At 71.8% G+C, this 115,343-nt stretch carries 86 protein-coding genes and 1 pseudogene (2 of these 87 only partly in view); 49 read left to right on the forward strand and 38 right to left on the reverse strand.

Annotated elements, in window-relative coordinates; all coding sequences use genetic code 11:
* A protein-coding gene (locus KK483_RS33780) for a phosphocholine-specific phospholipase C (RefSeq protein ID WP_262009015.1) crosses the window boundary here: on the forward strand, positions 1-249 show its end. Its footprint begins 1,761 nt before the window's first position; the window shows 249 of its 2,010 coding nt (coding positions 1,762-2,010); the start codon falls outside the window, past its left edge; the stop codon is at positions 247-249.
* Between the two features lie 58 nt (positions 250-307).
* On the opposite strand, the gene KK483_RS33785 is transcribed toward KK483_RS33780, so the two are convergent.
* Both KK483_RS33785 and KK483_RS33790 read right to left on the reverse strand, forming a co-directional pair.
* The gene (locus tag KK483_RS33785; RefSeq protein WP_262009016.1) at positions 308-1,012 is read right to left on the reverse strand and encodes a rhamnogalacturonan acetylesterase; all 705 of its coding nucleotides are present in this window, start codon (positions 1,010-1,012) and stop codon (positions 308-310) included.
* Entirely contained in the window at positions 1,009-2,202 is a 1,194-nt protein-coding gene (locus tag KK483_RS33790; RefSeq protein ID WP_262009017.1) for a Gfo/Idh/MocA family protein, read from the reverse strand. The genes KK483_RS33785 and KK483_RS33790 overlap by 4 nt, the downstream gene beginning before the upstream one ends.
* Before the next feature lie 120 nt (positions 2,203-2,322).
* Here KK483_RS33790 and KK483_RS33795 point away from each other — a divergent pair, with 120 nt between their 5' ends.
* Together KK483_RS33795 and KK483_RS33800 are read left to right on the forward strand one after the other, a co-directional pair.
* Positions 2,323-3,834, forward strand: coding sequence for a pectinesterase family protein (locus KK483_RS33795; protein WP_262009018.1), 1,512 nt, complete (start codon positions 2,323-2,325; stop codon positions 3,832-3,834).
* Between the two features lie 7 nt (positions 3,835-3,841).
* On the forward strand, positions 3,842-5,038 hold the full coding sequence (locus KK483_RS33800; protein ID WP_262009019.1) for a hypothetical protein: 1,197 nt from the start codon (positions 3,842-3,844) through the stop codon (positions 5,036-5,038).
* A 70-nt stretch (positions 5,039-5,108) separates the two neighbouring features.
* On the opposite strand, the gene KK483_RS33805 is transcribed toward KK483_RS33800, so the two are convergent.
* The 3 genes from KK483_RS33805 to KK483_RS33815 are packed head-to-tail and all read right to left on the reverse strand — an operon-like array spanning position 5,109 to position 9,087.
* Positions 5,109-6,458, reverse strand: coding sequence for a Gfo/Idh/MocA family protein (locus tag KK483_RS33805; RefSeq protein WP_262009020.1), 1,350 nt, complete (start codon positions 6,456-6,458; stop codon positions 5,109-5,111).
* A complete protein-coding gene (locus tag KK483_RS33810) occupies positions 6,455-7,876 on the reverse strand; it encodes a glycoside hydrolase family 28 protein (protein WP_262009021.1) in 1,422 nt (473 codons plus the stop codon). Before KK483_RS33810 ends, KK483_RS33805 begins: the two co-directional genes overlap by 4 nt.
* Before the next feature lie 53 nt (positions 7,877-7,929).
* The gene (locus KK483_RS33815; protein WP_262009022.1) at positions 7,930-9,087 is read right to left on the reverse strand and encodes an FCD domain-containing protein; all 1,158 of its coding nucleotides are present in this window, start codon (positions 9,085-9,087) and stop codon (positions 7,930-7,932) included.
* Between the two features lie 189 nt (positions 9,088-9,276).
* On the opposite strand from KK483_RS33815, the gene KK483_RS33820 reads away from it, so the two are divergent.
* From KK483_RS33820 to KK483_RS33880, 13 genes are all read left to right on the forward strand, one after another.
* Positions 9,277-10,560: an ABC transporter substrate-binding protein gene (locus tag KK483_RS33820; RefSeq protein ID WP_262009023.1), complete on the forward strand. Its 1,284-nt coding sequence runs from the start codon at positions 9,277-9,279 to the stop codon at positions 10,558-10,560.
* 21 nt (positions 10,561-10,581) lie between these two features.
* Positions 10,582-11,475 (forward strand): carbohydrate ABC transporter permease, encoded by an 894-nt coding sequence (locus KK483_RS33825; RefSeq protein WP_262009024.1) that lies wholly within the window; start codon positions 10,582-10,584, stop codon positions 11,473-11,475.
* Positions 11,472-12,392, forward strand: coding sequence for a carbohydrate ABC transporter permease (locus tag KK483_RS33830; RefSeq protein WP_262009025.1), 921 nt, complete (start codon positions 11,472-11,474; stop codon positions 12,390-12,392). Before KK483_RS33825 ends, KK483_RS33830 begins: the two co-directional genes overlap by 4 nt.
* Positions 12,393-12,394: 2 nt before the next feature.
* Complete coding sequence (locus tag KK483_RS33835) at positions 12,395-14,326, forward strand: hypothetical protein (RefSeq protein ID WP_262009026.1); 1,932 nt, start codon at positions 12,395-12,397, stop codon at positions 14,324-14,326.
* A gap of 11 nt (positions 14,327-14,337) precedes the next feature.
* Complete coding sequence (locus tag KK483_RS33840) at positions 14,338-15,105, forward strand: ribonuclease activity regulator RraA (protein WP_262009027.1); 768 nt, start codon at positions 14,338-14,340, stop codon at positions 15,103-15,105.
* 39 nt (positions 15,106-15,144) lie between these two features.
* Positions 15,145-17,064, forward strand: a complete 1,920-nt coding sequence (locus KK483_RS33845) for a right-handed parallel beta-helix repeat-containing protein (protein ID WP_262009028.1) — start codon at positions 15,145-15,147, stop codon at positions 17,062-17,064.
* Positions 17,061-17,834, forward strand: a complete 774-nt coding sequence (locus KK483_RS33850; RefSeq protein ID WP_262009029.1) for an enoyl-CoA hydratase/isomerase family protein — start codon at positions 17,061-17,063, stop codon at positions 17,832-17,834. The genes KK483_RS33845 and KK483_RS33850 overlap by 4 nt, the downstream gene beginning before the upstream one ends.
* Before the next feature lie 168 nt (positions 17,835-18,002).
* Positions 18,003-19,202 carry a CaiB/BaiF CoA-transferase family protein gene (locus KK483_RS33855; protein WP_262009030.1) on the forward strand — a complete coding sequence of 400 codons (1,200 nt, stop codon included), beginning with the start codon at positions 18,003-18,005 and terminating at the stop codon, positions 19,200-19,202.
* The gene (locus KK483_RS33860) at positions 19,199-20,398 is read left to right on the forward strand and encodes an extracellular solute-binding protein (RefSeq protein ID WP_262009031.1); all 1,200 of its coding nucleotides are present in this window, start codon (positions 19,199-19,201) and stop codon (positions 20,396-20,398) included. Before KK483_RS33855 ends, KK483_RS33860 begins: the two co-directional genes overlap by 4 nt.
* Positions 20,395-21,132 (forward strand): SDR family NAD(P)-dependent oxidoreductase, encoded by a 738-nt coding sequence (locus tag KK483_RS33865; protein WP_262009032.1) that lies wholly within the window; start codon positions 20,395-20,397, stop codon positions 21,130-21,132. Before KK483_RS33860 ends, KK483_RS33865 begins: the two co-directional genes overlap by 4 nt.
* Complete coding sequence (locus KK483_RS33870; RefSeq protein WP_262009033.1) at positions 21,129-22,241, forward strand: aldose 1-epimerase family protein; 1,113 nt, start codon at positions 21,129-21,131, stop codon at positions 22,239-22,241. Before KK483_RS33865 ends, KK483_RS33870 begins: the two co-directional genes overlap by 4 nt.
* Complete coding sequence (locus tag KK483_RS33875; RefSeq protein WP_262009035.1) at positions 22,234-24,642, forward strand: glycoside hydrolase family 95 protein; 2,409 nt, start codon at positions 22,234-22,236, stop codon at positions 24,640-24,642. Before KK483_RS33870 ends, KK483_RS33875 begins: the two co-directional genes overlap by 8 nt.
* A 311-nt stretch (positions 24,643-24,953) precedes the next feature.
* On the forward strand, positions 24,954-27,197 hold the full coding sequence (locus KK483_RS33880) for an Ig-like domain-containing protein (RefSeq protein ID WP_262009036.1): 2,244 nt from the start codon (positions 24,954-24,956) through the stop codon (positions 27,195-27,197).
* A 62-nt stretch (positions 27,198-27,259) separates the two neighbouring features.
* Here KK483_RS33880 and KK483_RS33885 read toward each other — a convergent pair whose 3' ends face one another.
* Both KK483_RS33885 and KK483_RS33890 read right to left on the reverse strand, forming a co-directional pair.
* Complete coding sequence (locus KK483_RS33885) at positions 27,260-29,179, reverse strand: glycoside hydrolase family 127 protein (RefSeq protein ID WP_262009037.1); 1,920 nt, start codon at positions 29,177-29,179, stop codon at positions 27,260-27,262.
* A gap of 26 nt (positions 29,180-29,205) precedes the next feature.
* Complete coding sequence (locus KK483_RS33890) at positions 29,206-29,934, reverse strand: GntR family transcriptional regulator (RefSeq protein WP_262009038.1); 729 nt, start codon at positions 29,932-29,934, stop codon at positions 29,206-29,208.
* Between the two features lie 207 nt (positions 29,935-30,141).
* Between KK483_RS33890 and KK483_RS33895 the strand changes: the two genes are divergently transcribed.
* Genes KK483_RS33895 through KK483_RS33935 form a run of 9 tightly spaced genes read left to right on the forward strand, consistent with a single transcriptional unit; the run spans position 30,142 to position 41,008 of the window.
* Positions 30,142-31,143, forward strand: coding sequence for a dihydrodipicolinate synthase family protein (locus KK483_RS33895; RefSeq protein ID WP_262009039.1), 1,002 nt, complete (start codon positions 30,142-30,144; stop codon positions 31,141-31,143).
* A complete protein-coding gene (locus KK483_RS33900) occupies positions 31,118-33,103 on the forward strand; it encodes an ABC transporter substrate-binding protein (protein WP_262009040.1) in 1,986 nt (661 codons plus the stop codon). Before KK483_RS33895 ends, KK483_RS33900 begins: the two co-directional genes overlap by 26 nt.
* Before the next feature lie 21 nt (positions 33,104-33,124).
* Positions 33,125-34,126: an ABC transporter permease gene (locus KK483_RS33905; RefSeq protein WP_262009041.1), complete on the forward strand. Its 1,002-nt coding sequence runs from the start codon at positions 33,125-33,127 to the stop codon at positions 34,124-34,126.
* 6 nt (positions 34,127-34,132) lie between these two features.
* The gene (locus tag KK483_RS33910; RefSeq protein WP_262009042.1) at positions 34,133-35,311 is read left to right on the forward strand and encodes an ABC transporter permease; all 1,179 of its coding nucleotides are present in this window, start codon (positions 34,133-34,135) and stop codon (positions 35,309-35,311) included.
* A 10-nt stretch (positions 35,312-35,321) separates the two neighbouring features.
* Positions 35,322-36,389, forward strand: coding sequence for an ABC transporter ATP-binding protein (locus KK483_RS33915; RefSeq protein ID WP_262009043.1), 1,068 nt, complete (start codon positions 35,322-35,324; stop codon positions 36,387-36,389).
* Positions 36,386-37,453 (forward strand): ABC transporter ATP-binding protein, encoded by a 1,068-nt coding sequence (locus KK483_RS33920; RefSeq protein WP_262009044.1) that lies wholly within the window; start codon positions 36,386-36,388, stop codon positions 37,451-37,453. The genes KK483_RS33915 and KK483_RS33920 overlap by 4 nt, the downstream gene beginning before the upstream one ends.
* The gene (locus KK483_RS33925) at positions 37,453-38,520 is read left to right on the forward strand and encodes an exo-alpha-sialidase (protein WP_262009045.1); all 1,068 of its coding nucleotides are present in this window, start codon (positions 37,453-37,455) and stop codon (positions 38,518-38,520) included. The genes KK483_RS33920 and KK483_RS33925 overlap by 1 nt, the downstream gene beginning before the upstream one ends.
* A complete protein-coding gene (locus tag KK483_RS33930) occupies positions 38,517-39,908 on the forward strand; it encodes a DUF5060 domain-containing protein (RefSeq protein WP_262009046.1) in 1,392 nt (463 codons plus the stop codon). The genes KK483_RS33925 and KK483_RS33930 overlap by 4 nt, the downstream gene beginning before the upstream one ends.
* Positions 39,905-41,008, forward strand: a complete 1,104-nt coding sequence (locus KK483_RS33935) for a DUF5605 domain-containing protein (protein WP_262009047.1) — start codon at positions 39,905-39,907, stop codon at positions 41,006-41,008. The genes KK483_RS33930 and KK483_RS33935 overlap by 4 nt, the downstream gene beginning before the upstream one ends.
* Positions 41,009-41,023: 15 nt before the next feature.
* On the opposite strand, the gene KK483_RS35585 is transcribed toward KK483_RS33935, so the two are convergent.
* Positions 41,024-41,173 (reverse strand): hypothetical protein, encoded by a 150-nt coding sequence (locus KK483_RS35585; RefSeq protein ID WP_399015759.1) that lies wholly within the window; start codon positions 41,171-41,173, stop codon positions 41,024-41,026.
* A 477-nt stretch (positions 41,174-41,650) separates the two neighbouring features.
* Here KK483_RS35585 and KK483_RS33945 point away from each other — a divergent pair, with 477 nt between their 5' ends.
* Entirely contained in the window at positions 41,651-42,322 is a 672-nt protein-coding gene (locus tag KK483_RS33945; protein WP_262009048.1) for a PepSY domain-containing protein, read from the forward strand.
* 77 nt (positions 42,323-42,399) lie between these two features.
* Here KK483_RS33945 and KK483_RS33950 read toward each other — a convergent pair whose 3' ends face one another.
* Positions 42,400-43,875, reverse strand: a complete 1,476-nt coding sequence (locus KK483_RS33950) for an extracellular solute-binding protein (protein ID WP_262009049.1) — start codon at positions 43,873-43,875, stop codon at positions 42,400-42,402.
* Positions 43,876-44,015: 140 nt separating this feature from the next.
* On the opposite strand from KK483_RS33950, the gene KK483_RS33955 reads away from it, so the two are divergent.
* Positions 44,016-46,049 carry a hypothetical protein gene (locus KK483_RS33955; protein WP_262009050.1) on the forward strand — a complete coding sequence of 678 codons (2,034 nt, stop codon included), beginning with the start codon at positions 44,016-44,018 and terminating at the stop codon, positions 46,047-46,049.
* Here KK483_RS33955 and KK483_RS33960 read toward each other — a convergent pair.
* From KK483_RS33960 to KK483_RS33975, 4 genes are read right to left on the reverse strand one after another with little or no spacing between them, the layout of a single operon-like run.
* Positions 46,033-47,715, reverse strand: coding sequence for a DapH/DapD/GlmU-related protein (locus KK483_RS33960; RefSeq protein WP_262009051.1), 1,683 nt, complete (start codon positions 47,713-47,715; stop codon positions 46,033-46,035). The two genes, KK483_RS33955 and KK483_RS33960, sit on opposite strands and share 17 nt — an antisense overlap.
* Positions 47,712-49,022, reverse strand: coding sequence for a glycoside hydrolase family 28 protein (locus tag KK483_RS33965; RefSeq protein WP_262009052.1), 1,311 nt, complete (start codon positions 49,020-49,022; stop codon positions 47,712-47,714). Before KK483_RS33965 ends, KK483_RS33960 begins: the two co-directional genes overlap by 4 nt.
* The gene (locus KK483_RS33970; protein ID WP_262009053.1) at positions 49,019-50,425 is read right to left on the reverse strand and encodes a glycoside hydrolase family 28 protein; all 1,407 of its coding nucleotides are present in this window, start codon (positions 50,423-50,425) and stop codon (positions 49,019-49,021) included. Before KK483_RS33970 ends, KK483_RS33965 begins: the two co-directional genes overlap by 4 nt.
* Positions 50,419-52,143, reverse strand: a complete 1,725-nt coding sequence (locus KK483_RS33975; protein WP_262009054.1) for a glycoside hydrolase family 127 protein — start codon at positions 52,141-52,143, stop codon at positions 50,419-50,421. The genes KK483_RS33970 and KK483_RS33975 overlap by 7 nt, the downstream gene beginning before the upstream one ends.
* A gap of 209 nt (positions 52,144-52,352) precedes the next feature.
* On the opposite strand from KK483_RS33975, the gene KK483_RS33980 reads away from it, so the two are divergent.
* Positions 52,353-54,986, forward strand: coding sequence for an alpha-L-rhamnosidase (locus KK483_RS33980; protein ID WP_262009055.1), 2,634 nt, complete (start codon positions 52,353-52,355; stop codon positions 54,984-54,986).
* Here the strand turns inward: KK483_RS33980 and KK483_RS33985 are convergent.
* On the reverse strand, positions 54,970-56,922 hold the full coding sequence (locus tag KK483_RS33985) for a glycoside hydrolase family 127 protein (protein WP_262009056.1): 1,953 nt from the start codon (positions 56,920-56,922) through the stop codon (positions 54,970-54,972). The two genes, KK483_RS33980 and KK483_RS33985, sit on opposite strands and share 17 nt — an antisense overlap.
* A gap of 26 nt (positions 56,923-56,948) precedes the next feature.
* Between KK483_RS33985 and KK483_RS33990 the strand changes: the two genes are divergently transcribed.
* A complete protein-coding gene (locus tag KK483_RS33990) occupies positions 56,949-59,894 on the forward strand; it encodes a glycoside hydrolase family 2 TIM barrel-domain containing protein (RefSeq protein ID WP_262009057.1) in 2,946 nt (981 codons plus the stop codon).
* Here the strand turns inward: KK483_RS33990 and KK483_RS33995 are convergent.
* On the reverse strand, positions 59,860-62,472 hold the full coding sequence (locus tag KK483_RS33995; protein WP_313879501.1) for a family 78 glycoside hydrolase catalytic domain: 2,613 nt from the start codon (positions 62,470-62,472) through the stop codon (positions 59,860-59,862). The two genes, KK483_RS33990 and KK483_RS33995, sit on opposite strands and share 35 nt — an antisense overlap.
* Positions 62,473-62,484: 12 nt before the next feature.
* Entirely contained in the window at positions 62,485-63,438 is a 954-nt protein-coding gene (locus KK483_RS34000; RefSeq protein ID WP_262009058.1) for a sugar-binding transcriptional regulator, read from the reverse strand.
* 273 nt (positions 63,439-63,711) lie between these two features.
* Here KK483_RS34000 and KK483_RS34005 point away from each other — a divergent pair, with 273 nt between their 5' ends.
* The 4 genes from KK483_RS34005 to KK483_RS34020 are packed head-to-tail and all read left to right on the forward strand — an operon-like array spanning position 63,712 to position 68,103.
* Complete coding sequence (locus KK483_RS34005; RefSeq protein WP_262009059.1) at positions 63,712-64,599, forward strand: transketolase; 888 nt, start codon at positions 63,712-63,714, stop codon at positions 64,597-64,599.
* Positions 64,596-65,642 (forward strand): transketolase family protein, encoded by a 1,047-nt coding sequence (locus tag KK483_RS34010; RefSeq protein WP_262009060.1) that lies wholly within the window; start codon positions 64,596-64,598, stop codon positions 65,640-65,642. The genes KK483_RS34005 and KK483_RS34010 overlap by 4 nt, the downstream gene beginning before the upstream one ends.
* On the forward strand, positions 65,639-67,108 hold the full coding sequence (locus tag KK483_RS34015) for an FGGY family carbohydrate kinase (RefSeq protein ID WP_262009061.1): 1,470 nt from the start codon (positions 65,639-65,641) through the stop codon (positions 67,106-67,108). The genes KK483_RS34010 and KK483_RS34015 overlap by 4 nt, the downstream gene beginning before the upstream one ends.
* Before the next feature lie 26 nt (positions 67,109-67,134).
* Positions 67,135-68,103, forward strand: a complete 969-nt coding sequence (locus tag KK483_RS34020; protein WP_262009062.1) for a sugar phosphate isomerase/epimerase — start codon at positions 67,135-67,137, stop codon at positions 68,101-68,103.
* Positions 68,104-68,158: 55 nt separating this feature from the next.
* Here the strand turns inward: KK483_RS34020 and KK483_RS34025 are convergent, their stop codons facing one another.
* Positions 68,159-70,306 carry a beta-galactosidase gene (locus KK483_RS34025; protein ID WP_262009064.1) on the reverse strand — a complete coding sequence of 716 codons (2,148 nt, stop codon included), beginning with the start codon at positions 70,304-70,306 and terminating at the stop codon, positions 68,159-68,161.
* Positions 70,307-70,366: 60 nt separating this feature from the next.
* Here KK483_RS34025 and KK483_RS34030 point away from each other — a divergent pair, with 60 nt between their 5' ends.
* Both KK483_RS34030 and KK483_RS34035 read left to right on the forward strand, forming a co-directional pair.
* Positions 70,367-71,884 (forward strand): alpha-L-fucosidase, encoded by a 1,518-nt coding sequence (locus tag KK483_RS34030; protein ID WP_262009065.1) that lies wholly within the window; start codon positions 70,367-70,369, stop codon positions 71,882-71,884.
* A 235-nt stretch (positions 71,885-72,119) separates the two neighbouring features.
* On the forward strand, positions 72,120-73,211 hold the full coding sequence (locus KK483_RS34035; RefSeq protein ID WP_262009066.1) for a mechanosensitive ion channel family protein: 1,092 nt from the start codon (positions 72,120-72,122) through the stop codon (positions 73,209-73,211).
* Here KK483_RS34035 and KK483_RS34040 read toward each other — a convergent pair.
* The 14 genes from KK483_RS34040 to KK483_RS34105 form a co-directional block, all read right to left on the reverse strand.
* Positions 73,193-73,594, reverse strand: a complete 402-nt coding sequence (locus KK483_RS34040) for a nuclear transport factor 2 family protein (protein WP_262009067.1) — start codon at positions 73,592-73,594, stop codon at positions 73,193-73,195. The genes KK483_RS34035 and KK483_RS34040 overlap by 19 nt on opposite strands.
* A 37-nt stretch (positions 73,595-73,631) precedes the next feature.
* Positions 73,632-74,897 carry a PLP-dependent aminotransferase family protein gene (locus KK483_RS34045; protein ID WP_262009068.1) on the reverse strand — a complete coding sequence of 422 codons (1,266 nt, stop codon included), beginning with the start codon at positions 74,895-74,897 and terminating at the stop codon, positions 73,632-73,634.
* Positions 74,894-76,186 (reverse strand): MFS transporter, encoded by a 1,293-nt coding sequence (locus tag KK483_RS34050; RefSeq protein WP_262009069.1) that lies wholly within the window; start codon positions 76,184-76,186, stop codon positions 74,894-74,896. Before KK483_RS34050 ends, KK483_RS34045 begins: the two co-directional genes overlap by 4 nt.
* Positions 76,183-78,798 (reverse strand): ATP-grasp domain-containing protein, encoded by a 2,616-nt coding sequence (locus KK483_RS34055; protein WP_262009070.1) that lies wholly within the window; start codon positions 78,796-78,798, stop codon positions 76,183-76,185. Before KK483_RS34055 ends, KK483_RS34050 begins: the two co-directional genes overlap by 4 nt.
* Before the next feature lie 95 nt (positions 78,799-78,893).
* Entirely contained in the window at positions 78,894-80,144 is a 1,251-nt protein-coding gene (locus KK483_RS34060; RefSeq protein WP_262009071.1) for an acetyl-CoA carboxylase biotin carboxylase subunit family protein, read from the reverse strand.
* On the reverse strand, positions 80,141-81,448 hold the full coding sequence (locus KK483_RS34065) for an amidohydrolase (protein WP_262009072.1): 1,308 nt from the start codon (positions 81,446-81,448) through the stop codon (positions 80,141-80,143). Before KK483_RS34065 ends, KK483_RS34060 begins: the two co-directional genes overlap by 4 nt.
* Positions 81,449-81,458: 10 nt before the next feature.
* Positions 81,459-82,907: an MFS transporter gene (locus KK483_RS34070; protein ID WP_262009073.1), complete on the reverse strand. Its 1,449-nt coding sequence runs from the start codon at positions 82,905-82,907 to the stop codon at positions 81,459-81,461.
* The gene (locus tag KK483_RS34075; RefSeq protein WP_262009074.1) at positions 82,904-83,620 is read right to left on the reverse strand and encodes a hypothetical protein; all 717 of its coding nucleotides are present in this window, start codon (positions 83,618-83,620) and stop codon (positions 82,904-82,906) included. Before KK483_RS34075 ends, KK483_RS34070 begins: the two co-directional genes overlap by 4 nt.
* 38 nt (positions 83,621-83,658) lie before the next feature.
* Positions 83,659-84,993: a diaminobutyrate--2-oxoglutarate transaminase family protein gene (locus tag KK483_RS34080; RefSeq protein WP_262009075.1), complete on the reverse strand. Its 1,335-nt coding sequence runs from the start codon at positions 84,991-84,993 to the stop codon at positions 83,659-83,661.
* A gap of 4 nt (positions 84,994-84,997) precedes the next feature.
* Complete coding sequence (gene hypF / locus KK483_RS34085; RefSeq protein ID WP_262009076.1) at positions 84,998-87,346, reverse strand: carbamoyltransferase HypF; 2,349 nt, start codon at positions 87,344-87,346, stop codon at positions 84,998-85,000.
* Between the two features lie 30 nt (positions 87,347-87,376).
* On the reverse strand, positions 87,377-88,405 hold the full coding sequence (gene hypE, locus KK483_RS34090) for a hydrogenase expression/formation protein HypE (RefSeq protein ID WP_262009077.1): 1,029 nt from the start codon (positions 88,403-88,405) through the stop codon (positions 87,377-87,379).
* Between the two features lie 29 nt (positions 88,406-88,434).
* Positions 88,435-89,019 carry a cysteine hydrolase family protein gene (locus KK483_RS34095; protein WP_262009078.1) on the reverse strand — a complete coding sequence of 195 codons (585 nt, stop codon included), beginning with the start codon at positions 89,017-89,019 and terminating at the stop codon, positions 88,435-88,437.
* Positions 89,020-89,188: 169 nt separating this feature from the next.
* Positions 89,189-89,779 (reverse strand): GNAT family N-acetyltransferase, encoded by a 591-nt coding sequence (locus tag KK483_RS34100; RefSeq protein WP_262009079.1) that lies wholly within the window; start codon positions 89,777-89,779, stop codon positions 89,189-89,191.
* 183 nt (positions 89,780-89,962) lie between these two features.
* Entirely contained in the window at positions 89,963-90,766 is an 804-nt protein-coding gene (locus tag KK483_RS34105; protein WP_262009080.1) for a hypothetical protein, read from the reverse strand.
* 283 nt (positions 90,767-91,049) lie between these two features.
* Here KK483_RS34105 and KK483_RS34110 point away from each other — a divergent pair, with 283 nt between their 5' ends.
* Positions 91,050-92,057 (forward strand): helix-turn-helix transcriptional regulator, encoded by a 1,008-nt coding sequence (locus tag KK483_RS34110; RefSeq protein WP_262009081.1) that lies wholly within the window; start codon positions 91,050-91,052, stop codon positions 92,055-92,057.
* An 879-nt stretch (positions 92,058-92,936) separates the two neighbouring features.
* Here KK483_RS34110 and KK483_RS34115 read toward each other — a convergent pair.
* Complete coding sequence (locus KK483_RS34115; protein ID WP_262009083.1) at positions 92,937-93,320, reverse strand: DUF5997 family protein; 384 nt, start codon at positions 93,318-93,320, stop codon at positions 92,937-92,939.
* A 58-nt stretch (positions 93,321-93,378) separates the two neighbouring features.
* Here KK483_RS34115 and KK483_RS34120 point away from each other — a divergent pair, with 58 nt between their 5' ends.
* The 4 genes from KK483_RS34120 (at position 93,379) to KK483_RS34135 (ending at position 95,947) form a co-directional block, all read left to right on the forward strand.
* Positions 93,379-94,221, forward strand: coding sequence for a LysR substrate-binding domain-containing protein (locus tag KK483_RS34120; RefSeq protein WP_262009084.1), 843 nt, complete (start codon positions 93,379-93,381; stop codon positions 94,219-94,221).
* Positions 94,222-94,305: 84 nt separating this feature from the next.
* Positions 94,306-94,875: a hypothetical protein gene (locus tag KK483_RS34125; protein WP_262009085.1), complete on the forward strand. Its 570-nt coding sequence runs from the start codon at positions 94,306-94,308 to the stop codon at positions 94,873-94,875.
* A gap of 194 nt (positions 94,876-95,069) precedes the next feature.
* Positions 95,070-95,708: a TNT domain-containing protein gene (locus tag KK483_RS34130; RefSeq protein WP_262009810.1), complete on the forward strand. Its 639-nt coding sequence runs from the start codon at positions 95,070-95,072 to the stop codon at positions 95,706-95,708.
* Complete coding sequence (locus KK483_RS34135) at positions 95,705-95,947, forward strand: hypothetical protein (RefSeq protein ID WP_262009086.1); 243 nt, start codon at positions 95,705-95,707, stop codon at positions 95,945-95,947. The genes KK483_RS34130 and KK483_RS34135 overlap by 4 nt, the downstream gene beginning before the upstream one ends.
* Before the next feature lie 7 nt (positions 95,948-95,954).
* On the opposite strand, the gene KK483_RS34140 is transcribed toward KK483_RS34135, so the two are convergent.
* Together KK483_RS34140 and KK483_RS34145 are read right to left on the reverse strand one after the other, a co-directional pair.
* Positions 95,955-97,094 (reverse strand): PP2C family protein-serine/threonine phosphatase, encoded by a 1,140-nt coding sequence (locus KK483_RS34140; RefSeq protein WP_262009811.1) that lies wholly within the window; start codon positions 97,092-97,094, stop codon positions 95,955-95,957.
* Positions 97,095-97,404: 310 nt separating this feature from the next.
* The gene (locus KK483_RS34145) at positions 97,405-97,899 is read right to left on the reverse strand and encodes a hypothetical protein (RefSeq protein WP_262009087.1); all 495 of its coding nucleotides are present in this window, start codon (positions 97,897-97,899) and stop codon (positions 97,405-97,407) included.
* Between the two features lie 332 nt (positions 97,900-98,231).
* Here KK483_RS34145 and ctaD point away from each other — a divergent pair, with 332 nt between their 5' ends.
* The 3 genes from ctaD to KK483_RS34160 all read left to right on the forward strand — a co-directional run bounded on the left by ctaD (position 98,232) and on the right by KK483_RS34160 (position 101,596).
* Entirely contained in the window at positions 98,232-99,953 is a 1,722-nt protein-coding gene (ctaD, locus tag KK483_RS34150; protein WP_399016280.1) for a cytochrome c oxidase subunit I, read from the forward strand.
* The gene (locus KK483_RS34155; protein WP_262009089.1) at positions 99,950-100,291 is read left to right on the forward strand and encodes a hypothetical protein; all 342 of its coding nucleotides are present in this window, start codon (positions 99,950-99,952) and stop codon (positions 100,289-100,291) included. The genes ctaD and KK483_RS34155 overlap by 4 nt, the downstream gene beginning before the upstream one ends.
* A gap of 327 nt (positions 100,292-100,618) precedes the next feature.
* Positions 100,619-101,596 (forward strand): endonuclease/exonuclease/phosphatase family protein, encoded by a 978-nt coding sequence (locus tag KK483_RS34160; RefSeq protein ID WP_262009090.1) that lies wholly within the window; start codon positions 100,619-100,621, stop codon positions 101,594-101,596.
* A 99-nt stretch (positions 101,597-101,695) separates the two neighbouring features.
* Here the strand turns inward: KK483_RS34160 and KK483_RS34165 are convergent, their stop codons facing one another.
* Together KK483_RS34165 and KK483_RS34170 are read right to left on the reverse strand one after the other, a co-directional pair.
* Positions 101,696-102,412: a polysaccharide lyase gene (locus KK483_RS34165; RefSeq protein ID WP_262009091.1), complete on the reverse strand. Its 717-nt coding sequence runs from the start codon at positions 102,410-102,412 to the stop codon at positions 101,696-101,698.
* A gap of 245 nt (positions 102,413-102,657) precedes the next feature.
* Positions 102,658-103,761 (reverse strand): substrate-binding domain-containing protein, encoded by a 1,104-nt coding sequence (locus KK483_RS34170; protein ID WP_262009092.1) that lies wholly within the window; start codon positions 103,759-103,761, stop codon positions 102,658-102,660.
* A 258-nt stretch (positions 103,762-104,019) separates the two neighbouring features.
* Between KK483_RS34170 and KK483_RS34175 the strand changes: the two genes are divergently transcribed.
* Complete coding sequence (locus tag KK483_RS34175) at positions 104,020-105,078, forward strand: S1 family peptidase (protein ID WP_262009093.1); 1,059 nt, start codon at positions 104,020-104,022, stop codon at positions 105,076-105,078.
* Positions 105,079-105,223: 145 nt separating this feature from the next.
* On the opposite strand, the gene KK483_RS34180 is transcribed toward KK483_RS34175, so the two are convergent.
* A complete protein-coding gene (locus tag KK483_RS34180) occupies positions 105,224-106,423 on the reverse strand; it encodes a DUF2993 domain-containing protein (protein ID WP_262009094.1) in 1,200 nt (399 codons plus the stop codon).
* Positions 106,424-106,796: 373 nt separating this feature from the next.
* On the opposite strand from KK483_RS34180, the gene KK483_RS34185 reads away from it, so the two are divergent.
* The 3 genes from KK483_RS34185 to KK483_RS34195 all read left to right on the forward strand — a co-directional run bounded on the left by KK483_RS34185 (position 106,797) and on the right by KK483_RS34195 (position 111,975).
* Positions 106,797-107,966 (forward strand): ricin-type beta-trefoil lectin domain protein, encoded by a 1,170-nt coding sequence (locus KK483_RS34185; RefSeq protein WP_262009095.1) that lies wholly within the window; start codon positions 106,797-106,799, stop codon positions 107,964-107,966.
* A 266-nt stretch (positions 107,967-108,232) separates the two neighbouring features.
* The gene (locus tag KK483_RS34190; protein WP_262009096.1) at positions 108,233-110,179 is read left to right on the forward strand and encodes a right-handed parallel beta-helix repeat-containing protein; all 1,947 of its coding nucleotides are present in this window, start codon (positions 108,233-108,235) and stop codon (positions 110,177-110,179) included.
* A gap of 482 nt (positions 110,180-110,661) precedes the next feature.
* Complete coding sequence (locus tag KK483_RS34195; protein WP_262009097.1) at positions 110,662-111,975, forward strand: PP2C family protein-serine/threonine phosphatase; 1,314 nt, start codon at positions 110,662-110,664, stop codon at positions 111,973-111,975.
* A gap of 60 nt (positions 111,976-112,035) precedes the next feature.
* Here the strand turns inward: KK483_RS34195 and KK483_RS34200 are convergent.
* Positions 112,036-113,488, reverse strand: a pseudogene (locus KK483_RS34200) (FAD-dependent monooxygenase).
* Between the two features lie 136 nt (positions 113,489-113,624).
* Here KK483_RS34200 and KK483_RS34205 point away from each other — a divergent pair.
* Complete coding sequence (locus KK483_RS34205; protein ID WP_262009098.1) at positions 113,625-114,278, forward strand: TetR/AcrR family transcriptional regulator; 654 nt, start codon at positions 113,625-113,627, stop codon at positions 114,276-114,278.
* A gap of 217 nt (positions 114,279-114,495) precedes the next feature.
* A protein-coding gene (locus KK483_RS34210) for an FAD/NAD(P)-binding protein (protein WP_262009099.1) crosses the window boundary here: on the forward strand, positions 114,496-115,343 show its 5' portion. It continues 634 nt past the right edge of the window; 848 of the gene's 1,482 nt are visible here — the first part of the coding sequence; the start codon lies at positions 114,496-114,498; its stop codon lies off the right edge, out of view.

Raw genomic sequence — 115,343 nt, forward strand, 5'->3', positions numbered from 1 at the left:
CTCGCGATCTGGTTCACGATGAAGAACACCTCCACCTCGTCGGTGACCTTCACCGTCACGTCGAACGCCTACCGCACCGGGACGTGGACCTACACGGTGCCCGCGGGCGGCAGCACGGAGGACTACTTCAACAACGTGGCGTACGCGAACGGCTGGTACGACTTCACCATCACGGTCAGCAGCGACGCCGGCTGGTCGCAGCGCTTCCTCGGCCACATCGAGACCGGCGCGGTGAGCGTCTCCGGCTGACCGGGGCCGACCGGGGGCCGACCCGGGGCAGCACGGCGAGGGCTTCCTCCGAAAGGGCCTACGACGCCGCCGTGGGCCAGGTGATCCAGGACGCCGGGATCTCCTCGCCCAGGCGGCGTACGTCACCGGGCGCGAGGATGCCCTCGCTCAGCAGCCCGGCCGCGACGAGGCGGGCGACGGCGATCGCGCCCGGCGGATTGAAGTGGGTGTCGTCCCGCGTCGTCGCGGTCCAGTGGAAGTACCTCTTCGTCTCCTCGGCACCGAGCTTCCCCCAGAGCGCGAGGGACAGCGCCTGGATGTCGAGCAGGGGGACACCCTCCTCCTGGGCGAGGGCCCGCATGGCGGCCGGGTACTCGCCGTGCGTGGGCACCGCGTTGCCCTCGGGGTCGAACGCGCGGCGCTCCACCGAGGTGAGCAGCACGGGGCGTGCCCCGCGGGCCCTCGCCCCCTCGACGTACCGGCGCAGAAAGCCCTGGTACGTCGTCCAGGGCTCGGTGTGGCGGGTGGGGTCCTCCGTCTTCTGGTCGTTGTGGCCGAACTGGACGAGGACGACATCGCCGGGCCGGACGGCGTCCAGGATCCCGGCGAGCCGCTCCTCGTCGGCGAAGCTCCTCGAACTGCGGCCGTCCACCGCGTGATTGCGGACATCCAGGTCCCTGTGGAGGAAGAGCGGCAGGGCCATGCCCCAGCCGGCCTGCGGGGCGTGGGCGGCCTTCTTCCGCGCGGCGGTGGAGTCGCCCGCTATGTACAGGGTGGTGGTCATGCGCCCACCACCCGTGTGGTGAGCGCCCAGGGGGCGCCGAGTTCCGAGTAGAGGGAGAGGGTCTCGGCACTCTCGGCGACCAGGGCGTCGATCCCGGGCACGACCCGGCGCCGCGCACCGCCGTCAGCCGCCGCGCCACCGTCGGTTGCGACCCGCCATGAGCCGGGCGGCAGCTCCGCGGGGTCGGGTGAGGTCCGGATCGCCTCGACCACCCGCATGAACGCGCCGGAGGACTCGGGCGGGGCCAGCAGTGGCGCGCCCGCCGTCACATGCTCGACGAGGTTCTCCAACAGGTCCGTCCTGCCGTACACCGTCTCCACGTCCTCGTGTCCCGACCGTTCCAGCAGCACACGGTCCCGGTTGAACCAGCACGTGATCCTGCCCCGCTCGCCGTGCACGACCACATACGCCTCGGCGGACCGCTCGGCGCACAGCGTCGCGGCGACGGTCACCCGGCTGCCGCGCGCCGTCGTGATCCGTACGCACGAGGTGTCGTCGGCCTCGATGTCGTAGGCCCGGAACAGTTCGGTCTCGATCTCCGCCGTGTCATCGACTCCGATGCTCCCGTCGATGGCGAGCGCGGTGGAAACGGCGTGCGCCAGTGGATTCGTGAGCGCCCCGTCGATCACCTCGGCCCCGTCCAGGCGTCTGAGCCCGGCCCAGGGCGCCCGGTGGTAGTACGCCTCCTCGCGCACCCATGCACCGGCCGCGCCGACCCCCAGCACCTCACCGATCGCCCCCTCGGCGATCAGCGCCCGGATCGCCGGCACGGCGCCCGAGCCGAGCGTCTGGAAACCGATCTGGCATGCCACCCCGGCGGCGGTGACTCCGTCCGCCATCCGCCGGAATTCCGCGAACGACGGCGCGGGCGGCTTCTCCAGAAGGATGTGCACCCCGCGCTCGGCGGCGAGGAGCGCCAGCTCCGTGTGGGTGTGAATGGGGGTGCTGACGACGGCGACCGCCGCACCCGTGGACTCCAGGAGCGCGGCGAAGTCCGCCGACTGCCGCGGCGCTTCGAAGCCGTCGAGCTCCTGGTCGCTGAGGCGCCGCGGCTCGCAGACCCCGACGAGCCGCACGAGCCCCCGGTCCTGGAGGCGGCGGATGTTCTTCAGGTGATGGCGGCCGTGGCCGCGGCCGCCGGCCAGGACGACCGGCAGCGGGGCGCGGCGCGGAGCGGTGGACATGGACATCCAAATCCTCCCCGATCTGAAGGGTGGTCAGCTCGATGTGGCTATGGTTCCATGAGTGGCATTCCATAGGAATGCCATCTCCATGCCGGTCTTTCGCGTCGGCGTTAAGGAGCCCGTTCCATGCGATGGTTGCGCCCTATCACGGCTCTCGTGGCGGCGGTGGCACTGCCGTTGGCGGTCCCCCCACCCGCACAGGCCGACCGGACCCCCGTACCGGCCGCCGGACGCCCGGCGGCTCCCGTGCTCGCGCCGCAGGGACCCGACCGGCCCGTCTGCACGGACACACCGCTGCGGCTCACCTTCGACAAGCCACCGCGCCTCGGCAGTTCGGGCCAGCTGCAGGTGCACCACGCCGACGGCACACTCGTCGACGTCGTCGACCTCGCCGATCCCGGCACGCGGCAGCGCGGCATCGGCGGCGCCCTCACCGACTACGGCGAGGTCCACCGCTGGACCTACGAACCCGTGGTCGTCGACGGCAGGACCGCGTCGGTGTACCTGCACTACGTCCTGGACCCGGGCCAGGAGTACTACGTCACCGTGGACGAGGGCTTCTTCCGGGGCCAGGCCGCCATCGACGACCGCGAGACCTGGCGGTTCCGCACCCAGGACGGGCCGCGCCCCGGCGCCTCCCGGCTCACCGTGGGCGGCGCCGGCGGCGCCGACTTCTGCACCGTCCAGGGCGCCGTCGACTTCGTCCCCGAGCACAACACCGCACCGGTCCGTATCGAGGTCGCGCCCGGCACGTACCGCGAGATCGTCTACGTCGCGCAGACGAAGCCGCACATCACGGTGAGCGGCGCCGGACCCGGCCCCGCGGGCACCGTGATCGGCTACCCGAACAACAGCGTGCTCAACGGCGACGCGGCCATGTCGGACGTACCCGCCCGGCAGAGCTACTGCCCGCGGCGCGTGCTGCCCCAGCCGGACCGGTTCAACTGCTGGCGCGCGGCCTTCGGCGTCGACGCCGACGACTTCCGGCTGGAGAACGCCACCATCCACAACACCACACCGGACGGCGGCTCCCAGGCCGAAGCCTTCCGCGGCAACGGCGACCGGATCGTCCTCGACCGGGTCCGGATCCTCAGCTATCAGGACAGCCTGCGGCTCCAGGGACGCGCCTTCGTGACCGACAGCTACATCGAGGGCGACGTCGACTTCGTCTGGGGGACCGGCGGGGTCTACGTCCAGGACAGCGAGCTGAAGTCGCTGGACATCGGGTACGTCAGCCAGATCCGCAACGGCGAGGGCGGACCGGGCAACGTCTTCGTCCGCACCCGGCTGACACGGGCGGACACCGTACCCGACGGCAGTGTCCTGCTCGGCCGGATCGACAAGCGCTTCCCGGCGAGCCAGGTCGTCTTCCTCGACTCCGTCATGGACGCCCATATCGCCCCCGTGGGCTGGGGGATCAGCGACGGTGACTGCACGACCGTGACGCAGCTGCGCTTCTGGGAGCACGGCAGCAGGGATCCGTCGGGGGACCCGGTGGACACGAGCGGGCGCCTCGCCTGCTCGCACCAACTCGACATGGAGGAAGCCGAGGTGTGGCGCGACCCGGCGACACTCCTCGGCGGATGGGACCCACGACCCGCGACCCACGACTCGCGCACGACGACGGACGGAAGGTGAACCGACGGTGAGACGCAGAGCTGTACTCGGCACACTCGGTGCCCTCGGCGCGACAGCAGCCGCCGCCCCGCTCGGCCCTGGCGCGGCGCATGCCGGCGTGGCGTCGGCTGCTTCTGCCCGGCCGCGCCCGGTCGGCCCGGTCGACCAGGAGGTGGCGGCGGCGCACAGCATCGCGTACAAGGCGCTGCCGCAGGAGGCCGTCGGCGTCGACGCCGAGACACTGATGACCGTGCACACCGAGGACGACGTGGCGCGGCTGCGGACCGCGCTCGTCGCCGAGGTGTGGAAGTCCGCCGACGGCCGGCTGCCCTCCGCACTGCCGGAGGTCGAACTCGGCGTCACCGCCCCCGAGTTGCCCGCCTTCTCGGGCGTACGCCGCATCGACCGGCTCACGGTCCGGCTGCCCTACGGACTGTCCTCGATCGTCTTCCTGCTGCTGCCGCACCGTACGGGACACGGCCGCTTCGCCTTCTACCACAACGGCCACGGCGAGGAACCGAGCACCATGCAGCGCACCGCGCAGGCGCTGCTCGACGCCGGCTACGGTGTGCTGCTCTTCGCCATGCCCCTCTTCCACTGGAACCCCAAGGAGCTCCAGGACCCGCTCGATCCGTCCCGCAGGATCACCGTCGGCTCGCACAACGAGCTGGCCCCGTGGGAGACGCCGTCCTTCTCGACGCTGAGGTTCTTCCTGGAGCCGCCGGCCGTCGCCATGAACCACGTCCGCCGGACCTACCGCCCGTCCTCGGTGCAGATGATCGGGCTGTCCGGCGGCGGCTGGGCCGCCACCGTCTACCCGGCGCTCGACCCGCGCGTCACCCGCAGCTACCCGACGGCCGGATCGCTGCCGTTCTACCTGCGCTCGGCGCCGCCGAAGCCCAGCCCCACGACGGGGGACTGGGAGCAGCGCAAGGACCGCCATCCGGTGTTCTACGGGATGACCGACTACCTGGACCTGTACGCGCTGGCGTCGGTGGGGGCGCACCGTGGCCAGATGCAGATCCTGAACCGGTTCGACGAGTGCTGCTTCAACGGGGTGGGGCACCGCAGCTACGAGGCGGTGGTGCGGCAGCGGGTGGGCGTGATGGGCAACGGGCACTGGGAGCTGCTGGAGGACGCGACGCACGGGGACCATACGGTGAGCCCGTTCGCCCTGTCGGTGATCCTGTGGGACCTTCAGGTGCGGTGCGGGGGGTTGCCGTAGGGGCCGACAGAAGCAGCCCCGCCGGCGATCGAGGCGCGGGGAGTGCGGGGGCGGAGCCGCCCCCGCACCGTCACGCACCCGGGACCGACAGCAGCGCGCCCGTCCGCACCGGCCCCCCGGTCGCGAACGACTCGTTCGCCGCGAGCCCCGTCAGCAGCGCCAGCGCCCCGTCGACCTCCGTCGCGACGTGCTCCGCGGCGGCGCCGGTGTCGGCGGGGGCCGACGGGTCGGCCGGGCCGTAGAGCAGGGTCAGCATCCGTTCGTCTCCGCCGCCGTGCCCCGCGTGGTCGTACGGCGGCAGCTCCACCTCGCGCGGCGCCTCCCACAGCGGGCGCAGCAGGATGCGGGGGCCGCCGGCGTTGGCGAGGGCCTTGTCGCCGTGGATGGCTCCCTTGCCCGAGGTGGTGCGCAGGCGGGCCGGCTGCCAGCGGCTCTCCTCGACCTCCAGCTCCAGGCGGCCGCCGGTGCCGTTGAACATCACCCGGTAGCCCTCCCAGGGGGCGTAGGCGGTGAGGTGGTACGTCATGGTCGCGCCGGTGTCGTAGCGGACCAGCACCGCCATGTCGTCCTCGATGGTGATGCCGTCGCCGAAGACGTTGCGGTCGCGGTGGTAGCCGTCGACGGTCTCGGCGTCGAGGTAGAGCGAGCGCAGGGCGTCGTTCTCGGTGAGCGGCAGCGCGAAGGGGTCGTTCTCGGCGGCTGCCGCGCCGTGTGCGCGCTCGTAGTCGCGCCGGTAGCCGGAGCGCTCGCCCGCCTCCCGGCCGTAGAAGCCGAGTCGTCCGTAGCCGAAGACCTCCCGCGGCCGGGCCCCCAGCCACCAGTTGACCAGGTCGAAGTGGTGGCTCGCCTTGTGGACCATCAGCCCGCCGCTCTTGTCCTTCTCGCGGTGCCACCGGCGGAAGTAGTCGGCGCCGTGGCGTACGTCGAGCAGCCACTCGAAGTGGACGGAGAGGACCTCGCCGACGGCGCCCTCGGCCAGCAGCCGGCGGACGGTCTCGTGGACGGGGTTGAAGCGGTAGTTGAAGGCGACCGCGAGATGGTTCCCGGTGGCCTCGACCTCGTCGAGGATGCGGCGGCAGCGGGCCGCGTCCGTGGTCATCGGCTTCTCCGTGACAACCCGGCAGCCCGCCCGCAGCGCGGGCACGATGTACGCGTCGTGCAGCGCGTCCACCGTCGTGACGACCACTTCGTCGATGCCGTCGGAGCGGAGCCTGCGCTCGAACTCGTCGGGCGTCCAGGCCGCCGCCTCCGGTTCGCCCGCTTCCTTCAGCAGCTGCTGGTGGTGCGCGATCCGTACCGGGTTGGGGTCGCACAACGCGGCCACCTGCAGCTGCGGGCGCCGGGCGAGGGCCGCCGTGAACATCTGGGCCCGGGAGCCGGTGCCCACCACGGCGGCGCGGGACGGGGTGCTGACGGTCATGAGCCCTCCACAGGGTGGTTGACGACGACATCGCGCAGGGACAGTCCGGTGACCGACTGGAAGAGCGGTTCCTGTGCGGCGTTGCGGAACGAGAGGTCACCGAGTCGTACGTCGCGCACGGGTGCCTCCTCGCGTGCCCGGATGCGGATCGGGTACTCGCAGGGGCCGCCGACGTACCAGCGCTCGGCCGACAGCCGGGACACGTCCGCGAAGGCGTCGCCGGACGTGCCGCCCGCGTACTGGAAGGTCACCTCGAACGGGACGTACATCCAGGCCGGGGCGTGCACGTCCGTCACCCGGACGTCGCGTACGTAACCACCCCTGGTGGGCGTGGACTTGACGTTGAGCACGCAGGCGACGCTCTCCTCGTCGAGGGACTCGTCGCGCGGGATGTACAGCCTGCGGACGCGCACGTCGGAGACCCCGCCGCTCATCTCGCTGCCGATCGCCACCGCGGCGTTGCCGCTTACGTACACGCAGTCCTCGACGAGGATGTTCCTGGACGGCACGCCGACCCGCCAGCCGTCCTGGTCCCGGCCGGACTTGATGGCGATGCAGTCGTCGTGCGTGGCGAAGGTGGTGCGGCGGATGGTGACGTTCCGGCAGGAGTCCGGGTTGCAGCCGTCGCTGTTGGGGCCCTGGCATTCGACGGTGACGTCCTGCACGGTGATGTCGCTGCTCAGCACCGGATGGATGTTCCAGAACGGGGAGTTGCGCAGCGTGACGCCCTCGATGAGGACGTTGCGGCAGGAGTGCGGCTGGACGAAGCTCGGCCGCAGGTAGTGGCCCTCGCCGAAGACCCGCTCCGCGAGCGGGACCCCGGTCGCTCCCCACTGCTCCAAGTGCCCCCAGTCGTCTCGCTCGTGGGGCATGCCGGGCTGCCAGCCGTACTGCCCCGAGCCCTTCCACGGCCACCAGTGCGCCTTGTCGCTCTGCGCGTCGAGGACTCCGCGTCCGGTGACGGCGATGTCGTGCTGTCGGTAGGCGTAGATGAGGGGCGAGTAGTTGTACGCCTCGACGCCCTGCCAGCGGGTGCGGACGACGGGGAGGTAGGCGGCCGGGTCGGTGGAGAACAGCAGCGTGGCGCCCTCGGCGACATGCAGGTCGACACCGCTCAGCAGATGGATCGCGCCGGTGGCCCAGCGGCCGGCGGGGACCAGGACGTGGCCTCCGCCCGCCGCGTGGCAGGCCGCGACGGCGGTGCGCAGGGCGCCGGTGCAGTCGGTCGTGGCGTCGCCGACCGCGCCGTAGTCGGTGATGGGGAACCAGGCGTCCGGGAAGCGGGGAGTGCTCCTGCTGCCCGTGGTGCGGGGGGAGTGCGCGAGGGCGCGGGTGGTGCCGGTGGCGCCGATCAGCGGGAGCGCACCTGCCGCGAGTGCGCCGAGTGCGAGGACCTTTCTGCGTGCGGGACTGGCCATGGCTGCATCCCTGGGTCGGGGGCGGATGGGAAAGGGTGCCGGGGGAGTGTCGGTCAGGGTTCGAACGGCGTTGCGGGCGTGTTCAGTTCGCGCCGGTAGCGGGACGCCTCGCCCGCCGCGTGGGCGGCGAACAGCGCGGCGGTCTCGTCCGGCTCGCCCGACCGCAGGGCGGACAGCAGCTCCGCGTGGTGCTCGGCCATCGCCCGCCAGTCGCCGCGGTAGAGCGGATTGCCCAGCACGTGCAGGCCCCACATGCTGGGCTCGATCGTGCGCCACAGGCGGATCAGCGCGGAATTCCCGCAGGCGGCGCAGACATTGCGGTGGAAGGACATGTCGGCGTCGCGGAAGTCCCCGATGTCGCCGCTCTCCGCCGCGCGGCGCATCGCGTCCACGTCAGCGGTGAGCAGCCGCAGCGCCTCCGGTGCCAGCCGCCCGGTCGCATGACGGGCCGCGTACTCCTCGAACATCACGCGGATGTCGCGCACCTCCTGCGCCTGCTGCTCGGAGACCGCGGCGACGAACGTACCCCGGTGCGGCAGCGAGTTCACCAGTCCCTCGTGCGCCAGGCGTTTGAGCGCCTCACGCGCGGGGGCCTGGCTGGTGCCGAGCCGGCGGGCGATCTCCGACTCGACGAGGCGCTGGCCGGGGACGAGTTCGCCCGAGACGATCCAGCGGCGCAGCAGCGAGTACACATGATCGGAGAGCAGTTGGCGGGGGAGCAGTCCGGGGGCGGCCTGCCGGTCGGGCGTGCGGGCCTGACGGCCCCTCACCACCCCGTCCGAGACCTGCCGGCCGGGCGACTCCCGCTCCTGCTGCTGCCAGATCCGGGCGACCGTGGACTGGGAAAGCCCGAGCGCCTCGGACAGCGAACGGGTCGACGGCGCCGGCCCTCCGGAACGGACCGCCTCCAGCGCGGCCGCGACGGACCGCTCCGCCTCCTCCCGCACGGCGCTGCGCGGGCGCCCCGGGCGCGGTGCGTCGGACAGCCCTTCCAGCCCCCGCCGCAGATAGCGCTCCCGCCACTTGGCGACCGTCGCGGGGCTGACCTTCAGCCGTTTGGCGACCGCCGCGTTGGCCAGCCCGTCGGCACAGGCGAGGACGATGCGGCTGCGCGTCCGCAGCGGACCGGTCGGCTCCGCCGACCAGCCCAGCAGTGTCGCCCGGTCCGCCTCGGTCAGGGGCGGAAAGCTCGGAGCATCGGGAACGGTCACCAGTTCAGGCCACCTCCATGGTGCAGGAACTTATGACTCGGCAGCCAAGGTCCGGCAATGCGGCTGTCACCAACTTTTTACCGTGTGCGGCATCTTGACGCCAGATCTGCATGCACATATTAACTAATCGTTGCTCGATAATTGACCCAATAAAACCTTGAGGTCTCGGCAGTCTTCCGAGGAGGAGCGATGCGTCGACGGCAGGCGGGATGGAGACGGGCACGCGGGCCGGTGGCCATGGGTGCGGTACTGGCCCTGGCGCTGACGGCATGCGGCGGAGGGGGCTTCTCCGACGACGGCTCGTCGGAGTCCGGGCAGGGCGGCACCGTCCGCATGCTCGTGAACATCACCCCCAATCTCACCCAGGAGTACTGGGAAGAGCTGGTGAAGCCCTTCGAAGAGGCGCACGACGGCGTCGACGTCAAGATCGAGGCCCCCTCGGGCAAGGGCGTGGCGGACACCCTCCAGCAGCAACTCGCGGCGGGAGACGCCCCCGACATCGTCGAGACGCTCATGGTCGACGAGACCCTCGCGCCCAAGATGCTCGAACTGACCGACCAGCCCTGGGTGAAGGACACCCCCCTCGTCGAGGAGGCCGCACTCGGCGGCAAGGTCTACACGGTCGGCGTCGGCGAGCAGGCGCAGTCGCTCGTCTTCTACAACAAGGCGGCCTTCGCCAAGGCCGGCATCGCCCAGCCGCCGAAGACCCTGGACGAACTCACCGACGCCATGGGCAAGCTGAAGGAAGCGGGCTATCTGCCGCTGCAGACCTCCGGCGAGTTCGTCACCGGACTGCAGCTGCTCCAGCTCTCCGACCCCTCGCTCGCCCAGACCCACCCGACCTGGTACCAGGACATCGACAAGGGCGCCCGCACCGTGGGCGGGTCGATGCTCCCGTACCTGGAGCGCTACAAGACCTGGCTGGACCGCGGCTACCTCGACAAGAACGCCCTCGGCCTCAAGTACGCCGACGGCGAGACGAACTTCCTCGGCGGCAAGTCCGCCATGTACGTCATGGGCAGCTGGTTCACCGCCTCGGCCGCCGACGCCGGGAAGGACTCCGAGATCGGCGTCTTCCCCGCCCCGGTCGACAGGGGCCAGCAGCACCCCGGTCCGCAGGGCGCGACGATGGCCGCCCCGTACATGATCCTCAAGGACACCGGGGAGAAGGACCTGGCCCTGGAACTCGTTGAGTGGCTGGTGACCGACGAGAAGGCCGTGACCGGTCAGCTGGAGCAGGACGGGAACTTCCGCCGCGGCTTCGACCGGACCTTCACGCCCCTGGAGCAGCAGGTCCAGCAGATCCTCGACGCGGCACCCTCCGGCGTCGCCCAGGGCGAGGGATACGGCGAGAACACCCTGCCCCGCGGCTTCAACACCGCTTGGAACACCGAAGTGCAGGGACTGTACGTCGGGCACTCGCCGAAGCAGGTCGCCGACGCCGTGGACCGCTGGGTCCGCGACCACTCCTGAACCGGCACGGGAAGGCATCCCATGCGATCCAGACGCGCCGCCCCGGGCGGCCAGGGCATCGCCACGGCGGTGATGGTCGTCCCCGCGACCGCCCTGTACGTGCTCATGCTCGCCGTCCCCGTCGGCCTCGCCGTCTACCTCAGCCTGACCGACTGGGACGGGTTCAGCGCCAGCCCCGCCTTCGTCGGCACGGCCAACTACGCCGACCTGCTGGGCGACGCGGGTCTCCAGCGCGCGGCCACGGTCACCCTGCTCGTCGCCGGCGTCGGCACCGCCGGACTCAACGTCCTCGGGCTCGGCTTCGCGCTGCTGCTCAACCGGCCCTCCCGGCTGAACTCGTTCTTCCGGATGGTCATGTTCTACCCGCACGTCCTCAGCGCGCTCGTCGTCGGCTTCCTGTGGAGCGCGATCCTGGGCACCACGGGCGCCGTGAACAGCCTGGTGACCTCCCGCGGCGGCGAAGTGCTGCCCTTCCTGTCCGACCCCGACTGGGCACTGGCCACCATGATCGCCGTCGTGGTCTGGGCGGCCTTCGGCGTCAACGTCGTGCTGTACCTCGCCGGACTGCAGGCGGTACCGCACTCGCTCATCGAGGCGGCCAGAATCGACGGCGCCACCCGGTGGCAGGTCTTCCGGCACGTCACACTGCCCGCGCTCGGCCCGTCCGTGACCATCAACGTCGTCCTGTCCCTTGTCACCCTCCTCAAGACCTACGACCTCGTGGTCTCGCTGACGGCGGGCGGCCCGGCCGGTCAGACCCAGACCGTCGCCTACCTCATCCTCTGGAACTCCTTCCACGACGGCCGGCTCGGCTTCGGCTCCGCCCAGGCGGTGGTGCTCATGCTCGTCACCGCCGTCCTGGCCCTGGCGGTCACCCGGCTGCGCCGGCGCGCGGAGACGGCGGTGTACTCATGACGCTGACCCAGCACGCCGCACCGCCGGCACCGCCGGCCGCGGCGACCGGGCCCGCACCCGGTCCCACCCGGCGGCGCCCGCCCCGGCGCGGCCCCGGCTTCCTGCTCAGGCCCGCCTTCCTCGGCGTCGTCGCCCTCCTCATGCTCGTCCCGCTGTACGTCCTCGTCGTCAACGCCTTCAAGTCGCAGCAGGAGATCCTCACCGACCCGTTCGGACTCCCCGCCGACGGACCGACGTTCCAGTACATCGACGAGGTCTTCCACAACGCGCAGTTCGACATCATGCGCGGCTACGCGGTGACGATCCTCTTCGTCGTCTGCGTCAACGTGCTCTCCGTGGTGCTCGCCGGGCCCGCCGCGTACGTCATCGCCCGCAGCACCCGCCGCCGCTACCGGGCGCTCATGGTCTTCTTCCTGGCCGGGACCTTCATCCCCAGCCAGGTGCTGGTGATCCCCGTCGTCTACGTGCTCAAGGTGCTCGGCCTGATGGGCACCGTCCGCGGGTTCGTCCTCTTCGAGACGGTGCTGACGCTGCCCTTCTCGATCTTCCTCTACGCCGGGTACATCGCCACGATCCCCCGGGAGCTCGACCAGGCCGCGGCCGTGGACGGCGCCGGACGCATCCGCACCTTCTGGCGGATCGTCTTCCCGCTGATGCGGCCGGTCGTGGCGACCATGGTCATCCTCAACACCTTCTCGGTGTGGAACGACTTCGTGAACCCCCAGATCATCCTGGGGCCCGGCAGCGGCCTGTACACGGTCACCACCGGCGTCTACGCGGCGGTCAGCCAGTTCTCCACCGACTACACCGTCGTCTTCCCCACACTCCTGCTGGCCATCGCACCGCTGCTCGTCTTCTTCGTCTTCATGCAGCGGCACATCATCAGCGGCCTGACGGCCGGATCGACGAGGGGGTGACCATGACCGACGCAATACCGAGGATCACGGCGAGCGTCCCGGTCGGCTCCCCGCCCGCCTGGGCCGTCCTCCAGCGCCGGCTCTTCGACGCACTCGACGAGGCGTGGCGCGCCTTCTCCCGCCGCTATTGCGAGCCCGACGGGCGGCTGCGCTACGAGGGCCCCGCCGCGAGCCGCGACGGCGCCGACGACTTCTACGAGGCGTTCTTCAACTGGCCCACCCTCTACCAGCTCGGCGGCGCCGACGACCTCCTCGACACCTGCAAGCACCACTGGACGGGGGTCACCGCCCAGCTCACCGAACTCGGCTACGTGGTGGACGAGTTCGAGCGCGGCTACGACTGGTTCCACATGGGCGAGTCGATGCTGCTCTTCTACGGCATCTGCGCCGCCGACCCCCGCGATGCGCACTTCGCCGAGCGGGCGCGGAGATTCGCCGAGCTCTATCTGCCCGGCTCTCCCACCGGCAACTACGACCCCGACACCGGCATCATCCGCGCCCCGCACAACGGCGCCGGCGGCCCCCGCTACGGTCTCAACGACGAATGGGCCTCCTACGGCGTCGATCTGAGCGTCATGCGCCCCTACGGCCTTCCGCTGCGCGACCTGCCCGGCATCAGCCGCTGGGAGGACCTCGCCGACCCGGCCGGCGCCGCCCGCATGGGCGCCGCCATGCACGAGCGCATCGGCCGCGGCGACACCGCCGTCAACCTCGCCGCCACCAGCCTCGCCACCAACGCCTGGCTGTACGGGCACGAGGACCGCTTCCGCGACTGGGCGCTCGCCTACATCGACACCTGGCAGCGCCGCGCCGACGCCAACGACGGCATCCTGCCCGACAACACCGGACCGTCCGGGCGCGTGGGCGAGCTGCACGGCGGGCGCTGGTACGGCGGCAACTACGGCTGGTCCTGGCCGCACGGCGTCTACAGCGTCGGCAACGCCGCCGTGATCGCCGCCGTCAACACCGTGCTGCTCACCGGCTCCACCGACCGGCTCGCCATCGGCCGCGGCCCGCTCGACACCGTCGCCGCACACGCCGTGCAGGGGACGGTCACCGGCACCGAGATGAGCATCAGCGACCGCTGGCACGCCGAACTCGGCGAGGACGCCGACCGCCCCACCCTGCTGGTGCCCAACCGGTACGCCGACGGCGGCTGGTTCGACCACCAGCCCCCGCAGCTCGGGCTGCCCCTCTGGCTCTGGCACGCGGGCACGGCGGCCGAGGACCGCGACCGGATCGACCGGCTGCGCAAGGCCGCCGGCTACGACTGGCGTACCGTGCGCGCCTTCCGCAACAAGGAGGAGGCCGGACACGAGGCACCCTGGCTGGAGTACCTCCGCGGCGAGAACCCCGACTACCCGGCCGCCATCCTGCGCACGGCGCTCGGCCAGGTGGAGCGGCGGATGGCGCTGATCGCCGCGGACGACGCCGACCCCGACACGATCAACATCCACCACTGGCAGCGCCTCAACCCCGTACTCACCGAGGCCCTGCTCCAGCTGACGACCGGCACCCCGCAGGTCCTCTACAACGGCGGGCTGCTGCCCACCCGCCTCGCCTACCACGACGCGGACCGCGGCAGGCCCGGGCTGCCCCCGGACGTGGCCGCCCTCGTCGACACCATCGAACCGGACCGTACGAGCGTCGAGCTGGTGCACACCGGACTCACCGGCACCCGCGCCGTCACCGTGCAGGCCGGGGCCTTCGGCGAACACCGCATAGAGGCCGCCCGTATCACCGCCGCGGAGCCCGGCTACCCCGGCGACCCGCGCGCGTACACCGCCCCCGTCGCCGCCACCACCGTCCGCGAGGTGCCCGTGGGCGGGCCGCGGCTGCGGGTGGAGCTGCCTCCCGGCCGCCGGATCAGGCTCGACCTGCGGCTGACCCCGCGCGCCTACAGGCCCGCCCACCAGACACCGACCGGATCGTGAGGAGACCCTCAGTGGACGAAGGACCCGTGTGGGAACTGCCGGTGCGCGGCGAAGCGCCCGAGCGTGCCGACCCCGACCTCGTACGCCGGCTGTCCGGCGTGTCGTCGGCGACCGCCTGCGCCAAACTGCACGCCCAGGGCATCCGCCGCACGTTCGTGTCCGGGCCGCGCCCCCTCGCCCCCGGGCAGAAGATCGCGGGCCGGGCGCGCACCCTCCAGTTCATGCCCCAGCGCGAGGACGTCGCCTCCGGGCTCGGCCAGGAGTACGTGGAGCGGCACACCGCGCTGTGGGCGGTACTTGACGCCGTCGAGCCCGGCGACGTCCTCGTCGTGCAGGCATACGGAAGCGCCTACACCGGCTGCTTCGGCGACATGCTCGTGCGCTACTTCCGGCAGCGGGGCGGTGCGGGAATCGTCGTCGACGGACGCATCCGCGACGCGCCCCGCGTCCGTGAGACCGGCGTGCCGATCTGGTCCACCGGGGTGACCCCGCACTACGCCTCCCAGGCGGAGCTCTTCCCCTGGGCGTACGACGTCCCCGTGGCCTGCGGCGGCGTGCTCGTCCTCCCCGGCGACCTCGTCGTCGCCGACGACGACGGACCGGTCGTCGTGCCGAAGCAGCGCGCCGAGGACGTCATCGCGGCCGCCCGCGAACACGAGCAGTGGGAGCGCTTCAGCCGCTCCCGGATCGAGGAAGGAGGGGCACTCGCGGACTACTACCCGCTCACGGCCGACACCCGCGCCGAATACGAGCGCTGGCGCGACAGCAGCGCCGGCTGACCGGCCGAACCTGAGGCACTACGGAGGCAAGGAGGCCCCGTGTTCCGCAGCACCCGCACGCCGCGACCGTTCCCCGTTCCCCGTTCCCTGCGCGTCCCCGTCCTGGCCGCGAGCGCACTGCTCCTGCTCGGCGGCGCCACGCTGTCGACCGGTTCCGCCACCGCCGCGGGGGAGTGCTCGCCCCGGCAGTTCTTCGTCGCGCCCGACGGCAGCGACCGAGCCAAGGGCACCAAGGACAGCCCCTGGCGGACCGTCGAGCACGCCCGCGACCACATACGCGACGAAGGGCTCAACAAGGCGTCGCAGATGCGCTGCGACATCGTGGTCAACCTGCGCGCCGGCGACTACCCGGTCGCCAGGACCATCGAGTTCGACGACCGCGACTCGGGCACCCGCGGCCACCAGGTCGTCTACCGCAGCTACGACGGGCCGGGCAAGGCGCGGCTCCTCGGCGCCAAGCCCGTCACCGGCTGGCAGGAGTACAAGGACGGCATCTACACCGCCAAGGTCGACAAGTCCGTCTACACCCTCTTCGAGGACGGGCAGCGGGCGACCACCGCCCGCTACCCCAACCGCGCGACGGAGACGGAGTGGGCGCCGTACCTGAAGTCCACCATCCCCGAGCCGGAGAAGGAGGCCGTGCGCCGCTGGATCTGGACCGAACCCGGCGTGCTGAAGAAGGAGTGGGACCTGGACCATGACGACGCCCGGGTGCACATCCAATCCGGGGGCTCCTGGTCCTGGTTCACCGACACCATTCCGATCAGGGACGTCAACGAGGAGGAGGGCCAGATCTCCCTCCAGTACCCGATGCGGTACGCCGGTGTGAACAGCGACAGCGGCTCCCGGTTCTTCCTGGAGAACTCGCGCCACTTCCTCGACAAGCCCGGTGAGTGGTACCTGGACGACGAGGAGTTGACCGTCTACTACATGCCGCGCGGCGACATCAAGCACGCCAAGATCATGGTGCCGACGGTGACGACCCTGCTCAACCTGGCCGGCGCCTCCGAGGACCGCCGTGTCGAGAACATCACCTTCGACGGACTCGCCGCCCAGTACAGCGACTTCATGGAGTGGTACCGCTACGGCTGGGTCGACGAAGGCGACTCCGGCTTCGTGCGCAAGTACCCCCAGTACGACCGCCAGATCGAGATGCCCCGCAACCGGCACGGCGCCGTCACCATCACCAACAGCCGTGACATCACGATGAAGGGGATGCGCATCTCCGACACCGGCTACCACGCGGTCTACGCACTCTTCGCCAACGAGGGGCTCACCGTCCGCGACAGCCTGCTGGAGAACATCGGCGGCGACGGCATCAAGGTCGAAGGCCCGTACCCCGGCGAGGGCAACACGTCCTTCGGGCACCTCATCACCAACAACGTCTTCAAACATTACGGCGAGCTCGTGCCGGGTGACGCGGCCGGCGTCGAGCTGATGAACACCGGCCGCAACGAGGTGAGTCACAGCTACTTCGAGCACAGCGCGCGACACGGCGTGAGCCTCGAAGTCCGCCCCGAGGTGAAGATCGAGGACAACTACGCCCGGGACAACACCTTCACATACCTCCGCTTCGAGAAGATGGGCCTGGACACCAGCGAGGTCAGCGCGTTCTACGCCTACGGCACCAGCAACTTCGAACCGCACAAGATCGACAACTTCGTCGACCAGGTCTACATCGGCGATGTCATCAACGACCCGTCGGTGCCCAACAGGAACTCGACCCGAGGCGTCCACCTGGACAACGGCGGCTGCAGCTTCCACCTCGACAACGTCGAGGTCGGCGAGGTCCTCGACGACAAGTACCAGGGCTACAAGCCGCCGTGCAGCACCGTCGGGAACGCCAACTGGGCGGAGGGCTGGGACCCGTCGAAGATGGAGTACGACAAGATCGGCGTGAAGCCGGACTTCCCGTACCTGGCCGAGGTGCCGGGGGCTTCGGGGGCGAACGCGCGGTGACCGCCGGCCGGATCACCTGCGAGAGGAGGTCCGGCGTCGCCCTGGTGACGCTGGACCGGCCCGCCAAGCTCAACGCGGTGACGCCGGAGATGTCGGTCCAACTCGCCCGTACCCTGGGCGAGTTGGACGCCGACGGAGACGTCCGCTGCATCGTCCTCACCGGCGCCGGCGAGCGCGCCTTCTGTGTCGGCAGCGACATCCGGGAACTCGACGGGTACGACACGCCGTGGGCGTTCCGCAACCGCGGAGACTACGGGGACGCGGTGCGGGCACTGCGCACGCCCGTCGTCGCGGCCGTCGGCGGCTATGCCTTCGGGGGCGGCCTCGAACTCGCGCTGGCCTGCGACATCCGGCTGGCCGCCACGAGCGCGACGTTCGCCGCGCCCGAGATCAAACTCGGCTGGATCGGCGGCAGCGGTATGGCGGCACAGCTGGCGCACTCCATCGGCGCGTCCAACGCCGCGCTGATGCTGCTCACGGGCGATCCGGTCGACGCCGGCCAGGCCCTCGCCTGGGGCCTGGTGAGCCAGGTGGTACCCGACGGTCAACTCATCGACACCGCAGTCGAATTGGCCGGACGCATCGCCGCTCGCGCGCCCATCGCCGCACAGACGGCCAAGGCCAATCTGCGGGCGGCCCACAGCATGCCGCTCGACCAGGCCATCCAGTACGAGAGGGACCTCCAGACCGTCTGCTTCGCCACGCGGGACGCGGCGGAGGGACGCAGCGCGTTCGCGGAGCGCCGCGAACCGCGCTTCGAAGGCCACTGACGCACAGCGCCGCACATCGCACGCCGCACATGTCACACCGCAATCCGCAATCCGCACACCGAAGGCCGCACACCGCACACCGCCCGCCGCAGCCGGCGGCGGGCGCCGGCCGACCTCGCCGACGGACACGGGAATCCGCCGGCGCCAGGGCTACGGAGGGAACGGGCAATGGGAATCCTGGACGGTTACCGCGTGGTCGATCTGTCGATCGCCATGGCCGGGCCGCTCGCCGCGATGCGCCTCGGCGACCTGGGCGCCGACGTCGTCAAGGTGGAACCGCCGGACGGCGAATGGCAGCGCCGCGCCCCCGCGGGCGGCGCCGAGGGCGTGGAGCTGAACGCCTCGTTCCTCTCGCTCAACCGCAACAAGCGCAGCCTCGCCGTGAACCTCAAGACCGAGGCCGGCCGGGCCGTCGTCCGCGACCTGGCCCGCAACGTCGACGTCTTCCTGCAGAACTACCGGCCCGGCGTCGCCGAGCGGCTCGGCATGGACTATCCGTCGATCCGCGAGGTCAACCCCGCGATCGTCTACGTGTCGGTCTCCGGCTACGGCGACACCGGACCGTACGCCGCGCGGCCCGGCCAGGACCTGCTCCTGCAGGCCCTGACCGGTGCGATGTACAGCGTCGGGCGCGACGGGGACCCGCCGGCCCCCTCCGGCACGTACGCGGTCGACGCCATCACCGCGTACAGCGCCTTCGAGGGGGCGCTCGCCGCCCTGCTGCACCGCGAACGCACCGGAGAGGGCCAGCTGGTCTCGGTGAACATGCTGGACGCGGCGATCGCCGTGCAGATGCAGGAACTGTCCGTGTACACCGTCGGCGGCGTCCCCCAGCGCCGCGGCACCGAGCCCCACGGCCACACCTACATCCGCGCCCCCTACGGCGTGTTCGCCACCAAGGACGGCCACGTGGCCCTCGCCATGCCGCCCCTGGACGTCCTCGGTGACGCCCTCGGCCTGCCGGAGCTCGCCGGCATGGACACGGACACGGACGGCCACTCCCGACGGGACGAGATCACCGCCCTGGTCCGGACCCGGCTGCCCCACCGCACCACCGCCGAATGGCTGGAGCTGTTCGACGAGCGCGGCATCTGGGCCGGGCCCGTCCACTCGTACGCCGAGGTCGTCACCGACCCCCAGGTGCGCCACAACGGCTCCTTCGTCACCTACCGGCACCCGGCCGAGGGCGAGGTGACCACGCCCGGCTTCCCCTACACCTTCAGCGCCACCCCGCCCGCTGTGCACCGCGGCGCGCCGCTCACCGGCGAGCACACCCGCGAACTCCTCGACGAGCTCGGCTACCCGCCCGAACGGGTCACCGCGCTGCTCGCCGACGGGGCCGTGACCGCCCGTCAGGAGGCACCATGACGGCAGCGATCTCCCCCCTGACCGCGCCCGGACGCCCGGCCGCCGACGAACTGCGCGGCCTCACCTGGGACCACCCGCGCGGCTACGGCCCACTGGAGGAGCTGGCCCGGCTGGACGCCTCCCTGCCGCCGGGCTGCGAGACGGTCGGCCGGCCGCTGCGCTGGGACCGGCAGCCCCTCAGCGGCTTCGAGTCGACGCCGATCGCCGCCCTCGCCGCCGACTACGACCTCCTCGTGATCGACCACCCGGGGATCGGCTCGGCCGTCGAGTCCGGCTGCCTGGTGCCGGTGGACACGCTGTTCGACACGGCCGAGCTGAAGGGCTGGCGCGAGGCCACCGTCGGCGCCTCGTACGACAGCTACGTGCTGGACGGCCGCGTCTGGGCGCTGCCCATCGACGCCGCGGCCCAGGTGTCCGCCGCCCGCCCCGACCTCATGGCCGGGCGGCCGATGCCCCGCACCTGGGCGCAGGTGTGCGCGCTGCCCCGCGAGGTGCCCCTCACGCTCTGCCTCGGCGGCCCCCACGCCTTCCTCACCTTCTGCTCGCTCTGCCTCGCGCAGGGCGAAGCACCCGCCGGAGAGGCCGAGTTCGCCTCCAGGGAGCGAGGACTCGCCGCCCTGGACACGATGGCGGAGCTGCTCTCGCGGAGCCCTTCGGCGCTCTGGCCGCTCAACCCGATCGGGGTGCTGCGGGCGATGGCCGCCGCGGGAGGACCCGCCTACTGCCCGCTCGTCTACGGCTATGTGACCTACACCCGGTCCGGCCCGTACCCGCTGGCCTTCGGCGACGCACCCGCCTGGCGGCCCGGCGGACCGCACGGCAGCGTGCTCGGCGGCGCGGGCCTCGCGGTCTCCCGGCGGCGGGCCGGGGATCCCGCCGTACGCGACGCGGTCCGCGACCATCTGCGCCGCATCCTCGCCGAGCCCGTGCAGCGCGAGCTGTTCCCGGTGACCGGCGGGCAGCCCGCCGCCCGCGCCGCCTGGACCGACCCCTGGACCAACGGCCGCTCGGACGGCTTCTACCGCTCCACCCTCGCCACCGTCGAGGCCGCCTGGGTGCGCCCGCGGTGGCCCGGCTATCCCGCCTTCCAGGAGGCCGCCTCACGGCTGCTGCGCGAGGGCCTCGCCGAGGGCGTACCGCACCAAGCGCTGCTGGACGAACTGGAGACGCGCCACCGGGAGGCGACGCACCGATGACCACTGCCCTGATCACCGGCGCGGGCGGCGCCCTCGGCCGCGCCACGACACTGCGGCTGGCCGCGGACGGCCACCCCGTCGCCGCCCTGGACGCCGACGGGCCGGCGCTGGAGGAGACCGCGGAGGCCGTCGAGAAGGCGGGCGGCACCGTGCTGCCGCTCACCGTCGACCTGCGCGACGCGGCCGCCGTCGGGGCCGCCTTCGCCACCGCCGGCCGCCGGCTCGGCCCCGTCGGTGTGCTCGTCAACAACGCGGCGGTCTACCCGAGCCGGCCGTTCCTCCAGGTGCCGCTCGCCGAGTACGACGACGTCCAGGCGGTGAACCAGCGGGCGTACTGGATCTGCGCCCAGACCGCGGCCCGCGCCATGACCGGCCGCGGCGGCGGGGCGATCGTCAACATCGCCTCCATCACGATGCACGGCGGCTGGCCCGACCTCGCCGCCTATGTCGCCACCAAGGGCGCCGCCGTGGCCCTCACCCGGGCGCTCGCCCGCGAGCTGGGCGAGCACGAGATCCGGGTCAACTGCGTGTCCCCGGGGGCGTTCCCGACCGCCGCCGAGCAGATCCACCCGGACCCCGAGGGCTACGACGCCCTCGTACGGGACCGGCAGGCGCTCAAGCGGCGCGGCCGGCCGGAGGAGCTGGCCGCCGTCGTGGCATTCCTGGCAGGCCCGGAGGCGTCCTTCGTCACCGGGCAGACGATCGAGGTCAACGGAGGGTGGGTGATGACATGAGGCTGCACGGACAGCACCTGGGCGCCCGGGAGATCGCCGCGCGCACCGGGGAGACGGCCGCCGCCGGAGGCGTACGGCTCGTCACGCTCGGCGACGGGGCGGAACGCGGCATCCGGGCACTGGAGTTCCGCACCGGCAGCGGACTCGCCTTCGACGTGCTCGTCGACCGCTGCATGGACATCGGCGCGGCCGAGCACTCCGGGCAGTCCTTCGGCTGGCGCTCGCGCACCGGCTTCCGGCACCCCGGACTGCACGAGCACGCCGACGAGGACGGGCTGTCCTGGCTGCGGTCCTTCTCCGGGCTCACGGTGACCGGCGGGCTCGACCACACCCTCTTCGGCGGCGAGGTGGACGCGGACACCTACCGCTATCCGCCGCGCGGGACCGCACGGCACGGACTGCACGGCAGGGTGGCCAACCTCCCCGCCCGGCTCACGGGATACGGCGAACGGTGGTCCGGGGAGCAGTGCGTGCTGTGGGCGGAGGGAGAGGTGCGCCAGGCCGCCGTGTTCGCCGAGAACCTGCGGCTGACCCGGCGCATCGAGGCCGACGTCGGCGGCGACGAGATCCGCCTGACCGACACGGTCACCAACCCCGGGTTCGACCCGACCCCGCACATGTTCCTCTACCACATCAACCTCGGCTGGCCGCTGCTCGACGCCGGCAGCCGCTTCCTCGCCCCCGTCGAGAAGACCCTCTGGCAGACCGACAGCGTCACCGAGCAGGGCATCGACCACCGGACCCTGCCGGCACCCCAGCCGGGCTTCGTCGAGCAGGTCTACGAGCACGCGCTCGCCCCCTGCGACGACACGGGACGCACCGGGGCGGCGCTGGTGAACGACCGGCTCGGCCTCGCGGTGAGCGTCGAGTGGTCGCTGTCCGCCTTCCCCTGCTTCTTCCAGTGGCTCAATCTGCGCGCCGGTGACTACGCCGTCGGCCTGGAGCCCTCCACCCACCATGTGGCCGGCGACGCGGCGGCCCGCGCCGACGGGACCATGATCTGGCTCGGCCCCGGCGAGTCCCGCACCTATCGCACCACCTTCCGCGTCCACCGCGGCGCCGACGCCCTCACCGACCTCACCCACCATCTGGAGGCGCACCATGCCTGAGCTGTCGAGACGTCACGTCCTCGCCGCCGCCGGAGCGGGAGCCGCCGCGAGCGCCCTGCCCGTGGGCACCGCCCACGCGGCCCCGGCCGCCGGGGCAGCCGGCGCGGGTAGCCCCGGGACCAACCCGATGCGGCTGTGGTACCGCCGCCCCGCCGCCGCCTGGCTGGAGGCGCTCCCCGTCGGCAACGGCCGCATCGGCGCCATGGTCTTCGGCGGCACCGACACCGAGCGGCTGCAGCTGAACGAGGACAGCCTGTGGGCGGGAAGCCCGAACGACTACGCCCAGCCCGATGCCGTCCGCCACCTCGAAGAGGTCCGCCGCCTGGTGATCGAGGAGAAGTGGAACCAGGCGCAGATGCTCTGCGAGGAGAAGTTCCTGAGCAAGCCCTCGGAGCAGGCCGACTACCAGGTGCTCGGCGACCTCCAGCTGACGTTCCCGGGCGCGGGCGAGGTCTCGGAGTACGAGCGCGAGCTCGACCTGGAGACGGCGGTCACGCGCGTCGGCTACCGGCACGACGGGTTGCGGTACACGCGCGAGGTGTTCGCCTCGGCCCCCGACCAGGTGATCGTCATGCGGATGACGTCAGAGGAACCCGGCAGTCTGTCCTTCACCGCCGGTTTCACCACCCCGCAGCGGGCCACCGCCTCGCCCGTCGACGGCGCGACCTTCGCGCTCGACGGCGTCAGCGGCGACTCGGAGGGCCGCGCCGGCGCCGTCCGGTTTCGTGCCCTCGTCCGCGCGCTCCCCGAGGGCGGCAGCGTCACCACCGACGGCGAGACGCTCACCGTCCAGGGCGCCGACGCCGTCACCCTGTTCGTCTCCATGGCAACCAGTTACCGCAACTACCTGGACGCCGACGCCGACGAGAAGGAGCGCGCCGCCCGCCACCTCGAACCGGCCGCCGCCAAGCCGTACGAGGTCCTCAAGCGGCGGCACGTCGAGGACTATCGGAAGCTCTACGCCCGCGTCGGCATCGACCTCGGCACCTCCGACCGCATCGACCTCCCCACCGACGAGCGCATCCCGCTCTTCGCGCAGGGCGGCGACCCGCAACTCGCCGCCCTCTACTTCCAGTTCGGCCGCTACCTCCTGGCCTCCTGCTCCCGCGCGCCCGGGCAGCCGGCCAACCTGCAGGGGCTGTGGAACGACCTCATGACCCCCAACTGGGAGTCCAAGTACACCCTCAACATCAACTTCGAGATGAACTACTGGCCGGCCGGGCCCGCCAACCTCGCCGAGTGCTGGGACCCCGCCGTCGACATGATCCACGAGGTGGCCGAGTCCGGCGCCCGCACCGCCAAGGCGCTCTACGGCGCCCCCGGCTGGGTCGCGCACCACAACACCGACGGCTGGCGCGGTACCGCCCCCGTCGACCACGCCTTCTACGGCATGTGGCCCACCGGCGGCGCCTGGCTCTGCCTGATGCTCTGGGACCACTACCGCTTCACCGGTGACAGCCGTGCCCTGGGCCGCAACTACCGCGTCCTGAAGGGCGCGATCGAGTTCTTCCTCGACTTCCTCACCGTGGACGCCAGGACGGGCTGGCTCGTCACCAACCCCTCCCACTCGCCGGAGATCGGCCACCACGACGACGAGGACGAGAGCGTCAGCATCTGCGCCGGGCCCACCATGGACATGCAGCTGCTGCGCGACCTGTTCGACGCCTTCCGGGAGGCGGCCCGCGTGCTCGGCCGTGACCGCGGCCTCGCGGAGCGCGTCGCCGAGGTGCGCGGACGGCTCGCCCCGCACCAGATCGGCCACCTCGGCCAGCTCCAGGAGTACCTCGAGGACTGGGAGGAGGCCGCGTTGATCCAGCACCGGCACGTCTCCCACCTCTACGGTGTCTTCCCCAGCGCCCAGATCACCCCCCGGCTGACGCCCGAACTGGCCGCGGCGGCACGCAAGTCCCTCGAACTGCGCGGCACCACGGGCACGGGATGGTCCCTCGCCTGGAAGATGAACATGCACGCGCGGCTGTTCGACAGGGAGACGGCCTACTGGTACCTCGCCCGGCTGCTCACGCCCGCCCGCACGGCGCCCAACCTCTTCGACCTGCATCCGCCGTTCCAGATCGACGGCAACTTCGGTGGCGTCTCCGGCATCACCGAGATGCTGCTGCAGAGCCACACCGACGAGATCGACCTGCTGCCCGCCCTGCCCGCGGCCTGGCCCGCGGGCAGCTTCCGGGGGCTGCGCGCGCGGGGCGGCTTCGAGGTCGACCTGGAGTGGGCGGACGCGGGGGTCGTACGGGCCACGGTCCGCTCCCTGTTGGGCAATCCAGTGCGGATCCGTACGCCGCACCCTGTCGAGACGGACGCCTTCCGGGCCGAGCGGCCCGAGGCGAATGTCGTGGCGTTCGACACGCGGCCGGGGGGTGTGTACCGGCTGCGCCGCGGCTGAGCGGGGGGTCTTTCCCCACCCCGCCCCTTCCCGCAACTGGGGGCGAAGCCCCCAGACCTCCTTTCGGGGCTTCGCCCCGGACCCCGTACGGCCTTCGGCCGTGTCCTCAATCTCCCCCAGAGCTTCGCCTGGGAGGTGCCCCAACGGGCTGGAAATGCGGGGCGCAGCCCCGAAATCCAGCCTCGCCGGGGGTCCCCCCACGCCGCAGGGCGTAGGGGGAGATTGAGGCGCGGGGGTCCGGGGGCGGAGCCCCCGAAAGCGGCCCAGCCGCACCCCAAATCCAGACTTCTCACCGCGGAGGAGTACCACCCATGACCGACGAACCACGTCAGAACGGCCACCCGCGCCCCCTCGGCCGGCGGGCCTTCGTCACCGCATCCGGTGCGATCGTGGCAGCGGTGGCCCTGCCGGGCGTCGCGGCCCACGCGGCGCCGGCCGGCACCCGCGCCGCGGCCGCCGCGGCTGCCGCTTCCGCCGCCCTGCCCGCCTTCCCCGGCGCCCAGGGGGGCGGTATGTACGCCACGGGAGGCCGCGGCGGCGCCGTCTACGAGGTCACCAACCTCGACGACTCCGGACCGGGATCGCTGCGCGACGCCGTGTCCGGCAGCAACAGGACCGTCGTCTTCCGTGTCTCCGGCACCATCCAGCTCGACGGCGGCCTGGACATCACGGGCTCGAACCTGACGATCGCCGGCCAGACGGCGCCCGGCGGCGGCATCTGCGTGGCCGGTAACGAGACGGAGATCAAGGGCAGCAACATCATCATGCGGTACCTGCGGTTCCGCGCCGGGGACACGCTCGGCACCGGGATCGACTGCTTCGGCATGGAGCAGTGCGAGAACGTCATCATCGACCACTGCTCGTTCAGCTGGGCCGTCGACGAGAACTGTTCGCCGTACAAGAACAAGAACGTCACCATGCAGTGGTGCATCATCTCCGAGCCGCTGACCATGTCGCGCCACGAGAAGGGACGGCACGGCTTCGGCGGCATCTGGGGCGGCGACAACGTGGCGTACCACCACAACCTGCTCGTCCACAACGGCGGCCGCAACCCCCGGTTCGGCTTCGAGGAGGGCCTCCTCCAGCACGTCGACCACCGCAACAACGTCATCTACAACTACGGCTACACCTCCTGCTACGGCGGCGAGTGGGCCGAGGGCATCAACGTCGTCGGCAACTACTACAAGCCGGGCCCGAACACACTGGCCGATGTCGCCCCGGTCGTCGTCCGCCCCGACCGGTTCGGCTCCTGGTACGTCCAGGGCAACGTCATCGAGGGCCACGACGACGTGACGCAGGACAACCGCGAGGGCATCGAGCTGAACGTCGGCGGCATCACGCTGCTCGACACGCCCGTCGCCCTGCCCGACCCCCTGCCCGAGGAGACCGCGCAGGAGGCGTACGAGGCCGTCCTGAACGGAGCCGGCGCGATCCTGCCCCGGCGCGACGCGATCGACGCGCGCATCGTCGCCGACGTCCGCAACGGCACCGGCCGTATGATCAACTCCCAGACCGAGGTGGGGGGCTGGGTCCCGCTGGTCTCCGCCGAGCCGCCCGCCGACTCCGACCACGACGGCATCCCGGACGCCTGGCAGGGCGAGGCCGAGGGCGGCTACACCCGCCTGGAGACCTACCTCAACTCGATCGTGCGCACGGGCGGGGACAACCCGGTGGTGGCCATCACCTCGCCCACGCCCGACCAGGTCTACGCCGGGACGGGCACCACCGCCGACATCACCGTGGAGGTCGAGGCGACGGCGGACAGCGGTGCGTCGATCGCCACCGTCGAGTACTACGCGGGTGACACGAAGCTGGGTGAGACCACCAGGGCGCCGCACGCCTTCACCTGGACGGGCGCCCCGGACGGCACGCACTACCTGACCGCGCGCGCCACCGACTCCTCCGGCACGGCCACCACGTCCACCTGCCTCCCGGTCCACGTCAACCACACGACGGCGACCACGCCGTGGCGGCTGAAGAACATCGGCAAGGTGCCCGTTGCCGGCTCGGCGGCGCTGGCGGGCGCGGCCATCACCCTCAAGGGCTCCGGCAAGATCAAGGGCCGCAAGGACGCCTTCACCTTCCTCCATCAGCCGATCCAGGCGCCCGACGACGAGGTCGTGGAGATCATCGCCCGGATCGACTCCCTCGCCGCGGTGTACGAGGGCGTCATCGCCGGGGTGATGGTGCGCGAGAACCTCACGCCGGACTCGGCGTTCCTGATGCTCGGCATCACCTACCTCGACGGCGGGCTGAAGGCGCGGGGGCTGCGGATCGGCCGGTACGGGACGCAGACGTCCGACAGCAACTTCCCCTGGGACGAGGACGAGCACCTCGACGAGCTGCCGTACTACCTGCGCATCACCAAGCGCGGCGACGAGTTCCAGGGGCACATCTCGCCGGACGGGCTGACCTGGGCGGGTCACGTCGTCTTCGAGCGGATCCCCATGGCGGACCGTGTCTTCATGGGTCTCGCGATCGACGCCAACAAGGAGGCCAACAGGGTGGCCAACTACTGCACGGCCACGTTCGGCAAGGTGCAGATCAACAAGTGACCGGGAGCGCCCCATGAAGCAGGCCGCGCCCCGCCCGGTGAGGGCGGGGCGCGGCCGTTCGGTCAGTTGTCGGCCAGCGGCATCCACACGCGCATCGCGCCGTCACCGCGGTTGTCCCACTGGAAGTACGGGAGCGCCGTGGCCGTGGTGCGTCCGGTCGTGGTGGCCGAGGCGGGCGGGTGGGTCAGGTAGGGGAGCCCGGCCTCGTGCGCGCCCGCGACCGTGACCGTGTCGGCCTCGATCCTCACCGTGCGCCCGATCCCGGGAATCTCCTCCTCGGCGGTGACGCGCAGCTCGCTGCCGGGCAGCAGCGCCAGCTCGTCCACGTCGACGCCCTCGGCCAGGTCGATCTGCTCGAAGCAGTAGACGAGCGGCCCGCGCTCGATCGCCGCGCACCCGCGCAGAGCGTCGATGCGCGGGTGCGGCACCGTCAGGCGGGGCATCATGTCGAGGTGGAGGCTGACGGTGTCGCCGGCCCGCCACTCCCGCTGCACGGTGACGTAGCCGCGCTCGTCCCGGGTGACCTCGCGGGCCGAACCGCCCTGTTCCAGAAGGGCCCTGGTGCTCCACGGCGGGATCCGGAAGGCCAGTCCCCATTCCCCGCCGGGCGCCTCGTCGACCGTCACCGTGACGGTCCCGTCCCACGGGTAGCCGGTCTCGATACGCAGCTTTGCCGTGCCGCCTCCGATCCGGGTGGTGAGGGCCGTGGGCGCGTACTGCTGCACGTACAGCGTGTCGCCGGCCACCGTCGCCAGATAGTGCTCCAGCGCGGCGACGATCCGGGTGAACGCGGGCGGGCAGCAGGCCGAGTAGAACCACTCGTCGCGGTAGCGCGGGTCGCCCACGTGATCCGCGTGGTCGGCGCGCCGCTGCAGCGGGTTGCCCTTGTAGTACCGCTTGCCGTCGGCCGAGCGGGCCGAGGCGAACCCGTTGTACAGGGTCCGCTCGATCAGGTCGGCGTAGCGGGCGTCCCCCGTGGCGAGCAGCAGCCGCCAGGACCACTGGATGGACGCGGCCTGTGCGCAGGTCTCGTTGTAGCCGAGGTCCGGTGGCAACTCGTATGCCTCGCCGAAGACTTCGGCCACCTGCCGGGAGCCGAGGCCGCCGGTGAGCGCGGTTCGGGAGGCGACCATGTCCTCCCAGCGGGTGACGGAGGCCCGCAGCAGGGACTCGTCGCCGGTCTCCAGGTAGAGGTCGACGACGCCCGCCTCCATGTACAGGGCGCGCACCGCGTGGCCGGTGATCGTGGGGGCCTCGCGCACCGGCAGATGGTCGATGCGGCTCCGGGCGCCCCACTTGTGGGGGCCGACGAGGCCGCGTCCGCGCTCGTCGACGAACTTCCTCGCCAGCGCCAGGTACCGCTCCTCACCGGTGACCCGGTACAGCTCGACCAGGGCCGTCTCCACCTCGGGATGGCCGTCGAGCGGTGGATCCTCGCGGTCCAGGAAATCGGCCACGAGGCGGTCGGCGAACCGGCGGGCGACGGCGAGCAGCCGCTCGTCACCGAAGGAGCGCCGGGCGGCGACGGCGGCCTGGAAGAGATGGCCCGCGCAGTACATCTCGTGGCTGTCGACGAGCTGGTTCCACCGCTCGCCGGGCTTGACCACCTGGGAGTGGGAGTGGAGGTAGCCGTCGTCCTGCTGGGCGGCCTCCAGCAGCGCGGTGGCGCGGTCGATGAACTCCGCTGTCGCGTCGTCCGGGCCGTGCTGCAGCTCGAAGGCGGCGGTCTCCAGCACCTTGGCGACGTCGGAGTCCATGGCGACCGGGCCTCGGTACCCGGCCCCCGGCCGCTCGCCCGCGGCCTGCCGCAGGTTGTCGAAGTTCCCGGCCTTCTCCAGCCAGGAGAACGCGAGAGGCAGGCTGTTCTCGCGGGTGACCTTCTGCCACAACTGCCAGAGGCCGCCGGTCAGTTCGACGCGGTCGAAAACGACCGGCCGGTGCGCGGTGCGTGCGACGGGGGTGGGGACGATCGGTCCGTTCACGGTGACTCCTCACGTGATGTCGGGAGCTACATACGGGGCCGGGCGAGGAAGGCGATCGTCTGGTCGCGGATCCGGAGGATGTGCGCCTCCAGCAGGTCGCGGGCCGCGAGCCGGTCGCCGCGCTCCAGCGCGTCGACCACGGCCCGGTGCTCGGCGACGGCCGTGTTCAGCCGCGACGCGGTGATGGGTGCCTCCATCCCGGCGCGTGTGACATGGATGCTCAGGTGCAGATCGTCGTGGAGTTCGAGCAGCCGGGGCAGGCCGCCCAGCTCCACGATCGCGCGGTGGAAGCGGCTGTCGTTGTCCCGGAACTCGATGTAGCGGCTGTGGTCCTTCAGGGAGAGCCGGCCCAGCTCCTCGGCCTCGTCCACGAGCTCGCGCAGCTTCGCGGGCGGTTCGAGGTCCGTGCGCTCGGAGAAGAGGCGCAGGCTGTGCGATTCGAGCATCAGCCGCAGCTCGAAGAGTTCGTAGAGACTGGACAGCGAGGGTATGGCGACCGTGAACCCCGCGGTCGTGTCGTACGCCAGCAGGCCCCGTTCGTAGAGTCTGCCGACCGCGCTGCGCACGGGGGTGCGGCTCATGCCGAGGCGCCGCGCGAACTCGCGCACCGGCACGGGCTGCCCGGGGGAGGGGTGCTCCTTCGTCAGCCAGTCGACGAGGGCCTGCCGGGCCCGGCTCTCCAGGCTCTCGTCCTGCCCGGGGCCGGCGGATGCCGCCGCGTCCTCGTGGGCCGCTGCCGTTCTCGGTGGGTTCATGCCGCCTCCCCTGGCGCCGCTGGTCCGTTCGAGCGGGTGGCTACGCGCCACATGCCTGCGCCCATGGTATGCCGCTGGTCGACCGGGCGTCTCCCCGTTCCCGGACAAGTTCTCGGAGAGCAACTAAATCTTGCCGCACGAGGGTTGACGATGTTTTACCCGAACAACACACTCATGGCATACCAGCGACATGCCCTTGGGGTGCCTATGTCGAACCACCAGCTGCACGGGATCATCGCACCGGTCGTCCTTCCCATGGGGGCCACCGGAGCGGTGGATCAGCGCTCGCTGGAATGCCACATCGAGCACCTGCTCGACGCCGGCGTTCACGGGCTCTGGATGAACGGCACGACGGGGGAGTTCCACGCCCTCGACTCCGACGAGCGGGCCGTGGCGGTGCGCGTCGCCGCCAAGGTCGCCGCCGGCCGGGCGCCCGTCGTGGCCCATGTCGGCGACACCGCGACCCGGCTCGCGGTCACCCACGCACGCGCCGCGGTGGCGGCGGGAGCCGATCAGCTCGCCGTCATCGCCCCCTATTTCACCGAGTTCAGCCAGGAAGAACTGTGCGACCACTACCGGCGGATCTCCGGGGCCGTCGGCTTCCCGATCTTCTCCTACCACATGCCGCAGCTGACGAAGGTCAGTCTGAGCGCGGACTCCGTGCTGCGGCTCGCCAAGGAGGGAGTCCTCGCCGGCATCAAGGACAGCGCGGGCGACATGACCTGGTTCCGCCAGCTCGTGCGCCGCGCCGCCGCGCTGGGACTGCCGCTGCGCTGCTTCACGGGCGGCAGCAGCATCACCGACCTCTCGCTGTACGTCGGCGCCGCCGGCGCCACCTCGTCCCTCGCCAACCTCACGCCGCGGCATCTGGTCGCGATGTACGAGGCCGCCCGCGCGGAGGACTGGGTGCGGGCCCGACTGATGCAGGACCAGCTCGAAGACCTGGTGGAGGCGATGCGCCTGGCACGCCGCGCCCCTTCGCTCGCCGCCGTGGTCAGCACGTACAAGTTCGTCCTCGCCGCACTCGGCCGCATCGAGGCAGGACATGCGGCGGAGCCCCTGGCCCACCTCGGCAGTGACGAGAAGAGCCGCCTCGCCTCGACCGTGGTGCCGATGGTCCGGGAGCTGGAGGCGGCGGCAGACCGGACGGCTCGTCAGGAAGCACGTCAGAAGGAGCGTGAAGATGACTCCCGGACCGACACCGAATAGGCACCTCGGACGAAGAGACATGCTGCGGGCGGGCGCCGGCCTCCTCGTGGTCGCCACCGCCTCCGGCTGCGGGTTCTTCGAGACCGCCCCGGACGACAGCCGCGGCGGCGGGGGAGCGAAGGGCAAGGAGGCGCCCTCGCTGAAGAAGCAGGTCGAGGCCGGGAAACTGCCCAAGGTCGAGGACCGCCTCCCGGCCAAGCCCCTTGAGGTCAAGCCCCTGGAGGAGACCGGTGCCTACGGCGGCACCTGGCACTCCGCGATGATCACCCAGGAGGACACCGGCTGGCTGCGCTACGCCGTGGGCTACGAGCCGCTGGTGCGCTGGGCGCCCGTCTGGCAAGGCGTCACCAAGACGGAGATCCTCCCCAACGTCTGTGAGAAGTACGAAGTGCTGGGTGGCGGAAAGGAGTTCGTCTTCCACCTCCGCAAGGGCCTCAGATGGTCCGACGGCGAGCCCGTCACCGTCGAGGACCTCGACTTCGCCTTCAACGACTGCAACATCAACAGCGAGCTCCACCAGCACGGCGTCTACGAGCTGTGGCAGTCCGCTTCCGGCAGGCCGGCCCGTTTCGAGATCGTGGACGACCTCACCGTCAAGTACGTCTACGAGGAGCCGAAGCCCGGCTTCCTGGAGGAGTTCGCGGGCACCACCGGCCTTCAGCCCATCCTGCCCAAGCACTACCTCAAGCAGTTCCACCCGAAGTACAACGAGGACGCCGACAAGCTGGCGAAGGCGGCCGGGCTGACCAACTGGATCGACCACATGCCCCTCGTGTCGGAGATGTTCGCCAATCCGAAGCTGCCGACCCTCAACGCCTGGCTGCCGCGGAACGCGGTCACCAAGGGCAGTCAGGTGGTCTGCGACCGCAACCCCTACTACTGGAAGGTCGACCCCGACGGCAGCCAGCTGCCGTACATCGACAAGGTCATCATCGACATCGTCCAGGAGGTGGAGGTCGAGCTCCTCAAGATCTCCAACGGCGATCTGGACATGCAGCTCTACCATTTCGGCACCGTCCGCAACAAGCCGGTCATCGTGCGCAACCGCTCCAAGGGCGGCTACCGCGTCATCGACGTGGAGCCCGACGCGGCCAACACATTGATCATCGGCCTCAACCAGACCCACCCCGACAAGAAGAAGCGCGCGCTCTACGCGAACAAGGACTTCCGCATCGGGCTCTCGTACGCCATCAACCGGCAGAAGATCATCGACACCGTCTTCGCCGGCCAGGGGCAGCCCTGGCAGGCCGCACCCAACCCGGGGCACGAACTGCTCAACGAGGAACTGGGCAGGCAGTACACCGAGTTCTCCGTGGCCAAGGCCAACGAGCATCTGGACAAGGCGGGCTTCACCCGGCGCAACGGCGACGGCATCCGTCTCACTCCGGACGGCGATCCCGTGGCCTTCACCGTGCTGATCGTCTCCGAGTATGCCGACCAGGTCGACGCCATGGACATGATCCGCAGCGACTGGCTGAAGGTGGGCGTCGACGCCACGCTCTCCCGCGTGGCCGAAACCCTGTACTGGGAGCGGGTCGAGAGCGGCAGGTCGGAGGCCGCCACCTGGGACTGCAACAACTTCGACCTGCGTACCGGAACCGGTGGCAACCACTACTACGTGCCGACCAACCCGCGTGGCGGCTCCCGCTACGGGGGCGAATGGGCCAAGTGGTACATGCAGGACGGCCGCGGCGAGGAGCCCCCGGCACGGATCAAGGAGCAGCTGGAGCTCTTCGACCGGATGCGCGCCACGTTCGACGCCGACGAGGCCCTTCGCATCGCCCAGCTGATCCTGGAGATCACCAAGGAGCAGTTCTACTACATCGGGATCTCGACCCCGCCCAAGGACTACGGGATCGCCAAGACGAACCTGGGCAACGTGCCCAAGGAGTTCAACAGCAACGGACTGCACCAGATGCCGGGCCCCAGCAATCCCAGCACCTACTACTTCAGGGCCTGACGGCCGGACGGGAGAGAAGGCATGCTCGCGTTTCTCTGCCGGCGTCTCGGCTGGATGGCCGTCACGCTGTGGGCCGTCTCGCTCGCGACGTTCTTCATCATCAGCCTTCCGCCGGGCGACTACGTCTCCACGCTCCAGGCCAACGCGGAGGAGCGGGGCGAGGTGATGGGTCCGGCGGAGGTGGCCGCGCTGCGCGAGCGCTACGGCCTGGACCAGTCCTTCCTCGCCCAGTACTGGAAGTGGATCGGCAACATCGTCCTGCACGGCGACTTCGGCCAGGCGTTCGCCTGGAACAGCCAGCCGGTCGGCGACCTGATCTGGGACCGCGTGGCCCTGTCCTTCTTCCTCTCCGTCGCCACCATGCTCATCATCTGGGCCATCGCCTGGCCGATCGGCATCTACTCCGCCGTACGCCAGTACTCGCCCGGCGACTACACCGCCACGTTCTTCGGGTTCATCGGCATGGCGGTGCCGGAGTTCATGCTGGCGCTGGTGCTGATGTGGGTCGGCATGCGCTACTTCCACCTGAGTCCCGGCGGCCTGTTCTCGCCGGAGTACCAGGACGCCGCCTGGAACCTCGGCAAGCTCCTGGACGCGGCGAGCCATCTGTGGCTGCCGATCCTCATCATCGCCGTCTCCGGCACCGCGGGCGGCATCCGCATCATCCGCGCCAACCTCCTGGACGAGCTGTACAAGCCGTACGTCGTCGCGGCCCGTGCCAAGGGGCTGCCGGAGTGGAAACTGCTCCTGAAGTACCCGGTGCGCACCTCGATGAGCCCGTTCTTCTCCACCGTCGGCTGGCTGCTGCCCGGACTGATCAGCGGCGAGACCATCATCTCGATCGTGATGAACCTGCCGACGACGGGCCCGCTGATGCTCGGCGGCGTCCTCAGCCAGGACATGTACCTGGTGGGCAGTTTCATCCTGATCCTCTCCACCCTGACCGTCATCGGGACCCTGGTCAGCGATCTCGCCCTCGCCTGGTGGGACCCGAGGATCCGGCACAGCTACGAGGGAGGGTGAGCGGCGATGCTGACCAAGGCCAAGACCAAGATCAAAGCCAAGACCAAGACCAAGGCACCGCCGCCCGAACGGGCCGCCGCCGCGCTCGCCGACGAGGCACCGGTCACCGGCGGGTACGCCTCCCCCTGGCGCCTGGTGTGGCGCCGCTTCCGCAAGCACCGCCTGGCGCTGTTCGGTTCCGTCGTGGTGCTGCTGGCCTATCTGGTCGTCGTCTTCGCCGAGATCCTGGCGCCCGGCTCTCCCGGCAACGCCGACGAGAAGCACACCTACGCCCCGCCGCAGATCGTCAGGGTCGATCTGAGCTGGGACGACGGCCTGCGGTTCTACGCCAACGGCTACACCACCAGACGCGACCCGGAGACCTTCGAGCAGATCCACACCGTCGATCCCGACCAGCGCATCCCGCTGACCTTCCTCGCCAAGGGCGACTCCTACGAGATGTGGGGCCTCATCCCCTGGGACCGGCATCTCTTCGGCTCCGCGGACCCCGACCGGAAGGTGTACTTCCTGGGGACGGACCGGTCGGGCCGCGACCTGCTCTCGCGGATCATCCACGGCGCACGCGTCTCGCTCTCCATCGGCCTGGTCGGCGTGGCCGTCAGCTTCCTGCTGGGGCTGTTCTTCGGCGGCATCTCCGGCTACTTCGGCGGAGTGCCCGACCTGGTCATCCAACGCGTCATCGAATTCCTGATGTCGATTCCGACGCTGCCGCTGTGGCTGGCCCTGTCCGCGGCCGTCCCCGACGAATGGGGGCCGCTGGCGCGGTACTTCGCCATCACCTCCATCCTGTCGGTGATCGGCTGGACGGGACTGGCACGGGTGGTGCGCGGCCGCTTCTTCTCGCTGCGCGAGGAGGACTTCGTCACCGCCGCCCGGCTGGACGGCTGCAACCGGCGCCGGATCATCTTCCGGCACATGGTGCCGTCCATGTCCAGCCATGTGATCGCCTCCCTCACGATGGCCGTCCCCGGGATGATCCTCGGCGAGACCGCCATGAGCTTCCTCGGCCTGGGGCTCCAGTCGCCGGCCGTCAGCTGGGGCGTGCTGCTCCAGGAGGCGCAGAACATCCGCACCGTGGAGACCGCCCCATGGCTGCTGATCCCGGGCATCGCGGTGTTCGTCACCGTGCTGGCCATGAACTTCGTCGGCGACGGGCTGCGGGACTCCGCCGACCCGTACAAGTAGGGGGCCCCGCGTGGACTCAGCAGCAACGGCCGCTCGCCCGCTCCTCGAAGTCGAGGACCTGCACACCGAGTTCCAGCTGGACGACGGCCTGGTACGCGCCGTGGACGGCGTCTCGCTGACCATCCGGCGAGGCGAAGTCCTCGCCGTGGTGGGCGAGTCCGGCTGCGGCAAGAGCGTCATGGCCCGTTCGATCCTGCGCCTCGTCGACAAGCCGGGGAAGATCACCGGCGGTCACATCCGGGTGCACACGGACGACGGCGTCGTCGACATGGCACACGCCGACGGTCCGGCCGTACGCACCGTGCGCGGCCGGAGGGTCGCCATGGTCTTCCAGGAGCCCATGGCCTCGATGAGCCCCATGCACACCCTCGGCAACCAGATCGGCGAGGCCGTGCGCCTGCACGAGGGGGTCGGCAAGGAGGAGGCGCGCAAGCGCTCCGTCGAACTGCTGCGCCGCGTGGGGATCCCGGCGCCCGAGCGGCGCGTGGACGAGTACCCGTTCCGGATGAGCGGCGGGATGCTCCAGCGCGCCATGATCGCCATGGCGCTGTCCTGCGGCCCCGACCTGCTGATCGCCGACGAGCCGACCACCGCCCTTGACGTCACCACCCAGGCGCAGATCCTGGAGCTGCTGCGCGAACTCCAGCAGGACTCCGGCATGGCCGTCATGCTCATCACCCACGACCTGGGCGTCGCGGCACAGATGGCCGACCGGATCGCGGTGATGTATCTGGGCGCGGTCGTCGAGACCGGCACCACGGACACCGTGCTGCGCCGCCCCCGCCACCCCTACACACAGGGCCTGCTGCGATCGGTGCCCAAGCTGGGCTCCGCCACGCGGGACCGGCTGCGGCCGGTGCGGGGCATGGTGCCGAGCCCCTATCTGCGCCCGCCGGGGTGCCCGTTCCACCCACGGTGCGAGGAGTTCATGGAAGGCCGCTGCGAGGTGACCGTGCCCGGGCCCGTACCCGCACCGGTGCTCGGGCCCGGGCCCGAGCCCGGGACGCCGGCCGGCGCCCGCACCGACGGCACGGTCAGCTGCCTGCTGTACGAGGACGAAGGCGAGGAATCCGCATGACACCGCCGCCCGCGACACCGGCCGCCACCACCACCGACACGCCCGTCCGTACCGGCGGTGTGCTCCTTGAGACCCACGGCCTGACCAAGCACTTCCCCATCCGCCGGGGCCTGTTCGGCCGCACCATCGGCACCGTACGCGCCGTCGACGGCGTCGACCTGACCGTGCGGTCCGGCCGCACCGTGGCCCTGGTCGGCGAGTCCGGCTGCGGCAAGTCCACCCTCGGCCGCTGCCTGCTCAGCGTCCACCCGGCCACCTCCGGCGAGATCACCTACCACCGCGCCGACGGCACCACCGTGGACCTCGCCGCGCTCGACGAGAAGCAGCTCAAGCCGTACCGCAGCGAGCTGCGCCTGGTCTTCCAGGACCCGTTCGCCTCGCTCAACCCGCGGATGACGCTGCTTCAGATCGTGGGGGAGCCGCTGCGGGTCAACCTGGGTCTCGGCGCCGCCGCCACCGAGGAGCGCGTCGCCGAACTGCTGCGCCGCGTCGGCCTCAGCCCCGAGTACATGCGCCGCTACCCCAACGCCTTCAGCGGCGGCCAGCGCCAGCGCGTCGGCATCGCCCGGGCACTGGCGCTCGCACCCCGCCTCGTGGTGGCCGACGAAGCGGTCAGCGCGCTCGACGTGTCGGTGCGGGCCCAGATCCTCAACCTGCTGAAAGACCTCCAGGACGAGGAGGACCTGACGTACCTCTTCATCTCCCACGACCTGGGCGTCGTGGAGTACATGGCCGACGAGGTCGCCGTCATGTACGTCGGCAAGGTCGTGGAGACCGGAGCCACCGACGTGCTCTACGGCGGGCCGCTGCACCCCTACACGGAGGCCCTGCTGTCCGCGGTGCCCGATCCCGACCCGAGCGCCCGCCGCCGAGAGCGGATCGTGCTGCGCGGCGAGGTCGCCGACCCCTCGCGGGTGCCCGCGGGCTGCCCCTTCCACCCCCGCTGCTTCTACGCCCAGGACCGCTGCCGCACCGACGTGCCGGCGCTGCGCGAGATCACCCCGGGCCGCACGGCGGCCTGCCACTATGCCGGAGAACTGAACCTCAAGGGAGTGACGGGCTGATGAGCGATCCGCGGTTCGACGGGGTGGTCCGGCCGTCGCCGGGCGACCCCAGGCTCCACGAGGCGCTGCTGCCGACCCTCCACCCCGGCGACAGCCACGCCGCCAACCTCCTCGAACTCGACGACGGCGACCTGCTGTGCACCTGGTTCAACGGCCCGGACGAGGGCGACCCCGGCACGAACGTGGTGCTCTCCCGGCTGCCCCTCGGCTCCGACCGGTGGACCACCCCGGTGCTGCTGGCCGCCGACCCCGAGCGCGCCGAGCAGAACCCGGTCCTCGCCCAGGGGCCCGACGGCACCGTCTGGCTGTTCCACCCCTCCGACGAACCGCACGACCAGAAGACGGCCCGGCTGATCGTCCGCACCTCCCCGGACCGCGGCCGCACCTGGAGCCCGCCGCGCACCTTGATCGAGGGGCCCGGCATCTTCGTGCGGAACCCCCCGCTCCTGCTCGGCGACGGCACCTGGCTGCTGCCCGCCTACAGGTGCCGGGAGACGGGCGAGCACAGCACCGTGATGATCAGCAAGGACGGCGGGCACACCTGGGACGAGCACGATCTGCCCGACAGCGACCACCTGGTGCAGATGACCGCGGTGCAGCGCGACGACGGCAGCCTCTTCGCCATGTTCCGCAGCCGCGCCGCGGACCGTATCCACGCCTCCGAGTCCCATGACCTCGGCCGGACCTGGCGGCCCCTGGTGAAGACCGAGCTGCCCAACAACAACTCCGCCGTGCAGCTCACCCGGCTGCGCGGCGGCGCACTGGCGCTGGTCTACAACGACGCCAGCCTGGAGCGCGACCAGTTCCGCTGGGTCGGCGAGGGGGAGGGACGGCGCAGGAAGGCGCTGCGCACGCCGCTGACCCTCGCCCTGTCGGAGGACGGCGGCCGCACCTGGCCGTACCGGCGCGACGTCCAGATCGCCGACGACGAGTACGGGGACAACGAGATGGGCTACTCCTACCCCAGCATCACCCAGACGCGGGACGGACGGCTGCACCTCGCCTACTCCTACCTGCGCAAGACGATCAAACACGTGCGACTCGACGAGGAGTGGGTGCGCGCATGAGCGTGGAGCAGTGGGGCGTCCACGAACTCCGGCTGACGGGCCCCGCGGAGGGGAACCCGTACACCGACGTCCGGTTGAGCGCCTCCTTCCAGTACCGCAACCGCATCGTCGACGTCGACGGCTTCTACGACGGCGACGGTGTCTACCGCATCCGCTTCATGCCCGACCGGCCGGGCACCTGGCACTACACCACACGGTCCGACGCCCCGGCCCTCGACGGGCGGCGCGGCACCTTCGAGTGCGTGCCGCCCGGACCCGGCAACCACGGCCCGGTCCGGGTGTCCGGAGCCCACTCCTTCCGGTACGCCGACGGCACGCCGTACCTGCCGTTCGGGACCACCTGCTACCACTGGACCCACGACGAGGACGAGAAGCGGGAGCGGGGGACCCTGGAGGCGCTGGCCGCCTCCCCGTTCAACAAGATCCGCATGTGCCTGCTCCCGACCGACGAGATGGTGCCGCCGCATCTCGCCTTCCAGGGCGACACTCCGGGCGCCCTGGACAAGACCCGCTTCAACCCGGTCTTCTTCGCCCACTTCGAGCGCCGCCTGCGCGACCTGCTGGAGCTCGGCATCGAGGCGGACGTGATCCTGCTGCACCCCTACGACCGGGGCCACTGGGGCGTCGACGACATGAGCCCCGACGAGGACCGCTTCCTGCTGCGGTACGTCCTGGCCCGGCTGTCCGCGTACCGGCACGTGTGGTGGTCCCTCTCCAACGAGTACGACTTCAACCGCGCCAAGACGGTCGCGGACTGGGACCGCCTCGGCCGGTTCGTGCAGCGCCACGACCCGTACCAGCACCTGCGCTCCATCCACAACGGCACCAGGATGTACAGCTACGAGCGCATCTACGACTTCACCAAGCCCTGGATCACCCACCAGAGCATCCAGCACTGGGACGCCGCCCTCACCGGCCGCTGGCTGGAGAGCTGCCCCAAGCCCGTGGTCATCGACGAGATCGGCTACGAGGGCAGGCTCGGCAAGCGCTGGGGGAACATCACCGGCCGGGCGCTGACCCGCCAGTTCTGGCACGCGGCCGCGGCCGGCGGTTTCGTGGGCCACGGGGAGTGCTATCCGGAGCAGGACCCCGACGGCGCGGGGTGGATCTCCATGGGCGGGCGGCTGCGTGGCGAGAGCGTGCCGCGCATCGCGTTCCTGCGGCGCCTCCTGGAGGAGGCGTCGCCGGCCGACAGCCTGGTCTACTTCGGCGACCGGCAGCACGCCTACCGGGACGTCGAACTGCCGCCGGACGCCGACTGCCGCGTCGCACTCATCGACACCTGGGACATGACGGTCACCGAACTCGACGGCGTGCACCGAGGGACGGTGCGGGCGGAACTGAAGGGACGGCCCGACATGGCGCTGCGGATCCGGAGGACGGCATGACCACGGCCGTGGAGCGATGGGACGTCCTCGCACTCGAACTGCCCGCGGCGGAAGTGGTCTTCACCAAGGGCGACCGGCACTTCACGGCCCGCGGCCCGGAGGTCCGCTTCATGCCCGACGAGGAAGGCGTGTGGACGTACGAAGCGGGCGGCGTGAGCGGGACCTTCGTCTGCACGCCGGCGGGGGAGGGCAACCACGGCCCGGTCCGGGCCGACGGCCTCGGCTTCCGCTACGCCGACGGGACCCCGTACCGTCCGTACGGCACGACCGCCGGGCACGCGGACGCAGGCACCCTCGCGGCGCTGGCCGCGGCCCCCTTCAACCGGGTCCGGATCGGCGCCCCGGACGAGCAGCGCATCCGGGCCCTGCGGGACCTGGGCATCGAGGCCGAGGTGAGGCTCGACGGGGACGGCATCGCGGAGACCGTCTCCCGGCTGGCGGCCTACCGCAACGTCTGGTGGTGCGCCCCCGACGATCCCGAGGTGCTGGCCGAGATCCGCGAGCACGACCACGGCCACCACCTCCTCACCGTCCACGGCGGCATCGACACCGACTTCGGGGCCCCCTGGATCACCCACGCCAGCCTGCGCCACGACCAGGTCCGGGCGATCGCGGGCCTGACGGACGCCCTCGACAAGCCGGTCGTCGTCGACGCCTGCGGCGCGGAGGGAGACGCCCCGGACCCCGAAGGCAGCCTGCCGGCCCAGGAGATGCTCGCCAGAATCTGGGAAGGCATCTGCCAGGGCGGCCATGTGACCCACGCCGAGTCGTACGGCTCGCGCCCCTGGCTCGCCGGTGAGTGCGTCGAGCGCATCGCCTTCCTGCGGCGCGTGCTCGACGACGCGCCCGCCGGCCTGCGGCACAACCCCGCCCACTACGACGCGTCGACGATCGAGGCGCCTGGGGAGTACGTGCTCCAGTACCTCGGGCCGCACCGGTACCCGCGCCGGCGGTTCGAGCTTCCGGACGGGACGTACCGGGTCGACGTCATCGACACCTGGAACATGACCGTACGCACACAGGAGCCCGCGCCCGGGGGCCCCGTCGACGTCGAGCTCCCCGCGGAGCAGTACACGGCGATCCGCATCCGCCGGGCCTGAGCGTACGGCAGCCTCTCAGCCCAGCGTCCGCGTCGGTTCGCTGTGCGTCGCGGTGTGCACGACTCGCCCGCGGGCGCCGTCGACCAGCGGAGGGTACGGCGCGCCGTGCCCGCACTCGACGTCGGCGACGACGGGCACACCCGAGGGCCCGAGCGCGTCCAGCACGGCCTCGTGCTGGGGCCGTCACGACACCAGCCCTTCCGGCACCCGGTGGGCGTGTCCATGAGGTTGTTGCCGTGCACGGACGCCGTCCCCGTCAGGAGGGTCAGCTGCGTGATCGCGGTCGACATGTCGGACTCCCCGACGAGCCAGGCCGGTCAGCATCGAGATCGGCTCGCTCGCGCGATCGGCCACCGGCGCGGTGACATGTCCGGCACCGTCCATGCACCGGCCGAGGGCCTCCGGCCGAGGACCACCTCGTACCCCCCCCGTGCCTGCAGCGTGTGGATCGCCCCGTCCAGGCGCCACCGCGGCTTCTTCGCGACTCCGCTCGAAGGGGAGGTGATGCCGATGCGCCGTCGGGATGCAGACGCGTTCTCCGGTCCGGCGTGTGGGGGATTCCACGGGGCTGATCGGGGCTGATCGGGGTGCGACCGGGTGTGGGACGCCCACCTCGGGCCGGGCCGGGGCGAGGGTGGGCGCATGAGACATGGATCTGTGACGTCCGTCGGCCGTGGACGCGGTCGTGCCGTCGGAGTGCTGGGTGCTGTTGCGGCTGCGGCCGTACTCGTCGCCGGCTGCGGGGACGGTGGGAAGGACGAGTCCTCCGCCGCTGCCACCAAGCCTCCCGCGCAGCCCGTGAACCAGCCCACGACCGGCGCGCTCACCGAGGACCAGACGGAGCGCAAGGACCTGGTCGGCGCCGTGAAGACCGACTGGGAGCAGGCGGCGGACGCCGCGGTGGCGAAGGTGCCGGACGGCGAACTGGTCGAGATCGAGCTGAAGCGCTCCGACGGGGTCATGGAGTGGGACAGCGAGGTCGCCACGTCGGACGGCACGTCCTACGACGTGCATGTCGACGCCGTGACCGGGCAGGTCACCCGGTCACAGGTGGAGGGCGATCAGGACAATGAGGACCGGCAGCAGCTGGCCGACCGGCTCAGCAAGGCCAAGACGACCGCACAGCAGGCCGCCTCGACCGCGACGGACCGCAAGCAGGGCACCGTGACCTCCGTCGGCCTCGGCGGCGGGAACGGTGGCGCCGCCCCGGTCTGGTCCGTCGACGTGGTGTCGACGGACGACTGGTCGAAGACGGACTTCGACATCGACGCCGCCAGCGGCGAGATCCTGCGGCAGGAGGTCGACCGGGACTGACCCGGCCGGAGCCTCGGCGAGGTCCGGCCGGGAAGGGCTCGCCGCCCCGGAGCGGTGCTCACCGCTCCGGGGCGGGCTCACCAGTCCAGGCCGGCCGCCGCCTGCGCCTTGATGTAGTTCGGGATGTCCCGCGTCTCCGTCACCGTCAGCGCCGACTTGACCGACAGGCCGTCCTTCAGCACGTGCTGCCGGAACACCCGGTACAGCGGGATGTCCCAGTACTCCGTCTTCTCGTAGCCGTCCACCACGGCGTTCTCGCCCCAGAAGATGCCCGATGTGTCGATCCCGTCGAGCTCCGGCGTCTCCGCGCCGAACGCGGCGACCACCGTGTCGGACTGGCGCGCCGGCTTCATGCCGTGCTTGGCGAGCTCGATCTGCGCCTCCTCGGAGGCGAGCCACTTCACGACCTCCAGGGCCTGCGCCCTCTTCGCCGATTGCGGAGGCAGGAACGCGGCGAGTGTGTTGGGCTGGTAGGTCGAGTTGTCGCCCCCGCCGAGGACGGGCACCGACGTGACGCCGAGCTCGATGTTCTGCGCCAACACCCGCCAGTCCTCCAGGTCGCCCTCGGGGACGTAACTCGGGTTGAGCGTGTAGGCGTTCATCTTCCAGAGCGTGTCCACGGCCATGGCCACATGGCCCGTGAGCAGGAAGTCGTCGACCGAGGTGAAGATGTTTCGCTGGATGAGGTAGAACCGCTCCATGTTGGCGCCCAGCTTCTGCCAGCCTGCCGAGGTGATGTTCACCTTGACGTCCTGCGGCGCCGGTGTCTCGGTGCCCGTGGGGAGGAACGGGTAGAGACCGAGCTGGTTGAAGTCCAGGTAGTTGTCCGGGTGCTGGAGATAGCCCTTGTACGCGACCAGGTCCTGCTCCCGGGTCAGCCGCTGCGCCAGCCGGTACGCCTTGTCGTACGTCATGCCGTGCGACGGGTAGCGGACGCCGAAGAGGTCGAAGATCTTCTTGTTGTAGAGCAGCACGAAGTCGTCGATGAACAGCGGGACGCCGTAGACCCCGCCGTCGGAGCGGGACTTGACGAGCTCGACCGCGGCCGGGTTGAGCCCGCTCAGGTCGATCTCGCCGGTGAGGTCGCGCAGCCAGCCCCGGTGCTCCAGGTCCCGGTCGATCCGCCGGCGCGGATCGTCGATGATGATGTCGGGGACCACGCCCGCCGCCTCGATCTCCTCGTACCGGACGGGGTAGTCCCAGGTCGTGATCTTGAACTTGAAGTGCGGGAACTTCTGTGCGAGTTTCCTGCCGATAACCTTGTCGACGAAGCCCGGGTTCTCGGCGGGCTTGTAGTTGGCGATGATGATGAAGATCTCGTCGTCGCAGACCTCGAACGGCTCGTCGTACCGATTCGGGATCGGGGTGCACACCGCGCCGGTGCGGGTGGCATACCGCCCTCCCGTGGTCTTGGCGGTCTGTGCCCTGGCCTCCTGAGGCGCCACGACCGGGGCGCCCACGAGGGCCGCCGATCCCGCCAACGCGCTGGCCGCGACGAAGTTCCGGCGCGTGAGTCCGCGGCGGTCCTTCTCGGCACCGGATTCTTCGCTCATGGTCACCCTCCGCTTCTCTGGGTCGGGGTCTGGCCGGATATGAACTCCACTGGCATGCCACTCGAATGCCACTATGGTCCAACCAGGCGGTGGAAGCGTCAACACTTGTGCGGGAACCGGGATTTGGCAGAGGAGAGCGGATGCTCCGGGACGAACAGAGCGGGAAGGTCCTGGCCATCGACGCGGCGCAGGAGGGTGCGCGGCTGCGCCTGTACGGGGACGGCCACGAAGAGCCCTACTTCACGGGCGAGCTGGGCACCATGCTGGTCGTCTCGACCGGGCGCCCCTGGCGGTTCGCGTTCCCGGGCGTGCGGAACGCCGAGGTGACGCGCGTCGGCGACACCCTCGTGGTGCGGTGCGCGGTAGGGGAGCTCTCCGCCGAGATCTCCTTCGCCTTCGACGACGGCCTGCTGCGGGCGGACATCACCTGGCGCAACACCTCGGCCGCCCCGCTCCGGGACCTCGCCGTCGGCCTCGTGCTCGAACTGCCGCAGTCCTCGCCCGAGATGGTGACCCTTCCCCAGGTCCTCCACCGCAACAACCCCTCCTCCGACCCGGCCCGCACCGTGCCCAGGCTCGCGACCGGGCCGGGTGGCGGCGCGGTGGTCGTGGAGGAGCACCGGCTGCCCATTCCCTGTGTGCACACCGAATGGCAGGGTCCCGACGGGCCGCGCTCGCTGAGCCTCTTCTCGCCCGACCCCGGCGACGGCTCCCTCGGCGCCGCCGTCCACGAGGACCGTCTGCGGCTGACCGCGATGAGCGGCACCGTGATGTTCAACGGCACCGCCGACGTCGCCTACGTGCACAAGAGCGCGACCGCCGCGTACGAGGGCGGTTACCGCGAACTCGCCCCCGCGGGCGCCCTGACCACGCGCCACGCCCTCGACTGGAGCCGTCCGCGCCGCACGGGCCACGGGTTCCGGGACATGGTCCACCGGGGCCTGCGCCTCTACGCGCCGGTGGGCGCCCGGCCGCTGTCACTGGACGAGATCGTCCACTACAAGACGCTCGCCATGGACCGCCGCTGGCACGATGCCGAAGGAGCCGCCGGATTCCTCAAGTTCCCCGGCCCCGGCCATGTGCCGGGCTTCATGTACGGCTGGACCGGGCAGTGCCTCAAGCTCGCCTGGTGCGACGCCCGGATCGGTCTGGAGCGGGGCGAGCGGTGGCGCGTCGACCGCTGCCGGCGCGCCGTGAACTTCTACCTCGACGGCAGTGCCACAGGAGCACCTCCGTGCCTGCGGATGAGCTTCTACGGCACCGAGGACGGCACCTGGTCGGCGTTCCGGCGGGACGGGCGCACGTTCATCTCCGCCCGGGCGTACGGTGACGCGCTCTGCGACCTGGCCGATGTCATCGCCCTGCTGCGCGCGGCCGGCCACGCCGTCCCCGAGCGCTGGACCCGGGCGCTCGCCGAGGGTGCGGACTTCCTCGCGGTGAGCGCGGCCCCGGCGGGCGGGGTGCTGCCGCTCGGCTGGCGCCTCGACGGCAGCCCGGACCCGGAGCCGCCCGGAGCGGCCGGGCTGCCGGGCGTACTGGCCCTTCTGAAGACCCACCGCCTCACCGGTGACCAGGGGCTGCTGCGCTGCGCCGAGGAGCTCACCGAGCGCTACCAGCGGCTCCACGCCGAGGACTTCGCCCGCCCCTTCGCCCGCGCCACGCTCGACGCCGTCTGCGAGGACAAGGAGGGCGGGATCGCCTTCTTCCAGTGCGTCTGCGAACTGCTGGAGCTGACCGGCGAGGCGCGCTACCGCGAGTGGGCGGAGGCGAGCGCCGACTGGCTGCTTACCTGGGTCTACCAGTGGAATCCCGGGTACGACCCCGGATCGGCCCTGCGCGAGCGCGGCTTCTCGGCCGTCGGATGGCCGGGTGTGAGCGTCCAGAACCACCATCTGGACGTCTTCTTCCCGGCCTACGAGCTGTGGCGGTTCGGCGAGCTGGCCGACCGCCCCGTGTACACGCGGCTGGCCGGTCTGATCGCGCACGCGCTGGGCCAGGGCATCTGCACCCGCCCGGGGGAGTGGGACTTCGAGCGCCCGGGTGAGCAGGCCGAAGCGTTCTGCCCCACCAACTGGCAGGGCCGCGGCACCAGCAACACCTGGAACCCGTCCTGGGTGACGGCCCAGGTGCTCTCCAACGCCCTGCGGCTGCGCGAGCTCACCGCGGGCGCGTGAGCCCCTTACGGACGGGCTCCGGCCGGTGCACTCCGGCCGGCCGGTAGCCGAGGGCGCCGCTGATCCCCAGGTGGTCGGCGAGCAGCCAGGCGATGGCCAGCCACATCTCGGTGCCCTGGAGGCCGGGCATCTGCTCCCGGGTGCCGCCGGGCTCCAGCGCGAAGCTGAAGCCCTCGCCGTCCTGCCAGCGGTCGAGCAGCCGGCCGAGCTGCTCCCGCGCCCACTCCTGGCCCTCGGCCAGACGGTGGCCGCTCTGGCGGGCGCACAGCCACAACGGGTGGATCACGTCGAGGACGTTGCAGGCGTTGCCGCGGTCCGGTCCGAAGAACGCCGTGTCACGGCTGTGGGCCAGGACCGTGTCCACGGCCCGCTCGGGATACGGGAGGGGCAGCCCGAACTGCGCGAAGGTGCCGCGCGTCAGCCGGTAGAAGCCGTTGACCGGCTGGAGCCACCGGTCGGCGGCGCCCGGCCGCCCCCACATCCCGTGCCACGGGTCGGCATGCGTGAGCAGCCAGCCGAAGAGCGTGTCGGCGGCCTCCGCGTACAGCCCGAACCCCTCGATGTTGCGCAGGTACGCGGTGCCGATCCCGTCCACCCAGTGGCCGCTGCGCCAGGCCGCGGTCCGCCACGGCAGCCCGTCCAGCCTGGCCCGCAGTTCGGCGGGGTCCAGCGCGTGCACGGCGCGGACGGGGTGCGCGAAGCCCGAGCCGAGCAGATCGAGCGCGTACCCGACGCAGAGGATGTGGTACATCGCCGCGTCGTCGTCCAGTGCCGGCGGGGCGGCTCCGAACTCGGGCACCAGTCCGGTCCCCGGGTCCTGGAGCCCGCGCAGCAGCGCCGCCAGCTCTTCGGCCGTCGTGCCCGGCGGGGGAGCGCCGAGCAGCAGCTGCGCGATCTCGACGGCGTCACAGACGGCCCGTACGGTGCGGGGCGCACCGGGCCGGTCGGCGAAGGCGGGGACACCGTCAGGGCCCTGCGCGCGGCAGCGGCCGAGGAGCTCCGCCGCCTGCTCCCGGGCCCGGTCGGCGAACCGTTCCAGCCGGGCGTCGAGCCCCTGCGGGACCGCCCGGCGAGCGGGGACCTCCCGGCGGTCGCGGAGGCGCCGGGCCGGGTTGCCCGCGGCGACCGACCACGGCGGGAGGTCCCTGGTGACGACCGCGCCCGCGCCGATGACGCAGTGGTCCCCGATGGTCACCCCGTCGACCACCACGACCCCCGAGCCGATCCACACGTCGTCGCCGATCACGATGCCCGCCGAGGTGAGCGGCTGCTTGTGCACCGGCCGGTCGGGGGCGGTCGAGTGGTTGAACCCGAGCACCGAGCTGTGCGCGCCGATCCGCACGTGGTCGCCCAGCCGGACCCGCCCGCGCACGGTGGCGAACGGGTTGACCGTGCAGTCCCGGCCCATCTCCACGTCGTCGGTGACGTACGCGTAGGCGGCGACGTACGAACCCTCGCCCATCCGGAGCCGGTCGGTGAAGACACCCGCCCACGGCGACACGAACGTACGCCCCGCCAGCTCCGCCTCGCCGCCCTGCTCGACCAGCCGTTTGACGAGGCCCTGCTGCCAGGCCAGCTGTGCCTGTCGCTCCTCCTCGGACGCGGAGCCGCGGAACAGCCAGGGGCAGTAGTCGAAGCGGCCCGGTGCACCGGTGCCAGAGGTCATGGCAGCCTCACGTTCTTCCGTACGAGTCCCCGGACGTGCTCAAGGCGGTCGGCCTCGGCGATCCCGGTGAACGTGCAGTCGGTCAGGTGCAGTCCGCTGATCGGGGCGTGTCCGTAGCCGCGGGCGAGCAGGACCCTGCGGGCGCTGTCCACGGTGACGTTGCGGACGTCGATGCCGCCGACGCGCGGCGGGTGGGCGCCGGTGTCGCCCTCACCGCGGTGGAAGTCGCAGGTGAGGAACTCCTTGGTGAGGTGGCTGACCGTGATGCCGTCCAGGTGGATGTCCTCGGCGAAGCCGCCGCGCACGGAGTTGGTCTTGATGTAGAGCCCGAAGTACAGCCCGGGGCCGCCGATCCGGCAGTCGAGGGCGACGACGCCCCGCACCCCGCCGGTCATGTCGCTGCCGAGGGTGATGGCGCCGTAGCGGTGCCGCAGGTCGCAGTCCTCGATGAGGATGTTCTCGCTGGGCACGTTCACCCTGCGCCCGTCGGCCTCCCGGCCCGACTTGATGGCGATGCAGTCGTCGCCGGCGTAGATGTCGCAGCGGCGGATCACCACGTCGCGGCAGCACTCCGGGTCGATGCCGTCGTTGTTGGGGCCGGGGCTGTCGATGGTGACGTCCTGGATCAGCACGTTCCGGCAGAGGACCGGGTGGATCTCCCACATGGGGGAGCGGACGATCGTGACGCCCTCGATGAGCACGTTGCGGCAGTGGTAGGTCTCGATGAAGTTGGGGCGGAAACGGAATCCGTCGCCGTACACCCGCTCCTCGACCGGCACACCCCGCTCGGACTGCCGCCACAGTGCCGGCCAGTCGTCCTCCTGCTCGCGCACACCGGGCCGCCAGCCGAACTCCTCCTGGCCCGACCAGGGCCACCAGTGATCCTCGTCCGCCTGCCCGTCGAGCGTGCCGGAGCCCGTGACCGCGATGTTCTCCTGGCCGCGGGCGTAGACGAAGGCGGAGTAGTTGTAGCACTCGACGCCCTGGAAGCGGCTGAGGACGACGGGCAGATACGCGGCCGGGTCGCGGCTGAACGCGAGCGTCGCCCCCGACTCCAGGTGCAGGTCGACATTGCTGAGCAGATGGATCGCCCCGGTGGCGTACGTGCCCGCGGGCACGGTCACATGGCCGCCGCCCGCTCCGTGGCAGTCCGCGATCGCGCGCCGGAAGGCGGCCGTGCAGTCGGTGCGGCCGTCACCGCGGGCGCCGTAGCGGGTGACGGGGAACTCCCGGTCGGGGAAGCCCGGCGGGGCCACCCGGGCACGGATGGCCGCCGCGAGCCGCCGCCCGGCGGTGTCGTCGGTCATGGGGCGGACACGTCCTCCCCGTTGACGGTCACTCCGCGCAGCACCAGCCCTTCCACGTTCTCCATGACGTACGGCTCCTCCATCGCCGCGAACGTGCAGTCGTCGAGCAGCACGTCCCGGACCGGGTTGGCGTCGTTTCCGATGAAGTACCAGGCGAGCGGGCCGGTCTCGGCCGTCAGACCGTGCACCTCGATCCCGCGCACGTCCGGGTAGTGGGGCCCGGCGCCGATGCCCTCGTAGTCGAGCGCGATCTCGATCACGGAGTCGCCGACGGTGCCCACGGTGATGTCCCGGAAGACGATGTCCCGGACGTACCCGCCGCGCAGCGGGTTGGACTTGATGCGCAGCGCGCGGTCGAGATCGGGGCTGTCCATCCGGCAGTTGCGGGCCAGGATGTCGCTGACGCCCCCGGTCATCTCGCTGCCGATGGTCACTCCGCCGTGCCCGTCGCGCATCTCGCAGTCCTCCACCAGGGCGTAGCGGCAGGGGACGCCGACCCGGCGCCCGTCCGCGTTCCGCCCGGCCTTGAAGGCGATGCAGTCGTCCCCGGTGTTGAACACGCAGTCCTGGATCAGCACGAAGGAGCAGCACTCGGGGTTGCAGCCGTCGTTGTTGGGGCCGTTCGGGCTCTCGACCGTGACCCCGCGGACGGTGACGTTGCGGCACAGCACCGGATGGATGTTCCACATCGGGGAGTCCTTGACCGTCACCCCCTCGATCAGGACGTCGCGGCAGTCGTAGAACTGGATCAGGTTCGGCCGCAGGTGGTGCCCGCCGCCGAAGACCCGCTCCGCGACCGGGACACCCTGGTCGCCCCACGCGTTGAGCCGGTCCTTCTCCACGCGCTCGGGCGAGGGGGCCGTGCCGCCGGGTCCCTTGGTCCAGTCCCACCAGTGGGTCGCGTCCGCCTGCCCGTCGATCGTGCCACTGCCGGTGACCGCGATGTTCCGGCAGCCGCGGGCGTAGATGAAGGGCGAGTAGTTGTAGCACTCGATGCCCTCGTAGCGGGTGTACACGACCGGGAGGTACGCGGCCGGGTCGCGGCTGAACCGCAGCGTGGCCCCGGCCGCCAGATGCAGGTCGATGCGGTCGCGCAGATGCACGGCCCCGGTGAGGAAGTCGCCCGGCGGGACGACGACATGGCCGCCGCCCGCCCTGGCGCAGTCGGCGATCGCGTCCCGGATCGCCCCCGTGCAGTCCGTGGTCCCGTCGCCGACCGCGCCGTAGTCGGTGATGACGACGCGGCGGCGGGGGAAGCGCGGTGTGCGGATCCCCGCCAGGATGCGCGCGGCCATCGCGTCGGCGGAGTCCGCCCGGGCCGCGGCCGGACCGGCGCCCAGGGCGAGCGCCGCCATGGCTCCGGCGCCGATCAGGAAGGTGCGCCTGCCGCCGCGGCTCACCACGACCACTCCTCGGCCGGCACCGCGAGGGTATGGGTGCGTTCCGGAGCCTTGGGCTCCAGCTGTCGGCTGCTGTACATCGGCCGTGACCTGCCTTCCGGTTGGATGCCGACGACGTCGTCACCGCGCCACCGGGTGCGGAAGGTGCGCCCGGCGGCGGTCTCGTCCGTCGTGGACTCGGCGAGGGGAAAGGTGACCGTGATCCGTTCGCCCGCGCGGGGGCGGTCCAGACGGAGGTACCCGTCGGGCGCCCAGGCGCCGGTGTCCCGGCCGGAGGTGGTGACCAGCGGTCCGGAGACGGGGTGGCGGACGACGGTGAGGTGCGCGTACCCGGCCCAGTCGGGGACACGGAGCCGCAGCTCGCGGCAGTCGGCGCGCAGGTCCAGGTCCACCCGCCCCTCGTACGGCAGATGGCTGAGCACGTCGACCAGCCTGCTCCCGCGGTTGAGCAGCAGATTGACCCGCAGCAGCTCCTCGTCGCCGGCGACCGCCGCGTTCCAGCCGGTGAAGAGCCCGCGGACGCCGGAGCCGACGCAGCATGCCTGGACGTCGCTGGTGTGCCCGCGGCCGAGGACCACGTCGGACACGTAGTCGTTGGGCGCCCCGTAACCGGCGAAGGCACCCCGCACCCGCTCCCCGACGCGGTGGTGCGTCCGCCAGCCGGGGATGTCCCGTGAGCGGTCCGGGGCCGAGCGGACCCAGTCGACGTCGGAGAGCTGGGAGGCGGCGAGGTGGTTGCGCAGGAACCGCTCCACGACGGACCAGTACGCGGTGTACCCGGCGCGGGCGAGGGTGGTGCCGATGCCGATGAGGTCGACGAGCGAGCAGGTCTCGTGCTCGTAGCGCTGGTCGGCCAGGTCCCCCGGGGTCCAGCCGAAGCCCGTGCCCTGCGTCAGCGCCCAGTCGAAGGACCGCTTCACGAACGCCGTCAGCGCGTGGTCGCCCGTGAACACCGCGTACTTGGCGAGGCCGTCCAGCGTGCCGAGCCGGGTGTGGAAGTGCCCGCTGCGGTAGGCGAGCGCCGCGTTGAAGCTGCCGTCGGGGAGGAAGACGCCGCTCTTCTCGGTGATGAGCCGCGTGAACCAGCCGCACAGCTCCAGGGCGTCGGCGCTGCCGGTCGCCCGGTGGTGGCGGAGCAGCGGCATGATCAGCCGGCCGCAGAACGAGGCCGGGTCGGGGGCGAGGTGCAGCTGGGCCGCGTGCGCGGAGGGCCAGCCGCCGTCCCGGGTGTACTCGGAGGCCGGGTAGTACCAGACGTCGCGTTCCTTGACGGCGATCCGCTTCAGCGCCGCCACCTGCCGGTCGGCGGCCCGCCGCACCGTCTCGTCGCCGCTTTCGAGGTACCAGGTGGTGAGCGCGAGGAGCGTCGCACGCTGGTCGATGAGGTTGGCGTGGGGCGCCCAGTGCCCCAGGGGGTGGCTGCGCCGGTAGGTCAGCCCGTCCTCGGCGAGCAGGTCGAGGAGCGTGGCCTTGTAGCGCTCCTCGGTCTCCGACCACCAGGACTTGCCGGTCATGTGCCGGGCGAGGACGCACGCGTCCGTCAGCCGGCCGTGGCTGGAGCCGTAGTCCCAGTCGCCGTGGACCAGCGTGGCCGGCTCGGCGAGCAGATCGGCGCTGAAGAAGGGGATGTGGCCGAGGTCGGGGTCGGCGAGGCCGACGACGGCGTTCATGGCCTGCTCGGCGCGGTCTTCCAGGAGGAGCGTCGCGGGGATGGTGCGCATGGGGCCCTCACAGTCCTTCACACCGGCTGGATGGTCGGACGGACTTGAATGCCGCAGGAATGCCATTGAGGTTAGGAGGGGGTCCGGAGGGGCGTCAAGGTGTGCGTAGACGCTGTGTATGGGCTCAAGTGGGTGGTATACCAGTGGTGTTGACCCCCCTTTCGCGCCCTGCGGGGGACAGATCCGCCGGACCACCACCGGAGGCAGCAGTGACACGCGGCACCAGCAGCGCACCGACCGACCTCAGGACGGGCCACCTCGCGGAGCCCCTCGGTATCGACGACGAACACCCCGACCTCTCCTGGAAGGTGAGCGCCGGGCGGCAGGACGCCTATCGGATCCACGTCGCCTCGACCCCCGGCCTGCTCGCCGCCGGTGCACCCGACCTGTGGGACAGCGGGCGGGTCGCCGGGCACCGCGGCACCGGCGTCGAGTACGGCGGCAAGGCGCTCGGCTCCGCACAACGGGCCCACTGGCGCGTGCGGGTCTGGGACGAGTGGGGCACCGCCTCGGAGTGGAGCGCCGCGGCCTCCTGGGAGACCGGGCTGCTCCTGCCGTCCGACTGGGACGGGGCGCAGTGGGTGACCGCACCCGAGTGGGCGTCACCCGACGGGCATGACCCGGCGGCCCCGCTTCCCCTCCTGGCCGGGGACTTCCGCCTCGACCGGCCGGTCCGCCGCGCCCGGCTCCACGCCACCGCGCTCGGCGTCTACGAGGCGAGCGTCAACGGGGCCCGCGTCTCGGACGCCGTGCTCGAACCCGGCTGCACGGCCTACGACAAGCGGCTCCTGTACGCCACGTACGACATCACCGACGCCGTCCGCCAGGGCTCCAACACGCTCGGCATCCTGCTGGGCAACGGCATCGCCAATGTGCCGAACGTGCCGGGCCGTTACGAGAAGCTGCACGTCAGCTACGGACTGCCCAGAGCCCTCGCCGTGCTGCTCGTCGAGCACACCGACGGCACGTGCACCCGCCTCGTCACCGACGGCAGCTGGCGCACCGCGCCCGGCCCGATCACGCTCTCCGCCTGGTTCGGCGGCGAGGAGCACGACGCCCGGCGCGAGCCGGGCCCCGAGGACTGGCGGCCCGCGGTCACCGTCACACCGCACGCCCCCGACGTGACGCTGTCGGCCCGCGCCCATCCGCCCGTGGAGGTCGTCGAGACCGTCGAGACCGTCTCCGTCACCGAACCGCAGCCCGGGGTGCACGTCTTCGACCTGGGCGTCAACATCGCCGGCTGGCCCGAGCTGCGGGTCCTCGGGCCCGCGGGAACGTCCGTGGTCATGCGCCCCGCCGAGCTCCTCCACGACGACGGCACCGTCAACCAGCGCTTCACCGGCCGCCCCTGCTACGACCGGTACACCCTGCGCGGCACGGACGCCGGCACGGACACCGGCGCCGATGCGGAGGCCGAGACCTGGCATCCGCGCACCGTCTACCACGGCTTCCGCTACGTCCAGGTCGAGGGCCTGCCGGGACCGCCCGCCCCGGACACCCTGCGCGGGCTCGTGCTGCGCGCCGCCAACACGCCCGCCGGCGGCTTCAGCTGCTCCGACGAGCTGCTCAACGGCATCCACCGGCTCGTCGACCGGGCCGTCCAGGGCAACATGTACAGCATCCTCACCGACTGCCCGCACCGCGAGAAGCTGGGCTGGCTGGAGCAGACGCACCTCGTCTTCCCCGCCGTGGCGCGCAACTACGACGTCGCCGCCTACTACCGCAAGCTCGTACGGGACATGGCGGACGCCCAGACCGACACCGGCCTGGTCCCGGGCATCGCCCCCGAGTACACGGTCTTCGAGGACAAGTTCCGGGACGACCCCAACTGGGGCGGCGCGATCGTCCTCGCACCCTGGCACCTCTACCGGACCTACGGCGACACCGCCACGCTGCGCGCCCACTACCCGTCGATGCTGCGCTACCTGGACCACCTCGCCTCACGCACGGACGGCAGCGGACTGCTCACCCACGGACTCGGCGACTGGATCGCCTTCGACGACTCCACGCCCAAGGGCGTCACCGCGGCCTTCGCCCACCACCGGATCGCCACCGCCATGAGCGAGATCGCGCAGGCCGTCGGCGAATCCGCCGACGCCCGCCGCCACACCGCCCTCGCCGAACGGATCGGCCGGGCCTTCCACGACACGTACTTCGACGCGGACCGGCACACCTACGCCACCGGCAGCCAGGCCGCCGACGCCCTCGCCCTCGACCTGGGCATCGTCCCCGAGGCCGAGCGCTCCGCCGTCCTCGACCACCTGATCGCCTCCATCCGCGCGGCGGGCGACCACGTCACGGTCGGCGAGATCGCCCTGCCCTCGCTGCTGCGCGTCCTGAGCGCGTACGACCGCGACGACGTCGTCCACGACCTCGTCAGCCGTACGGACAGCCCCAGTTACGGCTACCAGGTCACCCACGGTGCGACCGCGCTCACCGAGCGCTGGGACGGACCGACGCGGGGCTCGTCCCAGAACCACCTCATGCTCGGCGCCGTCGAGGAGTGGTTCGGCGCGTCGCTCGCCGGCATCCGGCAGGCGGAGGACTCCGTCGCCTTCGACCGGATCGTCCTGCGCCCCACCCCCGTCGGCGGACTCACCTGGGTGAGCGCCTGGTACGACACCCCGCGCGGCCGCGTCACCAGCGCCTGGGAGCGCACGGACGACGGCCTGCGCTTCGACGTGACCGTGCCGCCCGGCCCGCCGTCCCGCGTCGAACTGCCCGTGCCGGACGGCGCGGGCGCGCCCCGGGCACCACAGGGTGCGCGCCCGCTCGGCACCGCCGGCGGCCGGGCCGGCTACGAAGTCGGCCACGGCACCTGGCAGTTCAGTGTCGGGGCCTGACCGGGAAGTAGACGGCGTACGGCTCGTCCTCCACCTCGTGCAGCGGAACGAACCGCAGTCCGCGGTCCTGGCCACGCGCCCGGTAGGAGCCGCGCCACGCGAACGGGTCGCGCTCCTCGTCCGGGGCCAGGAGCGTCTCCGGCCGGCCCGGGTCGCCGTCGAGCTGCCGCTCCTCCTCGCACAGGCCCGCCAGCACGACCGGCCCGTCCATGAACGCCACCGCCTCCGGACGGTCCGGCAGCGGCTCGGCGCGCAGCGCCGTGGGCAGCTCAAGGCGTACGGTGTCGTCGCGCCATGTCCGGTGCACGCCGACCAGCCCCGGCCCGGGCTTCACCGGCTGCGGCTCACCGTTCACCGTCAGGGTGACCGGACCGCTCACCCACCAGGGCACCCGCAGGCCCAGCTCGAAGTCGGCGGGCCCGTCCGCCCGCACGGACAGTTCGATCGCCCACCGGTCGGGACGGCGGTCGGCGCCCCGGTCGCCGGAGGCGGCGATATGCGTACCCACCTGAGGGTCCGGGCGCTGCGACAGCTCCACCTCCCGGCCCTCCCGGGCGAAGCGGAGCGTGGAGGGGATGTACTGGCAGACCGCCACGCCCCCGTCGTGCCCGTAGTAGGCGTACGCGTTGTGCAGCGTGTGCGCCTGCACCATCGTCCCGTAGCAGCACCAGAAGCTGTCCGTCGCGGTGCCCCACTGCTTCGTCGCGCCCGGGCGCAGCGGCAGGTAGTAGGCGGCCATGCCGGTGCGCGGATGCTGCTGCGCCAGGATGCCGTTGTACAGGTTCCGCTCGATGTAGTCGGCGTACGCGGGGTCCCCGGTCCAGCGCAGCAGCACGTGTGCAAGGCGCATCATGTTGTGGACGGTGCAGTGCTCCTGGGTGCGTGTGCCGAGGCGGGCGGCGAACTCGTACGGCGGGGTCCACATCTCGTAGCTCGACTGCCCGCCGGTGGCGAAGTACCCCCGGTCGGTCACCGCGCACCGCCAGTACTCCTCCACGACGCGCCGCCAGCGCTCCTCGCCGGTGACCTCGAAGGCGCGGGCCGCCCCGAGCACCTCGGGGACGGTGGTGTTGGCGTGCCGGTTGGTGAGGGGGTCCTCGCCCGCGAGCAGCCGGTCGAAGAGGCGCGGCCGGTCGTAGCGGCGCACGAGGTCCAGATGGGCCTCGTCGCCGGTGATCCCGTACAGCTCGGCCCACACCTCCAGCATGCCGCCGGTCTCGTGGTCCAGGATGTCGTCGAGGTCGTCCCGGGAGAAGCGGCCGGTCCAGCGGTGGAACCAGCGGGCGGCGTTCACGACGGTCCGCAGCGCCTGCTCGCTGCGCAGGTACCGGTGGGCGTCGAGCAGGCCCATGAGCGTCTTGTGGACCGTGTAGTGCGGAGCCCACATGCGCTTCCCGTCCGCGATGCGGTGGAGGTACTTCTCCGGGATCGAGAAGACCCACTCGCCGCCGTTCTCGCGCTGGAGGTGCCCGAGGCTGCCGACGATGCCCTCGGCCTTCGCCCGGAGCTCCGCGTCCCCCGTCGTGGCGACGAGCCGTGCGGCCGCCGACAGCCAGTGGCCGAGGAAGTGGCCGCGCAGCTGGGAGTCCAGCGCCTCCCAGCCGCCGTGCCGTTTGCCGGAGGGCGCGGGATCGCCGGGGGCGAAGATGCCCGCCTCGAAGGTGAAGGCGCGCAGCAGCTTCGCGGAGTCGAGGCTCATGAGATAGCTGCGGACGAGCCCGGCCCGCTGCTGGAACGGATTGGCCAGGTCGGAGTAGTCGATCCGGCCGAGGCCGGGCAGAAGGCGAACGCGGTCGGCGGGGAAGTCCCGGAACGGCGGCTGCATCGCTCCAGACAGCCCGGCACCCCCGTCTCCTGTCAATACCGCCGTCGCCACCACCACGGTGACGCCCGCCATCGACACCGCCATCAACATCGCCGTCAACACCGCCGTCACGCCGACCCGTTGGGAGTGGGAGCGCGATGCTGCCGTACTACGAGGACTACGAGCCCGGCACCGGCCGGCGTGCCCCCCGCGCCGCCTTCACCTCGGACGCCGGACGGCTGAGCCTGAACGGCCACTGGCTGTTCCGGCTCTCCGAGGCCGTCGCCGAGGCGCCGCTGGACTTCCTGCACGACCACACGCCCCGGGGGGACGGCTGGTCCGAACTGCCCGTGCCGTCCCACTGGGTGCTGCACGGCCACGGCATCCCGCGCTACACCAACACCGCCTACCCCTTCCCCGTCGACCCGCCGCACACGCCGACCCGGAACCCCACCGGAGACCACCGGCTGGAGTTCGAACTCCCCGGCACCTGGCGCCGGGACGGCAGCGTGCTGCGCTTCGAAGGGGTCGACTCCTGCTTCCGCGCGTGGCTCAACGGGCGCGAGCTCGGCACCTCCAAGGGGAGCCGGCTGCCCGCCGAGTTCGACGCGGGACCGGCGCTGCGGCCCGGCCGCAACGTCCTCGCCGTACGCGTGCACCGCTGGTCCTCCGGAAGCTATCTGGAGGACCAGGACATGTGGTGGCTGCCCGGCATCTTCCGCGACGTGACGCTCCTGGAACGCCCGGCCGGCTGCGTCGACGACCTCTTCGTGCACGCCGGATACGACCACACCACCGGCCGCGGCACACTGCGCGTCGACACCGGCGCACCGGCCGCCCTGCTGACCGTCCCCGAACTCGGCATCACCGACCGCCCGGCCGGGGAGACCGCCGTCATCGACCGCGTCGAGCCCTGGTCGGCGGAGACCCCCCGCCTCTACGAGGGACGGCTCAGCACCCCGCACGAGCACATTGCGCTGCGCATCGGCTTCCGCACCGTCGCCGTCCGCGAGGGACGGCTCACCGTCAACGGCCGGCCGCTGCTGCTGCGCGGCGTCAACCGGCACGAGCACGACCCCGACCACGGCCGGGTGCTCGACCCGGAGACGATGCGCCGCGACGTCCTGCTGATGAAGCGGCACAACATCAACGCCGTCCGCACCAGCCACTACCCCCCGCACCCGGCCTTCCTCGACCTCTGCGACGAACTGGGCCTGTGGGTCGTCGACGAGTGCGACATCGAGACCCACGGCTTCATCCACGCCGACTGGCGCGGCAACCCGGCCGACGACCCCCGCTGGGAGCCGATGATGCTCGACCGGATGCGGCGGATGGTGGAGCGGGACAAGAACCACCCGTCGATCGTCATCTGGTCGCTGGGCAACGAGAGCCACCACGGCCGCAACTTCGGCGTCCTCGCCGAGTGGACCCGCCGGCGCGATCCGAGCCGCCCGCTGCACTACGAACGCGACCGGACCTACCGCCACTCCGACTTCTACAGCCTGATGTACGCGCCCGTGGCGCAGGTCGAGCGCATCGGACGCCACGAGGAGGACGCGCCGCCGGAGACCGCGGACGACCCGGCGCTGGAGGCGCGGCGCCGCGTGCTGCCGTTCCTGCTGTGCGAGTACGCGCACGCCATGGGCAACGGCCCGGGATCGCTCGCCGCCTACCAGCGCGCCTTCGAGCAGTCGCCGCGCTGCGCGGGCGGGTTCGTCTGGGAGTGGATCGACCACGGCTTCCGGCGGCGCACCGCCGACGGCCGCACCTACTTCGCCTACGGCGGCGACTTCGGCGACCACCCGCACGGCGGGAACTTCTGCATCGACGGCCTGGTCCTCCCCGACCGCACCCCGTCGCCCGGTCTCCTGGAGCTGAAGAAGGCCATCGAGCCGGTCGCCGTCACCGCCGCACTCGGCCGGGGCCTCGTGCGCGTCGCCAACCGGTACGACCACCGCGACCTCTCGCATCTGCGGTTCACCTGGAGCCTGGAGGACGAAGGCGTGCGCGTCGCCGACGGGGAGCTGAAGGTCCCCTGCGTGGCCGCGGGGGAGGAGGCGGTGATCCCGGCACCCCGGCCGCTCCTTCCCGAAGCCCCGCGGGGGGAGTTGTGGCTGACGGTCCGCGCGGAGCTCGCCGCCGACGAGCCCTGGGCGGGGGCCGGGCACGAGGTCGCCTGGGCGCAGTTCCCGGTGCCGCACCCGCACCGTGTGGCGGCCGCGCCTGCGCCTGCGCCGGCCCCGGCCCCGGTCGCACCGCGGCCGTCGGACGACGGCATCACCCTGGGAGACGGGGACTTCGACGCGCGTACGGGCCTGCTGCGCGCCCTCGGACCGCTCCGGCTCGACGGCCCTGCCCTGGACGTCTGGCGGGCCCCGACCGACAACGACCGCGGCATGGGCCCCGACTCCGCCGCGAAGGACTGGCGCCGGGCGGGCCTGGACCGGATGGACCACCGGACCGTCTCCGTGCGCCAGGGGCCCGACCGGCTGGAGGTCGAGACCCGGGTCGCGCCCGCGGGTCATGAGCGGGCGCTGCGCACCCGGTACGTGTGGACGGCCGCAGGGCCCGGCCTGCGGCTCGTGGTCCATGTCGTCCCGGAGGGTCCCTGGGACGGCCTCACACTCCCGCGGATCGGCGTACTCCTGGCGCTGCCCGCCGCGTGCGAGGACGTCCGCTGGTTCGGCAAGGGCCCCGGCGAGGCGTATCCGGACAGCCAGGAGGCGGCCCGAGTGGGCCTGTTCACCGCCACGGTCGCCGGGCTGCAGACCCCGTACGTCGTCCCGCAGGAGAACGGCCACCGGGCCGCCGTCCGGTGGGCCGAGCTCACCGATCCGGCCACCGGCGGAGGTCTGCGCGTCGAGGGAGCGCCGCACTTCGGCCTCACCGCCCGCCGGTGGACGAGCCAGGACCTGGAGGCGGCCCGGCATCCCACGGACCTCGTCCCGCGCGACCGCGTCTTCGTCCACCTCGACCTGGCGCACCAGGGTCTGGGCAGCGCCTCGTGCGGCCCCGGCCCGCTGCCGGAGCACCGGCTGGAGCCCGCCGAGACGACCTTCGAGCTGCGCTTCAGGACCCTGGCGCCGCCGGCAGCTCGGCGGTGAAGTGATGGGTGCCGGCGCCGGCTTCGGAGCGGTCGCGGCCGACGAGGTCGATCAGCGCGGTGGCCCCGGGCGGCACCACGACGTCGACGTGGAGCAGCCGTCCGGCGATCCGCCACCCGACCTCCGCCGGTCCGTACGGCGTCAGATGCCGGGCCCGTGCGTGGGTGAGGCCGCCGCCGGGCCGGGGGGCCACGCGGATGCGCCGGTAGCCGGGTGCGGCGGGGGCGAGCCCCGCGACCGTGCGGTGCAGCCAGTCGGCGACCGCGCCCAGCGCGTAGTGGTTGAAGGAGGTCATCTCGCCCGGGTTGACCGTGCCGTCGGGCAGCAGGCTGTCCCAGCGCTCCCAGATCGTCGTGGCGCCCTGTACCACCGGGTAGAGCCACGAGGGGCACTCGCGCTGCATGAGGAGCCGGTAGGCCGTCTCCACCTCGCCGCCCTCGGTGAGGGCGTCGCAGATCAGCGGGGTGCCCGCGAAGCCGGTCGCGATGCGGTGGTCCGCGTCGGCGGTCAGCCGGGCCAGGCGCCGGGCGGCGGCGCGGCGCGTGCGCTCGTCCGGCAGCAGCCCGAAGCGCAGCGCGAGCGCGTACGCGGTCTGGGTGTCGCAGGCCAGCCGGCCGTCCCCGGTGACGTACTCGGCCGCGAACGCCTTGCGGGTCCGTGCGGCCATCGCCGCGTACCGTTCCCGGTCCTGGGCCTCGCCGAGGACGTCCGCGGTGTCCGCGAGGGTCCCCGCGGACGCGGCGAAGTACGCGGACGCCACCAGCCCGGGGTCGGTGCGGGCGCGGCCGGGGTCCTCCGGCGGGGCTGCGGGGTCGAGCCAGTCCCCGAGCTGCCTGCCCTGCCGCCACAGCCCGCCGTCGTCGAGCAGGGAGTGGACCAGCTCCACCCAGGCCCTGGCGCTCGGGTACTGGTCGCGCAGCACACCGCGATCGCCGAAGCGCTGGTAGAGCGTCCACGGGGTGAGCACGGCGACGTCTCCCCAGACCGCCGCCGGCCAGGACGGCGCCCAGTCCGGCTTCCAGGCGTCGGCTTCGAGGGTGGGCACGAAGAACGGGACGGTGCCGTCGTCGTACTGCTCGGCGGCGAGGTCCGCCAGCCAGGAGCGCAGCATGCCGGCGCAGTCGAACAGGAAGCTCGCCGACGGGGCGAAGACCTGGAGGTCGCCGGTCCAGCCGAGGCGTTCGTCGCGCTGCGGACAGTCGGTGGGGACGGAGAGGAAGTTGCCGCGCATGCTCCACACGACGTTCTCGTGGAGCCGGTCCAGGAGTGGGTCCGAGCAGCTGAACCAGCCGGTGCGGCGCATGTCCGTGTGCAGCACCTGGGCGGTGGCGCCGTCCGGGACGGCCTCGCCGGAGACCTCGGCGTAGCGGAAGCCGTGGAAGGTGAAGCGCGGCTCCCACACTTCGGGGCCGTCGCCCCGCTTGGTGTAGCTGTCGGTGGCCTCGGCCTCGCGCAGTGGGCGGGTGCACAGCTCGCCGTCCTCCAGGATCTCCGCGTGGCGCACGGTGACGCTGGTGCCGGAGGGCCCCTGGACGCGCATCCGCAGCCGCCCGACGAGGTTCTGGCCGAAGTCGAGGACCGTACGGCCGGACGGCGAGCCGAGGACGTCGACGGGCGCGACCTTTTTGGTGCGGCGCACCGGGGGCCCGGTGGGGGCGACGAGGGTGGCCGGATCGCGGTGGACGGTACGCACCGGGTGCCAGCCCGTGTCGTCGAAGCCGGGCCCGGACCAGCCCGGTTGCTCCAGGCGGGCATCGTGGCGCTCGCCGTCGTACAGGCTCGCGGACAGGATCGGACCGTACGAGCAGCGCCATCCCTCGCCGGTGCCGAAGCGGACGAACGAGCCGTCGGCGCAGGTGACTTCGAGCTGGGCCAGCAGCGCGGTCTCCTCGCCGTAGTAGGCGCGGACGCCGCCCTGGAAGCCGATGCGGCCGCGGTACCAGCCGTCGGCGAGCCAGGCGCCGAGCGCGTTGTCCCCGGCGTGCAGCAGCCCGGTCACATCGAGAGTGCGGTAGTGCAGCCGGTGGCGGTAGCTCGTCCAGCCCGGTGCCAGCACCTCGTCACCGGCCCGGACACCGTTGATCTCCAGCTCGTACACCCCGTGGGCGGTCGAGTACAGCCGGGCCGAGCGCGGGGCGGCGGGCAGGTGGAACTCGCCGCGCAGCAGGACCGGCCGCTCCGACTCGCCCGTCTCCTCGTGCTCTTGGGGGATGGCGGGGGTCACCATCGCCGCCGTCCAGTCCGCGGCGTGCAGCAGTCCGGCCTCGACGACGAGCTCCGGGCTCCAGCCGGAGGCGGGGCCCTGCTCGCCCCAGACCCGCACCCGCACCGCGCACCGCCCCCGCGAGGCCGGCACGGGCGCCGCGGCGGGCCAGGGCACCAGCACCGAGTCGGGGCCCTCGATCCGGCCGCTGCGGTGGGGCGGTTCGCCGTCGGGGCGTATCTCGATCTCGTACGCCGACTGGAACCAGCCGGGCCGGAGGGCCTCGACGGTCCAGGAAAGCCGGGGCCGCGATTCGCCGATGCCGAGCGGCTCGCGGTGGTGCTCCGCAACGGGGGTGCCGACAGTGACGAGCACGATGGGGACTCCTTACGGTCGGGTCAGCCGCTCGGCGGTGAACCGGTCGGTGATCAGGACATTGACCAGGCCGCCCCGCAGGGCCGCGCGCACCGCCTCCGTCTTGCGCCGGCCCCCGGCGACGGCGACGCAGCGGGGGACCGCCCGCAGCTGCTCCGGGGTGATCCCGATGACCCGCTGCGCCGTACCCGTGTCGGTCGGGCGCCCGGCGGCGTCGAAGAAGTGGAGGCAGACGTCGCCCACGGCGCCGGCCGCGCGCAACCGCGCGAGCTCCCCGGCCGCGAAGACATTGCCGCTGCTCGCCAGCACCCGGGACGGTTCGAGGGAGCCGATGCCGACGAGCGCCACCGTGATCTCCTTGAAGAGCGCCATCCCCGCGGCGACGAACGGGTCTTCGCGCAGCGCCCGGGCGCTGGCGGCGGAACCGGCCACCCCCGGCGAGGGCAGGTGCACGGGGCTCCCCTGGAGCACGTGGGCCATACGGTCGGTCAGCCGGGTGGCGTGCTCGGCGGCGGCCGGGTCCCCGACGCCGCCGAGGACCTGGAGCACCCGGACACCGGTCAGGCCGGGCACCGGGCGCAGATGGTCCACCACGGCCAGCAGCGAGGCGCTCCAGGAGGAGATGCCGATGGTGTCGCCGGAGCGCAGTGTCACCTCCAGGTAGTACGCGGCGGCGGCGCCCAGTTCGGGCAGGATGCGCTGCTCGTCGTCGTCCGGCACGTCCACCACGAGCGCCAGCCTGATGCCGTAGCGCTCCTGGAGGGCGCCCTCCAGGCCGGGATGGGTGCCCTGCGGCGCGGACACCGTGATCCGGACGATGCCCTGCTCCTCGGCCCGCTTCAGCAGCCGCGACACCCGGGCCTGGGACAGGCCCAGCCGGTCGGCTATCTGCGGCTGGCGGACTCCCTCGGTGTAGTACATGCGCGCCACGCGCGTCATGAGACGCAGCTCTTCCGGGGCTGCCATCGCACTCCCTCCTTGCTGTGGTTCGTTCGCCTCCTGGGCCCCCTCAGACGCTGTCGACGGTCGATCGTGCTCGGCCGCTCGTTCCTCGCGGCCTCCGCGCGTTCTCCCTTTCGACAGCGTCGGCGCCCCTCCGGCGCACTCTCCCCACGGCCGGTGGTGATCGCCAAGTCCCCCTGACCGAAAACCGGTTCGGTGCTCCGGGCCGCGTTGACGGGCCGTCAGCGCAAGGTTAGCTTAGGACGAATCAACATTCATGAATGAATGGATATTCACATGACGTTGATGCCCGTTCCCGGCAGCACGGAGCGCCTGCACCGGCTGCGCCGGACCCTGATCGAAGCGCCACCCGACGAACGCACCGCCCGGCTCGCCGGGATCTCCGACGCGATACGGCGACGGGTCCTGGAGATGATCCGGCACGCCCGCATGGGGCATGTGGGCGGCGACTTCTCCGCCGTCGACATCCTCACCGTCCTCTACCTGCTCGTCCTCGACTGCGATCCGGAGCGGCCCCGGCTGCCCGGCCGCGACCGCTTCATCCAGAGCAAGGGCCACAGCTCGGGCGCGCTCTACGCCACGCTGGCGTACGCCGGCTACTTCCCGGACGCCCGACTCGACACCTACATGGACCCGTTGTCGCCCCTCAACGGCCACCCCGACTGCCGCAAGGTGCCCGGCGTCGAGACCAGCACGGGACCGCTCGGCCACGGGCTCCCCGTCGCCGTCGGCACGGCGATCGCCGCCCGGCTGGACCGGAGCGGGCGGCGCACCTTCGTCCTCACCGGCGACGGCGAACTCCAGGAGGGGAGCAACTGGGAGGCGGCCCTCACCGCCGCCCACCGAGGTCTCGACAACCTCACCGTCGTCGTCGACCGCAACCGGCTGCAACAGGGCGCCCGCACCGAGCAGACGGCGGCCCTGGAGCCCCTGGCCGACAAATGGCGGGCGTTCGGCTTCGCCGTGCGCGACGTGGACGGACACGACCACGAGGCGCTGTACCGGGAGCTGAGCGCACCTGCGGAACCCGGCCGCCCGACCTGCCTGATCGCCCGGACCGAGAAGGGCCACGGTGTGTCCTTCATGGCCGACCGGGTCGAGTGGCACCACCGCGTGCCCACCGGGGACGAGACCGCACGCGCCATGGAGGAGCTGAGCCGGTGACCACCACGTCGAGAACGACAAGCGCGACAAGCGCGACAAGCACGACAAGCACGGCGGGCACGACGGGCACGGCGGGCACACCCGTGCTGCACGACTGCCGTACGGCGTTCGCGGCCACGCTGCTGGAGCTGGCCGCCGCGGACGAGCGGATCGTCGCGGTGTGCAACGACTCCGTCGGGTCCAGCGCCCTGGGCGCGTTCGCCGCGGCACACCCGGACCGGCTCATCAACGTCGGCATCGCCGAGCAGACCATGGTCGGCGTCGGTGCGGGCCTCGCCGGGAGCGGGCGGATCCCCTTCGTCTGCGCCGCGTCGCCGTTCCTCACCGGCCGGGCACTGGAGCAGATCAAGGCCGATGTCGCCTACTCCCGCGCCAATGTGAAGCTGTGCGGCATGAGCCCGGGCCTCGCCTACGGACAGCTCGGACCCACCCACCACAGCATCGAGGACCTGGCCTGGCTGCGCGCCCTGGCGGATCTCACCGTCGTGGTCCCCGCCGACCCCGCCGAGACCGCGGAGGCGGTCCGCTGGGCATACGCCCACGACGGGCCGGTCTTCCTGCGCATCGGCCGCACCCCGGTGCCCGACCTGGAACCCCGGATCCCCTTCTCGCCCGGCCGCGCCGCCGTGCTGCGCCAGGGCTCGGACATCACCCTCGTCGGCGCCGGGACGACGGTGGCCGTCGTGCTGGAGGCGGCCGAACGGCTCGCCGCGCGCGGCATCGCGGCCCGTGTGCTGAACATGTCGACGATCAGCCCCCTCGACGAACAGGCCGTCCTCGACGCCGCGGAGCAGACCCGCGCCATCGTCAGCGTCGAGGAGCACACCGTACGCGGCGGCCTCGGCGGCGCGATCGCGGAGACGGTCGTCACGCGCCGGCCCGTGCCGATGCGAATCCTGGGCGTGCCGGGCGTATTCGCCCCCACCGGCACCTCCCGCTTCCTCTTCGAGCACTTCGGGCTGACCGCGGAGGGCGCCGAGCGCGCCGCCCTGGAACTGCTCGAACCGCTCGAACCGCTCGAACCGCTCGGAGGCACACCGTGATCCTCGCCCTCGACCAGGGGACCAGCAGCACCAAAGCCCTCCTGGTGGACGCCGGTGGCGCCGTGCGCGGCACCGCCGCGCGCCCGCTGTCCCAGTCCCACCCGGGCCCCGGCCGGGTGGAACAGGACCCGAGGGAGCTCTGGGCGAGCGTCGCCGGTGCGGCGGCCGACGTGCTGGCCGCGCACCCCGGCGCCGGCATCGCCGGGGTGGCCCTCAGCACGCAGCGCGAATCGGTGCTGGCGTGGGAAACCGCCACGGGCGAGCCGCTCTCCCCGCTGCTGAGCTGGCAGGACCGGCGGGGCGCGGCCCACTGCGCGCAACTGGCGGCGGGCGACGAGGCCCGGCAGGTCACCGCCAGGACCGGGCTTCCCATGGACCCCATGTTCTCCGCCACGAAGGCCGCGGCCCTCCTGGACGAGCTCGACCCCGGCCGCCGCGCCTGCCGTTCCGGCAGGATCCGGGTCGGCACGGTCGACGCCTGGCTGCTGCGCCGCATCACCGGATGCGACGCCACCGAGCTCGGCAACGCCTCCCGCACCCAGCTCCTCGACCTCGGGACCGGTACGTACAGCCCGTATCTGCTCGACCTGTTCGGCGTGCCCAGGGCGGCGCTGCCCGAACCGACCGCCTCCACCGGCCCGTTCGGCTCCGCCGACGGCCTGCCCGGCATACGGACGGGGACCCCGCTCGCCGCGGTCCTCGCCGACTCCCACGCGGCCCTGTTCGCCCACAGCGCGGGACGCACCGGCGTGGTCAAGGCCACGTACGGCAGTGGTTCCTCGGTGATGGCACTGGCCCCGGACACGGGCGAGGGCCTGCCCGACGGGCTGGCCCGGACGGTCGCCTGGCAGCTGCCGGGGGAGCGCCCCGCCCTCGCCCTTGAGGCCAACATCGCGGCGTCCGGAACCGCCGTGCGCTGGGCCGCACAGCTCCTCGGCACCGACGAGGGCGGTCTCGCTGCCCTGGCCGACGAAGCGGGGGACAGCACCGCGGCGCTGGTGCCGGCCTTCGAAGGACTCGGCGCGCCGTACTGGGACCGGCAGGCCGTGGCCGTGCTCAGCGGCTTCACCCAGGCCGCCCCGCGCGCCGCCCTCGCCCGCGCCGCGATCGAGTCCGTGGCCTTCCAGATCGCCGAGACCGTCGCGCTGTTCGACCGCGCGCTCGGCCCCGCTCCGGCCCTCCACGCCGACGGCGGGGCCAGCGCCAACACGACGCTGATGCAGTTGCAGGCCGACCTGTGCGCCCGCCCCGTCCGGGTGGGCCCGCACCCGGAGAGCTCCGCACTCGGCGCCGCCCACCTCGCCGGCCTCGGCCTCGGCCTGTGGACGGCCAAGGAGCTGGAGCTGCGCGCGGACGAGGCCACCGCCGCCACCGCGGTGAGCCCGCGCCGGGGCGCCGACTGGCGCCGAGAGCGCCTCACGCACTGGCGGGACGCGGTGCGCCGCTCCCGCCTCGCCCGTACCTGAACCCACCTCAGTCAGGAGTTGCACCCATGGCGAACCTCACCTTCGGAGCCGGGATCTGGGCGTTCGGCCGGATCGTCGACCGGTACGCGACCGACGGCTACGGGCCCGAGCGGTCCACCGCCGCCATGCTGGAACTGGCCGCCCGCGTCGACGGCCTGGAGCACCTCGACATCAACTTCCCCTTCACGGAGGACGATCTGGCGCCCAAGTCCGTGGCGGCCATGCTCGACGGCCTCGGACTGCGGGCCCGCGCCGTCACCCCGCACCTCTACACCCGCGCCTTCGCCCGCGGCGCCTTCACCAACCCCGACCCCGCCGTGCGCCGCGCGGCGAAGGACCGGGTGCACGCCGCGGTGGAGGCCGCGCGCGAACTGGACGCCGGATACGTGAAGTTCTGGCCCGGCCAGGACGGCTTCGACATACCCGGCCAGGCCGACTACCCGCAGCTGTGGGAGCTGACCGTGGAGGCTCTGGGCGAGCTGGCCACCGCTCACCCGGAGACGCAGTTCGCGATCGAGTACAAGCCCAAGGAGCCGCGCGTACAGATCACCCTCGGCAACGCGGCCAAGACCCTCCTCGCCATCCAGGAGGCCGGGGTGGACAACCTCGGCATCGTGCTCGACTTCGGCCACTCGCTGATGGCCGGCGAGGCCCCGGCCGAGGCGCTCCAGCTCGTCCACCGCCACGGGCGCCTCGTCTCCGCCGAACTCAACGACAACTGGCGCGGCTGGGACGACGACCTGCCCGTCGCCTCCGTGCACCTCTTCGAGACCCTGGAGTTCCTCCTGGCCCTGCGCCGCATCGGCTGGACACAGCCGGTGCTGCTCGACCAGTTCCCGTTCCGGGAGGACCCCGTCGAGGCGCTGTCGCACAGCATCCGCACGATCCGGCGGCTGGACGCGGTGTGCGAACGCGTCGACCTCGACGCGCTGCGCGAGGCGCAGGACCGCCAGGACGCGGTGGCGGCGCAGCGGGTCCTGTGGTCGGCGGTGTAGCGCCTGCGCGGCCTTCGGCCGTGTCCTCGATCTCCCGGGGCACAGCCCCGGTCTTTCAGCCTCGCCGGCGTTTGAGGCGCGGGGGTTCGGGGGCGGAGCCCCCGGACGACGCCCGCAGCACGCGGACGTCCCAGCTCCCCAGCCGCACCCCCCGCCCCGCCCCGATCCGCTCGCCCGACAGCACGTCGACCAGCTCCTCCGGCGCATCCACCCGCACCTCGTCCCAGCTCCAGTTGTGGACGAACCAGACACGGTCCCCGTCCGCGTTGCGGGCGGACGTCGCCGTCACCGAGGGCGGCAGCTCCGCCCATCGGGCCGGCGGTGCGCAGAACTCCGCCAGCGCGGCGGCGAACTCCGAGTCCGGCAGCGTTCCCACGTACGTCACCCGCCCTCGCCCGTGCTCCTTGCTCGTCGCCGCCGGCCACCGCCCGAAGTGCGGGTGCTCGTACCACGCCAGGGGCAGCGCGTCGTCCACCACGAGACCGTCCGCCCACGCCGTGGCCCGCGCCGTGGGTCCGAGCGACAACCCGGAGCCCTGCGCCGCCCGCACGGTGAGCGGCGCCCGGAGATTGGAGTATTCGAGATAGTGGACACCAGCGGCCTCCCGCAGCGGACCTGGCGCGATCTCCGCCCGCGCACGGGCCTCGGCGTCCGCGTATGCGGTGCGGAAGCTCACGACCAGGTGGCCACCGGCCCGTGCGTAGCCGTCCAGCAGCGCGAGCGTCTCGTCGTCGGCCGCGTAGAGCGCGGGCGCCACCAGCACCGGGTACCGCCGCGCCCAGTCCTGCGGCGCGCCCCGCAGCTGCGGCACCGAGACGATCCGCGCCTGCCGCCCGGCGTCGAAGAAGCCCTTGTAGAAGGCGCCGAAGATGCGGGCGTACGAGCGCGGGTCGGGGGAGTCGTAGCTCCCGGGCAGGGACAGCGGAGGCTGGTGCTGGAAGGCCCAGTCGCTCTCCGCGGAACGGACGAGGGCGACGTCCGCGTCCGGCTCCAGACCGCGCAGCACGTCCGCCGCGGCGGCGAACTCCCCGGCGATCCGGCGCGCCTCGCCGTAGAAGCGGCCCGGTTGCAGGGAGTGGCCCAGCAGGCCGCCCCAGTAGGTCTCGTGGCCGTAGTGGAGCGTGTGCCAGTGCCAGTACTCCACCAGGCGCGCCCCGCGGGCGGCCAGCGCCCAGGCGACCTGCCGCAACTGGCCGTCGTAGCCCGGGTAGTTGGCGTTCGAGCCGCCGATGGTGGCCGCATTGGTCTCGGTGATGAGGAACGGTGCCTGCTTCGCGCCGCGGTGCCGGTCGGCGGACTGGTAGAGCTGCCACACCCCCTGGCCGAACCAGCCGCCGTCGTGGCGCCGCTCCTGGTCCGGGAGGGCGAGGCCGTCCTGGGCGGCGTAGTAGAGATTGCCCGCCGCCACGTCCAGGGACCGGTTCACATCCACGTCGTCCACGGCCGGCCGGGTGGGCGCGAGGCAGGTGGTGACGTACTGGTCATCGCGCGCCAGCTCGCGGACGAGACCGGCCTGCCAGGCGATGAACTCGCTGGTGAGGTCGGCCTGGTAGCGGCGCCAGGCCAGGTCGTACGAGGGCGTGGTGTTGCCCTCGGGCGGCCACAGCTCGTCCCAGGAGGAGAGCCGGTGCGACCAGTAGGTCAGCCCCCAGCGCTCGTTGAGGACGGCGACGTCCCCGTAGCGCTCCTTCAGCCGGGCCACGAACCCGGCGAAGACCTCCGGGTTGTACATCAGATGCAGCCCGGGTTCGTTGTCGACCTGGTAGCCGGCGACGGCCGGATGGCCTGCGTAGCGGGTCACGATCCGGCGCACCACCCGCTCGGCGTAGCGGCGGAAGACCGGGCTGGTGAAGTCGGTCTCCTGCCGGGCGCCCCAGGGTACTTGCCTTCCGCTGCGCAACCGGACGGCGAGTTCGGGGTGCTTGCGCTGGAGCCACGGCGGCACCGCGTACGTGGGTGTGCCCAGCAGTACGCCGATACCGCGCTCATGGGCCCCGTCGAGCACCGGCAGGAGCCACTCCAGGTCGAAGACGCCGTCCTGCGGCTCCCAGGTGGACCAGACCGACTCACCGACCCGGATCAGCCACAGCCCGGCCTCCGCCATCAGGTCCAGGTCCGCGGTGAGCCGCTCATGCGGCTGGTACTCGTGGTAGTAGGCGGCCCCGAGCCGGACGCCATCGTGCACCTCAGGTCGCAACGGCATTGCTCGAAGCTGACAGAAACCCACAGCAGGCGTCAATGGCACCGCAGAAAGGGCACTGTGATGAACAAGAACGAGCACCGGGAGTCGTACCAGCCCAACTGGGCGTCGCTGCGCGGCCACCGTATCCCCGAGTGGTTCCGCGACGCCAAGCTCGGCATCTGGTCGCACTGGGGGCCGCAGTCCGTCGCCATGGCCGGCGACTGGTACGCCCGCCACCTGTACGGCCCGTACGACGGCACCGAGGGGTTCGAGCAGAAGCGCTCGCGCCGCCAGGCCGCCCTGCACCGCGAACGCTACGGCCACCCCTCCCGGTTCGGCCACAAGGACCTGTGCCGGCTCTGGCGCGCGGAGAAGTTCGACCCCGAGGAGCTGATGGACCGGTTCCGGCGGACCGGGGCGCGCTACTTCGTCTCCATGGCCGCCCACTGCGACAACTTCGACCTGTGGGACTCCGCCCACCAGCCCTGGAACGCCGTCAACGTCGGCCCCCGCACCGACATCGTCGCCCGGTGGGCGGCCGCCGCACGCTCCGCAGGGCTGCGCTTCGGGGTGAGCATGCACGCCGGGTCCTGGACCTGGCGCTGGCTGGACGCCGCGTTCGCCGCCGACACCGACGGTCCGCAGGCCGGCGTGGCATACGACGGCCACCTCACCGCCGAGGACGGCAAGGGCACCTGGTGGGAAGGGCTCGACCCGCGCGCCCTCTACGGACGGCCGCGCCGCCACGGAGAGGCGCCGGACGCGGACTTCATCGACAACTTCTACGCACGGCTGCGCGACGTGGTCACCCGGTACGGGCCCGAGCTGGTCTACCTCGACGACGCCCGGATGCCCTTCGACGCGGGCAGTGTCTGCCCCGCAGCGCCGCCCAGCCCCCGCGGCCTGGAGTTCCTCGCCGACTACTACAACGCCGTGCCGCACAGCGCCGTGAGCATCAAGACCATCCCGGACGCGGACCGCCAGGCCGTTCTGCTCGACGTGGAACGGCAGCAGCTCGGCGACACCGACCCCGAGCCGTGGCAGTACGACACCAGCATCGGCGACTGGTTCTACCGGACCGGCGAGCGCTACAAGTCCACCGCCGAGATCGTCCATCTGCTCGTGGACACCGTGAGCAAGAACGGCTGCCTGCTGCTCAACGTCCCGCAGCTGCCCGACGGCACCATCGACGACGAGACCGCCGCCGTGCTCGACGGGCTCGGATCGTGGACGGACACCTGCGGCGAAGCGGTCTTCGGCAGCCGTCCGTGGTCGGTCCACGGCGAGGGACCGACCCGTGTCGACGGCGCGAAGGCCAGGGAGGCCGCCCTGGCGTACACGCCCCAGGACATCCGCTTCACCCAACGGGACGGCACCGTCTACGCGTTCCTGATGGCCTGGCCCGCCGACGGCACCGTACTCATCCGCAGCCTGGGCAGCGCCGCCGGCCCGCCCGACGCCCGCCCCCGACGGGTGGAACGGGTCGAACTGCTCGGCTCCCCGGCACCCGTCCGCTGGCAGCTCCGGGCCGACGCCCTGCGCGTCGAACTCCCCGGGAGCCCGCCGAACCCGTACGTCCAGGTGCTGCGCATCGCATGAACACGAAGGGGACGCCGCCACCCCGGGCTTCGCGGGGCCGCCCGCGGTGCCGGTCGCGGGGTGCGGCAGGATGAACGATCACGCCGGGAACGGGCAGCAGCCCCTCCGCGGCGCCGCACAACCGCACTCCCCAGCAGCAGACCGACACAGGTGGCACGGTGACGACACATCACATCCGGCTGACGGCGGCGACCACCGCCGCACCCGCCCTCCCGCGGACGACGGGAGGGCGGCGATGACCCGGGACCTCACACCGCACGACGTCCTCGTCGCCGCCATCGCGCTCGCCGCGGGCCTGGCGGTGGCCGTCCTCGTACGCGTGATCCTGAAATGGCTCGGCGTGCGGGCCGACAGAACCCGGTGGAGCGGCGACGACATCATCGTCGACGCCCTGCGGGCGCTGCTCCCCTGGGCCGCGGTCACCGGCGGCGCGGTGGTCGCGGCGTCGGCGCTGCCGCTCACCCCGGGCATCGGACGCAACGTCACCATGGTCCTGACGGCCCTGCTCATCATGGCCGCCACCCTCACCGCGGCGCGGATCGTCGCCGGACTGGTCCGGGCGCTCGCCCAGTCCAGGTCCGGCGTCGCCGGGTCGGCCACCATATTCGTGAACATCACGCGCGTCGTGGTGCTGGCGATGGGCTTCCTGGTCGTCCTGGAGACCGTCGGCGTCTCCATCGCACCGCTGCTCACCGCCCTCGGGGTCGGCGGTCTCGCGGTGGCGCTGGCCCTCCAGGACACGCTGGCCAACCTCTTCGCGGGCGTGCACATCCTCGCCTCGCGCACGGTGCAGCCCGGTGACTACATCCGGCTCAGCAGCGGCGAGGAGGGCTATGTCGTCGACATCAACTGGCGCAACACCGTCATCCGGCACATCTCCAACAACCTCGTGATCATCCCCAACACGAAGCTGTCCGGCACCAACATGACCAACTACCACCGGCCCGAGCAGGAGATGACGCTCACGGTCCAGGTCGGCGTCGGGTTCGACAGCGACCTGGACCATGTCGAGCGGGTCACCACGGAGGTGGTCGCGAGCGTGATGAAGGACGTCGAGGGCGGTGTGCCCGAGCATGAACCGGCCGTCCGCTTCCACACGTTCGGCGACTCACGGATCAACTTCACGGTGATCCTCGGCGTCGGCGAGTTCAGCGACCAGTACCGGATCAAGCACGAGTTCATCAAGCGGCTCCACCAGCGCTACCGCGCCGAGGGCATCGCCATCCCCGCCCCGACGCGCACCATCGCCGTACGCCAGGGCGAGCTGCCCATCCCGCACCAGCGCACGCACGAGGCGGCGGACGAGCCTCAGATCGCCGCGCGGTAGAAGAAGGTCTTCCGGTGCGCGATCTTCCCGTCGCGCACCAGATACGTGTCGGCGAACCCCTCGTCGAGCGGCTCGCCGTCCCTGCCGGCGCCCCGGAAGCGGCCCCAGCAGGCGGCGGCCGTCAGGGCCTGTCCGGAATTCCCGGCTCGGCTCGCGCCCGTCACCTGGGCGACCTCGTGCGCGCCCGAGGTGATGATCCGCTCGTGCTCGTAGAAGCGGCGGATCCGGTCCAGCCCCTCCAAGGCCGGGTAGCCGGGGCGCTCGTAGACGGCGTCGTCGGCGAAGACCTCGCCGAGCTCGTCCCACGAGCGGGAGTCGATCACCTGGAACAGCCGGGCCACCAGCGAGTCGGCGGTCACCGGTGTGTGTGTCGGTGCGGTCATGGCCGTGCTCCTTCCTCCGTGAGGGTTTCCAACCGTTTCAGCACGCGTCCGTGCGGGCCTTCTCGAAGGCCGTCGCCAGCCGGGCCGCGCCCTCCCGCCTCTGCTCCTCGTCGAGCGTCGCGAACGACAGCCGCAGCACCCGGGAGCCGTCCTGCTCGATGCAGAACGGTGTGCCGGGCACGATCGCGACGCCTTCGGCCAGCGCCCGTTCGTAGAGCACATCCGAGGTGACCCGGGGGTCGTCCACGGTGCACCAGAAGAACAGTCCGCCGCGGGGCTCCTCGAAGGCGAGCCACGGCAGCAGCTCGCGCAGCAGCACCGCCGTCGCCCGCGCCCTGCCCCCGTACAGGGTGCGCAGCCGGGCGAGGTGGGAGGGAAGGAAGTCCGGGTCGGCAAGCAGCTCGGCCAACAGGTACTGGCCGAAGGTGTTGGTCTGCAGATCGCTGCTCTGCTTGGCCGCCACCAGCTCACCGATCAGCCCGACCGGTGCGACGAGACCGGCCACCCGCAGCCCCGGGCAGAGCGTCTTGGACAGGCTCATCAGCCGCACCACCCGGCCGCTGTGGACGTCCGTCGACGGCAGCCGGCCGCCGCCGAACGCCAGATCGCCGTACGGGTCGTCCTCCACGACGAGGAAGCCGTACCGTTCGGCGAGCCCGGCCAGCAGGCGGCGCCGCTCCTCGCTGAGGACACCGCCCGTCGGGTTGTGGAAGTGCGGGACGACATAGACGGCTTTGGGCCGCGCACCGGCGGCCAGCCGCTCCGCGAGGACGTCGACCCGCATGCCGTCGCGATCGGTGGGGACGGGCAGCAGCCGCGCCCCGGCGCGCCGGAAGACCTGGACAGCCCCCAGATAGCTGGGGTCGTCCAGGGCCACCTCGTCGCCCTCCTCGATCAGCGCCTGGGCGACCAGGTCCAGACCCTGCTGGCTGCCGCCGGTGACCATCACCCGCTCGGGGCCCACCGACGCGCCGGTCTCGCAGGCACGCGCCGCCACGGCCCGCCGCATCGCCGCGACGCCCTCGGTCGGCGCGTACTGGAGGGCGGCCGTGGCCGAACGGGACAGCACCCGCTCGGCCGCCTCCGCCAGCCGGGCCACCGGGAAGCTGTCGGGCGCCGGGATGCCCCCGGCCATCGACAGCACACCGGGCGCGTTCGCCGCGGCCAGGATGCGGCTGATCGCGTCCGAGCGGCCCCAGGCGGTGCGCCGCGCCAGCAGCGCACCGAACTCCCCTGCCGCCCCTGTTTCCCCGGCCGCCCTCGCCTCCCCGGCCGCCCCGACTGAGCCGTTCGTATCGGTCACGACGGGACCCCCGCGGTCTCGGGCCGTGCCGCGATCTGCGCCGGGAAGTCCTTCAGCCGCCACACCGGCGACGCGAGGACCACCAGCACGGCGGAGAGGAAGGCAGCCGCGGTCACGAAGAGTGTCGCCCGCAGCCCGATCACATCGCCGAGCCAGCCGCCCAGCAGCGCCCCGAGCGGCAGCGTCCCCCACGACACGAAGCGGTAGCCGGCGTTCATCCGGCCGAGCAGCTCGTCCGGAGTGATCGACTGGCGCAGGCTGATGATGTGGATGTTGGCCATCGTGCCGCCGGCCCCGATCAGCGCGAACGCGGCGACGAACAGGGCGAGCGAGACGAGCCCGCCGTTCGCCGGGGCGAACGGGATGATCGCGGGGGCCACACAGCAGAGCAGCAGCGCCCCCAGGATCGCCGGCCCGAGCCCGAGGGCCCGCTTGAGGCCCTTCGCCACCAGCGAACCGCCGAGCGACCCCACCGCACCGGTGCCAAGGAGCAGCCCGATCGTGCCGGGCGACAGACCCAGCTGCCGCGCCGCGTACAGCACGAAGACCGTCTGGAGCGACATCCAGCACAGGTTGTACAGCCCGGACTGGAGGGCGCAGGCGCGCAGATGGGCGCTGTCCCAGATGATCCGGATGCCGTCGCCGACGCTGCGCCGCAGCCCGGTGCGCCGCTCGGGCGCCACGGGCTCGGGCTCGGTGCGCCGCACCGCGAGCAGCGTCACCACCGACACCAGATAGGAGGCGCCGTTGATGAGCAGCGCGTACGGCGCCGTGACCCAGCCGATCAGCAGACCGGCCAGACCCGGCCCGCCGATCTGCGCCAGCGAACTGGTGCCCTGGAGCTTGCTGTTGCCCTCCACCAGGTGCTCCTTGCCGATCAGCGTCGGCAGGTAGGACTGGTAGGCGACATCGAAGACGACCGTGAGCGCCCCGATGAGCAGGGCGGCCACGTACACGTACTCGATCCGCAGCAGGTCGAGCACGGCGAGCAGCGGCACCGCGGTGACGAGGAGCGCCCGCCCCGCGTTGGCCATGATCATCAGCGGCCGTCTGCGGACCCGGTCCACCCACACCCCCACCAGCAGGGTCACGAGCAGGAACGGGGCGTAAGAGGCGGCGTTGACCAGGCCGACCTCGGAGGAGCTGGCGTCCAGGGTCAGCACCGCGGTCAGCGGCAGCGCCAGGGTGGTGACCTGCGCGCCGACCTGGGAGATGCCCTCACCCGTCCAGAACTTCAGGAACTCGGCGTCCCGCCACAGCGCACCACCCCTGCGCCCGGAGTCGCTCACTGACCGTCCGCCTCTTCACCGACCGGGCCGGCCACGTGGAAGGCGCAGCCGATCTGGGCGCCGCGCAGCATGCTGACGATGCCCACGGCCGGGTCGGTGACCCCCCGGGCCAGCGTGCCCGCGTAGCTGCCGTCGACCATCAGCGTGCCGTAGGCGACGGCCATGTCCTCGGTGGTCACCCCGTCCTCGGAGAGGAAGCGCTCGGTGGTCGGCAGCAGGCGCTGCTGGAGCACGTACGGGCCGTTCACCGCCTCGTGCAGCTTCTCCACCCATTCCTTCTGGCCGGTGGTCCAGCCGGGGGTGACGCCGACCCCGCCGTAGAGCAGCGTGGGCTTGAGCACCAGCCGGTCCTTGTTGGCGATGGCGTACGGCAGCAGGTCGATCTTCTCCCCTTCGAAGGTGACCTTCTCGTCGCGGACGAAGCGGGTCCACGGCAGGATCCGGTCGATCAGGGCGCGCTCGTCCTCGGTGAAGGCCGCCCGGTTGCGCTCGTCGCTGAGCATGGCGAGGCTGCCCTTGTTGCCGTACAGCTCGCAGTCGAGCGAGGCGAACAGCTCGACCGTGCCGGCCTCGACGGCCGCGAGGAGCGGGTCGACGAGGGCGTACGTGCCCGGCTCGTCCGGCATCTCACCGGGCAGGAACATGCGGTAGACCACGTCGACCCGGCGGCCCTGGTGGAGCACCTTGCCGTCCTCGTAGGCGAAGTCGCCGAGGTGGCAGACGACGGGCTCGAAGCCGAGCGCCTCGAAGGCGGGGACGACGAACTCCATCCAGCACTTGGACTTCTCGAAGCCGTCGGGCCAGTCGGTGATCGCGAGGAGCGGACGCTCCGTACCGGCCAGCGAGGGCGCCTGACGGCGCAGCACCTCGGTGATGCGGGCGAGCGGGTCGGGGAAGACGAGGTTCTCCTCGGCCGCGAACTTCGCGAACTCCTCGTCCTTGATCAGCGCACGGGCGAACTCGCCCATCTGCCAGCCGCCCAGCGACGAACCGGTGTTGAGCTCCATGAGCCGGAAGCCGCCGGTCTCGCGGTAGAGGTCGGCGCGCGAGAGCGGGGCGAGCTCGTCCGCCGCGCCGCGCAGCACCAGCTCGGTCTGGGTCCCGCTCATGCCGACCGCCGTGGCGAAGGCCCGCAGATCGCCGCCGAAGAGCCGGTCCGGGACCGACTTCAGCAGCTCGAAGAGGCCGTTGAGATCGCGCTCCAGCACCGCGACGTCCTCGGCGCTCAGGAAGACCGGCCGGTTGAGGCCCTCGCCGCCGCCCGCCCCGTAGCGGAACCACTCGACGCCGCGGACACCGGAGACCGTCATCCTGGCGGCCGTGCGCCCGTGGTCGAAGAACCGCCGTGTGACGGCGTTCTCCACGCGGGCACCGAGCTTGTGCGCGGCGGCCCCGGTCACCTCGGTGCGGGAGAGGCCCTCCGCGCGGTCCAGCGCCCGGCGGGTGTCGGCGGGCGTCTCGCCCACCGCGATCAGAGCGGCCGAGCGCGGGGTGAGACCGCGCGGCGGAAGCAGCAGTTCGTCGCCGGGCCCGGCCAGGGCCACCGACGCGACGAGTCCGTCGACCTGCGCCGGGTCGGGCAGCACGACCTGGTCGACCGCGCCGTCGTGGGCCGGGTAGAGGAAGCGGATCTCGGCGCTGCGCTCGTGGGCCGGGCTGAGGTCGGGGGTGCGCTCGAAGGCGATCGCGGCGGCGGCCTGGGCGAGGTCGACGCCGGTGGCGAGGTGGTGGAGGTGCGGGATGAGGTCCCCGCCGAGGCGGCCGTTGAGCTCGATCAGCCGCGGGCCTTCGGCGCCGATGCGCACCTCGGTGTGGGTGACACCGAAGTCGACGCCCACGGCCCGGTGCGCGTCCTGGACCAGCGCGGTGACCGCGTCCGCCCAGGGCTCGTGCCGCCAGGCGGTGACCAGGTGGCCGACCTCCTCGAAGTAGGGCTGGGGGCCGAGGCGCTTGCGGGCGACGCACACGGGGGTGACGACACCGTCCACGACGGTGCTGTCGATGCTGAGTTCGGGGCCTTCGACGAACTCCTCGACCAGCACGGTGTCGGCGCTGCCGGCGCCGTCGAGGCGGCTGCCGGACGCGAGCCGGTAGGCCTGGCGCAGACCGTCCGCGTCCCGGGCCACCATCACGCCGAAGCTGCCGCCGAGGGTGCGGGGCTTGACGACGACGGGGAAGCCGATGGCCTCCGCGGCGGCCACCGCCTCGTCCTCGCTCGCCGCGGGTGCGTGCCGTACGGCGGCCATGCCCGCGGCCTCCAGCGCCTGCCGGGAGGCGTACTTGTCGCGGCAGATCCGGGCGGCGGCCGGGTCCATCGCGCGCATCCCGAGCTTGCGGGCCACCGAGGAGACCGCCACAAGCGACCACTCGTCCCAGGTGAGCACGGCGGCCTCGGCGACCTCGCCGCGCAGATCGGCGACGGCGGGGTGCAGCTTGTGGGCGTCCGTGGTGTCGGCGATCCGGTGGGTGTCGACGTACTTCGCCTGCCAGGTGGGTGCCTCGGGGGCGACGAGGGTGACTTCGTAGCGTGCGGAGAGTGAGGCGAGGGCGTACTCCCGGTACTGGCGGATGCGGCTGCCGACCAGGATGACGCGCTGGCGTTCGGAGGTCATGACGGGCACGGTGGGGTCCTTTCGGGTACGGATGGTGCGCGCGGGGCGCTGGTGGGGCGTCACTCCTGGACGGGCTGTCGCTGCTCGGCGGGGCGTCACTCCTCGAGAGGGGTGCAGACGAGGCGGAAGCCGTCGGCCGAGGTCCTGATGGCGTCCTCGACCGCGGCGGTGGACGGGCCGCGGAAGCGGAACCGGGTGCCCACGTGCTCGTAGCCGCTGATCGGCGGGACCCGCCGGCCGACGGGGACGTGCAGCACCGCGTACGGCATGTGCTCCTCGGGAGGGGAGCCGGCCCAGTCGGCGCGTTCCACGAGGCAGGGGGCCGGCACCGGAAGCGGCAGCAGCAGATAGCCGCCGACCTCACCGGTCTTCAGGGAGGGCAGCACCGGCGCCCGTCCGAGCTGGATGTCGGCCGCCGCGGCCATCAGATCGGCGTCGTGCACGTCCCGCCAGGTGAACGGGATCTCCCCGCCGCCCACCCGGGCGCCGCACTCCAGGAACACCAGGCCGGGCCTGCCGCCGGGGCCTTCGGTGACGAACGCCTCCAGATGGAACACCCACGGACGGTCACCGCCCAGCGCGGCCCCGACGGCGGCGGTGAACGCCTCCACGGCCGCAAGCAGCACCGGGTCGTCCTCCTCGACCGAGCCCAGCCAGTTGCCCTGGGTGAAGCCGGCGCAGGTGCCGCCCACATAGCGCGAGACGGTCCAGCTGCCGAGCGCGTCGCCCTCCCACAGCCCGTCGATGTGCAGGATCGACGCGTCGACGTACGACTGGACCAGATACGGCTCGGCCGCCAGATCGCCGGCCAGTCCCGGGAGTTCGTCCACGGCGGCCGCGGAGCCGACCTGGACCACGCCCCTGCTCGCCGTCCCGCGGTGCGGCTTGACGATCACCGGCCAGCCGTGGGCCCGGCCGAACTCCCGTACCGCGTCCGGGTCCGGGGCCGGTGCGAACTCCGGTACGGGAAGCCCGGCCGCGGCCACCGTGCGGCACATCAGCAGCTTGTCGCGGAAGACCGCGAGCTCGTCGGGGGTCTGCCCGGGGATCCCGAACTCCTCGCGGAGGAGCGCCGCCGTGTCCAAGTCGCCCTCGTTGAGCGCCAGCAGCACCTGGGGGGTGCCGTAGCTCTCGCCGAGCGCGGTGAGAGCCGCCCGCACCGCGGGCAGGTCGTCCGTGAAGCCGACCGTGACGACGTCCTCGGCCGCCGCGGGGACGGAGGCCCGGCCCAGCTCGGTGCTGATGTACGTCACCCGGTTGGCCCGGTGGTCGATGTAGTCGGCGTACAGGGCGTGGGTGTCCCGCCACCGGTGCAGGACCGTCACATGCGGCCGGCGGCCGGTCACGCGACCTCCCCCGCGGCCGGTCCGGCGGCCGGAACGCCGGCCGGGCCGCCGCCGAGCCAGGACAGCGCGGCGGCCGCCATCGACTTGGCACCGACGGCCAGCGCGGGGCCGGCGAGCGGTGCGAACGTGGACGAGTGGTTCTGCGGGATGTCCTCGTCCACGCGTCCGGCGGCGAACGCGGCGGTGAACACCTCCGGGTCCAGGCCGCCGTAGAACCAGTACACGGACGGCACCTGGGCGGCGGTGGCCAGGATGCCGAAGTCCTCGCTCGCGGTGGTCGGGCCCATCGTGAGCACCGCCCCCTCGCCGAAGGCCCGCCGGTGCGCGTCGGCGACCCGCTCGGCGCACTCCTTGTCGTTGACCGTCATCGGCAGGTGGTAGACGGAAGTGATCTCCGGGTCGGCGGTCGCGCCCGCCGCCGCCGACTCCGCCTTCGCGAGCCGCTCGATCGCCGCGAGCACCTTCTCCCGTACCGGCTCCGAGCTGGTGCGGACGTTGATGCCGAGCTCCGCCGTGTCCGGGATGACCGCGGCGGTCGTCCCCGCGTGCAGCTTGCCCACGGTGACCACCACCGGCTCCTGCGCGGAGATCTCGCGCGAGGCGATCGTCTGGAGCCGCAGCACCAGCGAGGCGGCCATCACCACCGGGTCGACCGCCGACTCGGGCTTCGAGCCGTGCCCGCCGCGCCCGAACAGCCGGACGGTGATGGAGTCCGTCGCGCCCATCACGGTGCCGGGGCAGGTGGCGATGAGACCCACCGGGCCGGGTCCGACGTGCTGGCCCAGGATGATGTCCGGGCGCGGGAAGCGCTCGAAGAGGCCGTCGTCGACCATCGCGCGGGCGCCGTAGCCGCTCTCCTCGCCCGGCTGGAACACGGCGACGACCGTGCCCTTCCAGCGGTCGGTGTGCGCCGCGAACAGCGCGCAGGCGCCGAGCAGCGCGGCCACGTGAAGATCGTGCCCGCAGGCGTGCATGACCGGCACCTCGGTGCCCGAGTCGTCGGTGGCGGTCACGGTGCTCGCGTACGGCAGGCCGGTCGCCTCCTTCACCGGCAGTGCGTCCATGTCGGCCCGCAGCATCACGACCGGGCCCTCGCCGTTGGCCAGGACACCGACCACACCGGTGCGCCCGACGCCGGTGGTGACCTCCCAACCGCCCTGCGCGGACAGCCGCTCCGCCACCAGCGCGGCCGTCCGCTTCTCCTGGAAGGCGAGTTCGGGGTGCGCGTGCAGGTCCTGGTAATCGGCCTCCAGAGAGGGGAGCAGCGGATCGAGGGCATCGAGCAGTGAGGTCATGGCGTCCATCGCGTCCTTCTCAGGGGTGAGGGGTTACGGGAACGGGGTGTTCGCGCACACCCCATGAGGCGAGCAGCGCCCCGGCACAGGTGATCGCCGGCCACCACGGCACCCAGCCGCCGTGGCCGGCCGAGCGCAGCAGCTCGGCGAGGGCCGGGAAGGTCCCGCCGAACAGGCTGATCGCCAGGGCGGCCGGCAGGCCCACGGCGACCGCCCGGACAGCGGGCGGGAACAGCTGCCCGGCGAAGACGTTGCTGACCGCCAGCGGCAGTCCCAGCAGGAACAGCAGCACCACCGTGACGAGTTGCACCGGCACCCGGCCCCCGGCCATGGCGGTGAGCAGCGGCACCGAGCCGAGCGCCAGCCCGGCGAACCCGGCCCGCAGCACCGGCAGCGCGCCGAACCGGTCGGCCGCCCGGCCGGCGGCGAGCATGCCGGTCAGCAGCGCCACCATGCCGAGCAGCAGCGCGCCGGACGCCTCCTCCTTGGAGGCCGCGCCCGTGTCCTCGGCGTACGCGGGGAAGTCGACGGTGAGGAAGTAGAACACCGTGGTCGCGCCCGAGGTGATCGCGAACACGACGGCCAGCCGCCCGAGATGGTTCCGCAGCACCGGCCAAGGGGGCGTCCCGGCGCTGTTGCGCGCGGCGGCGGTGAACTCCTCGCTCTCCGCCGCGCCGCGCCGGATCCACAGCGCCGTCAGACCCAGCAGCGCCCCGAAGACGAAGGCGAGCCGCCAGGCCCCGTTCTCGACCCCGGACTCGCCGAACACCCCGAGCAGCACGCTCAGCACGACGAACGACAGGGCGCTGCCGAGGACGACGCCGCCGTAGGAGACCGCACTGTAGAAGTACCTGCTGCGCCCCGGCGCCGTCTCGGTGACGTACGCGGCGGCGCTCGGGTTCTCGGCCCCCACCGACAGCCCCTGCACCAGCCGGGCCGCGACCACCAGCAGCGGCGCGGCGACCCCGATCGCCGCGTAGCCGGGCACGACGGCCAGCAGCAGCGAACCGGCCGCGATCAGCCCGACGGTCAGGCTGAGCCCGTACCGCCGCCCGCGCGTGTCGGTGAGCCGCCCGATCAGCACGCTCCCGAGCGGACGCACCAGGAAGCCCAGCGCGAACCCGAGATAGGCGGCGATGAGCCGGGCGGTGGGGGAGGCCCCGGGGAACAACTGCTCGGCGAAGTACGGTGCGAGGACGCCGTAGATCGTCCAGTCGTACGCCTCCACGACCGACCCGACGCTCGCCGCGGCCAACTCCCGCCGCGGGCGCCGCGGGGGCGGCACGGCGGTGGCCGGCCCGGCCGGCCCGATGGCCGGGCCGGCGCCGGTGTGCGGATCAGCCGCCACGGCCGACGCGTTCGTCGGCCCGGTGCGGGGCCCGGCCGAGGCTTGCGGGGAACCGGCCGACCCGGCCGGTTCCGTCGCCGCACCGGGCCCGGCGCCCGGCGTCGTCCCGCGCGCGGTCATTCCGTCACCCCGTACACCCGCACGTGCGCTCCGTCCGCCGCGGGGAACGGGACGGCGTGCAGCCGCGACCCGGTCGCCGGGAGGGCGTCGAGACCGGCCAGACCGGTGATCGCGGGGAGCCCCGCCTCGGCCAGGGCCGCGGCCACCGGGCCGGCTTCGTCGCGGCTGTCCGTGGCCACGAGGGCCGCGCCCCGGTCGGCGAGGAGGTCCACCGCGTCCCCGGTCAGGTACGGGCCGTCCTCGCGGCCGGTGTGGACGACGACGGCGTGGCCGGCGAGGTCGAAGAGGGCGAGCGCGAGCCGGTCCGCGACCGGGTCGGCCGAGCCGAGGAGCCGGACGAGGACGACGGGCAGGTCGACCAGGCCCGCCAGGTCCGGGCCTGCCGCCCCGGCCGGCGGCTCGGCCGGCCAGCCGACCCGGGTCGCCGGGCCGGTCAGGTCGGCCGGCCGCCGACGGGCCGGGCCGGCCCCGGTGTTGCGCGACCCCTTGTGCGGCTCCTGGACCAGCTCCTTGCGGGTGATGGCCGTACCGCCGACCATCAGCAGACCCAGATGGCGCACCAGCAGCTCGCCCAGCTCGGCGTCGCCGATGTCGTCCCCGGGGATGTCCAGGCGGAAGCCCTCCGTCCGCAGCGATCCGCCGTTGCTGAAGACGACCTCCGCATCGAAGTCGACCCGCCACTGCCCGGACCCGGGGCCGGTTCCCGTCGTCATGTTCCTCGTTCCTCGTTTCGTCATGTCGTGCCTGCGCGTCAGGCGCAGTCGATCAGCGCCTTCTCCAGAGCCGCGACCACTTCGTGGAGCTCCTCGTCCGAGATCACCAGCGGTGGCAGCAGCCGCAGCACGGCGCCGTGCCGGCCGCCGGTCTCCAGCAGCAACCCGTGGTCGAGGCAGGCCCGTTTGATCCGCCGGGTGCGGTCCGGGTCGGCCGGTTTCGCGCCCAGGGCATCGGCAGGACCCTCCGGGTCGACGATCTCGATGCCCCACATCAGGCCCCTGCCCCGGACATCGCCGATCTCCGGATGGGCGGCGGCGAGCCGGCGCAGCAGACCGCCGAGCAGCTCGCCCTTGGCGGCGGCCTTCCCGACGAGCCCCTCCGCCTCCATCACCTCAAGACCCGCCGCGCCGGCGACCAGCGCGATCTGGTTGCCGCGGAAGGTCCCGGCATGGGCGCCGGGCTGCCAGGCGTCGTACTGGCCGTGGTACAGCAGCAGCGACAGCGGGAAGCCGCCGCCGACGGCCTTGGAGACGAGGATCGCGTCGGGCTCGATGCCGGACTCCTCGAAGGCCCACATCGTGCCGGTGCGGCCGAACCCGGCCTGGATCTCGTCGAGTACGAGCGGGATGCCGAGCCGGGCCGTGATCTCCCGCAGTCCGCGCAGCCACCGCGCGGGCGCCGGGATCACGCCGCCCTCTCCCTGCACGGCCTCGACGAAGACGGCGGCCGGCTTGGTGATCCCGCTCTCCGGGTCGGTCAGCAGCCGCTCCAGATAGGTCAGGCCGACCTGGACGCCCTGCTCTCCGCCGAGGCCGAACGGGCAGCGGTAGTCGTACGGGTACGGCAGATGGTGCACATCGGGCATGAGCGACGCCACCGGCTCCTTGGCGCCCAGGCTGCCGGTCAGCGCCAGCGCACCGGCGGTCATCCCGTGGTAGGCGCCGTGGAAGGCGAGCACGGTGCGGCGGCCCGTCGCGGTCTTGAAAAGCTTCACCGCCGCCTCGGCCGCGTCCGCTCCGGCCGGCCCGCAGAACTGGGTGCGGAAGGTGTCCGCCATCGTCCCGGGCAGCCGCGCGTACAGCGCCGACAGGAACTCGTACTTCGCAGGCGTCGTCAGGTCCAGCGCCTGCTGCACCTGCCCCGACTCCAGGTACGCGCGCACCCGGCGCAGCACCTCGGGGTGGTTGTGGCCGAGCGCCAGGGTGCCGGCGGCGGCCAGGCAGTCCAGGTACCAGCGGCCGTGGCCGTCGCGGATGCGGGCGCCGTGCCCCTCCTGGAGCACCTGCCCGAAGGCGGTGGCGTAGGTCCGGGCGCCGGATTCGCGCGCCCGGACGTACTCGAAGATCTCGTCCGGCGTGAGGGTGGTCACGTCATCACTTCCCAGCAGGGTTGCGGGCGTCCGCGACCATCACCTGGCCGAGGGCGATGCCCCCGTCGTTGGTCGGGACCTGTCGGTGGACGTAGGTGTCGAAACCGTCGGCGGTCAGCCCGGTCAGACAGTTGAGCAGCAGGAACTCATTGAGGAACACACCGCCGGAGAGCACGACCTGGTGGACGCCGGTCTCCTCGCGGACGGCCCGGCAGCGCTCTCGGACCATCTCCACGACGGCGGTGTGGAAGCGCCGGCTGACCCGCTCGACGGGCAGGCCCGCCGCGAGGTCGGCCGCCATGGCCCGGATCACGGGCCGCGGGTCGACCTCGGTCAGCCCGTCCGCCCCCTCGGCGGCGAACCGGTACGCCGACTCCGGCGCGGCGTCCCGCATCAGCAGCCCCTCCAGCTCGATCGGGCCCTGCGCCTCGTACTCGGCCTTCGCGCACACCCCGGCGAGGGCGGCGGCGCCGTCGAAGAGCCGGCCCATGCTGGAGGTGGGCGGGGAGTTGATGCCGCGGGCGGCCATCGTGGCGTACACGTGCCGCTGCCGGGCGTCGAGCACGGCGAGCGCCGGGAAGGCGGCCGCGGCCTGTTCCGGGTCGCCGTCGAAGGCGTCCAGCGCCAGCGCGTAGCCGGTGCGGACCGGCTCGCGCACCGCCTGGTCGCCGCCGATCAGCGGCAGCCTGCGCAGCCGGCCGACCCGCCGGTACGCGGCGAAGTCGCCCAGCAGGAACTCCCCGCCCCACACCGTGCCGTCCTCGCCGTAGCCGAAGCCGTCGAAGACGACGCCGAGCGTGGTGCCCGTGACATGGTTCTCGGCCATGCAGGAGGCCATGTGCGCGTGGTGGTGCTGCACCTCGACCGTCCGCTCCGCGCCGCCGTCCTCGCCGAGCGCCGCCCGGGTCGAGCGGAACTGCGGGTGGAGGTCGTGCGCCGTGATCCGCGGCTCCAGCGCGTAGAGCCGGGCCAGATGGCGGGCGGTGCGGCGGTGCGCGGCGAACGTCTCGTCGTTCTTGAGGTCGCCGATGTGCTGGCTGAGGAAGACCTGCGAGCCGTTGGTCAGCGCCACGGTCGTCTTCAGCTCCGCCCCGAGGGCGACGACGGGAGCCACCTCGCGGCCCACGTCCACCGGGTACGGGGCGTAGCCGCGGGCCCGGCGGACGAACTGGAGCAGCGGCTCGTCGAGTTCCTCGTGCACCGAGAGCCGCACCACCGAGTCGTCGACCCGGATCTCGATGTCGCGGTCGTGGTAGAGGATGACGTCGGCGATCTCGAAAAGCTGCTCCAGTGCCTCCTCGTTGCGGTACGCGATCGGGTAGCCGGAGATATTGCCGCTGGTCATCACCAGCGCCTCCAGGCCCGGCTCGTCAAGCAGCAGATGGTGGTGGGGCGCCGACGGCAGCATGATGCCGAGGTTCGGATTGCGCGGGGCCACCGACTCCGGGAGCGAGTCCGGCTGCTTGCGGGCGAGCAGGATCGGCCGGGCCGGGGAACGCAGCACGTCGATCTCGTCCTCCGACAGCACCACCAGGCGCTGGGCGGTGGCCAGGTCGCGGACCATCACCGCGAACGGCTTGGAGTCGCGGCGCTTGCGGCGGCGCAGCAGCGCCACGGCCTCGGCCTGGGTGGCGTCCACCGCCAGATGGAAGCCGCCGACGCTCTTGACCGCCGCGATCCCGCCGTCGGCGAGCACCTGGGCGGCCCTGCGCAGCGCCGTGTCGCCCTCGACGGTGGCGCCGTCGCGGTCGGTCAGCAGCAGCCTGGGCCCGCAGTCGGGGCAGGCGTTGGGCTGGGCGTGGTAGCGCCGGTCCATGGGGTCCTCGTACTCGGCCTTGCAGGCCGCGCACATGGTGAAGGACGCCATGGTCGTCATCGGACGGTCGTACGGCAGGTCCCGGATGAGGGAGTAACGGGGGCCGCAGTTGGTGCAGTTGATGAACGGATAGCGGTGGCGGCGGTCCCTGGGGTCGCGCAGCTCGGCCTGGCAGTCGCCGCAGACATGGGTGTCGGCGGGGATCAGCGCGGACCGGGCCCCGGCGTGCTCGCTGTGGACGATGGTGAAGGGGCCCGCGGGCACACTGCCCGCGGGGAGCCCCCTGGTCACCCGGACGCCGTCGACCTGGGCGAGTTCGGGGGCGCGGTCCTTCAGGCCCGCGGCGAACTCGGCCAGGACGGCGGCCGGTCCGGACGCCTCCACCAGCACACCTTCGGGGTCGTTGCGGACCCAGCCGGACAGGCCCAGTTCGTGGGCCAGTTTGTAGACGAACGGCCGGTAGCCGACGCCCTGGACCACCCCGGTGACCCGCAGCCGCCACTGCTGGGCGGCCGGCGGGGGAGTCACGGTGCTCATGGCGGTCTCCTCAGTTCCTGACGGGGGTCCTCAGCACAGCCGGGGCAGTTCGGCGCCGAGCAGCTCCTCGAGCTGCGTCTCGCGGCCGTCCGCGTCCCGCAGCAGCACCAGGCCCTCGGGGTCCTCGGAGATCTCGCCGATGGTCACGGCGTGCTCGCCGTACCTGAGCGCCCGCAGCGCCTCCAGCACGTCGGCCTCGGCGGCCGGGTCGACGAAGATCGCCAGGCAGCCCTCGTTGGCGCAGTGCAGCGGGTTGATGCCCAGCATGTCGGCGGCCATCGCGGTCTCGTGCTGGATCGGCAGGCTCGTCTCGTCCACCCGCACGGTGCGGCCGAGCTTGCCCGCGTACTCGTGCAGGACGGCGGAGAGTCCGCCGCGGGTGACGTCGCGCATCGAACGGACCGCACCCGCAGGCGCCTTCGCGAGGACGCCCTCGATGAGGTTGTTCAGCGGGGCGCAGTCGCTGCCGACGCGCTGCTCGAAGCCGAGCCCCTCGCGGATCGACAGGAGATGCACCGTGTGGTTGCCGATGGGGCCGCTCAGGATGACCTTGTCGCCGCTGTGCACATCGGCCATGGAGAGCGGTTCGCGCTCGAAGACGCCGACCCCCGCGGTGTTGAGGTAGAGCTGGTCGGCCTCGCCCTTGCGGACGACCTTGGTGTCGCCACCGACGATCTGCACGCCGGCCTCGCGGGCCGTCTCGCGGATCGACACGAGCACCTGGACGAGGCGCTCCATCGGCAGGCCCGTCTCCAGGATCATGCCGAGGGTCAGGTACTTGGGCCGGGCGCCCGCCACCGCCAGGTCGTTGACCGTGCCGCAGACGGCGATCTTGCCGATGTCGCCGTTGCCGAAGAACGGCGGGTCGACGACGAAGGAGTCGGTGGTCATGGCGATGCGGTCGGAGCCGATCGGGAGGATCGCACTGTCCTCCATGATGCCCACGTAGACGTCGCCGAGGGTCTCGGCGATCAGCTGGACCAGTTCCTGGCTCAGCTTCGCCCCGGTGCCGTGGTCAAGGACGATCTCTTCGGTGCTGGTGGCCGTGCTCGCAGACATGGCTGTTCCTTCCGCCGGGAGGACCGCGGTCACGGGGTCTTGATGTTCTTGCGGGGCAGGCCGCCCTCGGCGTCGAGGACGCTGAGCACCTCGGCGGAGTCGGAGACGGTGGCGCAGTAGCCGGCGAGCCACTCCAGGGCGCGGTCCTTGTCGTCCGTGCGGGCGGAGACGACGCAGTCGGCGGGGACCCAGATGTTGTAGCCGCGGAAGAAGGCGTCGGCGGCGGTGGTCTGGACGCAGATCTGCGTCTGCATGCCGGTCACGAGGACGGTGTCGACGCCGAGGGCCTGGAGGCGCTCGTGCAGGTCGGTCTCGTAGAAGCCCGAGTCCTTGCTCTTCTCCATGACGACGTCCTCGGGCGCGAGGAACTCCTCCAGGATCTCGGCCCCGCGGGTGCCGCGCTGGACGGGCAGGTGGCCGTCGTAGCGCTCGGCGTTCGGGTCGTCCGGGTCGTTGACGAGCTGGAGGTGGAAGATGTGGTGGCCTCGGCGGCGCATCTCGGCGAGGAAACCGGTGAAGTGCGGGGTGGCGGCGGCGACGGCCGCGACGCGCTCGGGGTTCTTCTCGACGAGCTCGTACTGGAGGTCGTTGGTGAGGACGGCGATTTTGGACATGGGTGTGCCCTTCGGTGAGGCCGTGAGTGTGTGGGTGCCCCCGGGCGCACGCGGGCACCGCCGCCGCGGCACGGCGGCCGGGGCGGAGGGGTGCGTACCGGATGTGCGTTCTCGCGGGAACGGGGGCGCGGCGGGTGCCCGCCGCACCGGATGGGGAAAAGACGGAGCGTCAGCTCGCGGCGACCGCGCGGGCGTCGTCCTGCTGCGGCTCGTGCAGCCAGCTGCCGGTGGTCTCGAAGTGGGCCAGGATGTCGGCGATGCGCGCGTGCAGGTAGAAGCCCGTGACGGCGCGGCCGTCGGCGCGGGCGTAGTCCGGCAGCCGCCCGTACTCGCGAAAGCCCAGGCGCTCCCACAGCCCGACGGGGCCGTCGTCGCGGACTTCGAGGGTGATGACCTCGCAGCCGATCTCCTTCGCCTTGTGCAGCGCCTCGGCCCAGCCCTCCAGCAGGAACTGGCCGCGGCGGTCGGGGGCGATGACACAGCGGCGCATGTCGACGATGTGCCGCCGGGCCGGCAGCGGGGCCCGGGCGAGGGTCACCATGCCGACGATCCTGCCGTCGTCATCGTCGCGGACGGCCAGCACATGCAGCGCGCCCTTGCGCAGGTCGGCGTCGAAGGCCCGCATCAGCGGAAGGCCCTTCTCCAGACCGACGGGCTCGTAGAAGCCGAGGGTCTGCTCCTTGACCGCGACGGCGTCCATCAGTTCGATCATTTCGCGCATGTCCTGCTCGGACAGTTCACGCGGCCATTCGTATCGCATGCGTCTTCCCGTGGTGTGCCGGACGGTGGGCAGCCCGCAGGGGCACCGGACACCGCTGCGCGCGGATGAGCGCCGCGCGGGCGCGCGCCGAAGGCGCGGGTACGCGGTGTCCGGTGCCACCAGGGGCATGGAGGTGATGACGGTCCCCGGGGCTCACCGGGGACGTCGGTACGTCCCGGGACCTCAGACGGCGGCGGTCGCGCGCGACTGCAGGTTGGTCTGCACCGCGGCGGCCGGGGCGGCCTGGGTCAGCGCGGACATGTCGCCGCCGGCGCCCAGCACCGTCGAGGCGTACACCTCGACGAAGTACGAGACGAAGAGGGAGTTGATCTTTGTGAGGTGCTCGACGAAGCGCTCCTCGTCGGCCTCGTCCTTGATCACGCGCATGATCATGTTCCAGACCATGTCGACGTGGTCGTCGTCCTCGTCGAGGGCGAGGTGCGCGCGGGCGCCCTTGGTGTTGTTCGCGCCGACGTGCTGCTCCATGATGTCGAGCCAGTCCGGCTGGGTCTTGCCCGCGATGTACTCGAGGTAGAAGCCGCTGATCATCGACGCGAGCGGGCCCTCGGTGGCGAGCGTGTAGTAGAAGTAGCCGTTGAGCAGCTCGGTCGCGAAGGTCGGACGGATCGCGTACATCTCCTCGTCCGTCATGCCGACCTTGTGCAGGTCGCCCGCGAACATGCGGTCGTGGCGCCCCTCTTCGGCGCCGTACAGGCCCCACTCCTTGCACAGCTGCGGGTCGCGGGTGGCCCAGTAGTTCGCGACCAGCGGGTCGACGGCGCGCTTGAGGCCGATGCGGATCATGGTCTCGACGTTGTGCCGCTTGTAGAGATCCAGGTCGAACTTGGCCGCGTCGAGCATGCCCTCGGCGCCCTTGCTCTTCTCGTAGAAGTCGCGCTCGAACTTCAGGAGGAGCTCGTCGACGCGCTTCCGGAATTCAGGGCGCTGAAGGTTGGAGTACGTGTTGTACGACTTGCTACGAGGCATTCTCATCCCCACCCGAGGTCATTGGTCGTGGCAACCGGAACGGTGCCGGCGGCGGCCGCGTGGCCCGTCGGAACGCTTGTGCCCTGTACGAGAATGAAGGACAGTGCTGCGGAACCCACGATGGCGAGAATTGATCTCGCTGTACGTGCCATGGATAACCCCCACCTTTGAGAGAGCGTTGAGGTTGTCAGCGCCGTTCCACATCCTGTGTGCAACCGGACTTCCAAGGCCAGTCTCCTCTGGGATCATGTTGCCCCTGGCGGAAACATGACAGAGGGAAAAAGTGGACAGAATCGGGAAAGATCGTGATTTTACCCCGCCGCAACTCAACGGCCCGGCAGATCGCCTTTACCGTTTCATTGCTGAATCGCCTGGATCGACCGTCGAAAGGGCCGTCGAGACGCTCGGCATGAGCGCCTCGGAAGTCGAAGACGCCATCCGGGACTTGCGCGATCTCGGGCTCCTGAGCACCGCCACGACAGGAACGGGATCTCTGGTTCCGTATCCCGTCGAGTTCGCCCGTATCAAGGTTCTCAATCCTTTGCAACAGGACCTCAATCGAATCCAGTCACTCGTCGACCAGCTCCGCGGAGACCTCGACGAGCTCGACCTGCACACTCCGCACCCGCAGCACGACTACTGCTCGCTGGAGATCGTCCCCGAACTGGCCGATGTGCGCCGGCTCATCACCGGCTTCGCCGGCGAGTGCCGCGAGGAGGCGCTGACCTCGCAGCCGGGCGGCGCACGCATGGAAGAAGTGCTGGCAGAAGGCATGGACCGGACCACCAAGCTGCTCGGCCGTGGGGTGCGGATGCGGACGCTCTACCAGCACACCGCGCGTTTCAGCCCGGCCACCGTGTCCTACGTCAGCCAGGTGGCCCCGCTCGGGGCGCAGGTCCGCACGCTCGCGGGCGGCTTCCCCCGCTGCATCGTGTTCGACCGCGAAATAGCGATCCTGCCGCTGCTGGACGGATCGACGGGCGCCGCGATCGTCCGCGACCCGTACGTCGTCTCCTTTATGGGGGAGGCATTCGACCGCGCCTGGAACACCGCTTCCGAATTCTCGCCCGAGGACGACAGGGCCGACCGCGTCGCGGCCACCTCCGAGATCCAGAGGACGATCATTTCCCTGCTGATCCAGGGCGAGTCGGACAAGCGCATCGCGCAGGTCGTCGGAATCTCCCTGCGGAACTGTCAGCGGCATATATCGAACATCATGAAGAGTATTGGCGCTCGCAACCGGTTGCACGCCGGATATCTGCTCAGCAAGGAGCCCTTCAGCGGTCACTGATCCCGCCCTGCGCGCCCCCGCCGGTGTGCCCGCCGGGCGGTGTCCGCTCCGGCGTCCCGATGACGCACGAGTGAGCTCGGCGGCGTCGGAGTTCGGCGGGCATTCGCAGGCGTAACACAAGCGTGATGGGCGCGCCGGGCGAAGATTTATTGAACTTGTCACGAGGAGAGGTCGAGCCCCCGTCGTTGTCCCGGAATTCTCCTCGCCGACGGGTACGGCTTCGACGGCAGCGGGCGGCCGACCGGCGGGACTCCGGCAGAAAAGAAGGCACCGGCTCCCCTCGGGGCGCCGGTGCCGGTGATTCTCGTCCACGGGATCGTCCGCGGGATCACGAGCCCGTGAGCCGCGGGCCCCGGCCCGTCATCAGTGACCTGTGGCCCAGGGGCGTGGCGTATGGCTCCAGAACCCCGGCTCGGGAGCCACCGGGCCAGGGGACGTGTGCCTCCGGGCCCGTGGCCCGGGGACCGTACGCCGCGGGTGCTCGGGCCAGGCCCTGTCGTTCGGATCTTGCCGGGCTCGCGTGCCCTGGCACGCACATCTGCCGCGTTGTCGTCGGTCGCCGACTGTGGGAGATGCCCCCACCGCGTCGACTTCCTCCTCCGCCTTGCGGTGCACGCACCGCTGTGACATCAGCTGCTCCCCGGCGGGCAGCTCCCTGATCCGGCCTGATCCGAAGAACGACAGGGCCTAGGGGGTGTCCGGTGGATCGGGCTGGGCTCGCGACGCCCTGCGGCTCCGTCTCCCGCGTTGTCGTCGGTCGCCGACTCCCCCGTAGCCCTCCGGGCACGGGAGGGGCCCCCACCGCGTTGTCTGCCTCCTCCGCCTTGGATCCGAAGCCGCTGGACGCCGCTCGCTGATCCAGCCTGATCCACCGGCCCCCTAGTCGGCCTGCCCCGCCTGCTTCTCCTTGATCCGCGCGGACTCCTTGCGGACCTCGGCCTGAATGGCCTGTTCTTTTCGCAGCCACTCGGGCGACTCGCTCTTCAGCGCCTCGATCTGCTCCGTGGTGAGCGGCTCGGTGACCCCGCCGCGGGCGAGGCCCGAGATGGAGACGCCCAGCCTGGCTGCGACCACCGGCCGCGGGTGCGGACCGCTGCGCCGCAGCTCGCGCAGCCACTCGGGCGGATCGGCCTGCAGCGCGTTCAGCTCGTCGCGCGAGACGACGCCCTCCTGGAACTCCTTGGGGGTGGCTTCGAGGTATACGCCCAGCTTCTTCGCCGCGGTCGCGGGCTTCATCGTCTGGGTGGTGCGGTGCGACGTCATGAGGTCAAGGATATCGAGGGTGTGTGCCTGCTCCGACCACGCCCGGTAATCTGGCCAGGTGACAGGCGCAGAAGCAACCCCCTCGTTCAGGCTCGCCTACGTCCCGGGCGTCATGCCCGCGAAGTGGGTGCGGATCTGGCAGGAGCGGCTGCCGGACGTTCCCCTGGACCTGCTCACGGTGTCCGCCGCGGACGCCCCGGACCTCCTGCGCCGCGGTGACGCGGACGCCGGACTGCTCCGCCTGCCGATCGACCGTACGGACCTCAGCGTCATCCCGCTCTACACCGAGACGACCGTGGTCGTGGTCCCGAAGGACCACGTCATCACCGCGGCCGACGAGGTCCGCGCCGAGGACCTGGCCGACGAGGTCGTGTTCCACCCCCTCGACGACACCCTGGACTGGGAGCGGCTCCCCGGTCGGCCCGCGATCGAGCGCCCCGCCACGACGGCGGACGCCATCGAGCTGGTGGCCGCGGGCGTGGGCGTGCTGGTCGTGCCGCAGTCGCTGGCCCGTCTGCACCACCGCAGGGATCTGACCTACCGGCCGCTCACCGACGTCGTGCAGTCCCGGGTGGGACTGTCGTGGCCCGAGGACCGGACCACGGATCTGGTCGAGGACTTCATCGGCATCGTCCGCGGCCGCACGGTCAACAGCACACGCGGACGCAGCCCCTCGTCGCCGGAGAAGCCGGCACAGGACCAGCAGAAGGGCCGGCGCTCCGGCGGCACCACGGCACAACGGCGGACGGCGGACGGCAAGTCGACGGGCAGGTCGACGGGCAGGTCGACGGGCAGGTCGGCGGGTAAGTCGACGGGTAAGTCGACGGGCGGCAGCTCCCGGAAGGGGGCGTCCGGCGGCGCCCAGGGCGGACGGCGCGCCAAGCCGCGCCGCCGTTCCTGACCGCGGTTCCCGACCGCAGTCCCGACCACGCCTGCGTCTCACCCCCGTTGGGACGCGCACAGCTGCGTCGGCCATACTGCCCCCGTGGATCAGCACATAGGTTCAAAGACCCCGCCAGTGCCCGCCGCCGGTCTCGACCCGGCGTACATTCCCGGCCTTGTGCCCCCGCGCACCGAGTCGGCGCCCGAGTCGTCCACCGACACGGACGACGTGGCCACGGAACAGGCCGACGGCACCGCGCCCGTGGACGCCGCCGCGGCCGAGGAGCCCGCCGACGCGACGCCGCAGCCGGATTCCGCCGACGACGAGGACGCCCCCGCCAGGGACGACCGGGACGACAGGGACGACGAGGGCGCCGAGGACGACGACGGGCCGGTCTTCGAGGTGTCCGACCGGCGTGGCGCCATCGTCGCCGACCGCACCGGCGTCACCTTCCGACTGGACGAGGAGGTGGCCGAGTTCGGCTGGGACGAGATCGGCGCGGTGGAGATCGACACCCCCCGGTTCGGGCGCCGCTTCGGCGTCACGGTCTACATCTCCGACCGGCGCTGGTTCCGGACCGACGTCGAGGCACCGTCGCGGGCGGTGCTGCAGGAGTGGGCGGCGGAACTCGACGCGGTTCTGGACGCCCGGTTCGAGGAAGCCGACGCGTAAGTCAGGCCGGGCGAAAGGCGCCTGACGGGCAGAAGCCCCGTCAGGCGCTTCGGCATGGCCGATTCCCGTCCACGGGTGATCGCTCTCCGTCGTAGGTTGACTACCGTGTGCTGCCGCACCGATCGTCCCCGTCGAAGGAGTCCCGAGTGGAGCGCAGCCGTACCGACCTGAGGATCCGCGCCGTCCTCGCCGCCATGGGGCTCACGGCCGCCCTCGCGGCCGCCCCCACCGCCCAGGCGGCCCCGGCGGAGCCCGTAGGCGCTGCCGCCGCGCCCGCCGACTGCACCGGGGCGTTCGAGGGCGACAAGCGGCTCGGCCCGGAGCATCTGCCCGGGAAGCGGCAGCGGCCCGTCGGCCCCCTGCTCGACGGCTACGACCGCACCGGCAAGCTCTCCCCGGCCGCGTTCCTCAAGGAGTACTGGGAGGGCCCGGCCGGCGCCGGCCGCTGGAAGTACCCGCCGAACGACGGCTTCGCGGAGGTCAACGGCGTTGTCGACAAGGCCCCAGAGCTGCTGGCGGAGGGCGAGCGTCTGGACAGGTTCGGCTCGGAGTCCGGCTCGTACCTCGCCCCGGCCGGCGACCCGTACGCCGAGCGTGCGCTGCCCCCGCAGAACCTCAACACCCGGGACGCGGCCTTCCCTTGCGACTACCACATGTACGAGGTGATCCGGCCGTTCGTCGCCTGGCAGGGCTCCATCGCCCCCTGGTTCGAGCAGCCGGGCGGCGGACACCAGATCATGCTGGACCCGGCCTTCCTCGACCCGGGCGAGGGCCGGCGCCTGAACGTCATGTGGCTGCTCGACCACGGCTATCTGGTGCGCCTCCCCGCGTGAGCGACCGGCAGTCACTCGCACGGGAGCTCCGGGAGGCGGGAGTGCCCGCAGGGCACTACTGGATCGAGGGCGTCCACGAACCGGCCCCCACCCCGCCCGACTTCGTCTACCTGCGCGCGCGGCCGGGCGGCGACGGCTGGGAGACGGGGGTGTACGAACGGGGCGCGTACGAACCGGTCGCCGAGCACTCGACCGAGGCCGGGGCCTGCGCCCACCTCCGCACCCTGCTCGGCGTCTGACCGACGGCTACCGGGGCCCCGCCGCAGGGGGCTGCGGGGACCCGGCGTTGGGATACCGGACGGCGAGCGCCGCGATGTCGTCGCCGAGCCGGCCGCCGCTGTAGCGGAGCAGCTCCCGGTGGAGCCGGTCCAGCAGCTCGCGGGGCGGCGCCGGACCCTGCCGCCGCGCCCAGTCCGGCAGCGGGAAGAACGAGCCGTTGGAGTCCCGGGTCTCCGTGACGCCGTCGGTGTAGAGCAGCAGCTGGTCACCTGGCGCGAGGGCGACCGTGTCGACCCAGTAGTGGTCCCCGATGAGCGCCGCGAGATTGAGCGGCGGCGACGCGGTGGTGGGCTCCAGGACGCGGATGTCCCCCCTCCGCACGAGCAGCGGCGGTGGATGTCCGCAGTTGAGGAGTTTCACGGAGCCCCCGCCGTGCGGGATCTCGGCGATCAGTGCGGTCGCGAAGCGCTCCGGCAGGTCCTGGGCGGGGAACGCGGCGCTGTGGCGGGTCATGCTGGTGTCCAGGCGGTGGATGATGCCCCGCAGGTCGGGCTCGTCGTACGCGGCCTCCCTGAAGCAGCTGATCACCGCCGCGGCCGCGCCCACCGCGGACAGGCCCTTGCCGCGCACGTCACCGATGAGCAGCCGGACCCCGTACGGCGTGGCGGCCGCCTCGTAGAAGTCACCGCCGATGCGTGCCTGCTCCTGGGCGGCCACGTACAGCGACTCGACCTCGACGCCCTCGATGCGGCGCGGCAGCGGGCGCAGCAGCACCTTCTGGGCCGTGTCGGCGACGAGCCGGATGTGGAAGAGGGCCTCCTCCCGCTGGAGCCGGACACGGCTCGCGTAGGCGGCGGCCAGGGTGACCGCGACGATCGCGGCGGCCGTGTACGGCGTCCCCAGGTCGGTGTAGACGAAGCTGAGGCCGATCATGACCATCAGGCAGAAGATGCCCAGCAGGACCGTGGGGAGCACCGGCCACATCGCCGCCGCGAGGGCGGGGGCGGCGGGCAGCAGACGGCTGAAGGCGATCTCCCTCGGTGTGGAGAACGCCAGGGCGGTGATGAGCAGGGTCAGGATCACCGGTGACAGCAGGGCAGCTTTCCACTGGCCGCCGTAGGGCGGAGGACGGCGCCGCAGCCGCACGGGCGTGATCACAAAATGCATCATATATGGCAGAACCGGCATCCAGCCTGAACCGATCACGTCCGGTCACGCGTGGTGACCATCCGCTCGAATCGCGGCAGGCGCGGGGGCCGTCGGCAGGGAAGCGGGCTCGGCCGTTCAGCCCCTGACGACTGCGGTGGCGTGCTCCCGGAGCCGGTCCGCCGACCGCGCGTCGAGCGTGTGGGCCGTGACGCCTCCGGGCTGCGCGCAGCGGCTCGCACGGATCCTGCCGGCCGACCGGCTACCAGCCCGCGCCGCGGAATGCGGCGCCGCCGGCGGCACCGAGGCGGAGCCCGCGACGGCGGCGGGATCAGCGTACGAGGTAGAGGGTGAGGGCTCCGCCCGACTGGGAGATGGCCTCGACGTGACCGTAGCCGCGGGCGGTGGCGTACGCGCCGGTGCCGCCGGTGACAGCGAGGTCGAAGTCGCTGGGCGGGGTGCCGATCGGGGTGGTCTGGAGGTGCTGCCACGTCACCTGCCCGCGGCGAAGGCTGAAGGTGCCGGTGCAGTGGGTGGTGTCCGCCGACACCCGGGTGCACACCGCGCCCTCGGTGCCGTAGCCGATGCCTCTGCGGAAGAGGTCCGCGGTGATGATGATCTGATCGCCGATCCCGCGCCCCGGTGCCCCGTTGTCGACCATCGTCGTTCCCGTGCCCGTCGACGTGAGCCGGATGACCTCCGTGCGCTTCACGTACCCGTGCCGGTCCGGGGCGTGCGCTTCGCTGGACGCGGAGGCGGAACCCGCGAGAGTCGCGAGCGACAATGCCGTCGCCGCCGCCATCGCCCACTTCGAATGGGAAACCATGATGCCTCGCCTCATGAACGCGGTTTCTTCGGTGCGCCTCAGATTTCGCATGGTGCGATGTGATGTCAATGATCGAACTCGTCGTGGACGTCTGATTCACCCTTAAGGGCGCCGAGCCGCCGCCCCGGACCTCCACATCGCCGAGCCCTTCGGATCCCGCGCTTGTCGCCCAGGTGGCTCAGGAGTGTGTCTCCCATCAGGTGACACGAGCGTGTGGGGAATGCCGCGACAGGTCCTGGTGGGGGAGAAAGGCATCGCAAGTGTGTGCTGACCCGGTCGGACCAGTGCCGGGTCGGCATGGAGGTCGAGAATCACCAGGAGCCCGCGTGGCCATGCATTCGGAGTCCCCGTCCAGCACCTTGGCCGACGACTCGTACGAGAACGAGGTCCCGGCCCGCCGCAGGCGGCCCGGCAGTGTGGTGGTGAAGTGGCTGACCACCACCGACCACAAGACCATCGGTACGCTCTACCTGGTCACGTCCTTCGCCTTCTTCTGCTTCGGCGGTCTGCTGGCGATGTTCATGCGCGCCGAACTGGCGCGTCCCGGCATGCAGATCATGTCGAACGAGCAGTTCAACCAGGCGTTCACGATGCATGGCCTGATCATGCTGCTGATGTTCGCGACGCCGCTGTTCGCCGGATTCGCGAACTGGATCATGCCGCTGCAGATCGGCGCGCCCGACGTGGCGTTCCCGCGGCTGAACATGTTCGCGTACTGGCTGTACCTCTTCGGCTCACTGATCGCGGCCGCCTCGTTCCTGACCCCGAACGGCGCCCCGGATTTCGGCTGGTTCATGTACCCGCCGCTCTCGGACGCGGTGCACACGCCCAATCCCGGCGCGGACATGGCCATCATGGGCCTCGCGCTCTCCGGCTTCGGCACGATCCTCGGTTCGGTCAACTTCATCACCACGATCATCTGCATGCGGGCGCCCGGCATGACGATGTTCCGGATGCCGATCTTCACCTGGACCGTGCTGCTGACCGGTGTGCTGGTCCTGCTCGCCTTCCCGGTGCTGGCCGCGGCCCTGCTGGCCCTGGAGGCGGACCGCAAGTTCGGCGCCCACATCTTCGACGCCGCCAACGGCGGCGCGTTGCTGTGGCAACACCTCTTCTGGTTCTTCGGCCATCCCGAGGTGTACATCATCGCCCTGCCGTTCTTCGGTATCATCTCCGAGGTCGTTCCGGTCTTCAGCCGCAAGCCGATCTTCGGCTATATCGGCCTGGTGGCGGCGACCATCGCGATCGCCGGTCTGTCCCTGACGGTGTGGGCCCACCATATGTACGTCACCGGTGCTGTGCTGTTGCCCTTCTTCTCCTTCATGACCTTCCTGATCGCGGTACCGACCGGTGTGAAGATCTTCAACTGGGTCGGCACGATGTGGAAGGGCTCGTTGTCCTTCGAGACCCCGCTGCTCTGGGCGGTCGGCTTTCTGGTCACTTTCACCTTCGGCGGTCTGACCGGCGTCATCCTGGCCTCGCCTCCCATGGATTTCCACGTCTCCGACTCGTACTTCGTCGTCGCCCATTTCCACTACGTCGTCTTCGGTACCGTGGTCTTCGCGATGTTCGCCGGATTCCACTTCTGGTGGCCGAAGTTCACCGGCAAGATGCTGGACGAGCGGCTCGGCAAGATCACCTTCTGGACGCTGTTCATCGGATTCCAGGGCACCTTCCTGGTCCAGCACTGGCTGGGGGCCGAGGGCATGCCGCGGCGGTACGCGGACTATCTCGCGGCCGACGGCTTCACGGCCCTGAACACCATCTCCACGATCAGTGCGTTCCTGCTGGGCATGTCGATCCTGCCGTTCCTCTACAACGTCTGGAAGACGGAGAAGTACGGAAAGAAGATCGAGGTCGACGATCCGTGGGGCTTCGGCCGCTCGCTTGAATGGGCCACTTCCTGCCCGCCGCCGCGCCACAACTTCCACACCCTGCCGAGGATCCGCTCCGAATCCCCGGCGTTCGATCTGCACCACCCCGAAATCGCCGAGACCGAGCACGGCGCAGCCCAGCTGCCGAGTGCGAGCGGCCCGGGGAAGGAACTGCGGTGAGCCGTCGCTCCCCTGACGACCGGATCCAGGGCGGGCTGAACCAGCTCGACGGCTACCTCTACTGGCAGGCCGAACTGGCCGAAGCGCGCAGGGAAGCCACGGCCTTCTGCGACAGGCTGTCCTGGCTCACCACCGGCGAGCGCCGCGACCTGGAGGAGGAGTACGCCCGCGCCCGCGTGGACATGGCCAAGGCGGCGACCCGCCGCATCGCCGGCCGGTGCATCGAACTGCGTGCCGAATACGAGGCCCGTTACCAGCGTCTGCGCCGGCGGACGCTCGCACTCACGCTCGGCACGGTGTCCTGTCTCCTGGTGGTGTGGGAACTGCTGCGCACGTGAGTCGTGCGTCGTGAGTCCGGATGAGTGAGCCCACATCTGGTCGCGGTCGTGGGCCGTCGTCATGCCGAAAGGTATGCAACTCGCACAGTTTCGCTCAGGTTCACTCATCGTACGATCGATGCTTCAACACTTCGTCCCAGGCCGGGCCACATTGTGCTCGGGTAATGGACGTTTAGTGCTCAGCGGAGGTCATGGATGGTCAGGCGTCGTGAATTGCTCGGAATGGTCGGCGCGACCGTCGGGGCGGGCGTGTTGGGGGCGGGTATGGCCGAGGCCGCGCCCCGGAGCGCGGAGAGCCGACACCGGCCCTCCTGCCGAACCCTCAAGGTGCTGCAGTTCAACATCTGGCTCGGTGGCAGCCAGGTTGCGGGTGGCCGGGCCGGCATCGCGGACACCATCGCCGCGGTCAAGCCGGACGTGGTGATGCTCAGCGAGTCGACTCCGGAGCGTGTCGCCAACATGCTGGCCGACCTCGCCGACCGCGGCCTCACCTACTTCGACAACGCGAACCCGACCGACCCGGCGGTGATATCGCGCTACCCGATCATCGAGCACAAGTCCTTCCCGTACTGGTCGAAGGCGGTCATCTCGGTCGACGGCACCGAGGTCGCGGCCTACTCCGGGCACCTGGAGTACCGCTACTACGCCAACTACCTGCCGCGCGGCTACGGCGGCGGCACGCCGGCACCCCTGGAGACGTCGGAGTACGGCTGGGACGAGATCCCGACCGGTCCCATCACCGACGTCGACCTGATCATGCGGCTCAACGAGGCGTCCGGGCGCACCGAGGTGACGAAGACGGTTCTGGCGGATGCCGCGGAGGAGCGCCGCCGCGGCCGGCTCACCGTGCTGGCCGGGGACTTCAACGAGCCGTCGCACCGGGACTGGACCCGCCGGACGCGCAACCTGTTCGACCACAACGGCACCGTCGTCGAGTGGACGACGACCAAGGCGATCGAGGACGCCGGATTCCGCGACAGCTACCGCGAGGTCTACCCCGACCCCGTTCGTACGCCGGGCTTCACGTGGCCGAGCGACAACCCGGGTGCCGAGCCCGGCCAGCTCACCTGGGCGCCGAAGGCCGACGAGCGGGACCGGATCGACTTCATCTTCTACCACCCGGACCGTCGGATCCGCCTTCTCGACAGCGTCGTCGTCGGCCCGTCCACCACGATCGTGCGCAACGAGCGGGTGGAGGAGTCCGGGCGGGAGAAGTTCCTGGAGCCGAGCTGGACCTGGCCGACCGACCACAAGGCCGTGCTCAGCACCTTCCGGGTGTCCACGCCCGACCGTCACCACCACTGATCAGCTTTCCCGGCTGCCGGCCGGCACGCGTCCGCGTGCCGGCCGGCAGCCCTGTTCGGTGGCGGTGACCAGGGCCGGGTCACTCCGGCCGGGGCCGGGTCAGTCGACGTCGGCGAGCGTGGTCCCCATCTTGGGGTCGTCGACCCAGCTCTGTGAGCCGACGCTCGCGATGGTCGAGCCGTAGGTGCCCCAGCGGGGCTTGTTGCCGAGGTCGTCCCAGGTGCGGACGTTCGAGCGGGAGGCGAGCAGCGAGCCGTCCAGGTAGATCTCGATCGAACCACCGGTGCCCGAACTGGTGGTGATCTTCATCTGGATGGCATGCCAGGAGCCCTCCTCCCAGTCGCGGCTGCCGATCGCGTTCCATGTTTCGCCCGGCGAGACGTACCAGGCTTTGAGCTGGTTGTCCTCGACCTTCATGATCACCGGGTAGTTCTGCTGGTTCTGGTCGTTGGTGCCGTTGGACTTCCACTGGAAGACCGTCTGGGCGTTGCCCGTCTTCGTCGCGAGCGACCAGCCGAACCACAGAGTCCGGTTGTTCTGCAGCTGCCCTTCGGCGCCGGCCAGACTGTGGCCCTCGCAGCGGTCGACGCCGGGCACCTTGTTGAACTCGAAGAAATTGCCGTGGCTGTCGCCCCAGGTGTGCACGCGGGAGACGCCGCCGTCGCAGAGGATCGCGGCGAAGACGCCGAGCCCCTTGTCCGCGTTGCCGTCCCACAGGACGGAGGCGCTCGCCGGGCTCGCGGTGACGAGGGTCAGGGCGGCGGCGACGGCGGCCGGGGGGAGCAGGTACCTGGCGCGGAGACCGCGTCGTTGCATTGTCTTCTCCTTGTGTGGGGGGAGGGATGGGGTGGCCGGTCGGGCGGAACCCCGTGGCCGGGGTCAGGCGAGGACGGCACGGCGACCTGAGGCAGGAGCCATGGGGGGGGGGAGCCGACCTTTCCTGTGCACGGCGGGGCTGCCGACCCAGCGCAGCCTGGGCGTCCGTATTCGGCACCGTCAAGACTCCATCCCGAAACGGTCAGTTATCGGTCGCACGGTGGCTGCGAGGAGGGTGTTGGGCGTCAGGTGGCTGTCGGGGAGGCGCCGCACGACTGCCGGATCACGAGCTTGGGGAGCCACTCGATGGTGGAGCGCTGGACCTCGGGGTCTTCGAGGCGGCGCAGCAGGAGTTTCACCGCGGTCTCGCCGACCGCGTGGTTGGCGGGGGAGACCGCGGTGAGGGGTGTGTCGGTCAGCCCGGCGAGCTCGTCGTTGTAGCAGACGAGCGCGAAGTCCCGGGGAATGTGGATCGCTTGGGCCAGCAGCCGCTGGAGCAGGTTCGTCGCGTCGATGTCGGTGTGCACGATCGCGGCCCGCACGCCTTCGGACCAGAGGAGCTCCAGCAGGAGGTCGGCGAGGCGCTCGAACGCGTCGAAGTACCCGATGTGGGGCTCGGTCAGGGTGATGTCGTCGTCGGAGAGGCCGAGCGCGTCCACCGCGGCGTGGTAACCGCGGCGGATATGGGGCCAGGTGTGCGTGCTCCGGGACAGCAGCGCGATCCGCTGGTGGCCGAGACCGGCCAGGTGGTGCACCGCGAGTGCGGCGCCCCCGGCGTGGTCCGACGCCACCCGGTCGAGGTCCGCCCCCGGCAGGCCCAGCGGTATCTGACGCTCCACCAGGACGGTGGGGACCCTCCCTTCCGCGAGCTGCGCGGCGTCCCTCTCGGTGGGACCGTCGATGGCCCAGCAGGGAGTCAGCAGTAGGCCGTCGGCACCGGCTGCGACCATGCTCCTGATCCGCGTCGCGTACTGGTCGGGGTGGTAGTCGGTGGTGCCGACCAGCAGGCGTGCGCCCGCCGCGGTGGCAGCCTCCCGGGCGCCGCGGATGACCGATCGGTAGAAGTAGTTGGCCGTCGGCACCACCATCCCGAGCACCGGGCCGCTGGGGGACGGGGTCGGCGCCTGGCGGGCGAGGCGAGCGTCGCGTGCGTTGAGCGGGGCGGTCGGCCAGGCCACCGAGCCGTGGAGCCTGCGGACGCGGCCCACGTCGGCGAGCGCGGTCACGTCACGGCGCGCGGTCTCCACCGAGATGCCGAGTGCGGCGGCGAGCTCGGTCACCCGCACGCTCTCCCGCTCCCGCACCAGCCGCAGGATCCGCGTGTGCCGATCCTCCACGCTCTCGCGCATGTCCGCCCTCTCGCCAGCGACCCACGGCCGGAGACCGGCGGATACCGGTCGAAGGGAGCGTAGCTCGAAGGCGGACCGTCCGACCGGCCGATGACCGAATGTTCGAACGGCATGGTCCGCGGGCGAGCCACCGCGAGCGGGTGCGGGCGGATCCTGTCGCCCTCTTGCCCTGTGGTCCAGACCACCGGAATACTCCTGCCCGCTTGACAGGAACACGTTCAAATAAAGGTCAACTCCCCCCACCAAGAGGAGACTTGAGTGAACAGCTCCATAGGCGGGCGCGCCGGTCTGGTCGCGGCGGCGGCCGGGCTCTCGGCCGTCACGGGCCTCGCCGCCCCGACCGCGAACGCAGCGGGCCCCACACCGCTGATGGCCTCGTTCCGGTCCGTGGACACGCTGCGAGCCCTTGAGGCGAGGCTCGGTGCCGACGACACGGCGGGCTACTACCGCGACGTGGCGACGAACCGGATGGTCGTCACCGTCACCGACGAGGCCGCAGCCGAGGAGGTGCGTGCAACCGCCGCCGTGGCCAGACTCGTCGAACGCAGTGGCGCCGAACTCGACGCGGCCAAGACCACCCTGGACAGGACCGTGCACATCGCCGGCACCACGTGGGGCATCGACCCCGTCACCAACCAGGTCCTCATCACTGCCGACAGCACCGTCAGAGGTGCCGGACTCGACGCGCTGAAGGCTGCCGCGGCCAAGATCGGCGACGCCGCGCGCATCGAGTACGAGAGCGGCGTGCTGAGCACCGACCAGTCCGGCGGCGAGTACATGGACAACGACGCCTCGGCCTGCTCCACCGGATTCAACGTCTCGGGCGGCGGCCACACCTACATCATCACCGCCGGACACTGCACCGACGGCGGCGGCATCTGGGAGACGTACTCCGGCTCACGGATCGGGCCCACCTCCCGCTCGGACTTCCCGACGAACGACTTCGGCGCCATCCAGTACGACAGCACGGTCACGCACCCCGGCGACGTCAACCTCTCCGGCACACACCGTGACATCACCTCCGCCGGAGACTCGTACGTCGGCCAGGCCATCGAGCGCAGCGGCTTCAAGACCGGCCGGCGCAGCGGCACGGTCACCGCGGTCAACGTCACGGTCAACTACTCCGCGGGGCCGGTCTACGGGATGGTCGCCAACAACTCATGCGCCGACCCGGGCGACAGCGGCGGCCCCTATCTGGCCGGAACCGTCGCGCTCGGCATCCACTCGGGCGGCAGCGGCACCTGCGCCAGCCCGGGCACCGAGTACTACCAGCCGGTGAAGGAAGCGCTGAGCGCGTACGGGCTCAGCGTGTACTGAGGCAGGCGGGTAGGCGGTAGGCGGTAGGCGGGCAGGCAGGCGGAGCCGGGGGCCGGCGGCCGGAGCGCTTCCGGCCGCCGACTTCCCCAGCGGCCTGGTCGCGGGGGCGACGGGGCCGCTGGGGGAAGGGCCGGCGAGGGGCCCTTCAGGCACCGCCGAAGGTCAGGCCGGTTCCCGTGAGATCGGCGCGGATCCCCTCGCTCTTCACGACGATGTCCCGCAGGCGTATGTCCCCGGGCATGCTCTTGGGCAGTTCGAACGAGAGCGACAGCCGGTCGGAGAGCTCCGGCGGCCTCATCTCCAGCAGGGCGCCGATGAGACGGGGGTCGATCCCCGCCCTCTCCAGCAGCCAGGGGTGATCGGCGACCAGGTCGACCAGGTTGACCCCGGTCAGCTGGTGGAGGAAGCGCGGTGAGCCCGTGAGCCGGCTCAGCTCCTTCTCGTCGCGCAGCGCCTGGTCGATCCGGGACCGGGGCATGCCCAGCTGCTCCACCACGGCGGGCAGGGCCAGCAACTCCTTGGCCCGCGCGGCTTCGTGGCTGATACGCGCGGCCGCTTCCGGATGCAGGTACAGCCCCGAACGGGCGGGATCCTTGCCGGGCCGGTAGGTGAACAGGCCGGGGACGTCGAGGCGTATGTCCTCCACCGTGGTGGAGACGGCGCGGTCGCTTCGCCGTTCGACGCGTGCCTCCGCCCGGACGCTCACGGTGCGGTCGGCCACGGGGAGCGATCCGGAGATGCGCACATCACCGGGTCCCGCGTTGGTGAACCTGATCTGGGAGGCGCCCAGTTCGCGGTTGAGGTCGTCGAACGAGAGCAGTACGTCACCGTCCATCCGCTCGACCACGGCGCCCTGGACGGCGGTCGGCAGATCGCCGACGATGCGGATGTCCTCGGCCCTCGCGTGCACTTCGGCCAGGGAGACCTTGTCGGCGGCCACGTCCGGCATGGTGAGATCGACCTGGTCGATGTTCTGCCCGACGACCTGGGTGACGAAGGGGAAGCCCGCGATGTCGACGTCCGGGCGGGCCCCGAGCCCGAGCGATTCCTGGATCTTGTCCTCGGCCTGCTCCTCCGCGTACATCACGGCCAGGCGGTCGCAGACGACGAGGAGAGTGGCCAGTAGCGCTGTGTGCACGGCGAGTCTCAGCACGCCGTGAAAGGAGACGAGGCGGCTGCCGCCCCGGCGGTCGGGCGGCGTCGGGGCCTCCGCCTCGTCCTCCCAGGGGAGATCGAGACCGGCAGGCCCCTCGCCCGCGCGACGGCCCGAAGGATCGTCGAAATCCTCTTCGGGGTCGGCCGGTTGTGCGAGCTCTGCGTACGGATCGTGTGGATGCGTTGTCACATGTGTGGCGGGTCGCATCGCCTCATCCCATCACGATCACCACCCTCGAACGCAAGTCCGGAGGTCGAGCGCGTCTCCCGGAGCCCTTCAGTTGTTGTGCCGGCACGCCATCGACGAACGGGGGACGCCGCCTCCGCCCCGGTGAGGCTCTGCCTGCTCGCCCTGGAGCGCACGGCCGACGGCTCGCGCGCGGGTTCGCGGGTTCGCGGTTCGTGGTTTCGCGGGGGAGCGGGGGAGGGGCCTCGCGGAGGCTGCGGCCGCGGTGCGGATGGTGAGCGAGTTTCCCCATGTCCTCTCGCTGGTAAGCGATTTCTGCGGCGGCTACGGTTGCGCGGCTTCGGTCGCTGCTCCTCCTCACGAGAGGTTCACCGCCATGACACACCGGCTCTCCCGTGCCCTGCGAAGACTCGCTTCCGGACTGGGGGCGCTCGTACTCGCCGGGGCCGCCACGGTGGCGCTGGCCTCGCCCGCGTCCGCCGCGGGCGACGCCCCGGGTTCGTACACGCACTACAGCTGGAGCGGGGTGAGCGGGCTCTCCGACGTCACCTTCCGTACCACCGTCGACCAGGACCCGGGGTACACCGCCAATATCTTCTGGAGCCATCAGTTCGGATTCACCCAGGGCAACGGCGCGTACACCGGCATGCAGTCCAACGGTGGCCAGCAGCGGACGTTCCTGTTCTCGCTCTGGGACGCCACGGAGGCCAAGCTCGGCTCCGCCGGAAGCTACTGCCTCGACTTCGGCGGCGAGGGTGTCGGCAAGAGCTGTCGGATGCGGCACGACTGGGCGCAGGGGCACACGTACGCGTTCCGCGTGGCACACGAGGGCGACCGGTGGTTCGGTGTGACCGTGACCGACGAGACCACCGGCGCCTCCTTGAAGCTCGGGTCCATCAGGGCGGGTTCGACGCAGATCGCGACGGGCGGCATGGTGGACTGGACCGAGTACTTCGAGTTCGGCGACCCCCAGTTGACGTGTTACGACCAGCCATACTCGCGGGCCACGTTCGGGCTGCCGAAGGGCAACGGCGGCGCGGTGACGGCCGCGGTCTCCTCGACGAGCCCGAGCAGTTCGTGCCAGAGCATGACCCGTATCGACGTCACGAGCGGCGGGAGCGTCCAGACGAACGGGATCGGGCAGTCCGTGCGTGGGTCGATCAAGGGCGTGGGCGGCAAGTGCGCGGACGCGGAGGGCGGCAACACCAGTGGTGCGGCCGTGATCCTCTACACCTGCTCGCCGGGCCTCGCCCAGCGGAACCAGGCGTGGGTGCTGGGGGGCGACGGAGCCGTGCACATGATCAGCGGGCTCTGCCTGGACATCGAGGGCGGCGGCACGGCCGCGGGCACGCCCGTGGAGGTCTACGACTGCCACGGCGGCGCCAACCAGCAGTGGCGCCACCAGGGCGGGACGCTGCGGAACCCGGCGTCGGGGCGGTGCCTTGAGCCCGTCGGCGGCGCGTCGGCCAACGGGACGCGGCTGCAGATCGCCGACTGCACGGGCGCGGCCGCTCAGCAGTGGCAGGTGCCGGTCACTCCGGCGTAGCTCCTCATCGCCGGGGGTGCGGTCGGCCAGGACCGCACCCCCGGCACAACCGCATCCGCGACCCGCGACTCGCGACCCGCGCCCCGTGACCCGCGACCCGCGACCCGCGGCCGCGCCGACCCCGCGGCCGGACCCCTGCCCCTGGGCTCGCCGAGCGATCGAAACGATCAATTGTGCCAAGGAACTTGACCCTCCGTCACCCCCGTCCGTAACTTCCCTCTGCCCCTCTCCTGGCACGCGTCGACTTCACCCCGAGGAGCCCGCACGTGAGACGGCTGGTGTACGTGATCGTCATGCTCCTGACCGCCTCCGCCCTCGCGCTCGCCACCCCGGCAGCCGCCACCCCGGCAGCCGCCGCCCCCGCGGCCGGCGCGTACTACGTGGACTGCTCGGCGGCGGCCGACGGCACGGGCAGCAGCGCCTCGCCCTGGAACAGCCTCGGCTCCGTCAACGCCCACACCTTCGCCCCCGGTGACCAGCTCCTCTTCAGGCGCGGCGCCACCTGCACCGGGCAGTTGAAGCCGACGGGTTCCGGCAGCGCGGGAGCCCCGGTCACGGTCGGGGCGTACGGCAGCGGCGGCGCGAGGCCGGTGATCGCCGGGCTGGGGCAGGTCTACGCGGCGGTGCACCTGTACAACGTGGAGCACTGGGAGGTCCGCGACCTGGAGGTCACCAACACCAGTGCCACCAAGGCCGAGCGCAACGGTGTCCTCGTCGAGCTGGAGGACTTCGGTACCGGCCACCACTATGTGCTCTCAGGCCTCTACGTGCACGACGTCTCCGGTGACGACTCCAAGCGCTCCAACGGCATCCAGATACGGGTCTCCGGCACCGCGGTGCCCACCCGGTTCGACGACGTGCTCGTCGAGAACAACGAGATCCACCGGGTCGACCGCGAGGGCCTGACCACGGCCTCCAGCCAGATGTGCCGCGCCGTCTACGGCACCGGCGACGGCTGCGGCTCCACCCGCAACTGGCTCGCCTCCACCAACGTCGTCTTCCGCGGCAACCTCGTCCACGACATCGGCGGCGACGGCATCGTGCTGCGCGTCACCCACCGCGGCCTGGTCGAGCGCAACACCGCGTACGACATCTGGATGCGCTCGGCGGGCAACAACGCGGGCATCTGGACGATCAACAGCGACTACCCCGTCATCCAGTACAACGAGGTCTCCAGGGTCCGCCGCCCCGGCGGCAACGACGGGATGGCCTTCGACGCCGACTTCGGCGTGCAGAACGCGCTCTTCCAGTACAACTACAGCCATGACAACGAGGGCGGCTTCATGCTGCTCTGCGGGAAGTGCGGGGCGGGCTCCAAGTCCACCGGAACCGTCGTGCGCTACAACGTGAGCGTCAACGACCGCTCCCGCGTGCTGCTCGCGGCGGGCGAGGACGGGGCCCACTTCCACAACAACACCTTCTTCCTCCCCTCCGGCTCGACATCGAAGATCATCGAGCAGACCATCGCCGGGACGAAGGTGGCCTGGTCCAACAACATCTTCGCCAACTACGGCACCGGCGGCTTCGGTTACACCGCGGCCGACCACAGCTGGCAGCACAACGTCTTCCACGGCCACCACGCGTCCAACGAGCCCGCAGACCCCGGAAAGATCACCGCCGATCCGCTGCTGGCCGCCCCCGCCACCGGCGACGTCCACCTCGCCGCAGGCTCCCCGGCCCGCAAGTCGGGCGTGCGTGTCGCGGGCAACGGCGGCAAGGACTACTACGGCGGCGGCCTCCCGCAGCAGTGCCGCCCGGACGTCGGCGCCCACCAGGCCGAGGTCTTCCACGACGGCAGCTGCGCCCACCCGAACCTGCTCGCCAACCCCGGCTTCGAGACCGCCGCGCTCACCCCCTGGACCGCCTACAACTCGGCCTCGGCCGCCACCGGCAGCGCACGCAGCGGCGGCTACTCCGCCCGCGTCGGGCCGGCGCCCGCCTCCGTGGAGCAGGTCGTCGCCGTCCAGCCGAACACCACGTACGTGCTGGCCGGCTGGACCAAGGTGTCCGGCGCGGGCAACGAGGTGGCGCTCGGCGTCAAGAACCACGGCAACCCGGAACAGCGCGCCCCCTCCACCACCGACACCGCCTACCAGCCCAGCAGCGTCACCTTCACCACGGGCCCGACGGCGACGACCGCGACGGTCTACTGCTACCTCCGCGAGGGCATCGGCGCGGCCCACTGCGACGACCTCCACCTGGGTACGGACTGACGACCGCATCTCGACGACCCGCCCGGCCGGGCGACCCCGACCGGCCGACCCCGACCGGGCGGGCCGGTGAGCGTCCCGCCACGCAGCGGCCGGTCGGCTCGCCCACCATGCGGTGAAATGCTCTGGTTATGGCGGAATCAGCGCCTATATGTAATCGGGTACCCATCCCGGGGCGGGGCGGGCGGTCCGCCGCGTAGGGCTCGTGTTCGGCGCGGCCTTGTATGGGGTTGGCAGAGCATGGAAGAAAGCGCGCGGCGCGGCGTTGCGCCGTGGCCGGAGCTGGTGGCCTGGCTCACCGGGCGGACCACGGGCGCCGAAGCGGCGGACGGATGCCCCTCGGTGCTCCCCTCGGTGCTCCCCGCGGTGAAGGAGGTGCCTGCCGGCGGGAGCGGCAGAGCCGCGGCGGTGCCACACGCGGCGGAAGCGGCGTCCCGGTGCGGTGCGCCGGCTGCGCCCCGGCGGCCCAGTTGAGGAGGTCAGCCATGCCGGACCGGGACACGGGCAGTCGGCAGATGATGCGTGCGCTGCTGCTGGCCGGCCATCTGATGCCGGACGAGAACCTGACGTCCCTCGTCGCCGGGCATGCCGCCGTGGCGGGACTGCACGACGTGGCGATCTGGCTCTGCGATGTCCAGCAGAGTGTCCTGCGCCGGCTTCCCGGTCCGGACCCCGGTCCGGATCCCGCTCCGGGCGGCTCCGGTACGGAGCTGCCCGTGGACGGCACCCTGGCGGGCCGGGCCTTCCAGTACGGTCGGATCCTGTCCGCTCCCGGATCGGACGGCAAGGGTTTCCGCTGGTGGGTGCCGCTGCTGGACGGCAGCGAGCGGCTGGGCGTGCTCGCCGTCAGGACCGAGGCGGACGACGCCCACACCGTGGAGGACATGGAGTGCCTGGCGGCCCTGGTGGCCGTGGTCCTCGTGAGCAGGGGGGACCACAGCGACTTCCTCGCCCGGCTCGTGCGCACCCGGCGGATGACCGCGGCGGCCGAGATGCAGTGGCAGCTGATGCCACCGCGCGCGTACGCCGACGACCACGTGGTGATCGGGGCCGTGATGGAACCGGCCTACGAAGTCGCCGGGGACGCGTACGACTACGCGACCGACCGGGGAAAGGTGCGCCTGGCGATCTTCGACGCGATGGGCCACGACACCGCGGCGGGCCTGACGGCCAACCTGGCGGTGGCGTCCTGCCGCAACCAGCGCCGCCAAGGCGTGGGGTTGCCGGACATCGGACCGGGCATCGAGCGTGTGCTGCTGGAGCAGTTCCACCGGGATGCCTACGTCACCGCCGTCCTGGCCGATCTCGACGCCCGCACCGGGATGCTGCGGTGGATCAGCCACGGCCACCACCCGCCCGTCGTCATCCGCGGCGGCCGCTGGATCACTTACCTCCACTGCTCTCCGGGCCACCCGCTCGGCACGGACCTGGGCCTGAGCGCAGCCGTGTGCCACGAGCAGCTCGAACCCGGCGACCGGGTCGTGCTCTACACCGACGGCATCACCGAAGCCCGCAACCCCGGTGGACAGGAGTTCGGCCTCCATGGCTTCCTCGACTTCCTGATGCGGCACCACGCCGACGCCCTGCCCGTCCCGGAGACGATGCGCCGGCTGATCCGCAGCATCCTCGGCCACCACCACGGCACCCTCCGCGACGACGCCACCGTCCTGCTCCTGGAATGGCACGGCCCCACTCCCTATCCCCCCGGACAGGCCGCAGCCCTGCTCGGCATCCCGAAGGAGACCCGGCCGCCGCGCCTTGCGGCTGGTGGCCCGGGGCGCGCCGGGCAGCGCGCCTGACGACCACCCGTCGCGTGAGTGCGGCCGGGCCGTGACGGACCGAGGGGGCCGCTGCCCGTCTCAGTGCACCTTGGCAAGATCCTCGGCGATGGTGCGAAGCAGGGTCTCGCCGCAGTCGGCGGAGGTGTCCGCAGCCCAGCGGATGTAGCCGTCGGGGCGGACGAGCAGGGCAGCGGCCCCCAGATCGTCGGCGCACGTGGCGCGGACGAGGTCGACCCGCGGGGGGAGCCGGAGGCCGGCGGGGACGACACCGGCCAGATCGAGCAGGACGGCGTGCCCGGCGCGGAACAGCCTCGACAGCCGGGTGGGGCCTCCATCGGTGACCAGGTCGGCGTCCGGCATGCGCTGCCCGGTGAGCGGATGACCGCCGGACGGGGGGTGGCGCAGGGAGAGGCCGGAGATGAGTCCCGCGATGTGGCGGTTGGCGTCGGGCAGTCGCAGCAGGTCGATGAAGATGTCGCGCAGGGCGGCCACGTCCTTGCTCGGGTGCGGGTCTGCAAGGACCCGCTGCGCGGAGGTGTGGTGCAGGACCTGGGCTGCGACCGGATGGCGTTCGGCGTGGTAGCTGTCCAGGAGGCCGCTCGGCGCCCGGCCCTGGACGGCCGCGGCCAGTTTCCAGCCGAGGTTGAACGCGTCCTGGATGCCGAGGTTGAGACCCTGGCCGCCCAGCGGCGGGTGGATGTGCGCGGCGTCGCCCGCGAACAGGACCCGGCCCGTGCGGTAGCGCTCCAGTTGGCGGGTGGCGTCGGTGAACCGCGAGGAGTTGTCCACGGCGGCGAGGGTGGTCTCATGGCCGTACACGGCCTGGAGCGCGGTGGTGATCTCTTCGTCGCCGATCGGGCTGTCCCCGGTGGCGTCCGCCTGGTCCGTCCCGTGCGCCGTGCGTCCGAAGGTGAACCGGTACCGGTCGCCGCCGAGAGGGGCCAGCACGGCCCAGTAGCCGCCTGCTTGACGGGTCAGGGCGCTCATGTGCCCCATCTGGTGCGGCACCAGCGACGACACGGCGGACAGGCGGATGTCCGCCAGCACCGCCCGATGGGTCCCGGGCCTGCCGGGAAACGGCAGTCCGAGCAGTTTGCGCACCGTGCTGTGGCCGCCGTCGCAGGCCGCCAGGTAGCGTGCCCGCGCCCGCAGCCCGTCGGCGGTCACGACCACACCGTCGTCGTCGGACCCGACGCCTGAGACGGCCGTTCCGTGCAGAACCCGCGCGCCGGGCGGCGACCGCCCGCTCTTCGAGCACTTCCTCGATCTCCCATTGAGGGATCGCGATCGGGAAAGGGTGCCTGGTCCGCCAGGGTGTGCAGTCCAAGGGCACGGGCAGCGCCGCGAAGTGCCCGCCGACCGGATCACGCGACGCGGCCCGGTGCAGCAGCGGATCCAGCAGTCCGCGCGATTCCAGCAGCTCGGCGGTACGGGGCTGGATCGCGCCGCCCTTCGCCTGCTCGATGCGCCGCGGCAGCTTCTCCAGTACGAGCGTCTCGACCCCGGCCAGAGCCAGTTCGTACGCCAGCATCAGTCCGGTCGGGCCGGCGCCCGCGATGACGACCTCGGTCGTGGTCTCCGTCAACACCTTCACTCCGTCTCGTTTCTCGCCTCGGAGTAAATGTATACCAGGTGCAGAAATAGCCCCGGGAGAGCTTCCTGCTACGGTGTGTGCCGTGGACGAAGGCAAGCCAGGGCTGCGGGAGCGGAAGAAGCAGCGGACCCACGCGGCGATCTCCGATGCGGCGATCACGCTGTTCCTCGAACACGGCTTCAACCAGGTCTCGGTGGCCCAGGTGGCCGAGGCGGCCGAAGTGTCCAAACGCACGCTCTTCGCCTACTTCCCCACGAAGGAAGACCTCGTGGTGCACCGCCTCGCCGACCACGAGACCGAGATCGCGCGCGTCGTACGGGCCCGCCCGGCCGGTACCGACCCGCTGGCCGCGGTGCGCGAGCACTTCCTCGAAGGGCTGCGCGAGCGGGACCCGATCACCGGGCTCAACGACCACCCCCAGGTGCGCAGGGTCCACCGGATGATCCTCGACGCGCCCTCACTGGTGGCCCGGATGGAGCGGTTCAAGGCCGGCGCCGAACGAGCGCTCGCCCAGGCACTGCAGGAGACGGCGGACGCTCCGGAACTCACGGCGCGGTTGGCCGCCGTCCAGATCGTCGCGGTCCACTGGGCGCTGGCACAGGACAACGCCGAACGCCTGGCGTACGGCGAACCGGCCGGCACCCGCTATCCGGGTGCGGTGACCGATGCGGAACACGCGTTCACACTGCTGGAGAACGGACTGGGGCAGCTGACCGCGCAGCGATGACTCCAGGCTCCCGGGCACCGGGCACCGGGCACCGGGTACCGGGCACTGGGTACCGGGCACTGGGTACCGGGCACTGGGTACCGGGCGTCCGCGTCGCGCGGCGCCCGGCCCGCCTCGGGTGGCCGACCATCTGCGTCGGAGCAGAATGGGAGGTGTCTCCGGGGTCTTCCCCGGAGTTCGGACGGCACGGGCCGCGGGCCGGCGGAAGGTGCACGGCATGGGCCGCATGCGCGAGATCGCGGTGGTCGGGGGCGGCGGGGGAGCGGTGTGTCTGCTGGAAGCGCTGTCCCGGACCTCAGGTCCGCCGAGCGCTGTCACCGTCTTCGAGCCGTCCGACCGGCTGTGGCGCGGCCGCCCCTATCAGCGGGATTCCGACTGCATTCTGGTGAACCTCCCCTCGCGCGCCATGTCGGTCCGCGCCGAGGACCGCGAGCACTTCGACCGCTGGCTGTCGAGCGGCCACCGGCGACAGACCGGTGAGACCGTGCAGGCCGACGCCTTCAACGCCGCGGCCTTCCCTCCCCGGGCGCTGTTCGGCGACTATCTGGAGTCGGTGGCGGACCACAGCGTGGGTCGGCTCAGGGGCCGTGGCTGGAGGGTCCGCCTCGTACGGGAACGCGTCGTTCAGGCCGCTCCGGGGGCCGGGGGCGCCACGCTGACGACGGAGTGCGGCACACAGCACCATGCCGACCGGGTCGTCCTGTGCATGGGAGCAGGCGCGCCGTACGACGGATTCCGGCTGCACGGAACGGGACCGGGATTCATCCCCGACCCCTACCCGGTGTCGAAATCCCTCGCCGGCATCGACCCGCACGACAGCGTCGCCGTCCTCGGCACGGGACTGACCGCCGCGGACGTGGTCCTCTCCCTGCACGCCGGCGGACATCAAGGCCCCGTCTTCCTGCTGTCCCGGCACGGGGTGCTGCCCGCGGTCCGCCAGCAGCCGATCGCGCACACCATGCGCCACTTCACCCCCGACCGCTTCCACGACCTGAGCCGTGCGGGTCAGGTCGGCTTCACCGATGTCGTCCAGGTGCTGCACGACGAACTCGCGTCCGCCGGTCA

This window comes from Streptomyces sp. FIT100 (assembly GCF_024584805.1).
Taxonomy (GTDB): Bacteria; Actinomycetota; Actinomycetes; order Streptomycetales; family Streptomycetaceae; genus Streptomyces.

Bases quoted from the DNA above. Each gene is read 5' to 3' on its own strand.
- KK483_RS34030 (WP_262009065.1), top strand. From the start codon at position 70,367: ATGAACAAGAACGAGCACCGGGAGTCGTACCAGCCCAACTGGGCGTCG.
- KK483_RS34095 (WP_262009078.1), bottom strand. From the start codon at position 89,019: ATGTCCAAAATCGCCGTCCTCACCAACGACCTCCAGTACGAGCTCGTC.
- KK483_RS33880 (WP_262009036.1), top strand. From the start codon at position 24,954: ATGACCGACGAACCACGTCAGAACGGCCACCCGCGCCCCCTCGGCCGG.
- hypE (WP_262009077.1), bottom strand. From the start codon at position 88,405: ATGTCTGCGAGCACGGCCACCAGCACCGAAGAGATCGTCCTTGACCAC.
- KK483_RS33965 (WP_262009052.1), bottom strand. From the start codon at position 49,022: ATGACCGACGACACCGCCGGGCGGCGGCTCGCGGCGGCCATCCGTGCC.
- KK483_RS33920 (WP_262009044.1), top strand. From the start codon at position 36,386: ATGACACCGCCGCCCGCGACACCGGCCGCCACCACCACCGACACGCCC.
- KK483_RS33790 (WP_262009017.1), bottom strand. From the start codon at position 2,202: ATGTCCATGTCCACCGCTCCGCGCCGCGCCCCGCTGCCGGTCGTCCTG.
- KK483_RS33890 (WP_262009038.1), bottom strand. From the start codon at position 29,934: ATGAACCCACCGAGAACGGCAGCGGCCCACGAGGACGCGGCGGCATCC.
- hypF (WP_262009076.1), bottom strand. From the start codon at position 87,346: ATGAGCACCGTGACTCCCCCGCCGGCCGCCCAGCAGTGGCGGCTGCGG.
- KK483_RS34075 (WP_262009074.1), bottom strand. From the start codon at position 83,620: ATGACGACGGGAACCGGCCCCGGGTCCGGGCAGTGGCGGGTCGACTTC.
- ctaD (WP_399016280.1), top strand. From the start codon at position 98,232: ATGCATTCGGAGTCCCCGTCCAGCACCTTGGCCGACGACTCGTACGAG.
- KK483_RS33960 (WP_262009051.1), bottom strand. From the start codon at position 47,715: ATGACCTCTGGCACCGGTGCACCGGGCCGCTTCGACTACTGCCCCTGG.
- KK483_RS33895 (WP_262009039.1), top strand. From the start codon at position 30,142: ATGTCGAACCACCAGCTGCACGGGATCATCGCACCGGTCGTCCTTCCC.
- KK483_RS34105 (WP_262009080.1), bottom strand. From the start codon at position 90,766: ATGCCTCGTAGCAAGTCGTACAACACGTACTCCAACCTTCAGCGCCCT.
- KK483_RS34035 (WP_262009066.1), top strand. From the start codon at position 72,120: ATGACCCGGGACCTCACACCGCACGACGTCCTCGTCGCCGCCATCGCG.
- KK483_RS33860 (WP_262009031.1), top strand. From the start codon at position 19,199: ATGACGGCAGCGATCTCCCCCCTGACCGCGCCCGGACGCCCGGCCGCC.
- KK483_RS34140 (WP_262009811.1), bottom strand. From the start codon at position 97,094: ATGCATTTTGTGATCACGCCCGTGCGGCTGCGGCGCCGTCCTCCGCCC.
- KK483_RS33820 (WP_262009023.1), top strand. From the start codon at position 9,277: ATGCGTCGACGGCAGGCGGGATGGAGACGGGCACGCGGGCCGGTGGCC.
- KK483_RS33900 (WP_262009040.1), top strand. From the start codon at position 31,118: ATGACTCCCGGACCGACACCGAATAGGCACCTCGGACGAAGAGACATG.
- KK483_RS34040 (WP_262009067.1), bottom strand. From the start codon at position 73,594: ATGACCGCACCGACACACACACCGGTGACCGCCGACTCGCTGGTGGCC.
- KK483_RS33955 (WP_262009050.1), top strand. From the start codon at position 44,016: ATGCTCCGGGACGAACAGAGCGGGAAGGTCCTGGCCATCGACGCGGCG.
- KK483_RS33830 (WP_262009025.1), top strand. From the start codon at position 11,472: ATGACGCTGACCCAGCACGCCGCACCGCCGGCACCGCCGGCCGCGGCG.
- KK483_RS34020 (WP_262009062.1), top strand. From the start codon at position 67,135: ATGGCGAACCTCACCTTCGGAGCCGGGATCTGGGCGTTCGGCCGGATC.
- KK483_RS33925 (WP_262009045.1), top strand. From the start codon at position 37,453: ATGAGCGATCCGCGGTTCGACGGGGTGGTCCGGCCGTCGCCGGGCGAC.
- KK483_RS34165 (WP_262009091.1), bottom strand. From the start codon at position 102,412: ATGCAACGACGCGGTCTCCGCGCCAGGTACCTGCTCCCCCCGGCCGCC.
- KK483_RS33930 (WP_262009046.1), top strand. From the start codon at position 38,517: ATGAGCGTGGAGCAGTGGGGCGTCCACGAACTCCGGCTGACGGGCCCC.
- KK483_RS33935 (WP_262009047.1), top strand. From the start codon at position 39,905: ATGACCACGGCCGTGGAGCGATGGGACGTCCTCGCACTCGAACTGCCC.
- KK483_RS34130 (WP_262009810.1), top strand. From the start codon at position 95,070: ATGGGGCTCACGGCCGCCCTCGCGGCCGCCCCCACCGCCCAGGCGGCC.
- KK483_RS33865 (WP_262009032.1), top strand. From the start codon at position 20,395: ATGACCACTGCCCTGATCACCGGCGCGGGCGGCGCCCTCGGCCGCGCC.
- KK483_RS33835 (WP_262009026.1), top strand. From the start codon at position 12,395: ATGACCGACGCAATACCGAGGATCACGGCGAGCGTCCCGGTCGGCTCC.
- KK483_RS33855 (WP_262009030.1), top strand. From the start codon at position 18,003: ATGGGAATCCTGGACGGTTACCGCGTGGTCGATCTGTCGATCGCCATG.
- KK483_RS34100 (WP_262009079.1), bottom strand. From the start codon at position 89,779: ATGCGATACGAATGGCCGCGTGAACTGTCCGAGCAGGACATGCGCGAA.
- KK483_RS34195 (WP_262009097.1), top strand. From the start codon at position 110,662: ATGCCGGACCGGGACACGGGCAGTCGGCAGATGATGCGTGCGCTGCTG.
- KK483_RS33805 (WP_262009020.1), bottom strand. From the start codon at position 6,458: ATGACCGTCAGCACCCCGTCCCGCGCCGCCGTGGTGGGCACCGGCTCC.
- KK483_RS33975 (WP_262009054.1), bottom strand. From the start codon at position 52,143: ATGCGCACCATCCCCGCGACGCTCCTCCTGGAAGACCGCGCCGAGCAG.
- KK483_RS33875 (WP_262009035.1), top strand. From the start codon at position 22,234: ATGCCTGAGCTGTCGAGACGTCACGTCCTCGCCGCCGCCGGAGCGGGA.
- KK483_RS33810 (WP_262009021.1), bottom strand. From the start codon at position 7,876: ATGGCCAGTCCCGCACGCAGAAAGGTCCTCGCACTCGGCGCACTCGCG.
- KK483_RS34005 (WP_262009059.1), top strand. From the start codon at position 63,712: ATGACGTTGATGCCCGTTCCCGGCAGCACGGAGCGCCTGCACCGGCTG.
- KK483_RS34000 (WP_262009058.1), bottom strand. From the start codon at position 63,438: ATGGCAGCCCCGGAAGAGCTGCGTCTCATGACGCGCGTGGCGCGCATG.
- KK483_RS33870 (WP_262009033.1), top strand. From the start codon at position 21,129: ATGAGGCTGCACGGACAGCACCTGGGCGCCCGGGAGATCGCCGCGCGC.
- KK483_RS33950 (WP_262009049.1), bottom strand. From the start codon at position 43,875: ATGAGCGAAGAATCCGGTGCCGAGAAGGACCGCCGCGGACTCACGCGC.
- KK483_RS34025 (WP_262009064.1), bottom strand. From the start codon at position 70,306: ATGCCGTTGCGACCTGAGGTGCACGATGGCGTCCGGCTCGGGGCCGCC.
- KK483_RS34115 (WP_262009083.1), bottom strand. From the start codon at position 93,320: ATGACGTCGCACCGCACCACCCAGACGATGAAGCCCGCGACCGCGGCG.
- KK483_RS34185 (WP_262009095.1), top strand. From the start codon at position 106,797: ATGACACACCGGCTCTCCCGTGCCCTGCGAAGACTCGCTTCCGGACTG.
- KK483_RS34145 (WP_262009087.1), bottom strand. From the start codon at position 97,899: ATGGTTTCCCATTCGAAGTGGGCGATGGCGGCGGCGACGGCATTGTCG.
- KK483_RS34065 (WP_262009072.1), bottom strand. From the start codon at position 81,448: ATGGACGCCATGACCTCACTGCTCGATGCCCTCGATCCGCTGCTCCCC.
- KK483_RS33795 (WP_262009018.1), top strand. From the start codon at position 2,323: ATGCGATGGTTGCGCCCTATCACGGCTCTCGTGGCGGCGGTGGCACTG.
- KK483_RS34070 (WP_262009073.1), bottom strand. From the start codon at position 82,907: ATGACCGCGCGCGGGACGACGCCGGGCGCCGGGCCCGGTGCGGCGACG.
- KK483_RS33945 (WP_262009048.1), top strand. From the start codon at position 41,651: ATGAGACATGGATCTGTGACGTCCGTCGGCCGTGGACGCGGTCGTGCC.
- KK483_RS33990 (WP_262009057.1), top strand. From the start codon at position 56,949: ATGCTGCCGTACTACGAGGACTACGAGCCCGGCACCGGCCGGCGTGCC.
- KK483_RS33785 (WP_262009016.1), bottom strand. From the start codon at position 1,012: ATGACCACCACCCTGTACATAGCGGGCGACTCCACCGCCGCGCGGAAG.
- KK483_RS33825 (WP_262009024.1), top strand. From the start codon at position 10,582: ATGCGATCCAGACGCGCCGCCCCGGGCGGCCAGGGCATCGCCACGGCG.
- KK483_RS34170 (WP_262009092.1), bottom strand. From the start codon at position 103,761: ATGCGCGAGAGCGTGGAGGATCGGCACACGCGGATCCTGCGGCTGGTG.
- KK483_RS34055 (WP_262009070.1), bottom strand. From the start codon at position 78,798: ATGACCTCCGAACGCCAGCGCGTCATCCTGGTCGGCAGCCGCATCCGC.
- KK483_RS33905 (WP_262009041.1), top strand. From the start codon at position 33,125: ATGCTCGCGTTTCTCTGCCGGCGTCTCGGCTGGATGGCCGTCACGCTG.
- KK483_RS33910 (WP_262009042.1), top strand. From the start codon at position 34,133: ATGCTGACCAAGGCCAAGACCAAGATCAAAGCCAAGACCAAGACCAAG.